105 protein-coding genes (1 of these 105 cut by a window edge) are annotated in these 115,343 nt (G+C 40.6%); 92 read left to right on the plus strand and 13 right to left on the minus strand.

Features of this window, described 5'->3' with window-relative positions; genetic code table 11:
- The 40 genes from IEX12_RS02460 to spoVS form a co-directional block, all read left to right on the plus strand.
- Positions 1 to 3,407, plus strand: the 3' portion of a protein-coding gene (locus IEX12_RS02460) for a PolC-type DNA polymerase III (RefSeq protein WP_188724612.1). The gene continues 883 nt to the left of window position 1, outside the view; only the last 3,407 of its 4,290 coding nucleotides appear in the window; the start codon falls outside the window, past its left edge; its stop codon occupies positions 3,405 to 3,407.
- A 461-nt stretch (positions 3,408 to 3,868) separates the two neighbouring features.
- Complete coding sequence (rimP, locus tag IEX12_RS02465) at positions 3,869 to 4,339, plus strand: ribosome maturation factor RimP (RefSeq protein WP_088050232.1); 471 nt, start codon at positions 3,869 to 3,871, stop codon at positions 4,337 to 4,339.
- Positions 4,340 to 4,352: 13 nt separating this feature from the next.
- The gene (nusA, locus tag IEX12_RS02470) at positions 4,353 to 5,471 is read left to right on the plus strand and encodes a transcription termination factor NusA (protein WP_088050233.1); all 1,119 of its coding nucleotides are present in this window, start codon (positions 4,353 to 4,355) and stop codon (positions 5,469 to 5,471) included.
- 13 nt (positions 5,472 to 5,484) lie between these two features.
- Positions 5,485 to 5,766 carry an RNase P modulator RnpM gene (gene rnpM, locus IEX12_RS02475; protein ID WP_088050234.1) on the plus strand — a complete coding sequence of 94 codons (282 nt, stop codon included), beginning with the start codon at positions 5,485 to 5,487 and terminating at the stop codon, positions 5,764 to 5,766.
- Complete coding sequence (locus IEX12_RS02480) at positions 5,756 to 6,055, plus strand: YlxQ family RNA-binding protein (RefSeq protein ID WP_088050235.1); 300 nt, start codon at positions 5,756 to 5,758, stop codon at positions 6,053 to 6,055. The genes rnpM and IEX12_RS02480 overlap by 11 nt, the downstream gene beginning before the upstream one ends.
- 20 nt (positions 6,056 to 6,075) lie before the next feature.
- Positions 6,076 to 8,247 (plus strand): translation initiation factor IF-2, encoded by a 2,172-nt coding sequence (infB, locus tag IEX12_RS02485; protein ID WP_088050236.1) that lies wholly within the window; start codon positions 6,076 to 6,078, stop codon positions 8,245 to 8,247.
- Positions 8,244 to 8,522, plus strand: a complete 279-nt coding sequence (locus tag IEX12_RS02490) for a DUF503 domain-containing protein (protein WP_088050237.1) — start codon at positions 8,244 to 8,246, stop codon at positions 8,520 to 8,522. Before infB ends, IEX12_RS02490 begins: the two co-directional genes overlap by 4 nt.
- A 119-nt stretch (positions 8,523 to 8,641) precedes the next feature.
- Positions 8,642 to 8,986 carry a 30S ribosome-binding factor RbfA gene (gene rbfA, locus IEX12_RS02495; protein WP_088050238.1) on the plus strand — a complete coding sequence of 115 codons (345 nt, stop codon included), beginning with the start codon at positions 8,642 to 8,644 and terminating at the stop codon, positions 8,984 to 8,986.
- 90 nt (positions 8,987 to 9,076) lie between these two features.
- Complete coding sequence (truB, locus tag IEX12_RS02500) at positions 9,077 to 9,964, plus strand: tRNA pseudouridine(55) synthase TruB (RefSeq protein WP_088050239.1); 888 nt, start codon at positions 9,077 to 9,079, stop codon at positions 9,962 to 9,964.
- Positions 9,965 to 9,998: 34 nt separating this feature from the next.
- Positions 9,999 to 10,937 carry a riboflavin biosynthesis protein RibF gene (gene ribF, locus IEX12_RS02505; protein ID WP_088050240.1) on the plus strand — a complete coding sequence of 313 codons (939 nt, stop codon included), beginning with the start codon at positions 9,999 to 10,001 and terminating at the stop codon, positions 10,935 to 10,937.
- Between the two features lie 188 nt (positions 10,938 to 11,125).
- Positions 11,126 to 11,395 (plus strand): 30S ribosomal protein S15, encoded by a 270-nt coding sequence (gene rpsO / locus IEX12_RS02510; RefSeq protein ID WP_088050241.1) that lies wholly within the window; start codon positions 11,126 to 11,128, stop codon positions 11,393 to 11,395.
- 153 nt (positions 11,396 to 11,548) lie between these two features.
- Positions 11,549 to 13,663 carry a polyribonucleotide nucleotidyltransferase gene (locus IEX12_RS02515; RefSeq protein ID WP_188724613.1) on the plus strand — a complete coding sequence of 705 codons (2,115 nt, stop codon included), beginning with the start codon at positions 11,549 to 11,551 and terminating at the stop codon, positions 13,661 to 13,663.
- Positions 13,664 to 13,822: 159 nt separating this feature from the next.
- The gene (locus tag IEX12_RS02520; protein WP_088050243.1) at positions 13,823 to 14,776 is read left to right on the plus strand and encodes a polysaccharide deacetylase family protein; all 954 of its coding nucleotides are present in this window, start codon (positions 13,823 to 13,825) and stop codon (positions 14,774 to 14,776) included.
- A gap of 31 nt (positions 14,777 to 14,807) precedes the next feature.
- On the plus strand, positions 14,808 to 16,028 hold the full coding sequence (locus IEX12_RS02525) for a M16 family metallopeptidase (protein ID WP_088050244.1): 1,221 nt from the start codon (positions 14,808 to 14,810) through the stop codon (positions 16,026 to 16,028).
- A 79-nt stretch (positions 16,029 to 16,107) separates the two neighbouring features.
- Positions 16,108 to 16,341 (plus strand): YlmC/YmxH family sporulation protein, encoded by a 234-nt coding sequence (locus IEX12_RS02530; RefSeq protein WP_088050245.1) that lies wholly within the window; start codon positions 16,108 to 16,110, stop codon positions 16,339 to 16,341.
- Positions 16,342 to 16,754: 413 nt separating this feature from the next.
- On the plus strand, positions 16,755 to 17,639 hold the full coding sequence (gene dpaA, locus IEX12_RS02535; RefSeq protein ID WP_088050246.1) for a dipicolinic acid synthetase subunit A: 885 nt from the start codon (positions 16,755 to 16,757) through the stop codon (positions 17,637 to 17,639).
- Positions 17,639 to 18,244 carry a dipicolinate synthase subunit B gene (gene dpaB / locus IEX12_RS02540; RefSeq protein ID WP_088050247.1) on the plus strand — a complete coding sequence of 202 codons (606 nt, stop codon included), beginning with the start codon at positions 17,639 to 17,641 and terminating at the stop codon, positions 18,242 to 18,244. The genes dpaA and dpaB overlap by 1 nt, the downstream gene beginning before the upstream one ends.
- 307 nt (positions 18,245 to 18,551) lie before the next feature.
- Positions 18,552 to 19,598: an aspartate-semialdehyde dehydrogenase gene (gene asd, locus IEX12_RS02545; RefSeq protein WP_088050248.1), complete on the plus strand. Its 1,047-nt coding sequence runs from the start codon at positions 18,552 to 18,554 to the stop codon at positions 19,596 to 19,598.
- Positions 19,599 to 19,627: 29 nt separating this feature from the next.
- The gene (dapG, locus tag IEX12_RS02550) at positions 19,628 to 20,860 is read left to right on the plus strand and encodes an aspartate kinase (protein WP_088050249.1); all 1,233 of its coding nucleotides are present in this window, start codon (positions 19,628 to 19,630) and stop codon (positions 20,858 to 20,860) included.
- Positions 20,861 to 20,902: 42 nt separating this feature from the next.
- On the plus strand, positions 20,903 to 21,769 hold the full coding sequence (dapA, locus tag IEX12_RS02555) for a 4-hydroxy-tetrahydrodipicolinate synthase (RefSeq protein WP_088050250.1): 867 nt from the start codon (positions 20,903 to 20,905) through the stop codon (positions 21,767 to 21,769).
- A gap of 153 nt (positions 21,770 to 21,922) precedes the next feature.
- Complete coding sequence (locus IEX12_RS02560) at positions 21,923 to 22,657, plus strand: ClpP family protease (RefSeq protein WP_155554361.1); 735 nt, start codon at positions 21,923 to 21,925, stop codon at positions 22,655 to 22,657.
- On the plus strand, positions 22,657 to 22,860 hold the full coding sequence (locus IEX12_RS02565) for a YlzJ-like family protein (protein WP_088050252.1): 204 nt from the start codon (positions 22,657 to 22,659) through the stop codon (positions 22,858 to 22,860). Before IEX12_RS02560 ends, IEX12_RS02565 begins: the two co-directional genes overlap by 1 nt.
- A 142-nt stretch (positions 22,861 to 23,002) precedes the next feature.
- Positions 23,003 to 25,276: an FtsK/SpoIIIE family DNA translocase gene (locus tag IEX12_RS02570; protein ID WP_155554360.1), complete on the plus strand. Its 2,274-nt coding sequence runs from the start codon at positions 23,003 to 23,005 to the stop codon at positions 25,274 to 25,276.
- A 400-nt stretch (positions 25,277 to 25,676) separates the two neighbouring features.
- On the plus strand, positions 25,677 to 26,402 hold the full coding sequence (locus IEX12_RS02575) for a GntR family transcriptional regulator (RefSeq protein ID WP_088050254.1): 726 nt from the start codon (positions 25,677 to 25,679) through the stop codon (positions 26,400 to 26,402).
- A 119-nt stretch (positions 26,403 to 26,521) separates the two neighbouring features.
- Positions 26,522 to 27,631: a BMP family lipoprotein gene (locus tag IEX12_RS02580; RefSeq protein ID WP_088050255.1), complete on the plus strand. Its 1,110-nt coding sequence runs from the start codon at positions 26,522 to 26,524 to the stop codon at positions 27,629 to 27,631.
- A 386-nt stretch (positions 27,632 to 28,017) separates the two neighbouring features.
- Positions 28,018 to 29,526, plus strand: coding sequence for an ABC transporter ATP-binding protein (locus tag IEX12_RS02585; protein WP_188724643.1), 1,509 nt, complete (start codon positions 28,018 to 28,020; stop codon positions 29,524 to 29,526).
- Entirely contained in the window at positions 29,526 to 30,572 is a 1,047-nt protein-coding gene (locus IEX12_RS02590) for an ABC transporter permease (RefSeq protein WP_102415244.1), read from the plus strand. The genes IEX12_RS02585 and IEX12_RS02590 overlap by 1 nt, the downstream gene beginning before the upstream one ends.
- Positions 30,573 to 31,532 carry an ABC transporter permease gene (locus IEX12_RS02595; RefSeq protein WP_102415243.1) on the plus strand — a complete coding sequence of 320 codons (960 nt, stop codon included), beginning with the start codon at positions 30,573 to 30,575 and terminating at the stop codon, positions 31,530 to 31,532.
- Positions 31,533 to 31,747: 215 nt separating this feature from the next.
- Positions 31,748 to 33,037, plus strand: a complete 1,290-nt coding sequence (yfmF, locus tag IEX12_RS02600; protein ID WP_155554359.1) for an EF-P 5-aminopentanol modification-associated protein YfmF — start codon at positions 31,748 to 31,750, stop codon at positions 33,035 to 33,037.
- On the plus strand, positions 33,030 to 34,313 hold the full coding sequence (yfmH, locus tag IEX12_RS02605) for an EF-P 5-aminopentanol modification-associated protein YfmH (RefSeq protein WP_155554358.1): 1,284 nt from the start codon (positions 33,030 to 33,032) through the stop codon (positions 34,311 to 34,313). The genes yfmF and yfmH overlap by 8 nt, the downstream gene beginning before the upstream one ends.
- An 8-nt stretch (positions 34,314 to 34,321) precedes the next feature.
- Complete coding sequence (ymfI, locus tag IEX12_RS02610; protein WP_155554357.1) at positions 34,322 to 35,038, plus strand: elongation factor P 5-aminopentanone reductase; 717 nt, start codon at positions 34,322 to 34,324, stop codon at positions 35,036 to 35,038.
- A 151-nt stretch (positions 35,039 to 35,189) separates the two neighbouring features.
- Positions 35,190 to 35,450: a DUF3243 domain-containing protein gene (locus IEX12_RS02615; RefSeq protein ID WP_155554356.1), complete on the plus strand. Its 261-nt coding sequence runs from the start codon at positions 35,190 to 35,192 to the stop codon at positions 35,448 to 35,450.
- A 269-nt stretch (positions 35,451 to 35,719) separates the two neighbouring features.
- On the plus strand, positions 35,720 to 36,511 hold the full coding sequence (locus tag IEX12_RS02620) for a DUF3388 domain-containing protein (protein ID WP_155554355.1): 792 nt from the start codon (positions 35,720 to 35,722) through the stop codon (positions 36,509 to 36,511).
- Positions 36,512 to 36,528: 17 nt separating this feature from the next.
- Positions 36,529 to 37,428, plus strand: coding sequence for a helix-turn-helix domain-containing protein (locus IEX12_RS02625; RefSeq protein ID WP_155554354.1), 900 nt, complete (start codon positions 36,529 to 36,531; stop codon positions 37,426 to 37,428).
- Between the two features lie 159 nt (positions 37,429 to 37,587).
- Positions 37,588 to 38,166, plus strand: a complete 579-nt coding sequence (gene pgsA / locus IEX12_RS02630) for a CDP-diacylglycerol--glycerol-3-phosphate 3-phosphatidyltransferase (RefSeq protein ID WP_155554353.1) — start codon at positions 37,588 to 37,590, stop codon at positions 38,164 to 38,166.
- Positions 38,166 to 39,413 (plus strand): competence/damage-inducible protein A, encoded by a 1,248-nt coding sequence (locus tag IEX12_RS02635; RefSeq protein ID WP_155554352.1) that lies wholly within the window; start codon positions 38,166 to 38,168, stop codon positions 39,411 to 39,413. The genes pgsA and IEX12_RS02635 overlap by 1 nt, the downstream gene beginning before the upstream one ends.
- A 175-nt stretch (positions 39,414 to 39,588) precedes the next feature.
- Complete coding sequence (gene recA, locus IEX12_RS02640) at positions 39,589 to 40,623, plus strand: recombinase RecA (protein ID WP_155554351.1); 1,035 nt, start codon at positions 39,589 to 39,591, stop codon at positions 40,621 to 40,623.
- A 501-nt stretch (positions 40,624 to 41,124) separates the two neighbouring features.
- Entirely contained in the window at positions 41,125 to 42,684 is a 1,560-nt protein-coding gene (gene rny / locus IEX12_RS02645) for a ribonuclease Y (protein ID WP_088050266.1), read from the plus strand.
- A gap of 419 nt (positions 42,685 to 43,103) precedes the next feature.
- The gene (locus IEX12_RS02650; protein WP_088050267.1) at positions 43,104 to 43,901 is read left to right on the plus strand and encodes a TIGR00282 family metallophosphoesterase; all 798 of its coding nucleotides are present in this window, start codon (positions 43,104 to 43,106) and stop codon (positions 43,899 to 43,901) included.
- A gap of 105 nt (positions 43,902 to 44,006) precedes the next feature.
- On the plus strand, positions 44,007 to 44,267 hold the full coding sequence (gene spoVS, locus IEX12_RS02655) for a stage V sporulation protein SpoVS (RefSeq protein WP_028782854.1): 261 nt from the start codon (positions 44,007 to 44,009) through the stop codon (positions 44,265 to 44,267).
- Positions 44,268 to 44,451: 184 nt separating this feature from the next.
- On the opposite strand, the gene gltC is transcribed toward spoVS, so the two are convergent.
- Complete coding sequence (gene gltC, locus IEX12_RS02660; protein WP_088050268.1) at positions 44,452 to 45,354, minus strand: glutamate biosynthesis transcriptional regulator GltC; 903 nt, start codon at positions 45,352 to 45,354, stop codon at positions 44,452 to 44,454.
- Between the two features lie 138 nt (positions 45,355 to 45,492).
- Here gltC and gltB point away from each other — a divergent pair, with 138 nt between their 5' ends.
- The 16 genes from gltB (at position 45,493) to IEX12_RS02740 (ending at position 67,975) form a co-directional block, all read left to right on the plus strand.
- Positions 45,493 to 50,052, plus strand: coding sequence for a glutamate synthase large subunit (gltB, locus tag IEX12_RS02665; protein WP_102415241.1), 4,560 nt, complete (start codon positions 45,493 to 45,495; stop codon positions 50,050 to 50,052).
- A gap of 18 nt (positions 50,053 to 50,070) precedes the next feature.
- A complete protein-coding gene (gene gltD / locus IEX12_RS02670; RefSeq protein WP_188724614.1) occupies positions 50,071 to 51,567 on the plus strand; it encodes a glutamate synthase small subunit in 1,497 nt (498 codons plus the stop codon).
- A gap of 602 nt (positions 51,568 to 52,169) precedes the next feature.
- Positions 52,170 to 53,738: a tRNA (N6-isopentenyl adenosine(37)-C2)-methylthiotransferase MiaB gene (gene miaB / locus IEX12_RS02675; RefSeq protein ID WP_088050271.1), complete on the plus strand. Its 1,569-nt coding sequence runs from the start codon at positions 52,170 to 52,172 to the stop codon at positions 53,736 to 53,738.
- 1 nt (position 53,739) lies between these two features.
- Positions 53,740 to 54,168, plus strand: coding sequence for a YlbF/YmcA family competence regulator (locus IEX12_RS02680; protein WP_102415238.1), 429 nt, complete (start codon positions 53,740 to 53,742; stop codon positions 54,166 to 54,168).
- Positions 54,169 to 54,325: 157 nt separating this feature from the next.
- Entirely contained in the window at positions 54,326 to 54,904 is a 579-nt protein-coding gene (gene cotE, locus IEX12_RS02685) for an outer spore coat protein CotE (protein ID WP_102415237.1), read from the plus strand.
- A gap of 118 nt (positions 54,905 to 55,022) precedes the next feature.
- Positions 55,023 to 57,599 carry a DNA mismatch repair protein MutS gene (gene mutS / locus IEX12_RS02690; protein WP_188724615.1) on the plus strand — a complete coding sequence of 859 codons (2,577 nt, stop codon included), beginning with the start codon at positions 55,023 to 55,025 and terminating at the stop codon, positions 57,597 to 57,599.
- Positions 57,600 to 57,618: 19 nt separating this feature from the next.
- Positions 57,619 to 59,550 (plus strand): DNA mismatch repair endonuclease MutL, encoded by a 1,932-nt coding sequence (gene mutL, locus IEX12_RS02695; protein WP_088050275.1) that lies wholly within the window; start codon positions 57,619 to 57,621, stop codon positions 59,548 to 59,550.
- A 168-nt stretch (positions 59,551 to 59,718) separates the two neighbouring features.
- The gene (locus IEX12_RS02700) at positions 59,719 to 60,168 is read left to right on the plus strand and encodes a Dps family protein (protein ID WP_188724616.1); all 450 of its coding nucleotides are present in this window, start codon (positions 59,719 to 59,721) and stop codon (positions 60,166 to 60,168) included.
- A gap of 20 nt (positions 60,169 to 60,188) precedes the next feature.
- On the plus strand, positions 60,189 to 61,121 hold the full coding sequence (miaA, locus tag IEX12_RS02705) for a tRNA (adenosine(37)-N6)-dimethylallyltransferase MiaA (protein WP_088050276.1): 933 nt from the start codon (positions 60,189 to 60,191) through the stop codon (positions 61,119 to 61,121).
- A 39-nt stretch (positions 61,122 to 61,160) separates the two neighbouring features.
- Positions 61,161 to 61,385: an RNA chaperone Hfq gene (hfq, locus tag IEX12_RS02710; protein WP_088050277.1), complete on the plus strand. Its 225-nt coding sequence runs from the start codon at positions 61,161 to 61,163 to the stop codon at positions 61,383 to 61,385.
- A 175-nt stretch (positions 61,386 to 61,560) separates the two neighbouring features.
- Entirely contained in the window at positions 61,561 to 62,475 is a 915-nt protein-coding gene (spoVK, locus tag IEX12_RS02715) for a stage V sporulation protein K (RefSeq protein WP_088050989.1), read from the plus strand.
- Positions 62,476 to 62,593: 118 nt separating this feature from the next.
- Positions 62,594 to 63,829, plus strand: coding sequence for a GTPase HflX (gene hflX, locus IEX12_RS02720; protein ID WP_088050278.1), 1,236 nt, complete (start codon positions 62,594 to 62,596; stop codon positions 63,827 to 63,829).
- A gap of 7 nt (positions 63,830 to 63,836) precedes the next feature.
- Positions 63,837 to 65,081: a methionine gamma-lyase family protein gene (locus tag IEX12_RS02725; protein WP_088050279.1), complete on the plus strand. Its 1,245-nt coding sequence runs from the start codon at positions 63,837 to 63,839 to the stop codon at positions 65,079 to 65,081.
- Positions 65,082 to 65,301: 220 nt separating this feature from the next.
- The gene (locus IEX12_RS02730) at positions 65,302 to 65,700 is read left to right on the plus strand and encodes a MerR family transcriptional regulator (RefSeq protein WP_088050280.1); all 399 of its coding nucleotides are present in this window, start codon (positions 65,302 to 65,304) and stop codon (positions 65,698 to 65,700) included.
- 180 nt (positions 65,701 to 65,880) lie between these two features.
- The gene (gene glnA, locus IEX12_RS02735; RefSeq protein ID WP_088050281.1) at positions 65,881 to 67,218 is read left to right on the plus strand and encodes a type I glutamate--ammonia ligase; all 1,338 of its coding nucleotides are present in this window, start codon (positions 65,881 to 65,883) and stop codon (positions 67,216 to 67,218) included.
- Positions 67,219 to 67,627: 409 nt separating this feature from the next.
- The gene (locus IEX12_RS02740) at positions 67,628 to 67,975 is read left to right on the plus strand and encodes a hypothetical protein (protein WP_088050282.1); all 348 of its coding nucleotides are present in this window, start codon (positions 67,628 to 67,630) and stop codon (positions 67,973 to 67,975) included.
- Between the two features lie 324 nt (positions 67,976 to 68,299).
- Here the strand turns inward: IEX12_RS02740 and lexA are convergent, their stop codons facing one another.
- Positions 68,300 to 68,923 carry a transcriptional repressor LexA gene (gene lexA, locus IEX12_RS02745; protein WP_088050283.1) on the minus strand — a complete coding sequence of 208 codons (624 nt, stop codon included), beginning with the start codon at positions 68,921 to 68,923 and terminating at the stop codon, positions 68,300 to 68,302.
- Between the two features lie 293 nt (positions 68,924 to 69,216).
- On the opposite strand from lexA, the gene IEX12_RS02750 reads away from it, so the two are divergent.
- The 9 genes from IEX12_RS02750 to IEX12_RS02790 all read left to right on the plus strand — a co-directional run bounded on the left by IEX12_RS02750 (position 69,217) and on the right by IEX12_RS02790 (position 75,654).
- Positions 69,217 to 69,855 carry a YneB family resolvase-like protein gene (locus IEX12_RS02750; protein WP_088050284.1) on the plus strand — a complete coding sequence of 213 codons (639 nt, stop codon included), beginning with the start codon at positions 69,217 to 69,219 and terminating at the stop codon, positions 69,853 to 69,855.
- 82 nt (positions 69,856 to 69,937) lie between these two features.
- Complete coding sequence (locus IEX12_RS02755; protein WP_088050285.1) at positions 69,938 to 70,171, plus strand: DUF896 domain-containing protein; 234 nt, start codon at positions 69,938 to 69,940, stop codon at positions 70,169 to 70,171.
- Positions 70,172 to 70,276: 105 nt separating this feature from the next.
- The gene (tkt, locus tag IEX12_RS02760) at positions 70,277 to 72,280 is read left to right on the plus strand and encodes a transketolase (protein WP_088050286.1); all 2,004 of its coding nucleotides are present in this window, start codon (positions 70,277 to 70,279) and stop codon (positions 72,278 to 72,280) included.
- 323 nt (positions 72,281 to 72,603) lie between these two features.
- Entirely contained in the window at positions 72,604 to 73,059 is a 456-nt protein-coding gene (gene sirA / locus IEX12_RS02765; RefSeq protein WP_159457767.1) for a sporulation inhibitor of replication protein SirA, read from the plus strand.
- A gap of 50 nt (positions 73,060 to 73,109) precedes the next feature.
- Complete coding sequence (locus IEX12_RS02770) at positions 73,110 to 73,328, plus strand: YneF family protein (RefSeq protein WP_088050288.1); 219 nt, start codon at positions 73,110 to 73,112, stop codon at positions 73,326 to 73,328.
- Positions 73,329 to 73,562: 234 nt separating this feature from the next.
- Positions 73,563 to 74,267: a cytochrome c biogenesis CcdA family protein gene (locus IEX12_RS02775; protein ID WP_088050289.1), complete on the plus strand. Its 705-nt coding sequence runs from the start codon at positions 73,563 to 73,565 to the stop codon at positions 74,265 to 74,267.
- 66 nt (positions 74,268 to 74,333) lie between these two features.
- On the plus strand, positions 74,334 to 74,804 hold the full coding sequence (locus tag IEX12_RS02780) for a Na(+)/H(+) antiporter subunit B (RefSeq protein ID WP_088050290.1): 471 nt from the start codon (positions 74,334 to 74,336) through the stop codon (positions 74,802 to 74,804).
- Entirely contained in the window at positions 74,782 to 75,177 is a 396-nt protein-coding gene (locus IEX12_RS02785) for a response regulator (protein ID WP_088050291.1), read from the plus strand. The genes IEX12_RS02780 and IEX12_RS02785 overlap by 23 nt, the downstream gene beginning before the upstream one ends.
- Positions 75,178 to 75,183: 6 nt before the next feature.
- The gene (locus IEX12_RS02790) at positions 75,184 to 75,654 is read left to right on the plus strand and encodes a CcdC family protein (protein WP_188724618.1); all 471 of its coding nucleotides are present in this window, start codon (positions 75,184 to 75,186) and stop codon (positions 75,652 to 75,654) included.
- 20 nt (positions 75,655 to 75,674) lie between these two features.
- Here IEX12_RS02790 and IEX12_RS02795 read toward each other — a convergent pair whose 3' ends face one another.
- Complete coding sequence (locus tag IEX12_RS02795) at positions 75,675 to 76,160, minus strand: DUF2621 family protein (protein ID WP_188724619.1); 486 nt, start codon at positions 76,158 to 76,160, stop codon at positions 75,675 to 75,677.
- A 252-nt stretch (positions 76,161 to 76,412) separates the two neighbouring features.
- Here IEX12_RS02795 and IEX12_RS02800 point away from each other — a divergent pair, with 252 nt between their 5' ends.
- The 7 genes from IEX12_RS02800 to IEX12_RS02830 all read left to right on the plus strand — a co-directional run bounded on the left by IEX12_RS02800 (position 76,413) and on the right by IEX12_RS02830 (position 82,886).
- Positions 76,413 to 77,555 (plus strand): ATP-binding protein, encoded by a 1,143-nt coding sequence (locus tag IEX12_RS02800; protein WP_230856019.1) that lies wholly within the window; start codon positions 76,413 to 76,415, stop codon positions 77,553 to 77,555.
- A gap of 475 nt (positions 77,556 to 78,030) precedes the next feature.
- Positions 78,031 to 80,742 carry an aconitate hydratase AcnA gene (gene acnA, locus IEX12_RS02805; protein ID WP_188724620.1) on the plus strand — a complete coding sequence of 904 codons (2,712 nt, stop codon included), beginning with the start codon at positions 78,031 to 78,033 and terminating at the stop codon, positions 80,740 to 80,742.
- Positions 80,743 to 80,902: 160 nt separating this feature from the next.
- Positions 80,903 to 81,493, plus strand: coding sequence for a TlpA family protein disulfide reductase (locus IEX12_RS02810; protein ID WP_088050295.1), 591 nt, complete (start codon positions 80,903 to 80,905; stop codon positions 81,491 to 81,493).
- 73 nt (positions 81,494 to 81,566) lie between these two features.
- Positions 81,567 to 81,695, plus strand: coding sequence for an FbpB family small basic protein (locus IEX12_RS02815; protein WP_250889635.1), 129 nt, complete (start codon positions 81,567 to 81,569; stop codon positions 81,693 to 81,695).
- Between the two features lie 116 nt (positions 81,696 to 81,811).
- Positions 81,812 to 82,045: a small acid-soluble spore protein Tlp gene (gene tlp / locus IEX12_RS02820; protein ID WP_088050991.1), complete on the plus strand. Its 234-nt coding sequence runs from the start codon at positions 81,812 to 81,814 to the stop codon at positions 82,043 to 82,045.
- Positions 82,046 to 82,161: 116 nt separating this feature from the next.
- Positions 82,162 to 82,587 (plus strand): acyl-CoA thioesterase, encoded by a 426-nt coding sequence (locus tag IEX12_RS02825; protein ID WP_188724621.1) that lies wholly within the window; start codon positions 82,162 to 82,164, stop codon positions 82,585 to 82,587.
- On the plus strand, positions 82,587 to 82,886 hold the full coding sequence (locus tag IEX12_RS02830; RefSeq protein WP_188724622.1) for a hypothetical protein: 300 nt from the start codon (positions 82,587 to 82,589) through the stop codon (positions 82,884 to 82,886). The genes IEX12_RS02825 and IEX12_RS02830 overlap by 1 nt, the downstream gene beginning before the upstream one ends.
- 364 nt (positions 82,887 to 83,250) lie before the next feature.
- On the opposite strand, the gene IEX12_RS02835 is transcribed toward IEX12_RS02830, so the two are convergent.
- The 4 genes from IEX12_RS02835 to plsY all read right to left on the minus strand — a co-directional run bounded on the left by IEX12_RS02835 (position 83,251) and on the right by plsY (position 85,621).
- Positions 83,251 to 83,535, minus strand: a complete 285-nt coding sequence (locus IEX12_RS02835) for a HesB/YadR/YfhF family protein (protein ID WP_102415225.1) — start codon at positions 83,533 to 83,535, stop codon at positions 83,251 to 83,253.
- A gap of 5 nt (positions 83,536 to 83,540) precedes the next feature.
- Positions 83,541 to 83,789, minus strand: coding sequence for a membrane protein insertion efficiency factor YidD (gene yidD / locus IEX12_RS02840; protein WP_102415224.1), 249 nt, complete (start codon positions 83,787 to 83,789; stop codon positions 83,541 to 83,543).
- Positions 83,790 to 83,825: 36 nt separating this feature from the next.
- Positions 83,826 to 84,764, minus strand: a complete 939-nt coding sequence (gene folE2, locus IEX12_RS02845; protein WP_102415223.1) for a GTP cyclohydrolase FolE2 — start codon at positions 84,762 to 84,764, stop codon at positions 83,826 to 83,828.
- A gap of 272 nt (positions 84,765 to 85,036) precedes the next feature.
- Positions 85,037 to 85,621, minus strand: a complete 585-nt coding sequence (gene plsY / locus IEX12_RS02850; protein WP_088050302.1) for a glycerol-3-phosphate 1-O-acyltransferase PlsY — start codon at positions 85,619 to 85,621, stop codon at positions 85,037 to 85,039.
- A gap of 201 nt (positions 85,622 to 85,822) precedes the next feature.
- Between plsY and IEX12_RS02855 the strand changes: the two genes are divergently transcribed.
- The 17 genes from IEX12_RS02855 to IEX12_RS02935 all read left to right on the plus strand — a co-directional run bounded on the left by IEX12_RS02855 (position 85,823) and on the right by IEX12_RS02935 (position 108,408).
- Positions 85,823 to 86,887 carry an ABC transporter ATP-binding protein gene (locus IEX12_RS02855; RefSeq protein ID WP_088050303.1) on the plus strand — a complete coding sequence of 355 codons (1,065 nt, stop codon included), beginning with the start codon at positions 85,823 to 85,825 and terminating at the stop codon, positions 86,885 to 86,887.
- Complete coding sequence (locus tag IEX12_RS02860) at positions 86,887 to 88,413, plus strand: ABC transporter permease/substrate-binding protein (protein ID WP_088050304.1); 1,527 nt, start codon at positions 86,887 to 86,889, stop codon at positions 88,411 to 88,413. Before IEX12_RS02855 ends, IEX12_RS02860 begins: the two co-directional genes overlap by 1 nt.
- 13 nt (positions 88,414 to 88,426) lie before the next feature.
- Complete coding sequence (locus tag IEX12_RS02865) at positions 88,427 to 88,843, plus strand: CoA-binding protein (protein ID WP_088050305.1); 417 nt, start codon at positions 88,427 to 88,429, stop codon at positions 88,841 to 88,843.
- A 365-nt stretch (positions 88,844 to 89,208) separates the two neighbouring features.
- Positions 89,209 to 91,164 carry a DNA topoisomerase IV subunit B gene (gene parE / locus IEX12_RS02870; RefSeq protein WP_088050306.1) on the plus strand — a complete coding sequence of 652 codons (1,956 nt, stop codon included), beginning with the start codon at positions 89,209 to 89,211 and terminating at the stop codon, positions 91,162 to 91,164.
- A 116-nt stretch (positions 91,165 to 91,280) separates the two neighbouring features.
- Positions 91,281 to 93,731, plus strand: coding sequence for a DNA topoisomerase IV subunit A (gene parC, locus IEX12_RS02875; protein ID WP_088050307.1), 2,451 nt, complete (start codon positions 91,281 to 91,283; stop codon positions 93,729 to 93,731).
- 142 nt (positions 93,732 to 93,873) lie between these two features.
- Entirely contained in the window at positions 93,874 to 94,485 is a 612-nt protein-coding gene (locus IEX12_RS02880; RefSeq protein ID WP_188724624.1) for a TetR/AcrR family transcriptional regulator, read from the plus strand.
- A 93-nt stretch (positions 94,486 to 94,578) separates the two neighbouring features.
- Entirely contained in the window at positions 94,579 to 95,721 is a 1,143-nt protein-coding gene (locus IEX12_RS02885) for an acyl-CoA dehydrogenase family protein (protein WP_088050309.1), read from the plus strand.
- A 26-nt stretch (positions 95,722 to 95,747) separates the two neighbouring features.
- Positions 95,748 to 97,397, plus strand: a complete 1,650-nt coding sequence (locus tag IEX12_RS02890; protein WP_088050310.1) for an AMP-binding protein — start codon at positions 95,748 to 95,750, stop codon at positions 97,395 to 97,397.
- Positions 97,394 to 98,749, plus strand: a complete 1,356-nt coding sequence (locus tag IEX12_RS02895) for an acetyl-CoA carboxylase biotin carboxylase subunit (protein WP_088050311.1) — start codon at positions 97,394 to 97,396, stop codon at positions 98,747 to 98,749. The genes IEX12_RS02890 and IEX12_RS02895 overlap by 4 nt, the downstream gene beginning before the upstream one ends.
- A 13-nt stretch (positions 98,750 to 98,762) precedes the next feature.
- A complete protein-coding gene (locus IEX12_RS02900; RefSeq protein WP_088050312.1) occupies positions 98,763 to 98,975 on the plus strand; it encodes an acetyl-CoA carboxylase biotin carboxyl carrier protein subunit in 213 nt (70 codons plus the stop codon).
- Positions 98,976 to 99,064: 89 nt separating this feature from the next.
- On the plus strand, positions 99,065 to 99,847 hold the full coding sequence (locus IEX12_RS02905) for an enoyl-CoA hydratase (RefSeq protein WP_088050313.1): 783 nt from the start codon (positions 99,065 to 99,067) through the stop codon (positions 99,845 to 99,847).
- A 17-nt stretch (positions 99,848 to 99,864) separates the two neighbouring features.
- A complete protein-coding gene (locus IEX12_RS02910; protein WP_088050314.1) occupies positions 99,865 to 101,394 on the plus strand; it encodes an acyl-CoA carboxylase subunit beta in 1,530 nt (509 codons plus the stop codon).
- A 340-nt stretch (positions 101,395 to 101,734) separates the two neighbouring features.
- On the plus strand, positions 101,735 to 102,223 hold the full coding sequence (locus IEX12_RS02915) for a flavin reductase family protein (protein ID WP_102415217.1): 489 nt from the start codon (positions 101,735 to 101,737) through the stop codon (positions 102,221 to 102,223).
- Positions 102,224 to 102,285: 62 nt separating this feature from the next.
- On the plus strand, positions 102,286 to 102,741 hold the full coding sequence (locus IEX12_RS02920) for a CBS domain-containing protein (RefSeq protein WP_088050316.1): 456 nt from the start codon (positions 102,286 to 102,288) through the stop codon (positions 102,739 to 102,741).
- A gap of 400 nt (positions 102,742 to 103,141) precedes the next feature.
- A complete protein-coding gene (locus IEX12_RS02925; RefSeq protein ID WP_188724625.1) occupies positions 103,142 to 106,768 on the plus strand; it encodes a dynamin family protein in 3,627 nt (1,208 codons plus the stop codon).
- Between the two features lie 2 nt (positions 106,769 to 106,770).
- A complete protein-coding gene (locus tag IEX12_RS02930) occupies positions 106,771 to 107,640 on the plus strand; it encodes a 5'-3' exonuclease (protein WP_188724626.1) in 870 nt (289 codons plus the stop codon).
- Between the two features lie 135 nt (positions 107,641 to 107,775).
- Positions 107,776 to 108,408 (plus strand): DUF421 domain-containing protein, encoded by a 633-nt coding sequence (locus tag IEX12_RS02935; protein WP_188724627.1) that lies wholly within the window; start codon positions 107,776 to 107,778, stop codon positions 108,406 to 108,408.
- Between the two features lie 143 nt (positions 108,409 to 108,551).
- Here IEX12_RS02935 and IEX12_RS02940 read toward each other — a convergent pair whose 3' ends face one another.
- From IEX12_RS02940 to IEX12_RS02960, 5 genes are all read right to left on the minus strand, one after another.
- The gene (locus IEX12_RS02940) at positions 108,552 to 109,352 is read right to left on the minus strand and encodes a cytochrome c oxidase assembly protein (RefSeq protein ID WP_188724628.1); all 801 of its coding nucleotides are present in this window, start codon (positions 109,350 to 109,352) and stop codon (positions 108,552 to 108,554) included.
- On the minus strand, positions 109,342 to 109,860 hold the full coding sequence (locus IEX12_RS02945) for a DUF2243 domain-containing protein (RefSeq protein WP_088050321.1): 519 nt from the start codon (positions 109,858 to 109,860) through the stop codon (positions 109,342 to 109,344). Before IEX12_RS02945 ends, IEX12_RS02940 begins: the two co-directional genes overlap by 11 nt.
- Positions 109,861 to 110,157: 297 nt before the next feature.
- Entirely contained in the window at positions 110,158 to 111,291 is a 1,134-nt protein-coding gene (locus tag IEX12_RS02950; RefSeq protein ID WP_188724629.1) for a zinc-dependent alcohol dehydrogenase, read from the minus strand.
- Positions 111,292 to 111,373: 82 nt separating this feature from the next.
- On the minus strand, positions 111,374 to 112,243 hold the full coding sequence (locus IEX12_RS02955) for a COX15/CtaA family protein (RefSeq protein WP_188724630.1): 870 nt from the start codon (positions 112,241 to 112,243) through the stop codon (positions 111,374 to 111,376).
- A 188-nt stretch (positions 112,244 to 112,431) separates the two neighbouring features.
- Positions 112,432 to 112,623, minus strand: a complete 192-nt coding sequence (locus tag IEX12_RS02960; RefSeq protein ID WP_088050324.1) for a hypothetical protein — start codon at positions 112,621 to 112,623, stop codon at positions 112,432 to 112,434.
- Positions 112,624 to 112,669: 46 nt separating this feature from the next.
- Here IEX12_RS02960 and IEX12_RS02965 point away from each other — a divergent pair, with 46 nt between their 5' ends.
- From IEX12_RS02965 to IEX12_RS02975, 3 genes are all read left to right on the plus strand, one after another.
- Positions 112,670 to 112,849 (plus strand): DUF1657 domain-containing protein, encoded by a 180-nt coding sequence (locus tag IEX12_RS02965; protein ID WP_088050325.1) that lies wholly within the window; start codon positions 112,670 to 112,672, stop codon positions 112,847 to 112,849.
- Positions 112,850 to 113,055: 206 nt separating this feature from the next.
- Positions 113,056 to 114,003 (plus strand): helix-turn-helix transcriptional regulator, encoded by a 948-nt coding sequence (locus IEX12_RS02970; RefSeq protein ID WP_088050326.1) that lies wholly within the window; start codon positions 113,056 to 113,058, stop codon positions 114,001 to 114,003.
- Between the two features lie 87 nt (positions 114,004 to 114,090).
- On the plus strand, positions 114,091 to 114,588 hold the full coding sequence (locus IEX12_RS02975) for a DinB family protein (RefSeq protein WP_235000393.1): 498 nt from the start codon (positions 114,091 to 114,093) through the stop codon (positions 114,586 to 114,588).
- Between the two features lie 148 nt (positions 114,589 to 114,736).
- On the opposite strand, the gene IEX12_RS02980 is transcribed toward IEX12_RS02975, so the two are convergent.
- Positions 114,737 to 115,291, minus strand: coding sequence for a spore coat protein (locus IEX12_RS02980; RefSeq protein ID WP_088050328.1), 555 nt, complete (start codon positions 115,289 to 115,291; stop codon positions 114,737 to 114,739).
- Positions 115,292 to 115,343: the final 52 nt, after the last annotated feature.

Below are 115,343 nucleotides of genomic sequence, written 5' to 3' on the forward strand. Positions count from 1 at the left end.
AAACGGATATGTACACGAATGAATTAGCAATGATGGCGAACGATATGCATGAGATTCAGGTAGAAACACGAAAAGATACTGCTCCTGAGGGAGAAAAACGGGTTGAACTCCATGCACATACAACAATGAGCCAAATGGATGCTGTCGTTTCTCCTTCCCGCTTAGTGGAACAAGCAGCAAAATGGGGTCATCATGCTGTTGCGATCACTGATCATGCTGGTGTACAGGGGTATCCGGAAGCGCATGCAGCAGGTCAGAAACATGGAATTAAGGTGTTGTACGGTGTTGAAGCGAACCTCGTTGACGATGGTGTCCCAATTGCTTACAACGAACAGGACGTGGAATTGGGAAATGGTACGTACGTTGTTTTTGACGTGGAAACGACGGGTCTATCAGCTGTTTATGATACGATAATTGAACTGGCAGCAGTTAAAATACACCAGGGTGAAATTGTTGACCGGTTTGAAAGGTTTGCCAATCCGCATCATCCATTGTCGCAAACAACGATTGATCTTACAGGGATTACGGATGATATGGTAAAAGATGCCCCAGAAATAGCGGATGTATTAAAAGACTTTTTCGCATGGACGGCTGATGGGATTTTAGTTGCTCATAATGCCAGCTTTGATATTGGGTTTTTAAATGCCGGCTATCAGCGAATTGACTATGAAAAAGTGAAAAACCCCGTTATTGATACGTTGGAACTTGCCAGATTTCTTTTTCCAGAATTAAAGAATCATCGTTTAAATACACTTTGTAAACACTTGGACATTGAATTAACGCAACACCACCGGGCAATTTATGATGCGGAGGCAACGGGATATTTACTATGGAAATTAGTCCAGCGGTTAATGCAAAAGGATATCACCAATCATGCACATTTAAATAATCATATGGGGGAAGGGAATGCCTATCAGCGCTCTCGTCCGTTTCATTGTACGTTACTTGCACAAAACCAGGAGGGCTTAAAAAACATCTATAAACTTGTTTCCCATGCACATATTGATTATTTTTACCGTGTGCCAAGGATACCCCGATCCAAATTGCAAAAGTTTCGTAATGGTATTTTAGTAGGGACTGCCTGTGATAAAGGGGAAGTTTTTGAAACAATGATGCAAAAATCGGCGGAAGAAGCGGAAAAAGTTGCCGAATTCTATGATTATATCGAAGTTCAACCACCAGCAAACTATGTTCATTTGCTTGAGAAAGAGCTTGTCCAAAATGAAGCACAAGTTTTAGACATCATTACGAAATTAGTAGATTTGGGTAAACGGATGAAAAAACGGGTAGTGGCAACGGGGAATACGCATTATATTGACGAACATGACAAGCTGTACCGGCAAATATTAATTGCCTCACAGGCTGGTAATCCATTAAATCGCCAAACATTGCCCGATACGCCATTTCGAACAACCAATGAAATGCTCGATTGCTTCCGTTTTTTAGGGGAGGATACGGCAAAAGAAATTGTCGTAACCAACACGCAAAGCCTGGCAGATGAAATAGAAACGATTTCTCCGGTAAAGGATGGGCTTTACACACCAACAATTGAAGGTGCGGAACAAGAGATGCGTGATCTTTGTTATAATCGTGCCAAATTCGTTTACGGTGAACCGATACCGCAAATTGTTGTGGATCGGCTGGAAAAAGAATTAGAGAGTATCATTGGTAATGGATTTGCCGTCATTTATTTAATTGCCCATAAGCTGGTAAAAAAATCGCTGGATGATGGTTATCTTGTCGGTTCAAGGGGTTCGGTGGGATCGTCCTTGGTTGCCACCATGTCGGAAATTACCGAGGTAAATCCTCTGCCGCCGCATTATGTTTGCCCGCAGTGTCATCACCATGAGTTTATAACCGATGGGTCGGTCGGCAGTGGTTTTGACCTTCCGGATAAAAATTGTCCAAGCTGTGCTACACCCTTGACAAAGGATGGACAAGATATTCCGTTTGAAACATTTCTTGGCTTTAAAGGGGATAAGGTTCCGGATATTGATTTAAACTTCTCCGGTGATTATCAGCCCAGGGCACATAATTATACAAAGGTATTATTTGGTGAGGATAATGTTTACCGTGCTGGAACAATCGGGACCATAGCTGACAAAACTGCTTATGGTTATGTAAAAGGCTATGCCTCCGATAAGCAGCTCGTTTATAAAAATGCCGAAGTTGATCGGCTTGTACAAGGCTGTACCGGGGTGAAACGGACAACCGGACAGCATCCAGGTGGTATTATTGTTGTTCCTGATGATAAAGAGATCTTTGATTTCACGCCAATTCAATTTCCCGCCGATGATCGGAAAAGTGAATGGCGTACGACCCATTTTGATTTCCATTCGATTCATGATAATCTGCTAAAATTGGACATACTCGGGCACGATGATCCAACCGTCATTCGAATGCTTCAGGATTTAAGCGGAATTGATCCGAAAACAATCCCGACAGACGATGATGAGGTTATGAAAATATTCTCCGGACCCGAATCACTTGGGGTAACAGCGGAACAAATAAATTGTAAAACGGGTACATTGGGCGTCCCGGAATTTGGTACTAAATTTGTTAGACAAATGCTAGAGGATACGAAACCGACGACATTTGCTGAACTTGTCATTATTTCCGGTCTTTCACACGGAACGGATGTATGGTTGGGCAATGCACAGGAATTAATTAATGACGGTATTTGTCAATTGCCGGACGTTATCGGTTGTCGCGATGATATTATGGTATACCTGATGCACAAGGGCTTGGAAGCATCACTGGCATTTAAAATTATGGAATTCGTTCGGAAGGGGAAAGGATTACAGGATGAATGGATCGAGGAAATGAAAAAGCATGACGTTCCTGATTGGTATATTGAATCCTGTAAAAAAATCAAATATATGTTCCCGAAAGCGCATGCCGCTGCATATGTTCTAATGGCAATCCGCATCGCTTATTTCAAGGTTCATCATCCTATTCTCTTTTACGCGGCTTATTTTACAGTAAGGGCAGATGACTTTGAACTCGATACCATGATTAAGGGTTCAAATGCAATAAGACAGCGGATTGAAGGAATAGTAGCGAAAGGAAATGATGCACCACCAAAAGAAAAAAGTTTATTAACCGTATTGGAAATCTCATTGGAAATGTGTGAACGTGGATTTTCATTTCGTAAGGTAGATCTTTATAAATCAAGCGCTACGGATTTTATTGTTGATGGGAATTCACTGATCCCACCGTTTAATGCGGTTGATGGGCTGGGAACGAATGCAGCACTAAATATTGTAAAGGCACGGGAAGAGGGAGAATTTCTCTCAAAAGAGGATCTTCGTGAGCGCAGCAAAATTTCCAAAACAGTTTTAGAATACCTGGATAATCACGGATGTTTAGAAGGGATGGCAGAGAAAAACCAATTGTCTCTTTTTTAGAGTGGCAGAAAGAGTGGCAGAATGGCTGACACAATCATGTTTTTTCTCAGCCGTTCGCTTGTAGTACTGCATCTATCTTTTTCTTGTTCCTGTGATTCACGCCGTTAATGATTTTTGACCTAAAATAAACCTTAATCATTCCTTTTTTGATCATGATATCCCTGCGTCTTGCAAGATTATTTTTGTTGTGATATAGTTTTTATTGGTAAGTATTGATACGAACGGTTAAAAGAGTGGGCCAACCCACTCTTTCTTCATACTTCAATTTTCTTTTGAGTAACTTCTCCCTTGCCACATCTTCCGGCAGGGGTTTTATATTGATAAGCAAAAAGCAGAAGCACACTAGCCGCTGGGTGCTGGAGCTGGATGTGGCTCACGCTTCTTTAGAAGTGTTCAAATGAAATGAAGCATGATTGTTCATAATAAGGGTAAGTGAAAACTGAATAAAGGAGGATATGTTGTTGAGTTCACAAGTAGTAAAAACAACCGAAGAATTAGTCCAGCCCATTTTACAGGAAAATAATCTTGAATTAGTTGATGTTGAGTATGTGAAGGAAGGCAAGAACTGGTTTCTGCGTGTATACATCGATAAAGAAGGTGGCGTCGATATTGCGGAATGCGGATATGTATCGGAACAATTAAGTGAGAAGCTGGATAAAATAGATCCGATCAAAGAAGCTTATTTTCTTGAAGTATCGTCACCAGGTGTGGAGCGTCCGTTAAAAACAGCGGAGGATTTTGCGAAGAACATCAATAATAATGTGTTTGTCAAGCTCTATGAACCAGTAGACGGTGAAAAAGAATACCAGGGGGTTCTGAAAGCATTCGCAGACAACATCGTAACGATTGAATACAAGCTAAAAACGCGTAAAAAACAAGTTGATATTCCATACAATAAAATAGCAAAAGCAAGACTTGCTGTAACGTTATAAAGGGGGAAAAGAAGTGAAGAGTCAGTTGTTTGACGCGATTGATTATTTGGAAAAAGAAAAAGGCATTGATAAGGATGTGTTGCTGGAAGCATTGGAAGCTGCACTGATTTCTGCCTACAAAAAAAATTTTAAGTCAGCAACAAATGTGCGTGTTGATCTTGACGAAGATGCAGGTTCAATGCGTGTGTTTGCCAGAAAAACGGTAGTAGATGAAGTGGAGGATAACCAGCAGGAACTGTCATTGGAACAGGCCAAAGACATCGACCCGAAGTACGAAGTGGATGATGTCATTGAGGTGGAGGTTACACCAAAGGATTTTGGCCGCATCGCAGCACAAGCTGCCAAGCAAGTCGTAACGCAACGAATCAGGGAAGCAGAACGCGGTGTTATTTTTAGCGAATATGCTGATCGGGAAGAAGATGTGATGACAGGGATCATCCAGCGAATGGATCCTCGCTTCATCTATGTAAACCTTGGCAAGATTGAAGCAAAATTACCCGAGTCAGAACAAATGCCGACAGATGATTATCAAGTACATGACCGTTTGAAGGTATATGTAACCAAGGTTGAAAATACAAGTAAAGGGCCGCAAATCTATGTATCAAGATCACATCCCGGTCTCTTGAAACGATTGTTTGAAATGGAAGTACCAGAAATTTATGATGGGACAGTTGAAATAAAATCCGTTTCACGGGAGGCTGGTGACCGGTCGAAGATTTCCGTTTTTGCCGATGACCCGGAGATTGATCCGGTTGGGTCATGTGTTGGGCAAAAAGGACAGCGGGTGCAAGCAATTGTTAATGAACTAAAAGGGGAAAAGATTGATATAGTCGAGTGGTCGGAAGATCCGGTTGTCTACGTTTCAAATGCCCTTAGTCCGTCTAAAGTAGTTGAGGTGCTTGTAAATGAAGAAGAAAAAGCAACAACGGTAATCGTACCAGACTATCAGCTATCATTGGCTATTGGAAAACGTGGACAAAACGCAAGACTTGCCGCCAAACTGACCGGCTGGAAAATTGATATTAAGAGTGAAACAGAAGCAAGAAATGAGGGTCTGATAACTGACAACTTTACAATAGAAGATGATGAAGAAACAACCTTTTCTGACAATGTAGACGATTTGTTTGAATAAGGAGGACTGCCTGATGGCACAAAAAAGAAAAATTCCACAACGAAAATGTATTGTGACAAATGAAATGCGACCGAAAAAAGAGCTTATTCGGATTGTCCGAACAAAAGAAGGTGACGTATTTGTCGATGAAACCGGCAAGAAAAATGGACGCGGGGCTTATCTGTCAAAGGATAGGGAAGTAATCGATAAAGCAGAAAAAACCGGAGCGCTGAATCGCCAGTTCAATGCCGAAATTGAACCCGCGATCTATGAGGAATTGAGGCAAATAGCAGATGGTACGAAGCATGCCAAATAACTACTTGAATATGGTCGGTTTAGCATATCGTGCCAGAAAATGCTCGTTAGGTGAAGAGACAATCGTCAAAGACATTCAGCAACGACGGGCAAAACTTGTGCTTTTAGCAAGTGATACTGGTCCTGCGACACGAAAAAAGATAACGGATAAATGTAAAACTTATGAAATACCCTTCCGAATAGTAGACGATCGGGAAACACTGTCGAACGCTATTGGGAAAACACAAAGAGTAGCTATTGCTATTTTAGATGGAGGATTTGCCGCTAAGATCAAATCGTTACTCGGGTAAATAACTACGGGGGTGAACGTATGCCAAAAATGCGTGTATATGAATATGCCAAAAATAATAATACAACAAGTAAAAATGTAATTGGACACCTGAAAAGTCTGAATATAGAGGTGTCAAACCATATGTCAACTATATCAGGTGATGTGATTTCTAAATTGGATAAGAAATTTAAATCCAATCCATCATCAACAGAAAAGAAAACAAAAACGGGAACGAACAATAACAAGAAACAAGAAAGCAATAGGCAGCATAATCCAAAAGGTGCAAAAAAACCGTCTGCCGGAAAACCGGATAAAAAAGGCGGCAACCAGCATCACGCTTCAGCACAAGCTAAACCGAAGAAAAACAATCAGCAGCAAACGAAACAATGGAAAAATAAAAAAGGGAAAAATAATCATAAACAGGCGCAGCAAACAAAACAGCCGGTTGTAAAAGAAACTCCAAAAGAAATTAAATATAGTGGAACGTTGACGGTAAGTGAATTAGCCGAAAAATTGAATAAAGAGCCATCTGAAATTATTAAGAAGTTAATGTTTCTTGGGGTAATGGCTACAAAAAACCAGGATCTTGATGATGATGCAGTAGAACTGATCTGTGAAGAGTTTCATGTAGCCGTGGAAAAAGAAATTATTTTGGAGGATACGGACTTTGACAAATATATACAGGAAGATGACGAAAAGGATCTAATTGAACGTCCTGCAGTCGTAACGATTATGGGACACGTTGACCATGGAAAAACGACGCTGCTTGATTCCATCCGTCATACAAAGGTAACGGCGGGTGAAGCTGGCGGTATTACCCAGCATATTGGTGCATATCAGGTAGAAAACAACGGGAAGAAAATTACCTTTCTTGATACACCAGGCCATGCCGCCTTCACGAGCATGCGATCAAGAGGTGCACAGGTAACCGATATTGCAATTTTGGTTGTTGCTGCAGATGATGGTGTCATGCCACAAACCGTCGAGGCAATTAACCATGCAAAAGCCGCCGAAGTTCCGATCATTGTAGCTGTCAATAAAATAGATAAAGAGGGAGCGAATCCCGATCGGGTGATGCAGGAATTAACGGAATATGAATTAATTCCAGAGGATTGGGGCGGTGATACGATATTTGTTCAACTTTCTGCTGTTAAAAGCGAAGGTATCGATGACTTATTGGAAATGATTCTGCTTGTTTCAGAAGTAGAAGAATTAAAAGCAAATCCGAATACGAGTGCTTTTGGGACTGTCATTGATGCACAACTCGACAAAGGAAGAGGATCTGTTGCAACGCTGCTTGTCCAAAACGGTACACTCCATGTTAGCGATTCCGTTGTGGTCGGAAATACGTTTGGGCGTGTACGGGCAATGGTAAATGATATCGGTAAACGTGTAAAAGAAGCAGGACCGTCAACACCTGTAGAAATAACCGGACTTAATGATGTACCACAGGCAGGGGATCAGTTTTTAGTTTTTGCTGATGAGAAAAAGGCCCGTCAAATCGGGGAAGCTCGCCAGCAAAAACACATCGAGGAAAACCGTACCGAGCAATCAAAGGTAAGTCTTGATGACTTGTTTGAGCAAATTAAACAAGGCGAAATGAAAGAGATTAATATCATTATTAAAGCTGATGTTCAAGGCTCTGCAGAAGCAATGGCCTCTTCTTTGCGCAAGCTTGAAGTGGAGGGCGTTAAAATTAAAATTATTCATACCGGGGTTGGAGCAATCACGGAATCGGACATTAATCTGGCATCTGCTTCCAATGCTATTGTAATCGGGTTTAATGTACGCCCAGATGCAAATGCTAAAAAAGCAGCGGAATCGGAAAAAGTGGATGTACGCTTACACCGTGTAATTTATAAAGTAATTGAGGAAATAGAAGCTGCGATGAAGGGAATACTTGATCCGGAATATGAAGAAAAAATTATTGGTCAAGCGGAAGTCAGGGAAACATTTAAAGTCTCACGAATCGGAACTATTGCCGGCGCTTATGTAACAGAAGGTAAACTAACGAGGGACTCAGGGGTTCGTCTGATTCGCGATGGTATCGTGCAATTTGAAGGGGAAATTGATACGTTAAAACGTTTCAAAGACGATGTGAAAGAAGTTGCTCAAGGTTATGAATGTGGGGTAACAATTGCAAAATTCAACGATATCAAAGAGGGCGACACGATCGAGGCATTTGTCATGGAGGAAATTGAACGGAAATGATTGTCTATGCCGAGATAGAGTGTCTGCTGTATGAAGGCCATTCATTAAAACAAAAGCGCTCTGTTATAAAACGTATAATAGCAAAGCTGCGAAATGATTTTAATGTAGCAGTAACAGAACTGGATTATCATGATCTGTGGCAGCGGACAAAGCTTGGAATTGTTACAATCTCGAATAGCAAAACACATGCTGAACAGGTTATCCAGGAAACACTAAAGGTAATTGACACGTTCCCGGAACTGGAGCGAACTATTACAGATCTCGGTTACTTATAGCTTCCAAATAGAGTGGAGAAGTCAGATAATAAGAAATCGGTTCTAGCGCCGATTTCCCCAATTTGACTGGTAATCTTCCGGAAGTACGTGCGGAGTTTTCTTATAACGAGGTGATCTAAATGAGTGATTTACGTGCAAACCGTGTTGCAGAACAAATGAAAAAGGAACTCGGTGATATTCTCGGCCGAAAAATAAAAGATCCGCGTGTTGGTTTTGTAACGGTTACGGATGTTGAGGTAACAGGAGACCTGCAACAAGCAAAAATATTTATATCTGTGCTTGGTGATGATCAGCAGAAGCATGATACACTTGTTGGTCTGGCCAAGGCGAAAGGATTTATCCGGTCTGAGCTGGGGCAGCGTATTCGCTTGCGTAAAACGCCCGAATTATCTTTTGAATTTGATGAGGCACTCGAACAAGGTAATCGGATTGAAACAATTTTACGCGATTTGAATAAAAAGTAGAAGGAGAAAATCTGATTCTGGCTGTAAAGTTGCCGGGTCAGATTTTCCCTATGTTTTATCAGGAATTTTTAAAAGCTGGGGGCATTTAATATGGATGGTATCATTCCATTATGGAAGCCTAAAGGATTAACATCACACGATTGTGTCATGAAAATAAGAAAACTGTTACATATGAAAAAGGTTGGCCATACTGGAACGCTCGATCCGGAAGCAGAAGGTGTCCTGCCAATTTGCGTCGGGCAGGCAACAAAGATTGTACCGTTTTTAACGGATACGAATAAAACGTATCTTGCTGAAATTACATTAGGTACGGCAACAGAAACAGAAGATGGAACAGGACAAGTCATTGACCGGAAAATGGTAGAAAAACAGCCGGCACTACAAGCAATTGAAACGGTGCTACAATCGTTTACTGGTGAAATCACCCAAATTCCGCCAATGTATTCGGCAGTTAAAGTAAACGGGAAAAAATTGTATGAGTATGCTCGAGCAAATCAACCGGTAGACCGTCCGGAAAGAACCGTAACCATTTTCGAACTGGCATTTATAGAGTTCATCAATGATGCATCATTTAAAATAAATGTTGTTTGCTCTAAAGGTACCTATATACGGACATTGTGTGTTGATATTGGACAACGTTTGGGTTATCCCGCCCATATGTCAGCCTTAACTCGAACCCGGACAGGATCAATTGCACAGTCTGATACAGTCACATTTACTGCGATTGAAAAAGCGGTTAAAATGGATCAGACAAAAAAATTGTTATTGCCTATTACTAGAGGATTAACACATTTAGATTGTATAATGGTAGATGATGATACAAAGCAAAAGGTATTGTGTGGGCAAAAACTGGCAAAGCGGGACCTGAGATTCAAGACCGATCCTTTTCTTATGATGCATCAGGATAAGGTTCTGGCAATTTATCAAACCCATCCGGAAAACGATAAACAAATTAAGCCAGTGCGTGTATTTTCATAATTCTTAAAATAGGTAAAAGTGCAGGTGAAAAGTTTTGCGAACAATTGAACTGACGTATCCTCATACATTAACAATGAACGAACTTCCGGAAACGGCAGCAGCAATCGGTTTTTTTGATGGAATACATCGAGGGCACCAGAAAGTAATCAAAACTGCCGTGTCAGAAGCGCGATCAAGAGGTATGGAAAGTGCTGTTATTACGTTCCATCCGCATCCATCAGTCGTTTTAAAAAAGGATGTGCAGCATGTCCAGTACATTACACCATTAAAGGAAAAGCAGGAAGTATTACAGCAACTGGACGTGGATCGCCTTTATATTATTACCTTTAACAAGGAATTATCATCCTTATTACCGCAGCAATTTATTGACCATTTTATTATTGGCCTGAATATTAAGCATTTGGTAGCGGGATTTGATTATTCATTCGGATTTAAAGGCGAAGGCAATATGAATAATATGGCAGAATATACAAGGGGCGAATTTACCTTTACAACCATTGAAAAAGTGGAATTGGATGATGAAAAAGTTAGTTCGACAAAAATCAGGAAACTGCTTAAAGCGGGTAACGTAGAAGGTGTTAAAACATTGCTGGCGAGACCATTAACGGTTAGCGGAATTGTAATTGAAGGAGATAAACGAGGGAAAAAACTCGGATATCCAACAGCAAATATACAGTTAAATCGGGATGCGCTGCTGCCAAAACCCGGTATTTATGCGGTAAAGGTAATCGTTAAAAATGAAAGCTATGAAGGTATGGCCAGCCTCGGCACCAATCCGACGTTTACAGCAAATCGTAAAGACTTATCATTAGAAGTTAATATTTTTGACTATAAAAATGATTTGTATGGGGAAGTGTTGCAAATGGAATGGTGCAAATTTATTCGTGATGAAATAAAGTTTGATAGTACAGAAGCACTGATTGATCAGATCGCAAACGATGAGAAACTTATTCGTGATTATTTTTCCAGCTAGATTAGGAATATAGTCGTGGCCTAACGAGAAACAACCCTTATTCCAGCAGCTGCAATTTTGTTTTTGCACTTGCATTTTTAACGGAAAAGATGTATTCTTGTAAACGATAAAACCTTCGCTTGGCAAATCGAAGCTCCGACGTTTGCTAGGGGACAGGGGATATGAACAAAAAATAGGAGGTGAACAGGATGGCAATCACAAAAGAACGTAAAAACGAAATTATTTCCGAGTATAAGGTTCATGAAAATGACACTGGATCACCGGAGGTACAAATCGCTGTCCTTACAGAGGAAATCACTACATTAAATGAACATTTGCGCGTTCATAAAAAAGACCACCATTCACGTCGCGGTCTATTGAAAATGGTCGGTAAACGCCGTAATTTACTAAACTATTTGCGTAACAAAGACGTTACACGCTATCGTGAATTAATTAAAAAGCTTGGCTTACGTCGATAATTGCTAAAAAAAGCAGGAGTAATCCTGCTTTTTTTGCAGTTATTGAGTAAAAACACCAACTTTGGTAACTTTATTACTACATAAAATTTACATTTTCACTTATTAACTATAAAATGATAGGTAGAATGTTTTTTGAAAGGAGTATTAAAACTAATGGCAGAAGAAAAACAAGTATTCTCCACGGAAATCGCCGGTAAACCATTTATCGTTGAAATTGGAGAATTAGCTAAACAGGCCAATGGTGCATGCATGATTCGCTATGGTGACACCTCGGTGTTATCGGTTGCGACTGCATCAAGGGAGCCAAAGGATTTACCGTTCTTCCCGCTTACCGTTAATTATGAAGAGCGTTTATATGCGGTTGGAAAGATACCCGGGGGCTTTATCAAACGGGAAGGAAGACCTAGTGAAAAAGCGATCCTTGCTTCGCGTTTAATTGACCGGCCAATTCGTCCACTTTTTCCGGATGGTTTTCGAAATGAAGTTCAGGTAATCAGTACCGTTATGAGTGTTGATCAAGATTGCTCAACAGAAATTGCCGCAATGATCGGATCTTCAATCGCACTAAGTGTTTCCGATATTCCGTTTGAAGAGCCGATTGCAGGTGTTCAAGTTGGACGGATAGATGGTAAATTTGTTATCAACCCGACGATAGAACAAGAGGAAAAAAGTGACATTGATTTGACGGTTGCAGGTACGAAGGAAGCCATTAATATGGTTGAAGCAGGTGCACAGGAAGTACCGGAAGAAGTAATGCTTGAAGCAATCATGTTTGGTCATGAAGAAATTAAACGATTAGTTGCGTTTCAAGAAGAAATTGTTAAATCGGCAGGGCTTGAAAAGAAGGAAGTAACGTTATTTGAAATCGATGAAGCATTGTCTGAGAAAGTTGCTGAACAAGCAAAAGACAAGCTCATAGCTGCAATTCAAGTAAAAGAGAAACATGCTCGTGAGCAGGCCATTGATGAAGTTAAAGCGGAAATTGCCGCATTATATGATGAAGCAGACGATGAAGTCGTCACACAAGTAAAATCGATCCTCGATAAAATGGTAAAGGAAGAAGTTCGCCGTTTAATTACCAAAGAAAAGGTTCGTCCAGATGGCCGTAAAATTGATGAAATCCGTCCCTTGTCATCAAGAATTGGTGTGCTGCCAAGAACACACGGTTCCGGATTGTTTACACGTGGACAAACCCAGGCCTTGAGTATTTGTACACTAGGTGCATTAGGCGATGTACAGATCCTGGACGGATTGGATTTGGAAGAGTCAAAACGGTTTATGCATCATTATAACTTCCCGCAATACAGTGTTGGGGCAACAGGACCAATTCGTGGACCGGGCCGTCGTGAAATCGGTCATGGTGCATTAGGAGAAAGGGCGCTAGAGAAAGTAGTTCCTTCTGAAAAAGTTTTCCCGTATACCATTCGTCTCGTATCAGAGGTTTTGGAATCAAATGGGTCTACCTCACAGGCAAGTATTTGTGCAAGTACATTAGCAATGATGGATGCAGGTGTTCCAATTAAAGCACCGGTTGCCGGGATTGCCATGGGTCTCGTGAAGTCTGGGGACGATTACACCATTTTGACTGATATTCAGGGGATGGAAGATGCACTAGGTGATATGGACTTTAAAGTAGCCGGTACTGCGGCTGGCGTAACAGCATTACAGATGGATATCAAGATCGACGGATTGTCAAGGGAGATTTTGGAAGAAGCATTGACACAGGCTAAAAAAGGCCGGATGCAAATTTTAGCGTCGATGCTGGCTACGATCAAGGAACCGAAACAAGAGCTTTCCGAGTATGCGCCTAAAATATTGACAATGAAAATAAATCCGGACAAAATCCGTGATGTCATCGGGCCAAGTGGTAAACAAATAAATCAAATTATTGATGAAACCGGTGTTAAAATTGATATTGAACAAGATGGAAGTGTATTTATTTCTTCTACAGATGCAAAAATGAATGAACAGGCCAAACAAATTATTGAAGATCTTGTTCGTGAGGTTGAAGCAGGTCAAATGTATTTGGGAACGGTAAAACGAATTGAGAAATTCGGCGCATTTGTGGAATTGTTCAAAGGCAAGGATGGTTTGGTGCATATTTCTGAATTAGCCGAGGAACGCACGAACAAAGTGGAAGATGTTGTATCAATCGGTGATAAGATTATGGTAAAAGTAAAGGAAATTGATAATCACGGCAGAATTAACCTTTCCCGAAAGGCTGTTTTAAAGGAAGAAAGGGAAAAACAGGAGAAATCAAGATCATAATGTTGAGAAGCACAAACAAGAAGCTGGCTGACCAGTTTCTTTTTTAATGAGAAAATGTATTGGTTTCAGCTTCTAATCTGTAATCCGGCTTCCGACTTCTGACTTCTGTTATCATACCTTGTCCATAGCCCTCATATAGATGATTGAGGGGGGATTTGGATGTACTGGAAACGAATTGTCCATATAGGTGTATTTGTCATCATAGTGGCCATGTCTTTTAATCATGAATATAATCCATTTGTAATAAATGATGTTACAACATTTTCCAATGAAGTGGAACAAGTAACGAAAAGTGAAGACACTTTATATAAAGAGATAAAAGAAAAAAGCGCTGAATTTTCAATTGCTCCTCAAGATGCAGTGATCGATCGAGTCTGGAAGAAAACACCAGGAAGAAATGGTATTAACGTAAATGTTGCAAAATCATATAAACAAATGAAAGAAAAAGGGGTCTTCGATAAAACATTACTTGTTTATGATCAGATCCCGCCTGAGGTTTCATTAACGGATTTACCCCCCGCTCCGATATACCGGGGCCATCCGGAGAAGCAAATGACCGCTTTTCTGATCAATGTATCGTGGGGGACGGAATACATCCCGACAATTCTTACTATATTAAAAGAAAATAATGTCAAAGCAACGTTTTTCATTGAAGGGAAATGGGCGAAGGAAAACAGCGATTTTGTAAAAATGATTGCTGAACAAGGCCATGTTATTGGTAATCATGCATACAATCATCCGGATATGGCTCATCTGTCGGAGCAGGAAATAACAGAACAAATCAGACAAACAAATGACATTCTTAAAGCAATCACCGGTAAAACACCAAAATGGTTTGCCCCACCCAGTGGAAGTTTTAATGATCAAGTTGTAAAAATTGCAGATCATATGGATATGCAAACCATATTATGGACAGTGGACACAATTGATTGGAAGAATCCGGCTGTTTCTGTTATGGTAAATAGGGTGAATGCGAAAATTCATCCAGGTGCTATGGTGTTAATGCACCCCACCTCATCTACCACTAAAGGATTGGAATCATTGATCTCCATCATAAAAGACAAGGGATATAAAATTGGCACCGTTGATCAACTATTAAGTGAAGAACGATAACAAGCAAGACGGAAATTAGGAGGACATCAAGTTGATAGAGAAGCATACGAGTGAGAATGGCTTGCGTATCGTATTGGAAAATATTCCAGCAGTCCGTTCCGTAACAATTGGGATTTGGGTGCTAACTGGATCTCGTAATGAGAATGAACAGAATAATGGTATTTCCCATTTTTTAGAGCATATGTTTTTTAAAGGTACGAAGACACGGTCAGCTAAAGATATTGCTGAGGCATTTGACGCTATTGGCGGGCAAGTGAATGCTTTCACTTCAAAAGAATATACTTGCTTTTATGCGAAAGTATTAGATACCCATAAAGAATTAGCACTGGACATTTTAGCAGATATGTTTTTTAACTCTGCTTTTGATGAAGAAGAAATGGAACGCGAGAAAAAAGTGGTGCTGGAAGAAATTAAAATGTATGAAGATACACCAGATGATATTGTTCATGATTTATTGGCACGTGCTTCTTACGGGGATCATCCTCTCGGTTATCCTATTTTAGGAACAGAGGAGCATTTAAAATCATTTAAACCGGAAAACTTGCGAAATTATATAAAAGCACGGTATACACCCGAGAATGTTGTTGTTTCGATTGCTGGTAATGTGAACAATACTTTTATAGAGAAGGTAGATCATTATTTTGGGAGCTATCAATCTGAATATAAGCGTGCCAAAGTGCTGAAACCAACCTTTATCGCAAGCAGCATTGAACGAAACAAGGAAACGGAGCAGGCACATTTATGCTTGGGATATGATGGATTAGCTGTTGATGATGAAAACATGTACAGCTTGATCATCATGAATAATGTACTTGGCGGCAGTATGAGCTCAAGGTTGTTTCAGGATGTCCGCGAACAGCAGGGGCTTGCTTATGCTGTGTTTTCCTATCACTCTTCCTTCCAGGATAATGGATTATTGACCATTTACGCGGGAACAGGTAAAACGCAACTGCCATTGCTTCAAGATACAATCAGGAAAACAGTCGACACATTGATTACGGACGGTTTGACGGACAAAGAATTAAAAAACAGCAAGGAACAATTAAAAGGCAACCTCGTTCTTGGTCTGGAAAGTACGAACAGCCGGATGAGCCGCAATGGAAAAAATGAACTATTATTAAATCGGCACCGGTCACTGGATGAAATGATTCAGGAAATTGATGCAGTTAGCCATGAATCCATTCAAGCCGTAATTGAGCATGTATTTAAGCAATCAACCGCCAGGGCATTAATCGCACCGAAGCCGGATTAGAAATTTCCCCTCGTATTCTTACCAGCATAGCTGGACTACTTTGATCATATACTGGTAATACAATACGGGGGTGCTGTCCATGCGTTATAAGGATATAAGCGGTAAAGAGATTGTTAACATTAATCAAGGCGCGAGACTCGGGGTTCTAGGGCAAACGGATTTGGAAATTAATGAGCATACCGGTCAAATCGAATCGTTTATTATTCCCAATTACAAATGGTTTGGGTTAAAAAAGGAAGGTGCCGAAACGAAAATCCGTTGGGACTCCATCAAAAAGATCGGTGAAGACATGATTATGGTCGAGTGGGATTGAAGCAAAGGCGGAAGCGCCCGTTTAGCGGCGTATGTGCTGGACTGAACCGCAGGAGATAAAGGAAACATGCCCCTGCAAAAGGGGTAGACGTGAGTTGGACGCAAAGTCCGCCTTTAGTCGGCCTTCCTTTACACCGACCGATGTTGACTTATCGTACGGAGGCGGGTGTTGCACACTAGCCGCTGGGCGCTGGAGCCGGACGTGGCTTTTCCTGGTAAAGACTTTACACAGCTACAAATTTTATACTTTTACTTTAAAAACAAACTATAATTAATATGCTGTAAGGCTAGTGTCATTTTTATATGATACTGGCCTTTTTTTGTGTTTGGAATCACTAAGATACATTACCCACATAAACTATAAAGAAAAGTGATAAATTAGCGTGTATTACATGGTGAGGGGTGTATACTTACATGGATCAATTCATAGCTGTATTGGGTGGCGATGGACGCTATCTGGAACTAATACGTCAATTGCAGCAAATGCCTAATACAACGATATTTTTAGTTGGTTTTGACAAATTGGAGCAAGGGTTCACTGGTTTAAAGCAAGTCGATTTTCATGATTTGGAGCCCGAAAAACTGGATGCTGTTGTTTTGCCAATTACCGGTACAAACCAAAACGGTGAAATTGAAACGGTATTTTCTGATCAGCAAATAAAGCTAACGAAAGACTGGTTTCAAAAACTTCGTCCATCAACATTAATTTTTACCGGTATAACCAACGATTATCTGACATCATTAACAAATGAGTTAAATTTGCAATTAACTGCTCTATTTGATCGAGACGATGTAGCTATTTACAACTCTATCCCGACAGCAGAGGGTACGATCATGATGGCAATTGAACATACGGATTATACGATTCATTCTTCCAGAGTAATCGTTGTTGGTTTTGGCAGGGTTGGGAATACGGTTGCAAATAAATTTTCGGCATTAGGCGCGAAAGTATCTGTTTGCGCACGCAGCATCAAGGATCTTGCTCGGATAACCGAAATGGGGCTGACAGCTATCCCATTGGATGACCTTCCCAAGCATACAGAAGCATGCGATTTATTAATCAATACGATCCCCGCGTTTGTCATAAAAAAAGATTCCATTCAGCAACTGCCATCACATGCATTAATTTTTGATCTAGCCTCCAAGCCTGGCGGAACGGACTTCGAATATGCTGAAAAGCGTGGTATAAAGGCAATACTTTCCCGTAGTTTGCCGGGAATTGTAGCACCTAAGACATCAGGGAAAATACTTGCTGATGTAATCAAACAGTTTTTGCAAAATGGAAAGGAGCGAGCGTAATGACATTAGAAGGTAAACGTATTGGATTTGGAATTACAGCTTCCCATTGTACGTATGATAAAGTTTTTCCACAACTGGAACGATTGATGAAAGAAAAGGCTGACGTTGTTCCAATTGTAACATATACTGTAAGAACAACGGACACGAAGTTTGGCAAGGCAGCAGATCATATTGAAAAAATTGAATCCATAACAGGTAAAAAGGTGATTACAACCATGCCGGAGGCCGAACCATTGGGACCTGCTAACCCGTTAGATTGTATGGTGATTGCCCCGTTAACCGGAAATTCACTAAGTAAGCTCGCAAATGGGTTGACAGACAGCCCTGTACTAATGGCGGCAAAGGCAACGATGCGCAATCAGTCACCTGTTGTATTGGGAATCTCAACAAATGATGCACTCGGCCTGAACGGGGTTAATTTAATGCGTCTAATGGCAAGTAAATTTATTTATTTTATTCCATACGGCCAGGATGATCCTTTCAAAAAACCGAATTCGCTCGTTGCTAATATGGATTACTTGTCAGCCACCGTGGAAAAAGCACTTGATTATCAGCAAATTCAACCTGTTATAATACCTTATGAGCACGAAAATATGTTAGAATAAATAACAAAAGCGGAAGCGCCCGTTTAGCGGCGTATGTGCTGGACTGAACCGCAGGAGATAAAGGAAACATGCCCCTGCAACAGGGGTATGCCGACGTTGGGCGGCAAGCCTGCTTTTAGTCGGCCTTCCTCGTAAGCGAACCGATGTTGACTTATCATACGGGGGCGGGTGTTGCACACTAGCCGCTGGGCGCTGGAGCTGGACGTGGCTGATCCAGCCGTTGAGTTATACACCGCAAACAAATTTTATAATTCTTTAGAAAATCATAAATTGCTAGAGTTTATGGATATGGAAGGAGAACGCTTTAATGGCCAGGAAAACCATTTATAATGTAGCAGTAGTAGGTGCAACAGGTGCAGTCGGACAAAAAATCATCAAAATACTTGAAGATAAGAAGTTCCCAGTTGATAAGCTAAAACTTTTATCATCGAAACGCTCCGCTGGTAAAAAGGTATTCTTTGATAATAAAGAAATAATCGTAGAAGAAGCAACTCCTGACAGTTTTGCTGAGGTAGATATCGCCTTATTTTCGGCAGGTGGTTCTGTTTCCAAAAAATTGGCACCAGAGGCTGTCAAACATGGTACAGTTGTCGTTGATAACACCAGTGCCTTTCGGATGGATGAAGATGTGCCACTTGTTGTTCCAGAGGTGAATGAGACAGATCTGAAATTACACAATGGAATTATCGCAAATCCTAATTGCTCGACAATCCAAATGGTTGCTGCGCTAAAGCCAATCCAGCAGGCATTTGGGCTTCGTCGTATAATCGTTTCGACTTATCAGGCAGTTTCCGGGTCTGGCTTACAGGCATGTGAGGAACTTGAAAAGCAAACAAAACAATTTATGGAAAATCAGGAAATGACAGCAGAGATATTACCGGTAAAGGGCGAACAAAACCATTATCCAATTGCCTTTAATGCATTGCCACAAATTGATGTATTTCAAGAAAATGGCTATACGTTTGAAGAAATGAAAATGATTAACGAAACTAAAAAAATTATGCATGCACCTGAATTACCAGTTGCAGCTACTTGTGTACGGTTACCTTTCTTTAAATCACATGCTGAAAGTGTATATGTCGAAGTTGACAAGGAAGATATAGAAGTAGCTGATTTATGGAGAGTGTTAGAGAACGCGGATGGAATCGTATTGGAAGACGATCCGGGTACACAAACATATCCAACACCACTAAGTGCATCAGATAAGGAAGATGTGTTTGTCGGCAGGGTTAGAAAAGACTTGGATAAACCAAACGGGTTCCATTTATGGGTTGTTTCTGATAACTTAATGAAGGGTGCTGCGTGGAATACAGTACAAATTGCAGAACGATTAATTAAAAATAACTTACTATAAAGAATAGACTTTACGCAAGAGGTGTAACAATGCAGGTATTAATACAAAAATTTGGTGGTACATCTGTTCAAACAAAAGAAAACAGAAATCATGTTATCCGGCATATTAAAGAAGCATTAAGGCAAGATAAAAAATTAGTTGTTGTCGTATCTGCATTAGGAAGAAAACCGGACCCATATGCGACCGATACGCTTTTGGATCTGGTTGGTTTTCCTGCTAATCATAATTCTGCACGTGAGCTTGATTTATTGATGTCATGCGGAGAAACGATTGCTTCTGTTGTTCTATCAAATGAATTGCAAAAACACCACATATCAGCAACTGCCCTTACTGGTGCACAAGCTGGTTTTATAACAAGCAGTGATTTTAACCAGGCGAAAATAAGGAAGGTTAACCCGACCCGCATTTTGCAGGAATTTGAGCAAAACGATGTTGTTGTTGTTGCCGGTTTTCAAGGACAAACAGAAACAGGCGAGATAACAACGATCGGCAGAGGTGGAAGTGACACGACAGCTGCGGCATTGGGGGCTGCACTTGACGCGGAGGAAATACAAATTTTTACTGATGTTAATGGAATTATGACAGCAGATCCGCGTGTCGTAAAATCGGCCCGCCCATTGGATGTCGTTACCTATACCGAAATTTGCAATTTGGCCTATCAGGGGGCGAAAGTGGTTCATCCCCGGGCCGTAGAAATTGCTATGCAGGCAAAAATCCCGATGCGTGTCAGGTCAACCTATTTAAGTGATCAAGGGACATTGGTTACCGCATCAAGAATTCAGGAATTAGGAAGCGATATTCCTGATCGGCTGATTACCGGAATTGCCCATATGGATAAAATTACGCAAATCAGGGTACAGACAAAAGAAGAAGCAATGAGGCTTCATTCCGAAGTATTTAAAGCAATGGCCGGGTCTGGCATTTCCGTTGATTTTATTAATATTTCACCAACAGGTGTGTTATACACAGTTCCAGAGCAATTTACGAAAAAAGCCGTTCGTGTTCTCAAAACGCTTGGTTTCCAGCCGGAAATAACGGAGAAATGTGCAAAGGTTTCTGCAGTCGGTGCTGGAATGACAGGGGTTCCCGGGGTAGCCTCCAAAATCGTGCAAGCCTTAACAAATCAGAATGTACAAATCCTGCAGTCAGCGGACAGCCACACGACAATTTGGGTCCTTATCCATGAGAAGGATCTGGCTACTGCTGTAAATGCTTTGCACGATGCGTTTGAATTGAGTATGGCAAGACAACCGATAATGTGATTTGGCTATCGTGATTTTGTGCAAGAGAAAGGGAGTAATGACATGAATTTTGGGAACGTACTGACCGCGATGGTAACTCCTTTTGATTCGAAGGGAAACGTCGATTATCAACAAACCACTGTTTTAATCGATTATTTGCTTAATAACGGAACAGAAGGGCTGGTTGTAGCTGGTACGACTGGGGAATCACCTACATTGACAACAGAAGAAAAGGTAAACCTGTTCCGGCATGTAGTCAAGGCGGCTGATAAACGGGTACCGGTGATAGCTGGTACAGGCAGTAATAATACCTCCGCTTCCATTGCTTTAACAAAGGAAGCGGAGGCATGTGGTGTGGATGCAGTTATGCTCGTAACACCATATTATAATAAACCAAATCAAGCTGGGCTGTATGAACATTTCAAGGATATTGCGAATGCAACAAAACTGCCTGTCATGCTTTATAATATACCTGGCCGATCTGTTGTTAAAATGAGTGCTGAAACGATTATCCGGTTAAGTGAGATTGAAAATATTGTTTCAGTTAAAGAAGCAAGTGGGGATCTAGACCAAATTGCAGAAGTCGTTGAACAAACCAACGAAGACTTCTCGGTTTATTCAGGTGAGGATGGATTAACATTACCAATGCTGGCAGTCGGTGCAACGGGAGTTATATCTGTTGCCTCACATATAATTGGCAATGAAATAGGAGAGATGATTCAGGCATTTAACAAGGGCGATGTAAAAAAAGCTGCATCTATCCATCGCCGGGTACTGCCAATCATGAATGGATTATTTATGTCACCTTCACCAGTCCCAGTGAAAACAGCACTGCAAATGAAGGGGATTGAAGCTGGCCCCGTCAGACTGCCGCTTGTTCCACTTACACAACTGGAACAAAAAACATTAAAAGAATTGATTGAAAGGTAAATTGGCATTTGCTGATTTACCTTTTTAATATAAAAAGCATTTATCATAAGCTGACCTTCAACTACTTACCTCCAGCCTCTGTAATGCATGGAACACTTCTGTTTCGTTCATACTAATGACAGTACTGAAGCAGAATAAAAGGAGTGTTGCGAAATGAATAATGATGGAACAAAGAAAACAGATGACACGCAGGAAGGCCAGCAAAATGAATCGTCATTAGTTCAAAAAATCCAGCAGCTTGGGCAATCGACTATTCCTCAAGCCTCAGATTCAAATATTCATGTTCTGTCGATAATCGGACAAGTTGAAGGACATGTTCAATTACCACCGCAAAATAAAACGACAAAGTATGAGCATCTGCTTCCCCAGCTGATTGCTGTCGAACAAAATCCAAAAATCGAAGGACTGATTATCCTGTTAAATACGGTCGGCGGAGATGTTGAAGCTGGGCTTGCATTGTCAGAGATGCTTGCTTCCCTATCAAAACCAACTGTCTCTGTCGTCCTTGGCGGCGGACATTCGATCGGGGTACCAATTTCCGTGGCAACAACACATTCGTTCATAGTCCCAACAGCAACAATGACAATTCACCCGATCCGTTTAACCGGTTTGGTTATCGGTGTTCCACAAACATTTGAATATATGGACAAAATGCAGGATCGGGTTATTAATTTTGTTGTCAATCATTCCAATATTAAAGAGGAAAAATTTAAAGAGCTGATGTTTGCCAAAGGTAACCTGACACGGGACATCGGTACAAATATAGTTGGTGCCCAGGCGGTTGAATATGGCCTGATTGATGCAGTCGGTGGTGTTAAGGAAGCAATGGAAAAACTAAACAGTTTAATCAAGGAAAATAATGACAGTAACAAGCAGGTGATTCAATAATGCTGTATACACCATTATCAGAAGCAGACATCTTTCCATGTTCCGACAAAGAATTTTCCAATCGGCAATGCATTTCCTATCAGGGAAAACAATTATATGTCGAACAACTGGATGATGGATCCTATCAAATATTACAGCTTTTATCCACAGACCCGCAAGATTTTATGGATGCTGCCTATACTCCAGGTACTATTTTACGATAATTGGTAATATCCCTCGCAAATTTATGCTATAATATTGGTGCAAGATGTTTGTTGCGGTAACCCTTGCCAGAACCATGGCAGGGGTTTCTAATTAGCCCGAGAATGTTTAAACTAGTATTATTGGCAAATAGAGGTGAAAAGAGTGGCCAAGAAAAGAAAAAAGCGAAAAAAACAATTAAAAAAACAAGTGAAATTTGAATTATTAGGCCTATTATTTATCTTTCTCGCTATTTTCGGCAGTGGGGCTGCTGCGATAAGTGATGGTGCCATATCGGCTTTCCTGGAAAATATTTTTCGGTTCTTTTTTGGAATCTGGTATTTTATCGCTTCTATCTTTCTATTAATTACCGGTGTAATTTTGCTGGTAAAACGCCGAATCCCAGATTTTACCCAAAAAAAAATGATTGGTTTTTACATCATATTGTCTGGCGGATTACTCCTGACCCATATTCAAACATTTGAACGCTTGTTATTGTATGTAGGAGATACATCGATTATCAAAGCAACATGGGATAATTTCTTTCTCTATGTGAATGGTGGCGGTACTGCAGCGCAAACTGGTGGTGGCATGGTCGGTGCTATACTTTTCGCTTTTTGTTACTTCCTATTTTCTGCTGTAGGTGCCAAGATTGTTGCGGTTTTTTCAATTATGGTTGGCATTATGTTTATGACCGAGTTTTCCATTGGCGATTTTTTCACAAAGTTAGCAAAAAAACTGGATTCATGGTGGCAAAAGCTAAAAACACGCTGGCAGGAGTCACGGGAAAAAAGGCAAAGGGTGAAGGATGAACAAGTTTTACAAGCGGATGATATCGCTGAAGATAAGGTGACGGATGATGAACCTGTTATCCAGGATTTTACCGATGTACAATATTCGTTTGAAACAGCACAGACAAATGATGAAAATGGCGATGGTCCCGTTAACAATGATCCGGCTGAGACAGATGATGTGGACCTGGCAGCGATGCCGATGACCGAGGTTGAAAATTATGAATATGTACTGCCATCACCTGACTTATTAGCAGAACCAGCACATAATTCACAGCAGCATGAGAAATCACATATCCAGGCAACTGTAAGAAAATTGGAACGTACATTTCATAGCTTTGGAGTAAAAGCAAGAGTAACCAAAGTTCACGTTGGTCCTGCTGTAACGAAATATGAGGTATACCCGGAAGCGGGTGTAAAGGTAAGCAAAATTGTTGGTCTGCACGATGACCTCGCATTGGCATTAGCAGCAAAAGATATCCGAATCGAGGCACCGATCCCCGGTAAGTCCGCTGTCGGGATTGAGGTACCGAACCAGGAGGTGGCAATGGTATCTCTGAGAGAAGTGTTGGATACCTCCATGAAGCAGACTAGTAAACTATTATTTGCTTTAGGTCGGGACATTTCCGGAGAAGCAGTTGTCGGTGAATTAAATAAAATGCCGCATTTATTAATAGCTGGTGCTACCGGGAGCGGGAAAAGTGTTTGCGTCAATGGCATTATTACAACCATTTTAATGCGTGCTAAGCCGCATGAAGTAAAAATGATGATGATTGACCCGAAAAAAGTTGAATTAAATGTCTATAATGGGATACCACACCTTCTTGCCCCTGTTGTAACAGACCCGAAAAAAGCATCAAGGGCGCTGAAAAAAGTAGTTGCTGAAATGGAACGCCGTTATGACCTTTTTTCTGACACTGGAACGAGAAACATCGAAGGGTATAATGAGTACATTCGAAAATACAATCAATCAGCTGAAGAAGAAGAACAGCAGCCAAATCTTCCATATATTGTCGTATTAGTCGATGAATTAGCTGATTTAATGATGGTTGCCTCCAATGACGTGGAGGATTCGATAACAAGACTTGCCCAAATGGCCCGGGCAGCCGGAATTCACCTGATTATCGCAACACAACGCCCGTCTGTGGATGTCATTACTGGAGTGATCAAGGCGAATATCCCTTCACGAATTGCATTCAGTGTCTCATCACAAACGGATTCGCGGACGATATTGGATTCAGGTGGTGCAGAAAAATTACTCGGACGAGGTGATATGCTTTTTACGCCTGTTGGTGCCTCCAAACCAACAAGAGTTCAAGGGGCATTCCTGTCTGATGAAGAGGTAGAGCGTGTTGTGGATCATTGCATTGAACAGCAAAAAGCATCCTACCAGGAAGAAATGATACCAGAGGATACAGCAGAGGTTGTCAATGAAGTGGATGACGAACTATATGATGAAGCTGTCCAGCTGATCACAGAAATGCAAAGTGCCAGTGTTTCCATGCTGCAACGCAGATTTCGTATTGGTTATACGAGAGCTGCCCGGCTGATTGATGCAATGGAAGATCGAGGGATTGTCGGACCTTATGAAGGAAGTAAACCAAGAACCGTTTTAATTTCCCAGGGCTCTGAAGAAAAATTATCTTAGAAAACTTGGCATTCGCCAAGCCTTTGGGCGAATGCCTTAGTTGCACTTATGCAGGATAAGAAAGTTTATACTTTGTTATCTGCCTAGAACATTTTTCAAACGCTTAAAGATTTGCATGATGTTTCCTTACAGGCAGTATTACCTATTTCAGGTAGATACTGCCTGTTTATTCACGAGTTTTACCGATTTTTGTCTAAATTTAAAAGAAAGGAGAAAAATATGACGCGATTTTTAAGAAATTTGTCCTATAACTGTTTATTTCTTTTCAGAAAAATGGTATATTTATTCTCGGATATAAGAGTCATACGTCAGAGGTCAGATCTCTTGAAAGAATCTACGTATTGTTGTTCATATGAAGGCGCTTTCGTTTTGTGGCCAGTCTAGCAAAAAGGGGGATATCATGTCTATTAAAATGGATTCACGCCATTTATATTTACAAGTAATAGATGAAGTGAAACGTGATATTGAGTGCGGTAAATATAAGGAAAGAGAAAAGCTCCCTTCCGAGTTTCAATTATCAAAACAATTAGGTGTATCGCGAGCTACATTACGTGAGGCTCTCCGAATTCTAGAGGAAGAAAATGTAGTGACACGGCGGCATGGAGTTGGTACGTTTGTTAATCCAAAACCTATTTACTCGTCCGGAATCGAACAGTTGAACAGTGTCACGTACATGATTAAGCAAGCAGGGAAAACTCCCGGTTCGGAATATATTTCCACAGAAACAATTGAACCGACAGAGGACGACCGCTCTCGCTTTTCCTCTAAAGAAATCCGGAAGCTTGCCAAGATAGAACGGGTACGAACCGCGGACAATGAACCAGTAGTATTTTGTATTGACAAAATACCAGAAGGCCTTATTCCCTTGGATCATGTTCATGAAGAGGATTCCTTGTTCAAGCTGATGGAAGACTATGCCGGAAAGCGAATTACATATGCAGTTACTTATATTGAACCGATTAGTTACCATGACCGGATTTATGACATTTTAAACTGTGATCCGGAGCAATCACTATTATTGTTAAAGCAAGTACATTATACTGCTGAAGATGAACCAGTATTATATTCCGTTAATTATTTTCGTTCTGATATATTCAGCTTTTATGTTTTACGGAAACGTTTATAGGGTGTGTTCAAAATAGCAGCGTGAACATGTTTAAGGGGGTGATTGCTAACGGTGTAAGCAATTGGTTGTATGGCAGGTCGTTCATTTTTTGGACAAATTTTAAATAGGGGGTATTAGCATTGAAAAGTCGTAGGTTTATCTTGTTATTTGCTTTAATTTTAACTATTGGAATGGTACTGGCTGCCTGTGGGAGTTCAGACAGCGGGGATAAAAACAATGATAAAAAATCAGGTGAAAAAGTCGATAATGGAGAGGCAGCTGACTTCAGTGCAGCAATGGTAACCGATATTGGCGGTGTTGATGACAAATCATTTAACCAATCAGCCTGGGAAGGTTTGCAAGCATGGGCTGACGAACATGGTCTCGCGAAAGGAAAGGGAATTGATTATGCCCAATCCAATGATCAATCGGATTACATGCCGAACCTTACCCGTTTAGTGAAGCAGGATTATAAATTAATCTTTGGAATCGGTTTTAATCTTAAAGAAGGTATTACCAAGGTTGCCAAACAGTATCCGGATACGCATTTTTCAATTGTCGATGATGTTGTGGAACAACCAAATGTGGCAAGCGTTACCTTTAAAGAGCATGAAGGTTCATTCCTGGTAGGGGTTGCTGCAGCAATGAAGACAAAAACAAATAAGGTTGGATTCGTTGGTGGTGTTGACTCTCCATTAATTAATAAGTTTGAATCCGGCTTTATCGCTGGAGTTAAATCAATAAATCCAGATATCGATATTGATGTTCAATATGCTGAATCTTTTGGAGCTGCTGATAAAGGAAAATTAATTGCTACAAATATGTATAACAATGGTATTGATGTTATTTATCATTCGTCTGGTGGAACAGGAAATGGTGTATTTGCTCAAGCAAAGGACATTAAACAAAATGATCCGGACAAGGAAATTTGGGTGATTGGTGTTGACCGTGACCAGCATGAAGAGGGGCAAATCGGTGATAATAACGTAACATTGACCTCCATGGTTAAACGTGTTGATATTGCAGTACAGGATTTGGCAAACAAATCCATGAGCGGTGATTTCCCTGGCGGAGAGATCCTTGAGTATGGTTTGGAAGATGATGCGATAAGTGTGGCAACAACAAATGAAGAAGCAATGACCGATGAGATTGTTGAGGCGGTTAACGAATGGAAAGAAAAAATCGCAAATGGTGAAATTGATGTGCCAAAAACACGCGAAGAGACAAAAGAATTCGTCGATGCGTTATAAGAGCAGGAAAAGTTTATGGGTGAAAAAGGCTGGGTTTTCCGGCCTTTTCAACCTTAATCCAGCTAAAGTCCGCAAATGAAGTGATTATTTCCAGCCACTTCATTTGGTGATTTTTATTACCAGGAAATATATTATCTCCGCCTGCGAATAGCAGGACGTCATATTGAGCTACGTCCAGCTACTGTTAAAGGGAGACAAACACGTCACCATATATAAGTCAACATCGGTTCAGTAAGTCCATACTAGAGACTCTGCAGGGCATGCCGATGGAGGCTATTGGCGTGCTGGTTTTAGCCGGTCTTCCTTAAAACGGGCGCTTTTCACTTTTGTTAGCAGCCAGTATATTTTTAGAGGGGTGAGGTTTGGTGGGTGATTATGTTGTTGAAATGCTTCATATTCGTAAGGAATTCCCTGGAATTGTTGCCAACGATGATATAACCATACAATTAAAAAAAGGGGAAATTCATGCGTTGTTAGGTGAAAATGGTGCTGGAAAATCTACCTTAATGAATGTGCTGTTTGGTTTGTACCAGCCGGAAAAAGGGGAAATCCGTGTTAATGGTGAGAAGGTTAATATCACCAATCCCAACATTGCAAATGACCTGGGAATCGGAATGGTACATCAGCATTTCATGTTGGTCGATACGTTTACCGTTACCCAGAATATTATTTTGGGCAGTGAACCGACAAAAAAGAGCGGGAAAATTAATCTCAAAAAGGCCGAAAAAGAAGTTCAGGAGCTTTCTGACCGTTACGGTTTAAAGGTAGATCCTGCTGCGAAAATAAGTGATATTTCAGTTGGGATGCAGCAGCGTGCGGAAATATTAAAGACGCTATACCGCGGGGCGGAGGTGCTTATTTTTGATGAACCTACCGCTGTTTTGACCCCACAGGAAATTAATGAGCTTATTGAAATTATGCGTTCCTTAATCAAAGAGGGCAAATCGATTATTCTGATTACCCATAAATTAAAGGAAATTATGGAAGTGTGTGACAGGTGTACCGTTATACGTAAAGGAAAAGGGATTACGACCGTTGATGTGAAGGATTCAAACGTGACGGAGCTTGCATCATTAATGGTTGGAAGAGATGTCAGTTTTAAGACAGATAAATTGGCAGCTGAGCCGAAAGAAGTTGTGCTTAAAATTGACAATCTTTTTGTTAAAGATAGTAGAAAAGTAGACTTGGTCAAAGGCTTGAATCTTGAATTACACGCTGGTGAAATTGTCGGGATTGCAGGAGTTGACGGAAATGGTCAGTCGGAATTAATCGAAGCGATAACCGGTCTGGTAAAATCGGAATCAGGTACAATTAAGCTTAATAACAAGGATATAACCAACATGACACCGAGAAAAGTGACCGAAAGCGGTGTTGGTCATATACCGCAAGACCGACATAAATATGGACTTGTTTTGGACTATCCGATCGGCGAAAATATGGTACTGCAAACCTATTACCAAAAACCTTTTTCAAAAGGCGGGGTACTGAATTTTAAAGCGATTTATCAAAAGGCAACGAAACTAATTAAAGAATATGATGTCCGGACACCGAGTGAACATACAAAAGCCCGAGCATTGTCCGGAGGGAATCAGCAAAAAGCAATTATCAGCCGGGAAGTCGATCGTTCACCTGATTTATTAATTGCTGCTCAGCCTACACGGGGCTTAGATGTTGGGGCAATTGAATTTATTCATAGAAAGCTGATTGAAGAAAGAGATAAAGGAAAAGCGGTATTACTCGTTTCCTTTGAATTGGACGAAATTATGGATGTAAGTGATCGTATTGCCGTAATGTTTGATGGACGGATTGTTGCCAATGTAAAACCAGAAGAAACTAATGAGCAAGAATTAGGCTTACTGATGGCAGGCAGTACGGAAAGTGCAGGTGACAAATAATGACTTCCAATAAAAAATTTCATCTATTGGTTCCAATTATCTCTGTATTTTTAGGGCTGCTTTTCGGTGCTATCATTATGCTTTTTTCCGGATACAATCCGATTGAAGGATATGCAGCACTTTGGCAAGGCTCATTCGGTGACTTGTATTTCTTCGGTGAGACATTAAGGAAAGTCACACCATATATTCTTACCGGTTTGGCTGTTGCCTTTGCTTACCGGTCAAGTCTGTTCAACATTGGGGCTGAAGGCCAGGTCATTGTAGGCTGGCTTGCGGCAATATGGGTCGGGCTTTCTGTAGATGCCCCTATGTACATTCATTTGCCATTGGCAATTATTGCGGCCGCAGTTGCCGGAGGAATATGGGGATTTATTCCCGGATTGTTAAAGGCGAAACTTGGGGTCCATGAGGTAATTGTAACAATAATGATGAACTATATCGCATTATATTGTACGAATGAAATTATCCGCAGTATTCTAACCGATAATGCAGAAATAACTGAACCAATCCCTGAATCAGCATCACTTGCATCCGCCTGGCTGCAAAATATAACGTATTTTTCCAGACTTCATTACGGTATTTTAATTGCCTTATTTGCTGCATTAGTGATGTGGTTTATTATTGATCGGACAACAATTGGCTATGAGCTGAAGTCAGTTGGATTTAATCAGCACGCATCAAAATATGCAGGCATGAATGTCAGTAAAAATATTATTTTGTCGATGGCGATCTCAGGAGCTTTTGCTGGACTGGCCGGAGCGATGGAGGGTCTTGGAACATATGGAACTATTTCCGTTATGTCCGGTTTTACCAATTTAGGTTTTGATGGAATTGCCGTTGCCTTATTAGGTGCAAATAGCGCTGTTGGTGTCGTGCTTGCAGCATTTTTGTTCGGTGTTCTAAAGGTAGGGGCTGTTAATATGCCTACCGTTGCGGGTGTACCATCTGAACTTGCTGATATTATTATTGCGTTAATTATTTTCTTTGTTGCATCAAGTTATCTTATTCGCTGGTTATTGCTTCGCTTTAAAAAGGAGGGGAAATAAATGGGGTTCGTTGATTTATTGCAATCCATTATTACACCTGCACTCTTCTTTTCTGCACCCCTTATTTTTACAGCGTTAGGCGGTGTATTCAGTGAGAGATCTGGTGTCGTTAATATTGGTCTTGAAGGGCTAATGGTAATGGGAGCTTTTGTAGCGATTGTTTTTAATCTGACATTCGCTGATGCTTTAGGAGCCTTTACACCATGGATTTCCATTCTTGTTGCAATGGTTGTTTCCGGTATTTTTTCAATTATCCATGCGGTTGCTTCTGTATCATTTCGAGCCGACCAGGTTGTCAGTGGGGTAGCCATTAACTTTTTAGCACTTGGTTTAGGTGTTTTCCTAACGAAACAATGGTATGGAAAGGGGCAGACGGACATGGTAACGGAGCCATTCTATACAACCGACATCCCGCTGTTGGGTGACATTCCTGTGATCGGTCCAATATTTTTTCAAAATACGTATTTAACGTCTTATTTAGCAATTGTTTTAGCTTTTGTTGCTTGGTATATCCTTTATAAAACACCATTTGGATTACGCTTGCGAGCAGTTGGAGAACATCCAATGGCAGCCGATACAAATGGCATCAACGTGTATAAAATGCGCTACATTGCTGTCATCATATCAGGAGCTATGGGCGGGCTTGGCGGTTCTGTTTTCGCCTTAACGATCGCCTTAAATTTTTCTCATTCAACGATCGTTGGACAAGGATTTATGTCTCTTGCGGCTGTTATATTTGGTAAATGGCATCCGCTCGGAGCAATGGGTGCGGCATTATTTTTTGGCTTTGCCCAAAGTTTAAGTGTCATCAGTGCTGGTGTTCCATTCCTTAAAGATGTACCGCAAATCTATTTGCTGATTGCCCCATATGTATTAACCATCCTGGCATTAGCAGGATTTATCGGACGTGCAGAAGCACCAAAGGCAAATGGTGTTCCGTATATTAAAGGTAGTCGATAAAGTGAAATCATCAGTGGGGAAGTTCTTCATCGTCACTGAATGTTAGTTGAATGAATACGACTTTATAAATAAAAGAACTGATCCAGATCAATTAGGGTCAGTTCTTTTATTTTTTGGCAAAAATAGCCTATAATGATAATCAGAATAGAATAACCTGTAATTGAGATAGTAAAAAAGAATACATCAGCATGCTACATATAATGGGAGGAAAACTGATGAATAAACTTACTGAAGAGGTGTTCCGGGAAAATGGGTTTCGCTTACATGTCATACCACATCAAAAGCATAAAACAATTGCTTTTGTTGCAAAATTCAGAGCACCATTGGACCGTGATACGATTACGATGCGGGCATTGCTTCCTTATGTATTAAAGCAGGGAACAAAAGCTTATCCGAGCAGGAAGGAGCTTGAGACACAGCTGGATAATTTGTATGGTGCTACTCTTTCCATTGATGGTACAAAGAAGGGGAATAATCATATTATCAGTGTACGGCTGGAAGTTGCAAATGATAAATTTATCGCTGATGAATCCACGGTAATGGACAATGCAGTAGCATTATTAAATGAAGTAATTTTTCATCCGAACGTTGCAAACGGAGCATTTTCTCAAGCGATTACAGACAGGGAAAAAGAAACGTTAAAGCAAAAAATGAATGCACTTGTGGACGATAAAATGAGCTATGCCAATACTAGGCTGATTGATGAAATGTGTAAAGACGAAATATACCGGCTGCATGTTCATGGGTATGAAGAGGATCTTGCCTCCATTACCCCGGAAAATCTTTACCAGTATTATCAAACAATGATCCAGCATGATCAGCTGGATATATATGTTTCAGGTGATGTAGAAAGCAATAGCATGAAAGAAAAATTTATCTCATCTATTAACCGTGATGCTGATTCCGAATTGGCAACGAACCAGCCGGAAGCTGCAAAGCGGATTGGAAGACCTGATACAGTCATTGAAAAACAGGCCGTACAACAGGCAAAATTGCATCTTGGCTACCGGACAAATATCACGTATAGTGATGAGGATTATTTTGCGCTGCAGGTGTTTAATGGACTATTTGGCGGGTTCCCAAGTTCCAAACTATTTATCAACGTCCGGGAAAAGCATAGTTTAGCTTATTATGCGTCCTCCCGCTTTGAAAGTCATAAAGGATTGCTGATGGTGTTTAGCGGGATTGCCCCGAAAGACTATGAACAGGCGAAAGAAATTATCGAACAGCAAATGGAAGCTATGAAAAAAGGTGACTTTACGGATAAGGAAGTAAAGGAAACGAAAGGATTGATTGTCAACCAGCTGCTGGAAACATTGGACAATCAGCAAGGCATCATCGAAATGCTCTACCAGCAAGTCATTGGTAATAAGCAAATGTCGCCGGAGGAATTAATTGCCGGGATCAAGCAGGTGACCAAAGAAGAAATTGTCAACGTTGCGAAGAAAATGGAATTGGATACCGTCTACTTATTAACAAAGAATGGGGGGAATGCAGATGAATAAACAAACTTATCAGGACATCAAAGAAACGATCTATTCGGAAAAGCTTGCCAATGGCTTGACGGTATTTTTATTACCGAAGCCACAGATGGCAAAGACGTATGCGTTATTTTCAACAAATTATGGATCCATTGATCAAACCTTTGTTCCACTTGGAAAAAATGAAGAGGTAACAGTACCTGAAGGAGTTGCCCATTTTTTGGAGCACAAAATGTTTGAAAAGAAAGATCGTGATGTTTTTGCTGATTTCGGAAAGCAGGGTGCCTCGGCCAATGCCTATACATCGTTTACGAAGACAGCCTATTTGTTTTCTGCCACAACAAATATTGAAGAAAACGTGGAAACATTGCTTGATTTTGTTCAGGATCCGTATTTTTCTGAACAATCGGTGGAAAAAGAGAAGGGGATTATTGGCCAGGAAATTAACATGTATGATGATCAGCCGGATTGGCAAGCATTCATGGGCACAATCAAAGGTATGTTCCAGAAACATGCCGTAAAGATAGACATTGCTGGTACGGTTGAATCGATCAGTGCCATTACAAAAGATGATCTGTATACATGTTATAACACGTTTTACCACCCGGAAAATATGACATTATTTATTGCCGGAAATTTTCAACCGGAAAACATGATGCAATTAATTGAAGCAAATCAGGCCAAAAAGGAATTCGCAAAAATGGATGCGATCAAACGGGATTATCCGGACGAACCTGGTCAAGTATCAATGCCCGAAAACAAAATTGTCATGCCGGTATCAATACCGAAATGCACAATCGGTATTAAGGAATCAACCGCGGAATTGAAGGGCAAGGAATTTCTTAAGAAGGATCTGTTACAAAGCATGGTGCTCGATCATTATTTTTCCAAAGGCGGTACGTTTTATCAGACGCTATATGAAGAAAAACTGATTGATTCAAGCTTCTATTATGAAACGAATCTGGAGAAGAACTTTGGTTATTCGTTAATTGGCAGTAACACTTCTGAACCGGAACGATTTGCTGGAAAAGTGAAAGAGATGCTGTTAAGCACCAATCATGCGACATTAACAGCGGAGGAATTTGCCCAGATGAAAAAGAAAAAAATCGGGCAATTATTACGTGCAATGAATTCTCTGGAATTTATAGCCAACAAATTCATCCATTATTACACGGTTGGAGTCGATCTATTTGAGCTCATACCAACAATTCAGTCGTTTACATTAGATGAGGTAACTGCTTTTATCAAGGACTGGATCCAAAAAGAACGCTTAACCGTTTGCCAAATTGTTGCAGAGTAGGCGATTTTATGGGGAAAAATGTACTTATTATTGGAGCAAGTGGAGATATTGGCATAGCAATTGCCAAAGAATTGGCCGATGATGGTTACCAGCTTATGCTCCATTATCATCAAAACAAACAAGCAATCGAAAAGCTGCATGACAGGATAAAACAAGAACAGGTTCTGCTGGAAATACAAGCTGATTTAACGAAGCAAAATGAAATTGCTGCATTACTTGATGAATTGGTTTTTCCTGTTGATGCGATTATTTTTACCAGTGGTACCGCACGATATGGACTGTTTCAGGAGGCAAGCACTGAAGAAATGGATAGCATGCTAACGTTACACGTAAAGGCACCATGGCTGATTATCAAACAATTATTGCCGCCGATGATCAAGCGGCGATCCGGTTCGATTATTTTTATTACATCCATTTGGGGAAATGTCGGTGCCAGCCATGAGGTGATGTATTCCTCGGTCAAAGGCGCACAGAATAGCTTTGTGAAAGCTTTGGCCAAGGAAGTTGCGCCTAGTGGTGTTTCGGTAAACGCCGTTAGTCCGGGGTTTATTGATACGAAAATGAATGGTCACTTGACACCGTCTGAAATCGATGCCGTCTTGGAGCGAATCCCGATGAACAGGGTTGGAAAACCAGATGAAGTTGCCCATGTTGTCGGGTTTCTCCTTGATGAAAAATCCAACTACATTCAAGGGGAAATCATCGAAATAAATGGTGGCTGGTAACGGCAGGCTAAACCGTCACGTCCGCATGTTTTCACCTGCACTAACACCTCCTGTCCGTCGGAAATCCCCACTAAATGAAGTTTCACTTTATGTGTATAAATGAGAAAGAAATTCAAATACTATACATGTAAAAAAGAAGGAGGCTGTAATAATGTCTGTTTTGGATAACTTTGATACGTGGAAGGATTTCCTGGCTAACCGAATGCAGCAAGCTGAACAGCAAGGGATGAGCCAGCAAACGATTTCCAATTTGGCGTATGAGGTCGGTGACTACCTCGCTAAAAGAGTTGATGCCAAAAATGATGAAGAAGCGGTATTGCTTGAATTGTGGAATGCTGCCTCTACTGAAGAAAGACAAGCGATCGCAAGTTCTATGGTAAAGCTTGTGCAAAATGAAGGAAATGCAAAATAATCTTATTAGCCTGAAAGAAGCTGTGATCTGATAATCCAGCTTCTTTTTATATTTTTTACCAGGAAGTTACAACATTTGTATGCTGTAGATAACAGAGTGGCTGGATTAGCACGTCCACTTGGCAGCGCCCGGCGGCTAGTGTACTTTACGGAATATTTTTCTAGCAATCTGGATTTATCTTGACAATCTACTTTTCAGAACAGGAAAAATCATTTATTATAGAATAGAATGTGATCGTAAAAAAGTATCTGCATTTAAAGGAGCGGACTATGGAGAAAACAGAATGGTATTTTGAATACGAAATTCAACACAACCGTCCTGGGTTATTAGGTGATATATCCTCCTTATTGGGAATGTTGTCCATCAACATTATATCCATTAATGGCGTGGAAAATTCAAGACGGGGAATGCTGCTTCTTTCCAAAAGGGATGAACAAATCACACGATTAAAATCAGTTTTACAAACAATGGATACGATAAAAATAACGAAATTGAGGAAACCTAAGTTACGTGATAAATTAGCAGTCAGACATGGAAGATATATTCACAGTGATGTTGATGACCGGAAAACATTCCGGTTTGTCCGAAATGAATTAGGGTTGTTAGTCGATTTTATGGCCGAGTTATATAAAAAAGAAGGGCATAAATTAATTGGGATTCGTGGCATGCCGCGTGTCGGGAAAACAGAGTCAATTGTGGCAGCAAGTGTATGTGCAAACAAACGCTGGTTATTTGTATCAAGTACATTATTAAAGCAGACAATCCGGAGCCAATTAATTCAGGATGAATATAACAGTGATAATTTATATATTATTGATGGCATTGTATCAACACGGCGTGCCAATGAAAAGCATTGGCAGTTAGTACGGGAAATCATGCAGCTTCCGGCAATTAAAGTTGTCGAGCATCCAGATATATTTGTTCAGTCGACTGAATATGAGCTGGATGATTTTGATTATATTATCGAACTGCGCAGTAATGAGAATGAAGAAATTACATATGAACCAGTTGAGCGGCCGCAAGTGCATCAAGACAACGGTTTTTCGATGTTTGATTTTTAAAATGGATGGTGTTATGAATGGAAATAGGTGAAAAACTTAAAGAGGCGAGATTGGAAAAAGATTTATCACTTGATAGTGTACAGGAAACCACGAAAATTCAAAAACGATACTTAATGGCAATCGAGGAAGGGAATTTCCATATTTTGCCTGGTAAATTTTATGCAAAAGCATTTATTAAAGAATATGCAGCGGCTGTTGGATTGGATCCGAATGAACTTTTAGAGGAGTATAGAGAGGAAATTCCGCAAACAGAGGAAGAAAGTACAGCCCAATATACACGAATCCAGCGCTCAAGGAAAGAAAATGCGTCGACGAAAAGTCCGGCAGTGTTTTCATTTTTACCTACCATTATTGTAGTCGTATTAGTGATCGGCATTGTTTTTGCTGCCTGGTATTTTTATAAAGAAGCAATTTCCAAGGATAGTGCTGGTCCGGTAGATAAACCGGATGACAATGAAATTATTTATGAGCCGGACGACAATAAACAAAATGGAAAAACTGCAGATGATAATACGGCAGACGATTCAGCTGACGAAGAACAGTCTGATAATACGAATGACGAATCTAATACTCCGGAGCCAAAATTAACCGTTGTGGAAAAGGGTACCGGTGCGAGCCCTGAATCAACATTGGAACTGGAAAATGCCGGAGATGAAATAAAAATAACACTTGAATCGGACGGCAATACCTATTTGGGAATGGAAAATGGTGATGGAAAATCTTACTACGCGCAAGAATTGTCGGCGGATAATTCACCACAGGAATTCGATGTTTCGGATGATGAACGAATTTACCTGAATATCGGTAATGCACCTGATTTGAAAATAACAATCAATGGTGTTGAACTGGAATATCCGGCAGATCCGCAAGAAAATGTTCACCAAAAGCTATGGATCAATTTATCACCACCCGAATAAAGCAAGTAAACATTTCAGCGGGCATTCGGCTAAATGTTCTAAAAACCCTTCCTCTAAAACGAATGTGGAAGGGTTTTATCACGCATTTACGGGCGCTAATACCCCTACTGAATGAAGTTTTACATTATAAAGCACCGCCAAAAACAGGAGGTAAACATTATGAATATACCTAACCGAATAACGCTATCACGTATTTGTTTAATCCCGATTTTTATTATCCTTCTTAGTGTTCCGTTTGACTGGGGCGAATGGCAAATGGGAGAGGCTGTACTTCCGGCTGTTGACTTTGCCGCAGCATTATTATTTATTGTTGCTTCCACGACCGACTGGATTGATGGGTATTACGCGAGGAAATATAATCTGGTTACAAATTTGGGTAAATTCCTTGATCCGCTGGCAGATAAGCTGCTTGTTTCCGCAGCATTTATTTTACTAGTCGAAATGGACTTAGCACCTGCTTGGTTAGTAATTGTTATTATTAGCAGGGAGTTTGCGGTTACAGGCTTACGGCTGGTTGCGGCCGGAGAAGGAATTGTGCTGGCAGCTAGCAAGATGGGAAAGCTTAAGACGGTGACCCAAATTGTTGCAATCGCAGCATTGCTGCTACATAATTTTCCATTTGCCTATGTGAATTTTCCATTTGATAGGATAATGTTATATGTAGCCTTATTTATTACCGTTCTTTCTGGGTATGATTATTTTGCTAAAAATTGGAATGTAATGAGGGATGCAAAATAATGGGACAAATTAAATCCGAAATTATCGCTGTTGGCACGGAACTGTTACTTGGACAAATCGCCAATACAAACGCACAATGGATTTCACAGCAACTGGCGCTGTCCGGAATTGATGTCTATTATCATTCTGTAGTGGGTGACAATTTAACCCGGGTTTACGAACAATTTTTACAGGCTTCGAAAAGATCTGATGTTATCATCGTTACGGGGGGGTTAGGTCCGACAGATGATGACTTGACAAGAGAGGCATTTCAACGCCTTACCAAGTTGGAAATGGTCGAACACAAAGCGTCAATGGAAAAGATAGCATCCTTTTTCCGCAAGCAGCAAAATAAGATGACACCGAATAATAAAAAGCAGGCACGCACTTTTGCTGGTGCTGAGGTAATTAAGAATAATGTTGGAATGGCACCTGGAATGATCGTCACCCATCAAGGAAAAACGTGGGTGTTTTTGCCGGGTGTACCAAAGGAAATGAAGCCGATGGTTACGAATCATGTTCTCCCGGCACTCACAAAACGTACCGGTGAGTTTTCCATTATTCGATCAACCATGCTGCAATTTATTGGCATTGGTGAATCACGGCTGGAGCATGAACTAAAACCAATCATCGATCAACAATCAAATCCGACCATTGCACCGTTAGCACAGGATAATGGTGTTGCCATTCGGATCACGGCAAAAGCAGATACTTCCAAAAAAGCAGAGCAGCTAATTCAGCAAACAAAGACACAAATATTGGATGGTGTTGGTCAATATTGCTATGGAGTTGATAATGAAACATTAGAAGAAAAAGTGTTTCAGTTATTAAAAGAAAAGGACTGGACACTGGCAGCCGCTGAAAGCCTGACAGGTGGTATGTTTTCCGATAAACTTGTGGCAATTGCAGGTGCATCCGCTGTCTTTAGTGGTGGTATTGTTTGCTATGATACAAAAGTGAAGGAAAATGTGCTGCATATTTCCCCCGCAACCATTCGGGAAAAAGGGACTGTCAGTGAAGCATGCGCTCTGGAAATGGCAGCAAATGTCAGAAAGCTGCTGGATTCTACTGTTGGAATTAGCTTCACTGGCGTTGCCGGGCCAGACACCATTGAAGGGCAGCAAGCTGGTACCGTTTATATTGCAATTGTCACGAAGAACGGGAATGAGCAAGCTGAAAAGTTCACCTTTGCTGGTGATAGAGCAGCGGTGCGCAGAAAAGCTGTTATCAAAGGTTATGAAATTCTTTTTAACTATCTAAAATTGTAAAATGGTGTTCTTCATTATAGGAAAAATCGCTTTTTCAAAGAAAAGGTTACAACAAAATAGTGTTTTAAAGCAAAACAGTCGGATAAAAAACAAGAACGTTTATTCGACTTTTTTGTTGGCAAAAAACGAAAAACAAGTTATGATGTATATAGTTAATTTAAAGGAGGTACAATCATTGAGTGATAGAAAACAAGCTTTAGATATGGCGTTAAGGCAAATTGAAAAGCAATTTGGAAAAGGATCGATTATGAAGCTTGGTGAGGAGCCAATACAGAAGATTGAAACGATCCCAAGCGGTTCTCTTGCATTGGACGTGGCATTAGGAATTGGCGGTTACCCACGCGGACGGGTTGTCGAAATTTATGGCCCTGAGTCATCAGGTAAAACAACGGTAGCGCTTCACGCGATTGCCGAAGCACAGAAAAAAGGCGGACAAGCAGCGTTCATCGATGCCGAACATGCACTCGATCCGACATATGCCCGTGCATTAGGTGTTGATATTGATGAACTACTTTTGTCCCAACCGGATACTGGTGAACAGGCTTTGGAAATTGCTGAGGCACTAGTAAGAAGTGGTGCGGTCGATATTCTTGTAATAGACTCAGTTGCCGCATTAGTTCCAAAGGCGGAAATTGAAGGTGAAATGGGAGATTCCCATGTGGGTTTACAAGCACGTCTTATGTCGCAGGCACTGCGAAAACTGTCAGGGGCTATTAATAAATCAAAAACTACTGCAATTTTTATTAACCAAATACGAGAAAAAGTAGGAGTTATGTTCGGGAATCCGGAGACAACTCCTGGTGGCAGAGCCCTAAAGTTTTATTCCTCCGTAAGACTGGAAGTTCGTCGTGCCGAAACCTTAAAGCAAGGTAACGACATGGTAGGAAATAAAGCTAGAATTAAAGTTGTCAAAAACAAAGTTGCACCACCATTTAAACAAGCAGAAGTTGATATTATGTATGGCGAAGGGATTTCCAAAGAAGGTGAAATCCTTGATATTGGTTCCGATCTGGATATTGTCCAAAAAAGTGGTGCCTGGTATTCCTACAATCAAGAACGTCTTGGGCAAGGAAGAGAAAATGCCAAACAATTTTTGAAAGAAAATGAAGATGCCATGGCAGAGATTCATGACGCAATCAGGGCACATTATAATTTGGATGAATCCGATAACGAATCTGTGGAAGGTGAACAAGAAACGCTTGATGTTTGATTCATTAACATAACTGCATGGAGAAATAAATCCTTTGTCAAATAGATGGCAAGGGGTTTATTTTTTGAAAGGTAAGAAAGTATATAAATTTGGGCTCTATTCTGCTCTCAGCAGAGTAGGCCACGTCCAGCTCCAGCGCCCAGCGACTAGTGGACTTCCTTCACCTTCGTACGATAAGTCAACATCGGTTCGCTTCCAGCTCACCGTGTTTCCTTTATCTCCTACGGCTCAGTCCAGTCCATACGTCGCTAAACGGACGCTTCCGCTTTTGTGCTGGTATTTCATCCTCATCTATTATCAGGAACAAGCCAGTTTTTGAGCTTATATAATTAAGTTTCGTTTAGTTGTGACGTTTCCTTGACATTGGCTATAATGGGAATTAAAATTAATATGTATAATTTTATAATTTTTATTATACATTTTTTGTTATTTATTCATTGAACATGGTACATGCCGACAATAATGAATTGTACAATTTTATAGCAATAGGAGGTGAAATCCGTGGATATTACTTTAATCATCTCCATTTTGCTTACCCTAATCGTCGGTATTGTTGTTGGTTATCTGATTCGTAAATCTATAGCTGAAGCTAAAATTTCCAGTGCAGAAAGTTTAGCGAAGCAAATAGTGGATGAGGCACACCGGAATGCAGATGCCGCTAAGAAAGAGGCACTTCTTGAGGCGAAGGACGAGAACCATAAACTTCGCCAGCAGACAGAGGAAGAATTAAGAGAAAGACGAAATGAAATGCTGAAGCAGGAAAATCGTCTGACACAAAAAGAAGAAAATCTGGACAGAAAGAGTGAAACACTGGACAAGCGAGAACTTTTGCTCGAGAAAAAGGAACAATCGCTTACAGAAAAACAACAACAAATTGAAGAAATGGAAAGCAAAGTGGAAGCGATGATACAAGAGCAGCAAACGGAGCTTGAACGCATTTCAGGATATACAACTGACCAGGCAAGGCAGGTTATTTTAGAGCGCATCGAACAAGAAGTATCACATGAATCAGCATTAATGATAAAAGAAGCTGAAAACCGTGCGAAAGAAGAAGCCGATAAAAAAGCGAAAAGTATTCTTTCCCTTGCGTTACAACGTTGTGCTGCAGACCACGTTGCTGAAACAACCGTATCTGTTGTAAACCTTCCAAATGATGAAATGAAAGGCCGTATTATCGGACGTGAAGGCCGGAATATCCGAACGTTAGAAACGTTAACAGGAATCGATTTAATTATCGATGATACTCCAGAAGCGGTTATTTTATCGGGATTCGATCCAATTCGGAGAGAGACAGCCCGTATGGCATTGGAAAAACTCGTACAGGATGGCAGAATTCACCCGGCAAGGATTGAAGAAATGGTGGATAAAGCAAGACGCGAGGTTGACGAGTATATACGGGAAGTTGGTGAGGAAACAACATTTGAAGTTGGAGTACATGGTTTACATCCAGATTTGGTAAAAATTCTTGGACGTCTAAAATACCGTACAAGCTATGGTCAAAATGTGTTAAAGCATTCTACGGAGGTAGCATATTTAGCTGGACTGCTTGCTGCTGAATTGGGTGAAGATGAAACACTTGCTAGAAGAGCCGGCTTGCTTCATGATATCGGCAAAGCAATTGACCATGAAGTAGAAGGCAGTCACGTTGAAATCGGAAAAGAACTTGCAATCAAGTATAAAGAGCATGAAGTTGTAATCAACTCAATTGCTTCCCATCACGGTGATGAGGAACCGACTTCCATCATTTCGGTTCTCGTAGCTGCAGCAGACGCACTATCTGCTGCAAGACCCGGAGCAAGAAGTGAGACGCTTGAAAATTACATTAAGCGTTTGGAAAAACTGGAAGAGATTTCAGAATCATTCACAGGTGTGGAAAAATCATTCGCTATTCAAGCAGGTCGAGAGATTCGCATTATGGTAAAACCGGATGAAATCGACGATATTGAATCAGTACGAATTGCCCGCGATATTCGCAAGCGAATTGAAGGGGAACTGGATTACCCGGGACATATCAAAGTAACGGTTATCCGCGAAACAAGAGCAGTTGAATATGCAAAATAAAACAAAAAAGTGGAAGTGTCCGTTAAGCAACGTATGGAATGCGCCCTGCCAAGCAGGGTGGTTCGGTGTTGCCGCCGGGAGCGGCGGTTTTAACCGAACATTCCTACGTAGGAGATAAAGGAAACACGGTGAGCTGGAGGCTGCAGGATGCAGGTCAGTTCGGTGTTGCAACAGGACGTTGCGATTTTAACCGAACTTCCTCTTTCATCGATGTTGACTTATCGTACGAAGGCGGGTGTTGTCCACTAGTCGCTGGACACTGGAACTAGAATAAACAAAAGCGGTCGTAAATGACCGCTTTTGTTTTATTTTGGCCTGATTCGCCGATTTCATTGCATTTAAGGTATAATAGTTTTGACAAACGTTGATGCGTTGTGAAACACTGAGAGTACACTATTTAGTTAGGATGATTACGAAGAATGAAAATTTTATTTATTGGTGATATCGTTGGGTCACCAGGAAGAGATATGGTCAGGGAATATTTGCCAAGGCTGAAAGAAAAATACCGGCCGCACATGGTTATTATGAACGGTGAAAATGCCGCTTCAGGAAAAGGAATTACGGAAAAAATTTATAAACAATTTTTAGAATGGGGCGCCCAAGTAATTACGATGGGCAATCATACATGGGATAAAAAAGATATTTTTGAATTCATCGATGATGCCAAATATATGATCCGTCCGGCAAACTTTCCTAAAGGTACACCTGGAAAAGGGCTCGTTTTTTATCAGTTAAATGGTACTGAGGTTGCGGTTATCAACTTGCAAGGCCGTACATTTCTTCCGGCGCTGGATGACCCATTCCGAAAAGTCGATCAATTAATTGCCGATGCGCAAAAACGAACGAAGATCATTTTTCTGGATTTTCATGCGGAAGCAACAAGCGAGAAACAAGCAATGGGCTGGTATGTTGATGGCAGGGTCAGTGCGGTTGTCGGTACACATACCCACACCCAGACAGCTGATGAGCGCATTTTACCTCAGGGTACCGCATATATTACGGATGCTGGAATGACCGGCCCATATGATGCAATTTTAGGTACAGAAAGAGAAGCAGTTTTGAAAAAATTTTTAACCAGCTTGCCGGTGCGTTTTGAAGTCGATAAAAAGGGAAGAACACAGCTGAATGGCATTTTAGTGACAATTGATGATAAAACCGGTTTTGCCTCTAACATGGAACGTATTTTAATTAACGATGACCATCCATTCTTCAGCTGATATTTGAATTATTTGAATTCTTCCTGCATAATAAGGTAATAAGCTATCATCTCCAAGAATATAGTTACATTAGAACTACATTAGTAAATGAAGGAGGTACTAGTAATGGAAATATTAAAAGTGTCAGCTAAATCAAGTCCAAATTCAGTAGCAGGTGCACTCGCAAACGTCTTACGTGAACGTGGCTCAGCGGAAATTCAGGCAATTGGTGCGGGAGCATTAAACCAAGCTGTAAAAGCGGTGGCTATCGCCAGAGGATTTGTTGCCCCTAGTGGAGTTGATTTGATTTGTATTCCAGCCTTTACCGATATTATGATCGATAATGAAGAACGGACAGCGATTAAATTAATTGTCGAACCTAGATAACTCTGAATTTATTTTTTTATAAAAAGTGTTACGTGATCAGCGTAGCACTATTTTTATCGCTTCTTAAAAGCAAGTTGGACCTCGGGCACCATGACTTCAAAAAATAATCAACCCCCTGTGAAGACCTGAATCATTTATCCAACATGTAATGGAAAAAAACCACCTACCGGAATGAAGCTTCACTTTAGAGAAACTTTTCCAGCCTCAAGAAAAATTGCTTGGAAAATTTATAAAACACTTTTTCCGATGGTGCTAAATCTTTACCCTTCTGTTTTATAATCCCGACTGTTCTTCTGACTTCCGGGATATCGATTGGGATTTTAACGGTCATCCTTGGTATTGCTTCGTGAAACGTACTTTCCGGTAAGAGGGTAACCCCAATCCCGGCTGCGACCAGACCTTTGATAGCGTCCAAATCTTCTCCTTCTGATGAGATGTTTGGTACAAATCCAGCCTGTTTGCACGCATCCACTAGTATGTTCTCCAAAACATAACCTTTAGGGAAACTAACGAATTCATCCTTTTTTAAATCACTGAGATACAGACTTTTTCTTTCTGCCAAAGGGTGGGATAGCGGCAGTAGAGCTAATATACTTTCGGTAAATAAAATGTGGCTCTCAATCTCGGGGTCTTTTTTAGGGACAGGCCCGAGAAAAGCGACATCGATATCACCATTTTTTACGGAATCAATTAAGAATTTATAGGATCCTTGCCGTAAATGGAAGGCGATATTCGGGTATTCCTTTTTAAAGGCGGAGATAACACTTGGCAACAGATGGTTGGATAAACTTGTAGGGAAACCGATTTTAATGGTTCCACGCTCCGGATCCAGATATTCATCAATTTGTTTTGTTGCGTTATCAATTGCCTTCATCGCAATCTTCGTATGGGTTAAAAATATTTTACCAATTTGTGTTAATTTCACATTCCTGCCTTCACGTTCAAATAAAGTAACCCCAAGTTCCCCCTCTAAATTAGCAATCTGTCTACTTACCGCTGATTGGGCAACATGTAAGTGGATCGCCGCCTCTGATACGTGTTCGCGCTCAGCCACTTCCATAAAATACCGTAATTGACGCAATTCCATATTTTTTACCTCCGTACATTGATCTCAATAATAGATTGTTTTAATCTAAATTATATATTGTTTAGATTGATTTGAAAACCTATAATAAAAATAAGAAAATTTTCACTTCAAGTGTGAAAATGAACGGGGGTAAACATAATGCGTTTTAATCAAATACCAAAAGCTCAAGGTCTTTACCACCCTGAATTTGAGCATGATGCATGCGGGATCGGCCTATATGCGCATATAAATGGCGTCCCCACACATGATATTGTAAAAAAGGGTCTGCACATGCTTTGTCAATTGGATCACCGAGGAGGACAAGGGAGCGATCCGGCAACAGGGGATGGGGCTGGACTAATGGTGCAAATTCCGGATCTCTTTTTCCGTAAAGTTTGTTCGGAAATGAACTTACCCGATAAAGGACGCTACGGTGTAGGGATGATTTTTTTCTCCAATGAGGATCAGAACCGAGCAGCGATGGAAGCTCGGATTAATAGATTTGTCGAACAAGAAGGCCAGACTGTAATTGGCTGGCGTACGGTACCTGTAAAAATTGACAAAATTGGAATGAAGGCGCAGGAAAGCTGTCCATTCATTCGTCAGGTGTTTATTGGTGCAAATCCAGCGATCAAAGAAAATACGGCGTTTGAACGAAAATTGTATGTCATTCGGAAGCAAGCTGAAAAGATTGCATGGCAAAGGGAAGAACGTTTTTACTTTACCAGTCTTTCAAGTCAGACAATTGTTTACAAAGGGTTATTGACACCAGAACAATTAAATGCATTTTACCCTGATTTGCAGGATGAAGATTTTGTATCTGCCTTTTCATTGGTGCATTCCCGTTTCAGTACAAATACCTTCCCAAGCTGGGAAAGGGCACATCCGAATCGCTATTTAATGCATAACGGCGAAATCAATACGTTAAGAGGAAACGTCAACTGGATGAAAGCGCGGGAAAAACAGTTTATCTCGGACGCTTTCGGTGATGATTTGGAAAAAGTAGTACCAATCCTCGATGAAAGTGGAAGCGACTCGTCCATTTTGGATAATGCTTTGGAGTTTTTTGTTCTTGCGGGCAGGAAACCTGCTCATGCAGCGATGATGCTGATTCCAGAACCGTGGGTCAATAATCCGCATATGTCGAAGGAAAAGAAAGCCTTCTATGAATATCACAGTGCCTTAATGGAGCCGTGGGACGGACCAACGACGATTTCGTTTACAGATGGCAGGCAAATTGGGGCAATTCTGGACAGAAACGGATTAAGACCAGCAAGATATTATGTAACAAAAGATGACTACCTTATCTTTTCATCAGAAGTGGGAGTCATCGATGTGGAAGAGGGCAATGTTTTATATAAAGACCGTCTAAGTCCCGGAAAAATGCTGCTCGTCGACTTGGAAGAGGGACGGATCATTTCCGATGAAGAAATTAAAACAGAAATGTCCCAAGGCGAACCTTATCGCCAATGGCTGGACACAGAGCTTGTTAAAATGGATAGAAGCATCGAAACCAAAGCAGAAAAACCATTTACTGATTTGCTGACAAGACAAAAAGCATTTGGCTATACGTATGAAGATATTCATAAATATTTGCTTCCATTGGTAGCCGATGAAAAGGATCCGATTGGGGCGATGGGAAATGATGTGCCATTAGCGGTATTGTCAGACCATCCGCAATCCTTGTTTTCATACTTCAAGCAATTATTTGCACAAGTAACAAACCCGCCAATTGATGCTTACCGGGAACAGCTTGTTACATCTACAACGAGCCTGTTGGGGGCAGAAGGAAATATCCTTCATCCAGATGAAACAAACTGTCGCAGACTTCAAGTTGACACTCCAGTACTATCTAACGAACAGCTTCGGCAATTAAAGGGGGGCGGCTATCCGGGATTTACAAGCAAAACAATCGACACGCTATTTTATAAGGACCTTAAACAGGGATTGAATCAGTTATGCAAAGAGGCTGACGAGGCAATTGCCCGAGGTATCAATATTCTAATTCTGTCGGACCGTGAGATGGACGAAAAAGCAATTGCCATTCCTTCTCTGCTTGCAGTAAGTGCATTGCATCAGCATTTGATCCGACAAGGAAGCCGAACAAAAGTAAGCATAATTGCTGAATCGGGTGAGGCTAGAGAGGTTCATCATTATGCTGCTTTAATTGGTTATGGGGTAAATGCAATAAATCCATACCTTGCATACGCCACGTTAAGTCAAGCAATTAAAGAAAAACATTTGTCATATAGCTATAAAGATGCAGTAGAACGCTATATTCAGGCCATTACAGAAGGTGTCGTCAAAGTAATGTCCAAAATGGGAATTTCCACCATTCAAAGCTATCGTGGTGCCCAAATATTTGAAGCAATCGGAATTAGTAAAAACGTCATTGACCGCTATTTTACTGGAACAGCCTCACAGCTTGGCGGGATTGATTTAGACACGATTGCAGAAGAAACGATAAAGCGTCACAAAAGTGCCTATGCAGATAATCTTAATCACACATTGGATTCCGGGAGTGATTTTCAATGGCGGAAAACTGGCGAACATCATGCGTTTAATCCGAAAACCATTCACATGCTGCAATGGGCGTGCCGACGGGGCGATTACGATTTGTTTAAGCAATATTCAAAAGCAGCAAATGAAGAACGAATTAATTTTTTGCGGAATTTGTTCACCTTTAAGCAAACGGATTCTATACCAATTGAACAAGTAGAATCGGCAGAAGAAATCGTTAAACGGTTTAAAACTGGAGCTATGTCATTTGGTTCGTTAAGTCAGGAAGCACATGAGGCGTTAGCAATTGCGATGAACCGGATTGGCGGGAAAAGCAATAGTGGAGAAGGCGGAGAGGATCCAAACCGATTTGTAATCGGCGAAACCGGTGACTTAAAAAGAAGTGCCATCAAGCAGATTGCATCTGGACGTTTTGGTGTAAAAAGCGATTATCTAGTTAATGCTGACGAACTGCAAATTAAAATGGCTCAAGGTGCAAAACCTGGTGAGGGTGGACAGCTGCCGGGAAATAAAGTGTATCCATGGATAGCAGATGTACGTGGATCAACCCCGGGCGTTGGACTAATATCCCCACCGCCACACCATGACATCTATTCCATCGAGGATCTGGCGCAACTGATTCATGATTTAAAAAACGCCAATCGTCATGCCCGTGTAAGTGTAAAACTCGTGGCAAAAGCAGGAATCGGGACAATCGCTGCAGGCGTTGCCAAAGGAGCCGCGGATGTTATTACGGTTAGCGGCTATGACGGTGGAACAGGTGCCTCGCCAAAAACAAGTATTAAGCATACAGGTCTGCCATGGGAGCTGGGACTCGCCGAAACACATCAAACGCTGATGCTAAATGGGTTAAGAGATCGGGTAGTATTAGAAACCGATGGCAAGCTGATGACAGGAAAAGATGTGGTGATGGCGGCGTTGCTTGGGGCAGAGGAATTCGGTTTTGCAACAGCACCACTGGTCGTCCTGGGCTGTATCATGATGCGGGTGTGCCACGTAAATACATGTCCAGTAGGAATCGCCACTCAAGATCCGGAATTACGGAAAAAATTCATGGGTGACCCCGACCATATCGTTAACTTTATGTACTATATTGCACAGGAAGTTAGAGAAATCATGGCGCAATTAGGTTTCAGAACGGTCGATGAAATGGTTGGACGGACAGACGTTTTAGCTGTAAGTGACCGAGCTAAAGCACATTGGAAAGCAAAGTTTCTGGATTTATCAACCTTGCTTTTCCAAGTTGATGGATCGAGAACTTGTCAGAGAGAACAGAATCATCATTTGGAGGAATCGCTTGATTTACGCGAAATTTTACCTGCTGTAAAACCGGCTTTAACGTTTAAGCAACGGGTAGATTTGACTTACCCTATTAAAAATACACATCGTGTGACAGGAACGATAGTTGGCAGCGAGGTTTCGAAGTGTTACGGAGAAGCTGGATTACCAGAAGACACCATAACGTTACGATTTTCCGGTTCAGCGGGACAGAGCTTTGGAGCTTATATCCCAAAAGGTATGTCATTGCTGCTGACTGGTGACGCTAATGACTATGTCGGAAAAGGCTTGTCTGGCGGAAAAGTGGTCGTTTCCTCCCCGACAGCTGCAAAACTATCCGAATCCAATAACGTTATTATTGGGAATGTTGCTTTTTACGGTGCTACGAGTGGAGAAGCATACATTAACGGATTCGCCGGCGAACGGTTTGCCGTCCGAAATAGCGGTGCGAACATTGTCGTAGAAGGAATTGGCGATCACGGTTGTGAATATATGACTGGTGGACGTGTCGTTATTTTAGGTGATGTAGGCAAAAACTTTGCAGCGGGGATGTCTGGTGGCATTGCTTATATTCTTGCTAAAGACTTAGCGCAATTTAAACAGTTATGCAACAAAGAAATGGTGGAGTTTGAATCACTTACAGCAGAGCAGGAAAGAGAAGAAGTAAAACAGATGGTGGAAAATCATTATCGTTATACAAGAAGTAAAAAGGCAGCTTATGTACTATATGCCTGGAATGAGTGCGTGAAAAATCTCGTGAAAGTTATTCCGAAAGATTATAAACGAATGCTCGAAAAAATTGACGCATATAAGAATGATGGTTTATCAGATGAAAAGGCAGCTATGCACGCTTTTCAATCAAAAAAGCACAAGAAAGCGACCGTTTCAGAAACAAAAAAACATGAAGCTGTATCATTTTAGAGGAAAGGAGAGCATAGCATGGGTAAAGTTACTGGTTTCATGGATTACCAGCGTGAAGAGGCTGAAGAGCGTGATCCTTTTACACGACTAACGGATTGGAAAGAATATGCCGCTCCTTTCTCTGATGATGTTTTAATGAGACAGGGAGCACGGTGTATGGATTGCGGGACCCCGTTTTGCCAAATCGGAGAAGAACTGAATGGAGCAACTACCGGGTGTCCGATTTATAACTTAATTCCCGAGTGGAATGACCTTGTCTATCGCGGACAATGGAAAGAAGCTTTGGAACGGCTGTTAAAAACAAATAATTTTCCAGAATTCACTGGAAGAGTTTGCCCTGCTCCCTGTGAAGGATCCTGTACACTTGCTATTTCTGACCCGGCTGTCACCATTAAAAGTATTGAACGGACCATTATTGATAAAGGATTTGAAAATGGCTGGATGACACCAAGGATTCTATACAAACGCACAGGTAAATCAATTGCCATTGTAGGATCGGGTCCGGCAGGGTTGGCAAGTGCAGACCAATTGAATCAAGCTGGCCATACGGTGACAGTTTATGAGCGTGAAGACCGTGCAGGTGGATTATTGACTTATGGTATCCCAAACATGAAGCTGGAAAAAGATGTAGTTGAACGGAGAATTAGACTATTAGAACAGGAAGGGGTCAATTTCGCGACCAATACCGAAGTAGGAACAGACATTTCAGCTGAGGACTTAAAAGCGAAGCATGATGCAATTATCCTATGTACCGGGGCGCAAAAACAGCGTGATCTCGTTATTGATGGCCGGGGAGCAACGGGTGTTCACTTGGCAATGGATTATCTAACAGGTTCCACAAAAAAATTACTAAACGCTGATATGGGAGCAAATGACTTCATTGATGCAGCAGGAAAAGATGTGATTGTAATCGGTGGTGGAGATACAGGAGCCGATTGTATCGCAACAGCACTTCGGCAAGGCTGTAATAGTGTTGTCCAGTTCGGCAAACATCCAAAACTGCCATTAGCCAGAGCTAACAGTAACATGTGGCCGGAATATCCCAATATATTTACTGTCGATTATGCACACAAAGAGGCAACCGCTAAATTCAATAAGGATCCACGACAGTACTCCATCCAAACACAGCGATTTGTTATGGATGATAACGGGAATTTAAAAGAATTACACACGGTCCAAATGGAAAAAGTCAAAGATGAAAATGGCGTGTTTACCTTTAACGAAATCCCCGGTACTGAAAAAGTTTGGCCAGCGCAGCTTGTGCTAATTGCCATTGGATTTGAAGGGCCAGAGCCACAAATACTGCAACAGTTCGAAGTGCATACAAACAATAAAAAAGTTGAAGCAAAATACGGAGACTTCACTACGAATGTTGAAAAGGTCTTTGCGGCTGGTGATGCAAGACGCGGTCAAAGTTTAATCGTTTGGGCGATTAATGAAGGGCGTGAAGTGGCTCGGCGGGTTGACCAGTATTTGATGGGCAGCTCGGTATTGCCGTCTTATCTGGAAGCTTAGAAAAAGTAGACATTTGCTTCCCAAGTAGTAGTTCACTTTTAATGGAGAAGAACTAAATTAACAAGTCTAATGGCTGGCCAATTCGTATCGTGATCAGTATGCTATTTTTCGTATTTATAGTAATAATTGACAATAACGTTGTTCGGTAGTTCTTATATCATTGAGTGACCGAATGATGGCTCTTCCACTGCAATCGGTCGTTCATAACATCGTTGAGTGACCGAACGATGGATCTTCCGCTGCATTCGGTCGTTCATAACCTCAATAAGTGACCGAATGATGGCTGTTCCGCTGCATTTGGTCGTTCATAACCTCAATAAGTGACCGAATGATGGATCTTCCGCTGCGTTTGGTCGTTCATAATATCATTGAGTGACCGAGTGATGGCTCTTCCCCTGTATTTGGTCGTTCATAACCTCGATGCTAGTTGTAATGAGATTGATATTTTTCCCACGGTAAGTGAACTACTTATTCCATAAAGGGAGGTTTTTTCGTTTGCGGATTTTTCGCACGTATTGTTTAATTTGTGTATAGGCATTATACTGTAATAATGTACACCTATGTGTAAATTAGTGTTTGATATAAAGAAAGGAGTTTCGTTAATGAACGAACAACAGCGAAAGGAACAGTCACAAATTAAGCAGATGGGTGCCGCGGACAGAAAATCCGGACAGGACAAACCATTAAGCGAAAAAACGAGTGCTGATTTTGCCAAGTATTTTGAAACGACGTATGAGCCACCAAATCTGAATAAGGCACGGAAACGCGGGCGCGATAAAGTAACGGTTCATTATGATTTTGGTATCCCTGAGGATATGGAAAACATTGGTAAAGGGAAAAAGTTCCTGATCCGTACATATGGCTGTCAAATGAATGAACATGATACAGAGGTCATGGCAGGTATTTTAACGGATATGGGCTATGAGTCAACAGCTGACACGAACGAAGCGGATATCATTCTATTAAATACATGTGCCATTCGGGAAAATGCAGAAAATAAAGTGTTCGGGGAAATCGGCCACCTGAAACCATTAAAAGTGGAAAAACCAGATTTAATCCTTGGTGTTTGTGGCTGTATGTCCCAGGAAGAATCCGTTGTTAACCGGATCATGAAAAAACATCCACAAGTTGACCTGATTTTTGGAACGCACAATATTCATCGTCTGCCACAGTTAGTTAAAGAAGCAATGTTCGGCAAGGAAAAAGTTGTGGAAGTGTGGTCCAAGGAAGGGGACATCATCGAAAATCTTCCGAAAGCACGCAAAGGAAAAATTAAAGCATGGGTAAACATCATGTACGGCTGTGATAAGTTTTGTACGTATTGTATCGTACCAATGACCCGTGGGAAAGAACGGAGCCGCAGACCAGAGGATATCATCCAGGAGGTACGCCATTTGGTAGCACAAGGCTATCAGGAAGTGACACTGCTTGGGCAAAATGTCAATGCGTACGGAAAAGATTTTGAAGACATCACATACGGCCTTGGGGACCTGATGGATGATATTCATAAAATTGATATACCAAGGGTACGTTTTACAACATCCCATCCAAGAGATTTCGATGACCGGTTAATTGAAGTGCTTGCAAAAGGCGGTAATTTACTTGATCATATTCACTTGCCGGTTCAGTCCGGAAGTAGTGAAATATTGAAAAAAATGAATCGGAAATATACCCGTGAAGACTATTTGGAACTAGTCCGCAAAATTCGTAAAGCAATGCCGAATGCGACATTGACAACAGATATCATTGTTGGGTTTCCAAATGAGACAGATGAGCAATTTGAAGAAACGATGACACTTGTGGAAGAGGTTGGTTTTGAAGCAGCCTATACATTTATCTATTCTCCTCGTGAAGGTACACCTGCAGCGCGGAAAAAGGATAATGTACCAGAGGAAGTGAAAAAGCAGCGCTTGTATCGTTTAAATGAGCTTGTCAATAAACAATCGGCTTCATCCATGAAACAGTACCAGGAAAAGATCGTTAAAGTACTTGTTGAAGGCGAGAGTAAAAAAGATCCGGATGTTTTAGCCGGGTATACAGAAAGAAATAAACTGGTTAATTTTAAAGGTCCGAAATCGGCGATAGGAAAAATTGTTGATGTAAAAATTACCGAAGCAAAAACATGGTCATTAAATGGAGTAATGGCAGAAAATACGGTAGAGGTGAACTAAAATGGCGGAATATACACGTACTCAAGTACTGGATCAAGCCAAAAGATTGGCAGACATGCTTGCAAATACAGATGAAATTGATCGTTTTAAGCAGGTTGAAGCAAAAATAAATGAAAATAAAAAAGTACAACAGTTAATTAATCGGATTAAGGCTTTGCAAAAGCAAGCCGTTAATTTCCAGGCCTATGAAAAAAAGGAAGCATTAAAGAAGGTTGAAGTGGAAATAGATCGGCTTCAGGGTGAGCTCGATGAAATTCCGGTTGTTCAGGAATTTAAAGAAACACAAATTGTTGTCAACGATGTCCTGCAGCTTGTTACTGGTACAATTGCCCGGGAAGTAACAAATAAAGTAATTGAATCAACTGGTGGTGACCTGCTTTCAGGTGAAACAGGATCAAAAGTAAAAAATAGTTCTGCATGCAGCCACTAACAAATTCCAGGCGGGGATCGGGCATCTCCGCCTGGAGTTTGTAGACTTACTTTTTCAAGAACGGTTCCCCCTCTTTTAAGACAAATAATTTAGCTATGCACTTTAGGTATTTGTCTTGCATAAAATGACTATGAAAAAAGAGGAGGTAAACGTAATTATGAGTTTTCTTGAACAAGAGTATAGAGAAATCATCACAAAAGCAGTTTGCGGTAAGGGACGCAAATTCACGCAGGCAACTCATTCCGTAACGCCATCACATAGACCGTCAAGTATTCTTGGCTGCTGGGTAATCAATCATTTGTATAATGCCAAGAAAAAGTCCGAAGATACGGTTGAGGTGAATGGCAGCTACGATATAAACATTTGGTATTCCTATAATGACAATACAAAAACAGAAGTAGTAACAGAAAGGGTAACATACTGTGATTATATTCCGTTATCCATCAAGGATGACAACTGCTTAAATGATGACTATGATGTTATTTGTAAAGTCGTGCAGCAGCCAAATTGTCTTGAATGCAAGATTGCAAATCAGGGTCATAAAATTGTTGTTGAGATTGAACGTGAATTTGTTGTACAAATAATCGGGGAAACAAAGATCTGTGTTAAAGTGGATCCAAAGGGTTGTGAAAAAGATGATGATGACGAGGATTGGAGTTTTGATATAACAGACGAGGAACTAAACGATGTTAATCCAGATTTTCTAAATGAAAGCAGCAGCAGCAGTAAAGACTAGAATACTTACGAGGGAGCAATTCTCTCGTAAGTTTTTTTATAAGCTTTTGTCAGTCGATTCATTCTCTTGATATATGCTATAATAAGACAATATATATGGCTTTTCTGGAGGACTAATGATGGCAAAATATACACCCATGATGGAACAGTATTTACAAATTAAAGCGGAACACAAGGATGCTTTTTTATTTTTTCGTTTAGGTGATTTTTATGAAATGTTTTTTGACGATGCTATCAAGGCAGCAAGGGAACTGGAAATTACACTGACGAAACGGGATGCGGGTCAGAAGGAACCAATTCCGATGTGTGGGGTACCATATCACTCGGCAGAAAATTACATAAAAAATTTAATTGAAAAGGGTTATAAAGTAGCAATTTGCGAACAAGTAGAGGACCCGAAAACAGCAAAAGGTGTTGTGAAGCGCGAGGTTGTTCAATTGATAACCCCTGGAACGGTCATGGAAACAAATATGTTAAACGAGCGGGAAAATAACTATATTGCTAGTCTTTCCCATTTTCAGGACGGCTCATTTGTCATTGTCTATAATGATTTATCAACCGGAGAAAATCAAATTGCGCTGCTAAACCATGGATGGGATGCGGTTATACACGAGTTGTACAATCAACCTATCAAAGAAATCGTTGTCTCCTCTAATTTACCGGAGGATTGGCAGTGTGATTTAGCAGGGAAGCTAAATGTGACCGTTTCTTTTCAAGATGAAATTACGTTTAATGGAGAATATCGTAATCTATGTGATGAGTTAAATGATGAGCGGTTAATGAAGGCATTTAGCAGATTGTTAAATTATATCCAGCATACCCAAAAAAGGTCGCTTGATCACCTGCAGCCTGCCAAGGTTATTGCATTACAGGATTATTTGTCTCTGGATATGTATTCGAAACGCAATCTGGAACTGACGGAGACAATTTTAAAAAAAGGAAAGCATGGCAGCTTGTTATGGGTACTTGATCAGACCGTAACCGCAATGGGATCGAGACTATTAAAAAAATGGCTGGAGCGTCCTCTAATCAATCGACAGCTTATTGAAGAACGTTTATCGATTGTTGACGGGTTTTATCAAGGATTTATGGAGCGAGATGGTTTACGCGAAACGTTGAAATCTGTATATGATTTGGAACGGCTAGCCGGAAGAATTGCTTTTGGTAATGTAAATGCCCGTGATTTAATTCAACTGAAACAATCACTGGTGAAAATCCCTGAATTAAAAGCTGTTTTACAGCAATTTCCCGAACCTCGAATAAAAGATTTAAGTGATGCGGTTTACTTTCCAGAACAGATCGTGACCATATTAGAGAATAGTTTAGTAGACGATCCACCGGTTTCCATCAAGGAGGGGGCGATCATAAAAGATGGTTACAATGAGACATTGGATAAATACCGCGATGCATCCCGCAATGGTAAACAGTGGATCGCCGAACTGGAACAGAAAGAGAAACAGGAAACAACGATAAAGTCGTTAAAAATTGGTTACAACCGTGTGTTCGGCTATTATATTGAAGTAACCAAAGCCAATTTACACCTGCTGCCTGAAGGGAGATATGAACGTAAGCAGACGTTGACAAATGCTGAGCGTTTTGTAACACCAGAGTTAAAGGAAAAGGAACAGCTTATTTTAGAAGCAGAAGAAAAAAGTGTGGAACTGGAATATCATTTGTTCCTTGAAATTCGCGATCAATTGAAGGAACAAATTTCAGTTTTACAGGAATTGGCGGATATTGTAAGCCGAATTGACGTCCTGCAGGCATTTGCAACTGTAAGTGAAGCAAATAATTATCAGCGTCCACGGTTTGTGGATAAGCGATTGTCGATTAAGAATGGCCGGCATCCAGTGATTGAACAAGTAATGAAGGACGGATCGTTTGTACCTAATGATGTAGTACTTGATCAGGAAACAGAGGTGCTATTGATTACAGGTCCAAATATGTCCGGGAAGAGTACGTATATGCGACAATTGGCACTTACGGTGATCATGGGACAGATTGGCTGTTTTGTACCGTGTGATGAAGCGGATTTAATTATTTTTGATCAAATTTTTACCCGAATCGGTGCTGCTGATGATTTGGTTTCCGGCCAAAGTACATTTATGGTAGAAATGCTTGAAGCCAATCATGCCATTACGAATGCAACGGAGCGAAGTTTAATTTTACTCGATGAAATCGGGCGCGGCACAAGCACTTATGATGGGATGGCATTGGCTCAAGCGATTGTCGAATATATCCACAATAACATTCATGCCAAAACATTATTTTCAACCCATTATCATGAATTGACTGCGTTGGAAGCATCATTGGACAAACTTCAAAATATCCATGTGCGTGCGGAAGAGTATGAAGGGAATGTCGTGTTTCTCCATCAAATTAAAGCTGGTGCTGCCGATAAAAGCTACGGGATTCATGTTGCAAAGCTTGCCAATCTTCCCGATCAATTAATTGCCCGAGCCAGTTCCATCTTACGTGAATTTGAAAATTATGACCAGCCCGGACCAATTCAAGACCAGGCTGATACGAAGCAGCTGTCATTATTCAAGGAAGAGGAAAGACCACAGAAAAGCGTCAAGCATCCAAAGAAATCGGAAGTGAAAGTTTTACAAGAACTGGCCAAACTGGATCTTTTTGATATGACTCCACTGGATGCGATGAACGCATTGTATCGCCTGCAAAAGTTGACAAAATAGCTGGGAAAGGACGAGTTTTATGAAAATAGTGCAAATGCCTGATGCACTTGCCAACAAAATAGCTGCCGGGGAAGTGGTGGAACGGCCGGCATCTGTAGTAAAAGAGCTGATCGAAAATAGTATTGACGCAAACAGTTCATGGATTAAAGTTGATATCCTTGAAGCGGGATTACAGCAAATAAAAATTACCGACGATGGGGATGGGATGGCAGAAGAAGATTGCGAGCGGGCTTTTTTGCGCCATGCAACAAGTAAAATTAAACATGAAACGGACCTGTTTCATGTTAAAACACTCGGTTTCCGTGGTGAAGCGTTAGCCAGTATTGCTGCCGTTAGCCGCTTAACGGTGAAAACGTCTCAGGGTGACGCAGCAGGTACAATGCTCAAGCTTGAAGGTGGAAAGCTTATTCATAAAGAGAAAAGTGATGCCCGAAAAGGATCGGAAATTGTTGTTGAGGATTTATTTTATAATACACCAGCACGACTGAAGTACATGAAAACGATCCATACAGAGCTTGGCCATATTACTGATTTGCTGAACCGGTTAGCATTGTCCCATCCTAATATCCGGTTTGAGGCAACGCATAATGGGAAACAGCTTTTTAAAACGACCGGAAGTGGTGATCTGCTGCAGGTTATTGCCCACGTATACGGAATGAGTGTGGCAAAAAAAATGCTGCCGATTGCCCATGATACGCTTGATTTTCAGATTCAGGGGTATATCGCCAAGCCGGAAGTAACCCGCGCATCCCGTTCGTATATTTCAACCATCATCAATGGTCGTTATATTAAGAGTATTGCGTTATCGCAAGCAATTATTAAAGGGTATCATACGTTATTGCCAATTGGCCGGCAGCCGATTGTTGTATTAGCTATAAATATGGATCCAATTTTAGTTGACGTTAACGTTCATCCGGCCAAACTGGAGGTTCGTTTCAGTAAAGACAAGGAATTATTCACGGCTATTGAAGAAACAATCCGACAGAAATTCCGGGAAACTTCACTAATTCCCGAATTGGGACGGCAGGAAAAACGGCAGCCGGATTCTGTGCAGCAGACAATGCAATTTTATGATCCACAAAAACCGGCAGAGAAGGGGAATTGGTATGCTGACCAACATACCAACGAAGTACAAAACACCAATTGGGATCAGGATCAATATGAGAATAAAAGACATCTATCCAATTGGGATACTGATGAGTATGTGAATGAAGCAGAGGGATCCTTTCACTCCAACAGGGCGTACAAAGATACTGCTCCTGAGCTGGCGGCTCCAGAGACTGGTCAACAACAGACCACACAACCACCTGCTGAGTCATTTTCAGAGAAATTTGTGGCAAATGATGAACCAGTTAATGTTAGGAAAGAACGGGTACCGGTAATGTATCCGATCGGTCAACTGCAAGGAACCTATATCTTGGCGCAAAATGAAAATGGCTTGTATATGATTGATCAGCATGCAGCACAGGAACGCATTAAGTATGAATTTTTTAAACAAAAGCTGGGCAAAACAACGAATGAAGTACAAGAGCTATTAATCCCGCTGACATTTGATTTTTCCAAACAGGAAGCGATTATTATTGAAAACTTTCACGAGGAACTGGGGAAGGTTGGTTTGTTTTTTGAGTCGTTCGGCAATCAGACATATATTATTCGTTCACACCCAACCTGGTTTCCGCAAGGATTTGAAGAAGAGGTTATCCGCGAGATGATTGCGCAGATTATGGACGAGGAGAAAATTGATATTGAGGCAATCAGGGAAGATGCGGCAATATTAATGTCATGCAAACGGTCAATTAAAGCAAATCATTATTTGAACAAGGATGACATGTTTCACTTGCTAGAGGATTTGCGTTCAACGCGCGATCCATTTACATGCCCACATGGAAGGCCAATTATCGTTCATTTTTCGACATATGAACTGGAAAAAATGTTCAAAAGAGTGATGTAACATGTATAAATTGGTAATATCATGTTAAACCTAGAAGGAAAAGTGTTATATTAGCCTATCCAAGGCTGGAGACAAAGTGAAACTTTATTCTGTGGGGGTATTACTGCCTATTAATGCGTGATAAAACACCAAGCTAGCTTAGCAGGAGAAAAAAGTGAGGTATTTCGGATGGAAAGTCAGCGGTTAATTAACTTTCTAAATCAGCTTCTATCAAATTACTTTGTAATGTATGTAAAATTGCATCGCTATCACTGGTATGTGCAAGGCAGACACTTTTTTCAGTTACATGCTCAATTTGAGGAAATGTATCAAGCAACAGCAAATGATCTGGATGAGATTGCCGAACGGATTTTAATGATAAATGGAAAACCATTGGCAACAATGAGTAAATATTTGAAGGAAGCGACAATTGAAGAAGCAACGGCAGATGATAAGGAAAATGAGATCATCGCACAGCTGTGTCATGATTACGAACAGATAATAAAAGAGATACGGGAAGACGGACTAGCACTCGCAGCCGAACAGAAGGATGAGCCAACAAATGATCTCTTAATCGGTTTACAGGGAAAATTAGAAAAATATGTTTGGATGTTACAGGCATATGAAGCATACGAATAAATGAATACAGGGGAAAGGGAATGAAACAAAACGTTATTGCAGTTGTTGGCCCGACGGCTGTCGGAAAGACACAACTAAGTATAGAAATTGCCAAGACGTTTCATGGTGAGGTGATCAGCGGTGACTCTATGCAAGTATATCAGGGGCTGGATATCGGAACAGCAAAAGCAACCAAAGCTGAAATGCAGGGAATCCCCCATTATATGATTGATATAAAAAAGCCGGATGAAGCATTTTCTGTTGCTGATTTCCAGGCATATGTGCAAGCGTATATCGATGAAATTTCTGGAAGGGGGCATCTGCCGATTTTGGCAGGGGGAAGCGGCCTTTATATCCAGGCGGCATTATACGATTACCATTTTTCCGAACAAAGACGGGACAGCAAGCTAACTGAACAACTTGAAAAGTCCATTCAACGTAATGGACCAGAACAGCTTTATGATTACTTAACGGAAATTGATCCGGAACAAGCTGCCAAGATCCATCCCAACAATCATCGCCGGCTGATTCGGGCAATTGAAATCTATGAAACAACTGGCAAGACAATGTCAGAAAACAACCAACAGAAGGGAGATTCTCCGTACAATCCCATTTTTATCGGATTGGAAATGGATCGGAAACTATTGTATGAGCGAATTAATCAGCGAGTTGATCGCATGATGGCGGCTGGATTGCTTGATGAGGTACAACATTTGTACCTGCAGGGTCTCGAATCGAAACAATCCATGAGTGGGATCGGTTACAAAGAGTTCATCCCTTATTTAAAAGGAGAGCAGAGTCTGGAAACAGCAATTGATGTCTTGAAACGTAATTCAAGAAGGTTTGCGAAACGGCAGTATACATGGTTTAAGAACAAGATGGATGTAAATTGGTATACGATCACACCCGATTCGATTAATCGAACTTTTCCCATTATTTTGGCCGATCTTGCAGGAATCTTAAAAGAAACATAGAAATAAGAATATGTACAGATAGAAAGAGGAGGAAATGCAATGGCACAATCGGTAAATATTCAGGACAATTATTTAAATCAGCTTAGAAAGGATCACATTTCGGTTACTGTGTTTTTAACAAACGGGTTTCAAATTAGGGGGATAGTAAAAGCTTTTGATAATTTTACCGTTTTATTTGAGACAGACGGCAAGCAACAGCTTATCTTCAAACACGCAATCTCCACATTCGCACCTGTTAAAAACGTAAAACTTGAAAAAGAATAAGGCGTAACGTAACGGGCACTCGTTTAAGGGTGTCCGTTTAGCTTATAGCTGACCTCACCTTGAATCTCTGACCCCCGGCTTCTGATATCTGACTTCCGGGCATGGGCGTTTGTCACACCTTTTAAAAAACGTGCGTATACTATGGTGACGAAGGGGTGATGAAGTGGAAACGCAAATGGTACGAAATAAAAATGGGCAAATCAATATTGTCTTTCATGATAAAAAGGCTGTACAGATTGATCGTAATAAGCAACCAAACCAGATGGATAATGGTCCATTTTCACACATTGATCAGGAATTCTCATCCTTCATAGGACTGGAACGTTTAAAAAAAACAATTAAAGAAATATATGCAACAATTGCCATCAATGAGAAACGAAGGGAAATTGGTCTTGCATGCACAAAACAAGTACTCCATATGTTATTTAAGGGAAACCCCGGAACAGGGAAAACAACGGTCGCCAGAAAGCTTGCGAAACTGTATTTTGAAATGGGGCTATTGTCAAAGGGGCATTTCATTGAAGCCGAGCGGGCTGATTTAGTCGGAGAATATATCGGGCAAACAGCACAAAAAACAAGGTCGATTATTCAAAAGGCAATGGGCGGGATGTTGTTTATTGATGAAGCTTATTCCTTGGCACGCGGCGGTGAAAAAGACTTCGGGAAAGAAGCAATCGATACACTGGTAAAGCATATGGAAGACAACCACAACGATCTTGTATTGATTTTAGCCGGATATCCGCATGAAATGGAGCGTTTTTTACTCCTTAATCCCGGACTAAAATCAAGGTTTCCGTTTATATTGGATTTTCAGGATTACGATGTTGAGCAGCTGATGGATATTGCCAAACAAATGGTGTCAATCAGGGAATACCGCTTATCACAGGAAGCGGAATGGAAATTGCAGGAACACCTTTACCGAAAAACCCGGGAAGGGGAACGGAATTTTGCCAATGCCCGATACGTAAGAAATGTTATTGAACATTCGATACGACGGCATGCAGTACGGGTGCTTTGTGGCAAACAATATGCTACCGATGATTTAATCAGATTAACCGGAAGTGACCTGCAGCTTAACGATGAGATTTAATGGAAGGCAATGCTTCAATCAATAACCATCCAACCTAATCCATACAGGGGATAGAATTGTACCGTGCTTGTTTCTTTGCTATGATATAAGCATGCAAGACAGGGAAAGGCTGGTAGACATGTCGGAACAAATACTAATCGTAGCTGTAAAAAAACCGGAACAGACCACCGAGCGCTTCAAGTCCTCATTGGATGAATTAACCTCCTTAAGTAAAACTGCAGGTGGAACAGTAAAAAAAATCATGACGCAAAATCGTAATCGAATCCATCCTGCATATTACATTGGTGAGGGGAAAATGGAAGAAATTGCAGAGCAAATAGCTGAACTGGAAATCGATTTAGTCATCTCCAATGATGAGCTATCTGCTGGGCAATTACGAAATCTGGGGGAACGATTCGGCGTTCGGATAATTGACCGAAGTCAGTTGATATTGGATATTTTTGCTACTCGTGCCAATACGAAAGAAGGAAAGCTGCAGGTCGAACTGGCACAATTACAATATATGCTGCCAAGGCTTCACGGGCAAGGTTTGGCATTATCCCGGCTAGGAGCTGGTATCGGTACACGCGGGCCTGGGGAGACAAAGCTGGAAACTGACAGGCGTCATATCAGGCAGCGGATTTTTGATATAAAACGGCGTCTGAAAATGGTCGTTGGCCAGCGTGAACAGTACCGGAACCGCCGTAAATCCAATCACGTTTTTCAAATTGCCATTGTTGGGTATACCAATGCAGGGAAATCGACACTGTTCAACCGGATTACCAGGAGCCAAACACTTGAGGAGGATCAACTATTTGCAACCCTTGATCCGCTCACACGGAAAATTCAGTTTCCATCCGGTTTCAGGTCGCTTGTTACCGATACGGTCGGATTTCTTCAGGACTTGCCGACATCACTTATTGCTTCTTTTCGATCAACCCTTGAAGAGGTTACCGAGGCCGATTTTATTTTGCATGTTGTTGATGCATCACATCCGGATCAGGAGCAGCATCAGGATACCGTTCTTACGTTACTTGAGGAGTTGGGTGCCCACTCAATCCCGATGTTAACGGTATATAACAAACAGGATTTGCTGACAGAAGAGTTCATCCCTGCACATCATCCGTCCATCCTGATTAGTGCCTTTGATGAGCGAAACATTCAAGATTTATTAGCGAAGGTGGAAGCGATTTTAAGGGATGAATGGGTATGGTACAGAACGATACTCGATCCTGATCAAGGAAAATTAATAGACCGGTTTGCACATGAGACGATAGTCGATGAACAGGTTTATGATGAAGAACAAATGAAATATTTAATGAAAGGCTTTATCCGGGAAAGTCACCCGCTAACAAGCCAATTAAAGGAGCAATAACGTACGAATGATAGAACAATTTGCAGAACAGGCGGAACTGGATTGTAAAAACATCCACGACAACATCCGAAAAACAGTTGAAGTGAATCAAAAACGGGTACTTGATGCGTTTAAACATAACCGGGTCAGTGACAGTCATTTTCATTCCACTACCGGTTATGGTTATGATGACAATGGAAGGGAAACATTGGAAGCCGTATATGCGCAAGTGTTTGGTGGCGAAGATGCTTTAGTAAGACCGCAGATCGTATCTGGAACACATGCGATTTCTACCGTGTTATTCGCCTTACTGAGACCTGCTGATGAACTTGTGTATATGACAGGTAAACCATATGATACACTTGAATCGGTTATTGGAAAACATGCTGACAATACAGGCTCATTAAAAGATTTTGGAATTACCTATAGGGAAGCAGACCTCCTGCCAGATGGTGCAATTGATTACCAGGGAGTAAATCGAACCATCACGCCAAGGACAAAGGTCGTTGCTATCCAGCGATCAAAGGGGTATGATGATCGTCCATCCTTTACGGTTCAGCAAATAGAAGAAATGGTACACTTTGTTAAAGAAATAAATCCGGAAATAATCGTCTTTGTTGATAACTGTTACGGTGAATTTGTTGAGGAAAGAGAACCATTACATGCTGGTGCAGATATTATTGCTGGTTCCTTAATTAAAAATCCTGGTGGTGGGATCGTTCGTTCAGGTGGTTATATCGTTGGGCGCAAAGATCTCGTCAGCCAATGCGGCCATCGTTTGACTGCACCAGGACTGGGGAAAGAAATGGGTGCCACATTACAGATGCTGGAGGAGATGTACCAAGGATTTTTCTTAGCTCCGCATGTTGTCGGGGAAGCATTAAAAGGGGCTGTTTTTACAGCGCGATTTTTAGAATTGATCGGATACACGACAAAGCCAGATTATCAAGCGGAACGAACGGATTTAATTCAATCGGTAACGTTTGCTAATGCGGAGCAAATGGTTGCATTTTGCCAAACCATTCAAATGAACTCGCCTGTCAATTCATTTGTGACACCAGTGCCAAGTCCGATGCCTGGCTATAAGGATGATGTCATCATGGCAGCTGGAACGTTTATTCAAGGAGCAAGCCTTGAACTAACTGCAGACGGACCGTTACGTGCCCCATATACCGCGTTTGTGCAAGGCGGCTTAACCTATGAGCATGTGAAAATTGCTTTAAAGGAAGCTGCTATAGATCTTATCGATAAGGGTTTCCTGACGTTAAAATAGGGTAAAGAAAAAAAGAGGTGGGAAGCCACCTCTTTTTTGCACTTTAAGAAAATATAAGATTTTATCACGCATTAAGGTAAAAGAAAAACTTCGGCATTCGCTAATAGGATGAGCCAAATACCGAATTTTTTAAAGTTAATGTAAGGAAACCTAACATTAACTTGACAGGATCTATTACATACTTTAAAATGTTATTTAATAACAAATAGGAGGGGAGTAAATGAACGATCAGGATAGACGTTCCATGCCTTTATTCTCGATCGGTATCGTCAAGAAATTAACCGAATTAACGGCAAGGCAAATACGAAATTATGAGGGACACGGGCTTATTCATCCCGAGAGAACAACCGGTAATCAGCGATTGTTTTCCTTTAACGATGTTGATCGTTTACTGGAGATAAAAGACCTGCTTGATAAAGGTATTAATCTCGCTGGTATTAAGCATTTGCTGGTCCTTGAAGAACAAAAATTATTGCTGGAAAAACAGAAACAAGAAGAACAGTATGCCATTCTATCGGATAAAGAATTAAGAAAAATGCTGAAAAACGAGTTATACGAAGCAGGCAGAATGGGTAAGACAAGTTTGCGACAGGGTGAGTTATCAAGATTTTTTCAATAAAGGCAAACTTCATTCAGTGGTGGTTTCTTTTTATACCCTGCTGAATCTTGGTTGAACGAATCGATCCTTTAAGGTCAGTTGATCGCCCATTTGCCTTTTTTTATCAAAGTCTTGAAGGCGGGTTTTACTGCCCGTTGAGGTTGGATAAACATATTTAACATACATTTAGGAGGAAACTGCATGGGTTCAAAATTAACGAAAGAGCAAATCTATAAAAAAATCGAGGAGGAAAACGTTCGCTTTATCCGTTTGCAATTCACCGATATGCTTGGAACGATTAAAAACGTGGAAATCCCGCTAGGTCAGCTGGAAAAAGCATTGGACAATAAAATGATGTTTGACGGTTCCTCAATTGAAGGGTTTGTCCGGATTGAAGAATCTGATATGTATTTATATCCTGATTTAGATACATTTGTTGTCTTTCCATGGACATCAGACAAGGGAAAAGTTGCCCGGTTTATTTGTGATATCTACAATCCGGATGGTACACCATTTGCAGGGTGCCCGCGTTACAATTTGAAACGTAACGTTAAAAAAATGGAAGCATTAGGCTTTAGTGCATTTAATATCGGAACAGAACCAGAGTTTTTCTTATTTAAGCTGGATGAAAAAGGCGAGCCTTCCTTGGAGTTGAATGACAAAGGTGGATATTTTGATTTAGCGCCGACAGACTTGGGAGAAAACTGCCGCCGCGATATCGTACTGGAATTGGAAGAAATGGGATTTGAAATTGAAGCTTCTCACCACGAGGTTGCACCGGGTCAGCACGAAATTGATTTTAAATACTCTGATGCAGTCAAACATGCTGATGACATCCAAACGTTTAAGCTTGTTGTCAAAACAATTGCTAGAAAACATAACTTGCACGCCACTTTTATGCCGAAACCGCTTTTTGGGGTCAATGGTTCAGGTATGCATGTTAATATGTCGCTATTTCAGGATGGAGAAAATAAATTTTTTGATCCAGATGGGGAAATGCAACTGAGTGAGGTAGCTTACCAGTTTACCGCCGGCATCATTAAGCACGCAACTAATTTTACAGCAGTCACAAATCCAACGGTCAATTCGTATAAAAGACTTGTCCCTGGTTATGAGGCACCTTGTTATGTGGCGTGGTCCGGTACGAATAGAAGCCCGCTTATCCGAATTCCGTATTCAAGAGGGTTAAGTACACGTATCGAAGCAAGAAGTGTTGATCCATCTGCCAATCCATATATGGCGATGGCAGTACTGCTAGCGGCCGGATTAGACGGAATTAAAAATGAGTTAACACCGCCAACTGCAGTAGATCGTAATATCTATGTCATGGATAAAGAGGAACGCGAGAAAAACGGTATTAAAGACTTGCCGGCAACCTTAATGGATGCATTAGAAGAGTTGCAAAAAGATGAAGTGATTGTGGAAGCACTTGGTGAGCACCTTTATGAGCATTTTATTGAGGCGAAGGAAATTGAATGGGACATGTTCCGCACGACGGTTCATCCTTGGGAGCGGGAGCAGTATTTGACTAGTTATTAAGGTTGATATAATAGGGTTCCAGGTCGTGGCCGTGTCCTGGCTTTTGGCTTTTAGAGCTTATGTCCTTGACACCCCTGGAATACCCCCAAAAAATATTTAAGTTCAAAATACCGACCTGTTGAATTTTAACTGGGCGGTATTTTTTCTTTACTTAATTTATAGATATGGTGTTTCTAATAGTAAAAGATTTAAATAATCCCCCAGTAAATAAAGGATCAAGTCACTTTGGTTTTTTGCTAATCTTATCAACACCCTTCACTGCAGGGAATTAGCAGATGATGATAGTGGCCATTTTCAAGTGATTTTCCCTTTCAGGTTAAAATTGTGAATGAAAAATAGATGGAGTCATGGTAGAATACTCTTAATCGGTTTCCCAAACCGGTATTGTTTAGACCGGAGGCGAGTTAGGTTGAAGAAATGGTTGGGCAGCGCGTTGTTGTTTATCATGTTTGGCTTTTTGGTGCTAAGCCAGGCCATCCAAATAACCTCACATATTAACGTAGAGCAAGTTGACGAAGCAACGATTTCTTCGGCAAGTTATATATCGGATATAAATGCTGCCCATATTACTGCACCAGCTACACTACCAGTTCAAAACGAATATAAAGCAGATCCAATCCTTCCTGCAGTAAAAACGGTTGTGTACCAAATTACATCTATTGCTAATCAGGTTGACTTTTTCCAAAACGATGTAGAAGCAGCTGGGTTTTTAGATGTAAGAAAATACCAATCGAACTATCTCCCCTTATACGAGTGATTGATTTTGAATGTAGCCTTTAGCTTTCATTAGCAAATTGAAGGCTTTATTTGGCGTGGGTTTAATAATAAGTACTGAAAAATAAAGGGGAATAGTTCGTGATGAAGAATAACAAACCTTATTGGAAGGAATCTCTTGAATGTTATCTGTTTGTATTTATATTCATGCTTTTGTTTATAGGTACATTTATTGTTAGCGGCCAATTAACAGGAACAGATTGGATAGCATTCTTTAAGCAATTTTTCCAGAAATAGATTACCAACCTTTTAAACTGGGTAATTTACTAATAAAAACCTTGATACGCATACCGCGTATCAAGGTTTTTTAATGAATATTCCGGTATAGCCCAATTACCTTGCCTAAAATCGTCACATTTTGATAAATGAGGGCTTCCATTGTTGCGTTTTCCGGCTGTAGGCGAATGTGGTCCTTTTCTTTAAAGAATCGCTTGACAGTAGCTTCATCCTCATCCGTCATGGCAACAACAATATCCCCGTTTTGTGCTGTATTTTGCTGTTTTACGATAACCATGTCTCCGTCTAATATACCAGCTTCAATCATACTCTCTCCTTCGATTACCAGTACATATAAACTGTCATCTGGTCCTGCGCTTGAGCTTGGCAGCGGAATGAACTCTTCGATATTTTCGACCGCAGTAATCGGGATACCAGCTGTAACTTTGCCGATTACTGGTGCATACCGCGCTTCATCTTTCGGAATATTATTCTCCTCTAATGGATCCAAAATTTCAATTGCTCTAGGTTTGGTTGGGTCTCTTCTGATATAGCCCTTGCTTTCGATCCTCGCTAAATGGCCATGGACAGTAGAGCTTGATGCAAGTCCAACTGCACTTGCTATTTCTCTAACAGATGGCGGATAGCCTTTCAACTTAACCTGATCCTTAATGTAATCAAGGATCATTTGTTGCCTTTTGGAAAGCTTGGTCATGTAATAAACTCCTCCCGCATAGTATTTATTACCACTAGTTTATCACTAGAATGAAATATTCGCAAACGTTCGTTCGAAAAAAATGTTGACAGGATCGTGTGTTCGGGTGTATGATGGTTTTAAGTCGAACAATAGTTCTTATACTAAAAAGGAGCTGATGGCTATGTTTGGAAAACTTACGAAAACAGATGTATTCTATCTTGTAACATTTGCTTTAACATTAGGATTTTTATATTTTTCCATGATCACTAGCGCATAATTGTGTACTAATTATGAGCGAAGGGGTAATTATCGTGAAAGCTATTCTTTACTGTCGGGTAAGCACGGATAAAAAGACACAGGAAACATCATTGGCGAGACAAAGGCAGGAGCTTATTACACTTGCAGGAAAATACGATTTTTCTGTTGAGAAAGTAATTGAAGAGCAGGCAAGCGGTTATGAGATTGATCGGGACGGTATATTTCAGCTGCTGGACTGCTTTTCTGCAAAAAACGCTGATTGTTTGCTTATTCAGGATGAAACAAGATTAGGCAGAGGTAACACAAAGATTGCCTTATTCCATCAATTACACAAAATGAGTATTCCAATCTATACTGCTATTCATGACGGAAGGCTGGAACTTTCTGAGTCCGATTCCATGGTTTTGCAAATTGTCGGGATCGTAGAAGAATATCAACGCAGAATACACAATAGCAAAATCAAGCGAGGGATGAAAAAAGCAATTAATGAAGGGTATGATCCGAGTAAGAATCTGGCATACCGAAACAAAGCACCAGGTCGTGAACGAAAGGCATTTCCGATTGAAGAGGTTGTTCGGTTAAGGCAAAAGAAGCTAACCTTTGAGGAGATTGCCCATACATTAAACGGGATGGGGCATTCGGTATCAAAAGCAACGGTTCACCGAAGGTATCAGGAGTATCATAACGCTTGAAACTATTATATAGGAACGGTATGATAAAAACGCGAGGAACATGATAATGGTTCTTGCGTTTTTAAAGTTGGAGGTTTTTACTATGATTGGAAAAGAAAAACTGGAACGGATCAATACATTAGCGAAAAAGGCCAAATCAGAAGGACTAACGGACAAAGAAAAACAGGAACAGCATGAGCTGCGGCAAGAATATTTGAAAAACGTGCGAAAATCGTTTAAAAATCAATTAAAGACGATGACGGTAGTTGACTGGGAAGGAAATGATGTGACACCACAAAAACTGCGTGATATGCAAGAGAGAGAGAGAAAGCATTAGTTTTTACAAGACCAAATACGGTAGCTTGCTAATACTTGTGAGATTAGGAACTTCAATATAAAATAGAGTGGTAATCACAACTTGACGAAACGGAGGAAAACAAAGATGTCAGAAAATGTTGAACAGTTATCTATTAATACAATTCGTACGTTAGCAATTGATGCCATCGAAAATGCTAATTCAGGGCATCCAGGTTTGCCAATGGGTGCTGCGCCGATGGCATATACATTATGGACTGATTTCATGCATCATAACCCGAAAAACTCCAAATGGTTTAATCGTGACCGTTTTGTTCTTTCAGCAGGACATGGTTCCATGCTGTTATACGGTTTACTGCATTTGTCCGGCTATAATCTGACAATTGATGACCTAAAGGAATTCCGTCAATGGAACTCGAAGACACCAGGACATCCTGAGGTACATCATACAGATGGTGTCGAAGCAACAACCGGACCATTAGGACAAGGAATTGCCATGTCTGTTGGGATGGCAATGGCTGAAGCGCATCTCGCCGCTACCTATAATAGGGATAACTACTCGGTTATCGATCATTATACATACGCTCTAATTAGTGATGGTGATCTGATGGAAGGTATTTCCCATGAAGCCGCTTCACTCGCTGGGCATCTCCGGTTAGGAAAATTAATCGCGCTATATGATTCAAACGATATTTCCCTTGACGGGGAGCTGAACCGCTCATTTTCCGATAATACAGAAGAACGCTTTAAAGCATACGGATGGCAGGTCATCAGGGTTGAGGATGGCAATGACGTAAATGCGTTACGTAAAGCGATTAAACAAGCAAAAGAAAATACCGAACAGCCGACATTAATCGAAATCAAAACGATTATCGGCTATGGGTCACCGAACAAATCAAACTCAAGCGCATCACACGGTGCCCCACTAGGTGCGGATGAAGTAAAATTGACCAAGGAATATTATAAATGGGAGCATGAAGATTTTAATGTTCCAGATGAAGTATATGCTGATTTTAACAAAAAAATCGGCAAAAAAGGTGCTGAAGCGGAGCAGGCTTGGAATGAACTGTTCACAGCATACAAGGAAAAATATCCTGAATTAGCAGATGAACTGGAACGTGCTATAAAAGGGGAATTGCCTGCAGACTGGGATAAAGAACTTCCAGTGTATGAACCCGAAAAAGATAAACTGGCAACAAGAGCTTCTTCCGGTGAAGTATTAAATGCAATTGCGAAAGCCGTACCATATTTCTTTGGCGGAAGTGCTGACCTGGCAGGTTCAAACAAAACCACGTTAAAAAATGAAGATGACTTTTCCCGTAACAATTATGCTGGCCGCAACATTTGGTTTGGTGTTCGTGAACACGCCATGGCAGCAGCACTAAATGGAATGGCATTACACGGCGGATTAAAAGTATATGCTGGTACATTCTTTGTATTCAGTGATTATTTACGACCTGCTGTACGATTGTCATCCATTATGAAAACGCCGGTAACATATGTATTTACGCACGATTCGATTGCGGTTGGCGAAGATGGTCCGACACATGAACCGATTGAACAATTAGCAGCAATGCGGGCAATGCCGGGACTTTCCCTGATTCGTCCTGCCGATGGAAACGAGACACAAGCAGCATGGCGCATATCCTTGGAATCAAAGGACAAGCCAACAGCACTCGTGTTAACCAGACAAGGGTTACCAACATTAGAGGGCACAAAAGAAAACGCCTATGAAGGGGTTAGAAAAGGTGCATATGTTATTAGCAAGTCAGCAAAAGACGTTCCAGATGCGTTATTACTTGCAACTGGTTCCGAAGTGCAATTAGCTATTGGAGCTAAAAAGGCCCTACAAGAAAAAGGCATTGATGTAAGTGTTGTCAGCATGCCGTCATGGGATCGGTTTAACGAGCAGGATGAAGCATACAAAAATGAAGTTCTGCCAGCAAATGTTAAAGCCCGAGTAGGAATTGAGATGGCCGCTTCATTTGGGTGGGAGCGTTATGTTGGTGACAATGGTACGATAATTGGTATTGATCGATTTGGCGCTTCTGCAAAAGGTGAAAAAGTTATTGAGGAATACGGGTTTACAGTAGAAAATGTTGTTGCAGAGGTTGAAAAGTTAATAAAATAATAAATGAAAACGGGTGGCTCACTAACTGTGGGGCGCCCGTTTTACTATTCAGTTCTCTTTTATCCCGCCTCACCGTTCATTAGACCCCTGCTTCAAGCCTTGAAAAATATAGAAGGATAGATAGCTGAGTAGCACCATCCGTAACGATCCGATTCGTTCAACTCAGTAGGGAGGATGGGATCCCCCGTTGAATGAAGTTCTACTTTATTCAACGGGCTGTACTTTTGTTTGTAATCGACAAAACTAGTAGGATTTCGCATCAGGAAATGACATAATTTTTAACTGGAATACGTATAATAGAGTTAAAAGGGGAGGGGTTTTCGGTGGGGAATTATTCTATCTATTGGGTAAAGGAAGAATTTGCGTATCGGTATTTCCATAAAAGTGGAATATTATATCGTTTTTTAAAAGAATATCAAAATAATCCGGAGAGAACGGACCTCAAAAATCAGTTTAAGTTTATTACCAATACATTTTCAACTAGTGCTTTGATAACCCACATTAAAAATAACGAGAAAAACAGACGTAATGTAACAATTGATGGCAACTATCTCGAAATGCGAAACGAAGACACGCAAGCTATCTCTTTACATATCCACGAAAAACAGATAAACTTTCGTTGTGAAATGTTGCATGATGCCGAAATGTTGTTGTTTCCAGCACTACGATCATTTCAGCCATTTCTCTTTATTATGAGAAATGACGTCGATAACTATGGTTGGATCTCGCCGGTTTCAAAGGAAAGAGCATATTTGCATGGACAAGTATTGTATTCTTAACATTGATTTACTATACTGTATGAGAGACAACATGAAGGAGGAAAGCTTGCATGGCTACGATTTGGGTCGTATTAATAGCTATTATTGCCTTGATTGCTGGTGTCGCTCTCGGATTTTTTATCGCCAGAAAATATATGATGAATTATCTAAAGAAGAACCCACCAATTAATGAGCAAATGCTTCGGACTTTAATGATGCAAATGGGTCAAAAACCATCACAGAAAAAAATCAATCAAATGATGCGTGCAATGAACAATCAGCAAAAGTAATCAGCAATCATCATATATTGTCAGAATGGATTAGCATCATACATAATACCCCTTAGTACCTGTTGGTAGTAAGGGGTATTTTAAAATTTTGGTCATTCCGATCACAAGCGATCAAATTCAGCCCTTGCTACTCCGTTTCCAAAAGGTTTGGATAATTGTCAAATTCATTTTCTTCGATTAGCTGCATAATTTGTTAAAATAGAGAGAGCAAATGGTTTTCTTAGGAGGATTTTTATGTCTGAAATAAATATTTTTATTGCATTTGGCGCGGGTTTTTTATCCTTTATTTCACCTTGTGTACTTCCGCTTTATCCTGCTTTTTTATCGTATATAACCGGCATGAGTGTGTCCGATTTAAAAGATGACAGCAGGAAATTTAATAAAAAAAGCATGTTACATACGGTTTTCTTTTTGGTTGGATTTTCCTGTATTTATATCATGATGGGTTTTACTTCTTCTATCCTGTCCGAGTTCTTAAGAACCTATCAGGAGGTCATCCGGCAAATTGGCGCCATCTTAATTATCTTTTTTGGACTTGTTATTGTCGGCGTACTGAATTTTAAATTTCTGATGAAGGATAAGAAAATCACTTTTAAGAATCGTCCAGCTGGATACATTGGTTCCTTTATCATTGGCTTGGCCTTTTCCTTGGGATGGACACCTTGTATGGGACCAATTTTAATGATAGTTCTTTCCTTGACAGCACAGAATCCTGACATAGGTATCGTGATGATGGTTAGCTATATATTAGGTTTTTCCCTGCCGTTTCTGATATTATCATTTTTCATTGGGAAACTTAACTGGATTAAGCGGCATAGTGTTATCCTTGTGAAAATTGGCGGATCCATCATGATCTTGATGGGGATCGCACTGTTTTTCGATTGGATGACGCAATTAACGTCGTTTTTATCCGGCTGGTTAAATTTCAAAGGGTTTTAGAATAGATTTTCCGATATGGTTGTATTATGATGTACCTATATATGTTTTTAAAAGGGGCCGTATTACATGTTTAAACCGAATGATCTCATATTGCGTACAACAACATCATTAATTGCATTTATTTTATTAGGATTTGCCGTTTATTTATTGCTTGCAGGTCATAATTCACCTGGCGGGGGCTTTGTTGGTGGCCTGATGACTGCCTCAGCAATTGTTCTGATGAATATGGCGTATGGAATGGAAACGGTAAATAAAATCTTACCGATTAATTACCGGACTCTGATTCCAATCGGATTACTAATTGCCGTAGCAACTGGAATCGGCTCATTTGTTTTTGATGTACCTTTCTTATCACATACATTCGGACACTTTACATTGCCAATTTTTGGTGAAGTAGAACTTGCAACGGCAATGCTTTTTGATCTTGGTGTTTATGTGACTGTATTGGGGGTAACCATGACAATTATTCTAACCATCGCAAATGATCAAGAAGATGGGCTGGAGGGGAACGAGATTGGCGAGGATTCTGATAGTTGATGATGCAGCATTTATGCGGGTTACATTAGCATCCATTTTTAAAAGAGAAAATCATGAAATTGTTGGCGAGGCAAAGGATGGAAATGAAGCAATTGAACTGTATAAGAGAACAAATCCTGATTTAGTGACAATGGACATTACCATGCCTGTAATGAACGGTATAGATGCGATGAAAGAAATTATCAAGTATGATGAACATGCAAAAATCATCGTATGTTCCGCGATGGGTCAGCAAAAGGTTGTTACCCGTGCAATTGAAATCGGGGCAAAGGATTTTATTGTGAAGCCGTTTGATGAGAATCGTGTCCTGGAAACAATAGATCGTGTATTACATAAAATGAAGCGGGCTGGTAGTCATCCAAGAAAGAGTTGATGAAACATGTTTTGGGTTATTGCAAGTACGGTAGTTGCTTTTTTTATGGCTACCACCATGATTTTTGTTCGATTAAAGGCTGCAAAAAAACCGGCTTCGGTAAAGAAAATCATTTTACCGCCGTTATTTATGAGTACCGGTGCATGTATGTTTTTTGTGCCTGAATTTCGTGTTGCCTGGACACAAGTTTTAGAGGCATTTTTTGTGGGAGTATTTTTTTCCATATTTCTTATTAAAACATCAAAATTTGAAATAAAGGACAATGACATTTATTTGATTCCGTCAAAATCATTTGTGTTTATTTTATTCGGTTTACTCCTTGTACGAATTATCATTAAGCTGATTATTGGCAGTACGATTTCATTGGGTGAAACGAGTGGAATGTTCTTTTTACTTGCGTTTGGCATGATTTTATCATGGAGACTAGCCATGTTATACAAATACAAGAAATTGGAAAAGGAATTAAAAATATCATAGTGTATAAGGAAACGCCCGTATTACTGCGGGCGTTTTTGTTTTAATTTTTGTTTTACTTTGTATTTGTACGTTCCCGGTGAAAGCTGAAATAAAGGTTCATAAGGCGTAATATCGATTTCTTTTTCGCGCAGTTTTTTCCTTAAAAACTTGTGATCACGTTTTGGCGTAGCAATGATATAACCTTCAATAAGCACGTCCTGCGTTATTTTCTTACTCTGTTTCCTGAGTGCGACTTCGCCAATCTTACTGGCAATTGATTGTCTGGCTACATCGCGGAACAATTCAGGGACAGGAGATACTAATTCTTCTAATAACTTTTTTTCGCTGTCGCCCCACATATCTTTCGTTTTCTCCATGTAATATTCTTCCCAGTCCATGGTTGATTTGCCATCTTCCTTAGGCAATCGTTTTAAAAATTTACGGAACATAAAGAAGCCGCCGATTGACATGAGTGTTATGAGCAGGATCCCCCATATGATAATGAAATAATCCATTAAGATCGACATAATTTCACCTATTTTCTCCTGATTTTATCGATAAATCAATTATGTAAAGAGTTCTAAAGATTTATTTTTTTCGCTTTTTATAGTAAGATACAAATACTTGATGCTTTTATTCGTGTGAATCAAGATTACAACTCACTCTTAATTATAATAGGAGTTTACCACACAAACAAGTATCATAATTGTATACGATAATACATATAAGTAGATTTAGAGGGATAAATGTTGGATTTTGCAAAAAAGGGGGCAATGGTATTGAGGCAAAAATTAAATGTGGATAAAAAATCAGGTGATAAAGCGAATACGCAAAATCAAACGCAATGCAAGTCTGCGGGAAATGATAACTTCATTTTTCACGATGCGACAACTCTCCCAGGAGTTATGGTTGATTGGAGTGAAGAAAACCGAAGTGATGTTATTACAATCTGGGATCGTAACGGGAAGGTCTGCTTTGTATCAAAGTCTGTGGAACGTTTGCTGGGGTACAAAACGATGGAGCTTAAAGGAACACAGTGGTACGAAAAAATTTTACCGGAAGATGCCGCATATATGGAAGAACAGCTTAAGGGTACGGAACAAACCGGACAAATTTTCAACATCAATATTCGGGATAAGGATGGTAAATATATATGGTCAGAATGTAAAGTGGAAAGGATAAAGGACGAAACCGGAAACGTTTATTATATTTCGGCATTACGGGATATTTCAGACAAAAAAGAGATGGAAGAGATGATGATCCGTTCGGAAAAAATGTCAATTGCTGGACAATTGGCAGCAGGGGTCGCCCATGAAATCCGTAATCCATTAACATCTCTAAAAGGGTTTATTCAATTGTTGCAAGCAGGTGTTGATCGGAAAAAAGAATATTATAAAATTATGATTGATGAAATTGAAAAAATGGAAACTATTACATCCGAGCTTTTATTTATCTCAAAACCGATGACCGATAATAAACAAAAGGAATCGATAGCAGAAATGATTCGGGATGTTACCGAATTATTAAAGCCGCAAGCGAGGTTAAAGGGAATAACGTTTGAATGGGAACAATCAACCGACGTTCTCGTTCATTGCGACCGTTCGCAGATTAAACAAGTATTAATTAATTTAACTAAAAATGCCATTGAAGCAATGGAAGATGAGGGAACGATCCATATACAAGTTCATACTTCGGATCGACAAGTTGTCATTGATGTGATCGATCAGGGGCCAGGTATATCAGAGGAAATCATACATAAACTGGGAGAGCCGTTTTTCACCACGAAGCAAAATGGAACAGGACTTGGATTGATGATCACAAAGCAAATTCTGGATCGGCACAATGCCAAATTGGATATTTCCCAAAATGCAGATAAGGGAAGTACCTTCTCCATCGTATTTCAAAAGGCGGCAGATTACTAGAGGTATAATTTGACAATTCACTATCATTTAAAAGCTATATATGTGCATGTGCAAAAGTTGCCAAATTAGCAGGCCGGCTTAGAACGCTGGGCAAGGGGCATGTTTCCTTTATCTTCTAAGGTAGGAATGTTCGGTTAAAACCCCCGCTCCCGGCGGCAACACCGAACCACACTAAATGGCAGGGCGCAGCATATACGCGGGCTGCAGGATGCAGGTCATGCCGACGTTGGTTATTGACGTGCCGGTTTTAGTCATCCTTCCTTAAACCGGGCGCTTGCGCCTTTGTTCATATCCTCGATAAGTATTGGTTATCAATTTACATAAATATTTACTATATGCCGTACAGCTGGAAACAGTTGCTTTTTCGCACAAAAATCATTTAATATAAAGTAGATGATACATGTATTTTTGCTGTCTACTATTCTAGTTGGGGTATGGTCAGAATAGTTGACAATTTGAAAGGGGTATGGCTTACATGACAAAACAGGATGCGTTTCAAGCGAAAAAGCAATTTGAACTAAATGGAAAAACGTATAACTACTATCATTTAAAAGCGTTGGAAGACGGTGGATCTAGTAATATATCACGTTTACCATTTTCTATTCGTGTGTTACTAGAATCGCTTATTCGTCAACATGATGGTCGTGTTATTAAAGATGAACATGTAACAGGATTAGCAAAATGGGGAACAAAAGATGGCAAAGGGGTAGATGTGCCATTCAAACCTTCACGCGTTATTTTACAGGATTTCACTGGTGTACCTGCCGTTGTTGACCTTGCTTCATTACGAAAAGCAATGGTTGATATGGGTGGCGAGCCGGATAAAATCAATCCGGAAGTGCCAGTTGATTTAGTAATTGATCACTCCGTACAAGTTGACCAGTACGGAACACCTAATGCACTTAAAGCAAATATGGAGCTTGAATTCGAGCGGAATGCTGAGCGTTACCAATTTTTAAACTGGGCACAAAAGGCATTTGAAAACTATCGAGCTGTTCCACCTGCAACAGGAATCGTTCACCAAGTAAACCTGGAATATATTGCCAGTGTTGTCCATGGTCTGGAAAATGAGGACGGAACCTATGATGCATTTCCGGATACACTGGTTGGTACCGACTCCCATACGACGATGATAAATGGGCTGGGTGTACTTGGCTGGGGTGTTGGTGGTATTGAGGCGGAAGCAGGCATGCTGGGTCAGCCATCTTATTTCCCTGCACCTGAGGTAATTGGTGTTAAATTTATCGGTAGCTTTCCACAAGGAACAACAGCTACAGACCTAGCGTTAAAGGTAACACAGGTATTGCGCGAGAAGAATGTTGTTGGCAAGTTTGTTGAATATTTCGGCCCCGGGTTACAAGATATGCCGCTTGCTGATCGTGCAACAATTTCCAACATGGCTCCAGAATATGGTGCAACATGCGGATTCTTCCCGGTCGATGATGAATCATTAAGCTATTTACGTTTAACCGGCCGTAGTGAGGAGCATATTGCATTAGTTGAGAAGTATTGCAAGGAAAACAATCTGTGGTATTCTCCTGATCAGGCAGATCCGGAATACACGGAGCTGGTAGAAATCAATCTTTCCGAACTGGAACCGAACTTGTCAGGTCCTAAACGCCCGCAGGATTTAATTGCTTTATCCAACATGAAAAAGGAATTTAATAAAGCGGTGACAGCACCCGCAGGTAATCAGGGATTAGGTTTGGATAAAACGGAATTTAATAAAGAAGTAACCATAGAACATCCAAATGGTAAAACTTCGGTTATGAAAACCGGTGCACTGGCAATTGCTGCCATTACATCATGCACCAATACATCAAACCCTTATGTCATGCTCGGTGCCGGGTTAGTAGCTAAAAAGGCTGTTGAAAAAGGATTACATGTACCTGAATATGTTAAAACATCTCTGGCACCAGGATCAAAAGTTGTCACAAGGTACCTGGACGATTCTGGCCTGCAGCAATATCTGGATCAAATTGGCTTTAATTTGGTCGGTTATGGCTGTACAACATGTATCGGTAACTCCGGTCCTTTACGTGAAGAAATTGAAGCAGCCATTGCAAAAAATGATTTGACAGTTTCGTCCGTATTATCTGGTAACCGCAACTTCGAGGGGCGTATCCATCCATTAGTGAAAGCAAACTATTTGGCTTCACCACCATTGGTTGTTGCCTATGCGTTAGCGGGAACCGTTGATATTGACCTGACTACAGAATCACTTGGTACGGATAAAGACGGAAATCCAGTTTATATGAAAGATATTTGGCCAACAATGGAAGAGATAAAAGAACAAGTCGAAAGTGTTGTTAAACCTGAGATTTTCCGTAAAGAATACGAAAATGTCTTTAGTTCGAATGAAAAATGGAACGAAATTGAAACAACAGATGAACCTTTATTCGAGTGGGATGAAGAATCTACCTATATTCAAAACCCGCCATTCTTTGAAGGGTTATCAAAAGAGGCGGGTTCTGTTAAACCGCTAACGGATTTACGTGCGATTGGTAAATTTGGCGACTCTGTAACAACCGACCATATTTCACCTGCTGGAGCAATCGCAAAGGATATGCCAGCTGGAAAATATCTGCAGGATAAAGGTGTGTCACCACGTAACTTTAACTCCTATGGTTCAAGACGTGGTAACCACGAAGTTATGATGCGTGGAACATTCGCCAACATTCGGATTCGTAATTTACTTGCACCAGGTACGGAAGGCGGGTATACAACGTACTGGCCAACAGAAGAAGTAATGCCAATTTATGATGCTGCAATGAAGTATCAGGAAAATGGCACTGGACTACTTGTCATGGGTGGCAAGGATTATGGGATGGGCTCATCACGTGATTGGGCAGCTAAGGGAACAATTCTGCTCGGTATTAAAACGGTTATTGCAGAAAGCTTTGAACGGATTCATCGCTCAAACCTTGTTATGATGGGTGTACTTCCATTACAATTTGAAAAAGGTCAAAATGCCGATAAACTAGGTTTAACCGGTAAAGAATCATTTACTGTTGAAGTAGACGAAAATGTACAGCCGCATGATCTTGTAAATGTTACAGCCGTCGATGAAAATGGCAAAACGACTACATTCAAAGCAATTGCCCGTTTTGACAGTGAAGTAGAAATTGACTACTATCGCCATGGTGGTATTTTACAAATGGTTTTACGTAATAAACTGGAGAATTAATCTAGTGTAAAATAAGTCCTTACAAGAAGTATTATGTGTAAGGACTTATTTTTATTTTTGACCATTTTCCAACAATGATCATGTTTCCTTTACAAATAGGAATGACATCATGCATACTGTAATAAGTATTATGGAAGCCTCAGTAAGGAGAGACATTTCAATGAAACAAATACTTGGAATTGCAGTGATTGCGCTACTGGCAGGAATATTGATTTTCAATTTTGCGGAAAAAAATAAGGAACAATCAGCAGCAGATACCGATAAGACTGCAGTAAACATAAGCAAAGATCCAGACGTGAAAGGTGCTGCGATCGTTTCACCGGGAAAATCAAGTATTGAACCTGGCCAACCGGCTCCGGATTTTGAACTGGAATCACTTGATGGAGACACAGTCAGACTATCAGATTTTAGGGGAAAGAAAGTCTTTTTGAATTTTTGGGCCAGCTGGTGTGGGCCATGTCGAATTGAGATGCCAGAGATGCAAAAGTTTTATGACGAACACAAAGATGAGGTAGAAATAGTGGCTGTAAATACAGAGCCTAACGTGGGAAAGGCAAGAAATTTTATTGAGGAAAATGGTTATACGTATCCGATATTATTGGACAAAGATATGAAGGTTGCTAATCAATATGCAATTTTTGGACTACCAACAACATACTTTATCGGCACCGACGGGAAGATTCAGCAGGAAAAAAAGGTCGGTCCCATGACCTATGAATTTATGACAGAAACGCTTCACAGCTTAGAATGATTATAATTTTCTAAAGAAATGGTAATACTCTTAATAAAAAAAGGAGTGGATTACGATTTCTTTAAAGAAAAAACTGACATTTGACGAATTGGTTAGCCAAAACCGCGAACAAATATTACAGGATCAAGTATTAATGGAAAAAATTGAGCAAAATTTAGAAATGAAACGGAATCAATTTTTAAAAAGAAAGAATGAAAAGTAGTGCCAGTAAACAGCTTTCAACTTTTGGATGATATCAAAGTGAAAGCTGTTTTTTTGTATAGTAAAAACATTATTGCAGAATATAATGATGATACTTTACAGGAAAGGAGATTCAAAATGGCAAATGATTCTTACAAACCAAAGCCTGATGACCGAAGCGATAATGTAGAAAAACTGCAAAGTATGGTACAGGATACGATTCAAAATATTGAAAAAGCACATGATACGATGGAATTTTCTTCTGATGAAGAAAGAGAAAAGATTAAAGAAAAAAATAAACGTCGTGAGGAAGCTATTGAAGGAATGCGACAGGAAATAAAAGATGAAGCGCATGACCAACAGCAATCCTAAAACCAAAAACCCGGACTAATGTATTCCGGGTTTTTTAATGAAAAGCAAAGTTCCTTCATTTGCTGCTTATTTATGATAAACTATTTAGTGGCAGTAGTAGAAGGAGGATCTTAACATTGAGCAAAGTACGGACACCAATAGAAGTAAGATATCAGGAAACCGATCAAATGGGTGTTGTCTACCATGCCAATTATTTAGTTTGGTTTGAAATAGGCAGAACCAAATTTATCGAAAATCTTGGACTTAACTATGCAGACATGGAAAAACATAACGTTGTTTCACCTGTTATAGATGCGCAAATTTCTTTTAAAAAGCCAATTCGTTACGGGGAAGAAGCTATTGTTGAAACATGGCTGGAAAAATATGATGGCTTACGTTCTGTTTATGCCTATCAAATTTTGAATGGAGCTGGTAATGTAGCTGTAAGCGGTACAACCGAACATGTCATTGTCAAAAAAGACAGCTTCCGGCCATTATCATTAAGGCGTGCGTTCCCTGATTGGCATGAAGCATATTCCAGGCAAATAAAAGGAGATTCCTGATGGCCTTCGGGTTAAAACGTCAGGATATATTACAATGGAAGCGTGAAGTGAGAAGTGGGAATATTGCTTTCCTGACCCATTATTGGCAAGATCCAAGATTTCCTGGCTGTAATACGGTTACAAAAGTTGGGTGTAGCGACGTGAAGAAATTGATTTCGTGGGGCAATAAATATGGTTTAAAGGAAGAATGGATTGATCACTATCAGGATTATCCTCATTTCGACTTATTTGGCGAGCGGCAAAAACTGATTTTGCGCAATGAACAGCAGTGGGGACAAATAAGACGATTTAATCTATAAAGAACAAAGGCGCAAGCGCCCGGTTAGCGGCGTATGTGCTGCGCCCTGCCAAGCAGGGTGGTTCGGTGTTGCTGCGCAAAGCAGCGGTTTTAACCGAACATTCCTACCGCAGGAGATAAAGGAAACATGCCCCTTCATAGGGGTATGCCGACGTTGGCCGCAAAGGCCGTTCTTAGTCGGCCTTCCTTCCCACCCGAGCCGATGTTGACTTATCGTACGGAGGTGAGGGAAGCACACTGGGCGCTGGAGCTGGACGTGGCTTACTGCCGAGAGCAGAATAGAGGCTTAATTTTTAAACTTCCTTATCTTATAAAAAAAGGAAAATCGGATAGGAGCCAATCTTCCTTTTTTGTTGGTATAGAATCTATTCGTAGCTGAATTCAGGTTCATTTTTAGCCTTGTTAAGTTTTACAAACAAATCTTTCTCTTCAAAATACCAGGCATCTTTTGCCTCAATAAAAAAAGTTAAATCGTCAACCTGATAACTGGTGTACATTTCGTTCGGGGTATCCACACGGACCCCTAACGAGAACCCGGGAATATGACCGCCAAATCCATATCGTACATAATAGCGCAACCGGGCAGGCGTTTGCAGGTCAAACTCACTTTTATACCATTCAGCCGTATCATTTGTCACGTGTAGTTTCAAACCCGTCAGCTCCCTTTAAACCGTTTCTGTTTTTTCTCTTTCTTTTCCGGTACTAAATCAACCCCACCAGGATGAAATGGGTGGCATTTCCCGATCCGTTTAATGGTTAAATAGCTCCCCTTAATTGCTCCAAACCGTCTAAAGGCCTCCAGCCCGTATTCGGAACATGTAGGATAAAATCGGCACGAAGGCGGTTTAAATGGACTGATTGCTTTCCGGTAAAATTTGATTAATGTGATGAAAATGTATTTCATATTATTATCCTTCTTCACTGCGATTTAACAAGAAGTTCAGATCGATGTCTCAGCATGTTTCTTATCATACGTCACGGATGCAATCGCATCATGCATATGAATGGATTCCTCATTACGGCAGACAACTTTAAATTTTTTAACAAAAGGCATCTCGTAAAGATCAGCAGCAACAAGCCGCACCATATCTTCAACAAATCTTGGGTTTTCATATGCCGCTTCTGTAACCATTTTTTCATCTGGTCGTTTCAAAACAGGATGTAGCCTTGAGCTTGCATTACTTTCCGCAGCATTAAGCAGCTGTTCCTTCCAATCCAGTTTGGTTTCATCAACATTATCATCCAAATTAATTTCCATCGTTACATAGCCACGTTGATTGTGTGCACTGTATTCACTAATCTCTTTGGAACAAGGACATAACGTTGTGACTGGCACCGATAGGGAGGTAGAAACGTTAAATCCTTTTTTCTGGTCATAAGCAACCGTTATTCCACAATCCGCGTGGTTCATGCCAGAAAGGTCTGATTGTGGACCGCGTCGTTCATAAAACCAGGGAAAGGTAACCGTAATTTCAGCGTCACGTTGCTTTAAACGTTCAGCAAGATCTTTCGTAAACCGTTTCAATGTAGCTATATCCGCAGAGAAACCTGCTTCATGGTACAGATTCAGCTGTTCAGTAAAGCGGCTCATATTTGTCCCTTTACTTGTTTTTTCGATTGCTGACGTAAATCGAAATGTACCAATACTTGTTTGTGTTTCGGGATGCAAATTGCTGGTAATTACGATTGGATGCTTCACATTAGTAATGCCAACTTCATCCAGATCAAATAAAAAGTCTTTTTTTGTATTTTGCAAATCGGCCATTTTACTTTTTTCAACCGGTTTCGTTTTCGGACCAGGCTCAACCGAACCAAATAATTTATGTCGTTCTGCTTTGTTTGGTAATTGTTTTTTTGGGAGTGTTTCAAATTTATTCATAGCGTCATCACCTCTCTGCTCCTAACAATTAAAGTATACTGAAGTGAGCAGTAATATTCAATTGATTGGTTTATCACGCATTAACGGGATGAAATACCTCCCACCGAATGAAGTGACTTTATACTTAAAACCCAGGAAAAAAAGCAAAAGTATGCTGTAATGGATACTTCTGCAACCAACTGGAAATAATGCTTAAAAAATTAAAGCTACACAATCCTGGAAAACCTGCACCCTCACCAGTTTCCACCAATCTGGCCTCTAACCTCTGACTATCACATCCAGGTAATTTTTGGTTCGGTTTTGTTTTTAATACGTTTAATATTTTCCTTGTGGCGATAGAAGACGAAGATAGTTAATGCAGCTACAGCGATAATCAGGAAAATATCCTCCTTGAGCAAAATAGCTGCAATGACCGCAACTATCCCTGTTATCATCGATGATAGGGAAACATATTTAGAGAGATATAACGTAAGCAGGAATGTAACGATCATAATAATGAATAATAGCGGACTAACGCCTAAAATAATACCTCCTGAAGTTGCCACTGCTTTCCCGCCCTTAAATTTTGCAAACAGTGGGTATGTATGACCAATAACGGCAAATAGCCCAATTACGAGCCGGTAAACGTCTGCATCAACAAGTAATGGAAGAAGTGTTGCTAATGTTCCTTTTAAAATATCAGATAGAGTAACAATAATTCCTGCCTTTAAACCTAATACACGAAAGGTGTTGGTTGCACCCAAATTACCACTGCCATGCTCGCGTATGTCTATTTTATATCCTGCTTTTCCCACGATCAATGCGGATGGTATTGAACCTAAAATGTATGCCAGACAAGCGAATACAACATATTCCATATGATTCCTTCTCTCTTAATATAACAATTGTATAGTTTATTCTACCATGAACTTGTCCAGGAAAGAACCTATAATCGCAACTTATTCATTTAGCTTTCGTTCATTCGATGTTTTTGACTTGCAATTTTCGTACATGTTTCTAAAACTAGTAATAAGGGTATGACCATTAAAAGAATTCTATCTAAGGAGGGAAAGAAACAGGTGATTGAATTTAATCGGGTAAACAAGGTATATCCAGACGGGACTGAAGCATTAAAAGACTTCTCGCTCCAGGTAAATAACGGAGAATTGGTCACCCTAATCGGTCCAAGCGGCTGTGGGAAAACAACAACAATGAAAATGATTAATCGGTTAATTGAGCCTACATCTGGGGCAATATACATAAATGATAAAGACATTAATGATTATAATATTCATGAATTACGCTGGAATATTGGATATGTTTTGCAAGAGATTGCCTTATTTCCGCATATGACAATTGAGGAAAATATTGCAGTTGTACCGGAAATGAAAAAATGGAAACGCAAAAAAATCCGTGAACGAGGGAGAGAGTTACTGGATATGGTTGGACTTGATCCTGCCACATATCAAAAAAGGATGCCAAGTGAATTATCCGGCGGTCAGCAGCAGCGTATTGGCGTCATACGTGCACTTGCCGCAGATCCGGACATTATTTTAATGGATGAACCATTTAGTGCATTGGATCCTATTAGCCGTGAACAGCTGCAAAGTGATATTCGCAAATTACAAAAAGAAATTAAAAAGACGATTGTTTTCGTAACTCACGATATGGATGAAGCGATGGCAATCGGTGATAAAGTATGTCTAATGCGACATGGTCAGGTCGTCCAGATGGATACACCACAAGAGCTTATTTTGCATCCAGCGACCCAATTCGTCAAAGATTTTATTGGGGAACGAAAATCACCGTGGCAAACGGCTGTTGACGTCATTGCCGATCAATCAAATGATCGGGTGATTACGAAAAAAGTGTTTGCTGAAAAGACATATCAAACTGCCGGTACGTATATTATCCGGGATGAACATAACATGTATTACGGTGCAGCAACGAACGGAATTTTCCATGAGGTCAAAACATTGGACAATCATTTGCCATTGTATAAAGCGACAGAGATTATCCAATCGAGTGACCAAGTATTATTTCCGGTTGTAAAAGAGCAAAAATTAGTCGGTGTTTTAAGCTACAAAGATATTGTTGCCTTTCTTAAAAGCAAAACAAAAATGGAAAACGGGGTGATCCAATAATGGAAACGTTTATCTCCGTTTTCGAAAAACGACAAGATGTATTAGTGGAAACCATTTGGGAGCATTTACAAATTTCGCTTATTTCGCTCATCATTGCGATTATTATTGCCGTGCCTTTAGGGTTAATCCTTACGAGATATGAACGGGTTGCTGAACCGATAATTGGAGTCTCCGCAATCATGCAAACCATTCCAAGTCTTGCCGTATTAGCATTTCTTATTCCATTCTTTGGGATTGGGACAACACCAGCAATTATAGCATTAACGGCCTACGGTTTATTGCCAATTTTACGTAACACGTATACAGGAATAAAGGAGGTAGCCCCTGCACTTAAGGAAGCGGCAACAGGAATGGGGATGAATTCGTTAAAACGATTGACGAAAGTAGAACTGCCAATTGCTATGCCTGTGATTATGGCAGGGATTCGTACGTCAATGGTTTTAATCGTTGGCACAACAACAATCGCGGCATTAATTGGTGCTGGCGGCTTAGGGGAATTAATTTTATTAGGTCTTGACCGTGGTGCAGATATTAATCTAATACTGCTGGGGGCAATTCCCGCAGCATTGCTCGCCATTATCCTCGACTTTATTTTACGAGGGTTTGAACGGATTTCCCGGAGAGCAGGATTTAAATCATTTGTGGCAATGTTAATGATCGCCGTTCTTGTAGTAGCTTCTCCTTTATTATTTCATTCCGGTAAAAAGGCTGACCTTGTTATTGGGGCTAAGCTGGGATCTGAACCAGCGATCCTAATTAATATGTACAAGCTGTTGATTGAAGAAAATACCGATTTAAACGTTAAATTAAAGCCCGGATTGGGTAAAACAGCATTTGTCTTCAGCGCCTTACAGAAAGGAAGTATTGATATTTATCCGGAATTCACCGGTACGGCGATTGTTACGCATATGAAACAAGAAGCAAAAAGCACTGATCCGGATCGAGTATACAAGCAGGCTAAGCAGGGAATGAAGAAACAATATGATATGGAACTGCTTGCGCCAATGAAATACAACAACACATATACGGTGGCAACCACTAAGGAATTTGCCGAACAACATGATTTGCAATCGATTGGCGATTTGAATAAGATTGAAAACGATGTAACAGCAGGGTTTACATTAGAGTTTAAAGACCGGTACGATGGCTATGTTGGGATGCAGGATGTTTACGGGTTGGATATTGCAAACGTGAAAACAATGGAACCAGGTATCCGCCAAGAAGCGTTGTCCAGTGGTGAAGTCGATGTAATTGATGCCTATGCTACTGACAGTTATATGATAGAATTAGGCTTAGTAACATTGGATGATCCGCAAAATCTGTTTCCGCCATATCAAGGTGCACCACTTGTACGTACGGAAACATTGGAAGAATACCCTGGATTAGAGGGAATTTTAAATCAGCTTGGGGGTAAAATAACGGACGATCAAATGCGGCAAATGAACTATCTGGTAGATTATGAAGATGAGTCACCAGAGAAAGTAGCAAGGGATTTTTTAATTAAGCAAGGACTACTGAAGCATTGAGGAGGTTTTGTTAATGGAAAACCCTGCAAAGGAAACAATTAAAAATATATTGCAAGAAGCAAAAACAATCGCTGTTGTCGGATTATCGGACAAACCGGAACGCACATCATACCAAATTTCAAAGCGAATGCAGGAGCAGGGATATAAAATTATTCCGGTTAATCCGAAAGTCGATAAGGTTCTTGGTGAAAAAGCTTATTCCTCATTAACTGATATTCCAGCGAAAATTGATATCATTAATGTTTTCCGGCGGCCCGAATTTCTGCCTGGGATTGCTAAAGAAGCAGTGCTTACGGAAGCGAGCGTATTTTGGGCACAGCAAGGGATAGAAAACGATGAGGCATATGACTTTTTAACAGAGCACGGCATTACTGTTATAATGGACATGTGTATTAAAGTCGCCCACTCCGTTTTAATCGGCAATAAATAGGCTCGGGGGATGACTCTGACCAGTCATCCTTTTTACCTTACAGGATGTTCAAAAAGTCACCAAGCGATAATGCTTACTTTTTTCAATCCTTGGTGAGTATAGCGATTTTCCTCCATACGTTGTGAATTTGAGGGAGCTTTCCTTGATGCTCTCTTACTACGCCGTCCCGACCTTCAAGACCCAATTTAGCGACTTTTGAACATCCTTTTGCGCGGGTATATTTCACATGATTGCTATACAATCCGAAATTAATTGTAGTATACTATTAGACATGCTCAGGTATGAATAAGACAAAATATACTTTACAACGACAAACATTCGTTCTACTATAGAAATAAGAGGTTAAGGAAGGGGCAGTGTCTACATTGGTTAAACAGCCATTACAATATTCTGATGATTCGATTCAAATATTAGAAGGTCTTGATGCGGTAAGAAAAAGGCCTGGTATGTACATCGGGAGTACAGATACGCGCGGGCTCCATCATTTAGTTTTTGAGATTGTTGATAATGCTGTCGATGAAGCGTTGGCTGGATTCGGAGAGCTTATCAAAGTAACGATACATAAAGATAATAGTATCTCGGTTGAGGACGGCGGCCGGGGGATACCAACAGGAATGCATAGTACTGGCAGACCAACGATTGAAGTCATTTTTACCGTTTTGCATGCTGGTGGGAAATTTGGTCAGGGCGGCTACAAAACGAGTGGCGGATTACATGGTGTTGGTGCCTCTGTTGTCAACGCCCTGTCCGAGTGGATGGAAGTTACCAGTTTTCGCGACGGTTACGCTTATTTTCAACGGTTTGAAAGCGGTGGGAAACCGGTCGGAACCTTGGAAAAAAGAGGCGCGACACGTAAGAAAGGTTCGATCATCCAGTTCAAGCCGGATAACACTATCTTCTCAACAACGGTATTTAATTTTGAAACCTTATCAGAACGGTTGCGTGAGGCAGCATTTCTCTTAAAAGGATTAAAAATTGAATTAATCGACGAACGGGAGAAACAAAAAGAAGTTTACCAATTTCCAGATGGATTGGAATCATTTGTTACCTATTTGAACGAAGAAAAGGATACGCTCCACCCGGTTGTTTCATTTGAAGGCCAGCAACAGGAAATTGAGGTTGATTTTGCTTTTCAGTTTAATGATGGTTACGCGGAAAGTATGCTTTCCTTTGTGAATCATGTGCGTACAAAAGATGGTGGTACACATGAATCTGGAGCAAGAAGTGCGATAACACGAAGCTTTAACGACTATGCCAGAAAAACAGCTTTGTTAAAAGAAAAGGATAAAAATTTGGAAGGTACGGACATTCGGGAAGGATTTACAGCGATTGTATCTGTCCGGATTCCTGAGGAGAAACTGCAGTTTGAAGGCCAAACAAAAGGAAAGCTTGGGACATCGGAAGCAAGGTCAGCTGTAGATGCAGTTGTTTCCGAGAAGCTGGCATACTTTTTGGAGGAAAATCCGGACGTTGCCGGATTGCTGATTAAAAAGGCGATTAAGGCAAAAGAGGCAAGGGTTGCAGCCAGAAAAGCACGGGAGGAAGCAAGGTCAGGCAAGAAGAAACGGCGAAAAGATACACTTTTAAGCGGAAAATTGACACCAGCTCAATCCAAAAATCCGAAGAAGAATGAATTATATTTAGTGGAGGGGGATTCGGCCGGCGGTTCCGCAAAACAGGGCCGTGACCGTAAATTTCAAGCAGTTCTTCCGTTAAGAGGAAAGGTTATTAATACGGAGAAAGCTAATCTTCAGGATGTATTCAAAAATGAGGAGATATCAACAATTATTCACACAATCGGTGCAGGCGTTGGCGGTGACTTTGATTTAGACGATGTTCAATATGATAAAATTATTATTATGACAGATGCTGACACGGATGGCGCACATATTCAAGTACTGTTGTTGACTTTTTTTTACCGATATATGCGATCTTTAGTTGAAGCTGGCAAAGTTTATATTGCATTACCACCTTTGTATAAAATTTCCAAAGGTAAAGGAAAAAGTGAAAAGATCGTCTATGCCTGGGAGGACAGTGAACTAAAGGAAGCATTAAAACAGTTTAAAAATGGGTATACGATCCAACGTTATAAAGGGCTTGGCGAAATGAATGCTGATCAGTTATGGGAAACAACCATGAATCCAGAAACGCGTACACTGATTCGGGTAACCATCGAGGATCTGGCAAGAGCCGAACGAAGGGTGACAACGCTAATGGGTGATAAGGTCGAACCAAGAAGGAAATGGATTGAAAGTCATGTCGAATTTGGCATGAATGATGATGCTAATATTTTAGAGAATGATAAGATTCATACGGAATAGATTATAGTAGTATGTCCGAAAACTTACCAAACAATAGTGGTTAACTTTAGAGTTGGCTAGTTTTTAATTGGCGATTTTTTTTGAATGTATATGTTATGGAATAAGGGGGGATTGGTTTGGCACAACCAGAGAAATATTTGGATCTTCCACTTGAAGAAGTTATTGGTGACCGATTTGGAAGGTATAGTAAATATATTATTCAGGACAGAGCATTACCTGATGCGCGAGATGGCCTAAAACCAGTACAACGAAGAATTTTATATGCCATGCATGAAGAAAAAAACACCCATGATAAAAATTATCGTAAATCCGCCAAAACAGTTGGTACGGTAATTGGAAATTATCATCCACATGGTGACTCACCTGTTTACGAAGCGATGGTCCGGTTAAGCCAGGAGTGGAAGGTACGTAATGTGTTGGTGGAAATGCATGGCAACAATGGCAGTATTGATGGGGATCCTCCAGCGGCAATGCGGTATACGGAGGCAAGACTCTCCAGTATTGCATCAGAGCTGCTGCGTGATATTGACAAAGAAACGGTCGATTTTATGCCGAACTTTGATGATACGATAAATGAACCAGTCGTATTACCTGCCAAGTTTCCCAATCTGCTTGTGAACGGGTCAACAGGGATTTCATCGGGGTATGCAACAGATATCCCGCCACATAACTTGGGAGAGGTTATCGATGCGGTTATTAAAAAAATCGACAAACCTGCTGTGACTATAGATGAATTAATGGATGTCATAAAAGGACCTGATTTTCCAACCGGCGGGATTATTCAGGGTATTGATGGTATCCGGAAAGCATATGAAACCGGTAAAGGAAAGATTATCGTTCGGGGTAAAGCCGAGGTAGAAACGATTCGTGGCAATCGGGAACAAATCATCATTAATGAAATCCCGTACGAAGTCAACAAAGCTACTATGGTCAAAAAAATTGATGAGCTGCGAATCGACCGGAAAGTAGAAGGGATAGCTGAAGTCCGTGATGAAACAGATCGTACCGGATTAAGAATTGTAATTGAGCTGAAGAAAGACGCCAAAAGTGAAGGTGTCTTAAAATACTTGTACAAAAACACCGACTTGCAAGTTACATACCATTTCAATATGGTAGCTATCCAGGATAAAGCACCGAAGTTATTGTCATTACCACAAATGCTTGATGCCTATATCACCCATCAGAAAGAAGTAGTAACAAGGCAAACAACCTTTACACTGAGAAAGGCAAATGAACGTGCGCATATTGTCGAAGGATTAATCAAGGCAATTTCTATTTTGGATGAATTAATTGCAACCATTCGCGCATCCAAAGACAAAGGAGACGCCAAAAAACGTATTATAGCAGCATATGGATTCTCCGAGGCGCAGGCCGAAGCAATCGTAACGTTGCAATTATACCGGCTGACCAATACCGATATTACGGCACTTGAAAAAGAAGCAGATGGACTGCGCAAAAAAATTACGGAATTGGAAGCCATTTTAGCTAGTGAAAAAAAACTGCTGCAGACGATTAAAACCGATTTAAAACAATTGAAAAAAACGTATGCTGATAAGCGGCGGACGATTATTGAGGATGAAATTGAAGAATTAAAGATTAACATCGAAGTAATGGTCGCAAGTGAAGATGTCCTCGTTTCCGTGTCAAAGGATGGTTATATCAAACGAACAAGCCTCAGGTCATATGGAGCATCGAATGGGGAAGATTTTGCGATAAAAGAGGAGGATCATTTAGTAGGTTTAATTGAACTGAATACGACAGATAAACTATTGCTGTTTACGAATAAAGGGAAATATATTTATCTCCCGGTTCACGAACTTCCTGATATCAGATGGAAGGACATTGGCCAACACATATCGAATATTGTTGCCATTAATAATGACGAGCGGATTATTCAATGTATCCCTGTCAGGGAATTTTCAAGTGACCGCTATCTTGTCTTTTTTACAAAAAATGGTATGGTGAAAAAGAGTGAACTGCCGTTATATGAAGCACAGCGCTATTCAAAAGCATTAGTAGCGCTTAACTTAAAAAATGATGATGAGCTTGTTAATGTTTATCAGACAGCTGGACATTCCGATATTTTTATCACGTCCAATAAAGGATATGGATTATGGTATCACGAGTCAGATGTGTCGCCTGTTGGGCAGCGTGCAGCAGGTGTAAAGGCGATTCAACTGAAAAAAGATGAATACGTTGTAAGTGGACAAGTGTTTGATGATTTAGCTGAACCATCAATTGTCCTGGTAACCCATCGCGGAGCTTGCAAGCGCATGAAATTAAATGAATTTGAAAAAACTGGTCGGGCAAAACGCGGGCTGGTTATGCTCCGGGAGCTCAAACATAAAGCACATCGGGTCCGTGGGGCATTCGCCATAAACGAGAATGATACAATTTGCTTTAAAACGAGTACAGGAGAAATATACAGTTTGTACCCGCTAGAATTATCGGCCAGCGACCGGTATAGTAATGGGTCGTTTATCATTGATACCGATACCCAGGGTGAGGTTACGGAAGCATGGAAAGACGCTGACTATCAGCAACCATTTACTGAACAGGAAGAATAAAACAGTTGCCGGGTTCGTCCCGGCTGACTATTACACTCCTCATCTTGTTAAATCGTAAAAATAGACTTTTTCAAAAAATACTTCATATACTCTGAAAAATATGATAAGGTTAAATTACATATTTTCCAAAGAAGGGGGTCCTATGTCTGATTTAAGAAGCAAAATCGTTCAGGCATCACTATTGCTGTTTGAAAAGCATGGTTATCATGGCGTAACTGTCAATGAAATCGTTGAAAAAGCGGGCGCCTCCAAAGGCGGCTTTTATCATCATTTTACATCAAAGGACGAATTATTGTTTGTTATCCATGACACATTTATCACGTACGCGTTAGAAAAAGCAACAATCGCAAATGAAACGTTTGTATCACCCACTGAAAAACTGCGGGCAATTATTAAGGAATTTGTTAAAGTATTTGATTTATACAAACCGCATATTGCTGTTTTTTATCAGGAAACAATCTATTTAAAATCACAATATGAAGTACTGATAAAAAGGAAGCGTGACCAATTTAAGCACATAATATTAGAGACAATCCGCGAAGGCAAGGCATGTGGTGAGTTTCGTGAGGATCTGTCCGTAGACATTACCGGAATGGCGATATTGGGAATGGTCAACTGGACATACAAATGGTACAATCAATCAGGTACAAAGACGATTGATGAAATCGGTGATATTTTTGTGGATTTAATCTTGCATTCCGTTCTATCAGGGGGGAGAACTTACCGGGAAAATTATATACTAACAAATAAATGAAAGCGTTTTTATTAACTGGAAGTGTCCACTTTCATTTTTTTACTACACGAACAGACCAACCAGTCGGTCTTGTTGTTACAAGGGGGATTTAACATGAATTTTGAGCTAACAAAAGAGCAAGCCATGATTAAAAAAATGGTCCGTAATTTTGCGGAAAATGTTATTAAACCACGAGCAATCGAAATTGATAAAACGGCCAAATTTCCGTTAGATATTTTTGAACAGATGGGGGAACTAGGGTTATTAGGTATTCCATTTCCTGAGCAATATGGCGGTTCTGGTGGCGACACGATTTCTTATGCAATTGCTGTTGAAGAAATTGGCCGGGTCTGCGGCAGCACCGGCTTAAGCTATGCAGCAGCAGTTTCATTAGGCGCCAGTCCCATTTATTATTTTGGAACGGAGGAACAAAAAGAAACATTTTTGCAGCCACTCGCAGCAGGAAGTGCTCTAGGATCTTTTGGACTGACTGAGCCAAATGCAGGTTCGGATGCAGCAGGTACTAAGACAACTGCTGTGGCTGATGGTGATGATTACATTATCAATGGTGAAAAATGTTTTATTACGAATGCAAATTACGCGAAAACCATTATTGTTACTGCTGTTACGGGAAAAGATGAACGGGGCAAAAATATAATAAGTGCCATCATTGTTCCAACTGATACGGAAGGTGTTACAACGAAAAGCAACTACGATAAAATGGGTGTCCGCGGATCGGATACGGCGGAAATTGTTTTGGATCATGTTCGCGTACCAAAGAAAAACCTGCTGGGTGATCCGGATAAAGGCTTCAAACAATTTTTACATACCCTTGACGGCGGCCGAATTTCCATCGGAGCACTAGGGTTGGGGATCGCTCAAGGCTCACTGGAAAAGGCGCTGGAATATGCCAAGGAAAGAAAACAATTTGGTAAATCCATTTCCAATTTCCAGGCTATCCAGTTCAAGCTTGCCGATATGGCAATGGAAGTAGAGCTGGCGCGGAATATGGTACACAAGGCTGCCTGGTTAAAAGATCGAGGGAAACCGTTTACAAAAGAGGCTGCTTTTGCTAAATTATATGCTACAGAGACCGCATTCCGCTCGGCGAATCAGGCTATTCAAATCCTTGGCGGTTATGGTTACATGCGGGAATATGAAGTGGAACGTTATTTGCGGGATGCAAAACTATTGGAAATTGGCGAAGGAACTTCCGAGATTCAACGACTTGTGATCGCTAGACAACTAGGATGCTAGAATAAAGGAATGAAAGGAGAACGTTCATGAGTTTATTAAATCTGACGGTTGGCGAGTTATTAGAAGAACAAGTGAATTTGTATCCGGATCAGGAAGCGGTTGTCTATCCAGAGTTGAACCTAAGAAAAACATACAAAGAATTTAATGAAATGGCTGACCAAGCGGCAAAAGGGCTAATGTCTTTAGGGATCAAAAAAGGAGAGAATGTGGCCATTTGGGCTGATAATAAACCGGAATGGCTAACGGCACAGTTTGCAACAGGAAAGATGGGGGCAGTACTTGTTACTGTCAACACGAATTATCAGGCACAAGAACTGGAATATCTATTAAAGCAATCCGAATCTACAACATTAATTTTGGCAGAATCCTATAAAGGGACATCCTACATCGATATTTTGCAACAGGTATGTCCTGAGTTCACAGATGCAGAAAAAGGGAATCTCCAGGCGCAAAAGGCTCCCCACCTGAAAAATATTATTGTGATTAGTGATCAAGATTATCCAAACGCCTATACGTGGAAAGAAGTAATGAACAAGGCCGCAGAAGTTAGTGATGGGACACTTGCGGAACGTAAAAATTTCTTACGCTATGATGATGTGATTAATATGCAATACACTTCCGGGACAACTGGTTTTCCCAAGGGTGTCATGTTAACTCATTACAATATCGTAAACAACGGCAAACAGATTGCTGATTGTATGAAACTGACAAATGAAGATCGGCTCTGCATTCCGGTTCCTTTTTTTCATTGCTTTGGCTGCGTGTTGGGCGTACTTGCAGCCGTTTCCAAGGGAACAACAATGGTTATATTGGAGCAATTCGATGCAGAAAAAGTGATGAAAGCTGTTTCAGATGAAAAATGTACCGGGTTGCATGGGGTTCCAACAATGTTTATTGCCGAATTAAATCACCCGAATTTTTCCAAATATAATTTTTCCTATTTGCGTACAGGAATCATGGCCGGATCAACGTGTCCAATTGAAGTAATGAATGATGTCATGACCAAAATGGGAGCCTCCGAAATTACGATTGCCTATGGCCAAACCGAATCATCACCGGTAATCACCCAGACAAAAACAGATGATCCAATTGAATTGAAAGCACGTACGGTTGGCAGGGCACACCCGAATGTTGAAGTAAAAATAACAGTACCAGGAACAAACGAGGAGCAGGAGCAGGGGCTGCCTGGTGAATTGTGCACGAGAGGGTATCATGTGATGAAGGGTTATTACAATAACGAAGCAGCAACAAATGCTGTAATCGATAGTGAAGGCTGGCTCCATACAGGGGATCTTGCCGTTATGGATGAAAATGGTTATTTAGAAATAACCGGTCGCATGAAAGATATGATTATCCGTGGCGGCGAAAATATTTATCCACGGGAAATAGAAGAATTTCTTTACCAGCATCCGGATATTCTGGATGTGCAAATAATTGGCGTGCCTGATGCGAAATATGGTGAAGAAGTAATGGCCTGGATTGTCTTAAAAGAAGGTATTCTGTTGACCGAAAAGGACGTACGGCAGTTTTGTGAAGGGAATATTTCCAGGCATAAAATCCCGAAATATATTCAATTTGTTGATGATTACCCAATGACGGCAAGTGGAAAAATCCAGAAATATAAATTGAAAGAACTTGCGTCAAAGCAATTTGAACAGAAGGGTGCGAGTTTATGATTAAAAAAATATTGATCGCAAATCGCGGTGAAATTGCAGCCCGGGTGATACGGACGTGCAAGAAATTAAACATCCGTACGGTTGCTGTTTTTTCCGAAGCGGATCAAAAGGCACCATTTGTCGCACTTGCGGATGAAAGCTATTTACTTGGCCCGCCGCGTGTTAATGAAAGCTATTTAAAAGCAGATAAAATAATCCAAATCGCAAAGGAAGCGAATGCGGATGCAATTCATCCCGGCTATGGGTTTTTGAGTGAAAATGCTGTGTTTGCCGAGAAGTGTCAGGAGGCTGGGTTAACGTTTATCGGTCCACGCGGTGCTATCATGAAAAAAATGGGAAGTAAAATTGAAGCAAGGAAAACAATGCAGGCAGCAGGTGTCCCGGTTGTTCCCGGAACAGATGGTGCAGTCGAAAGTGCTGATGAGGCACTCGCAATCGCTAAAGAAATTGGCTATCCAATCATGTTGAAAGCATCTGCAGGCGGTGGCGGAATCGGAATGCAAGTTGTCGAATCTGATGCAGAATTGACGAAGGCGTTTGCCAGCAATTCCAAACGTGCGGAAACCTTTTTTGGTGATGGGGCGATGTTTATGGAGAAAAAGCTGGAAAACGCGCGTCATATCGAGGTTCAGCTCTTAGCCGACGAGTACGGGAATGCCGTTCATTTGTTTGAACGGGAGTGTTCCATTCAGCGCAGAAATCAAAAGGTAGTCGAGGAAGCACCATCTCCATTTATCTCCGAAATGACCCGGATGAAAATGGGGGAAACAGCTGTAACAGCAGCCAAAGCAATCGGTTACACAAATGCTGGCACAATTGAATTTCTTGTTGATGAAGAAGAGAACTTTTACTTTTTAGAAATGAATACGAGAATTCAAGTAGAACATGCAATTACCGAAGAAATTACCGGGCTGGATATTGTGGAGGAGCAGATTAACATCGCAAATGGGGAAGCATTAACTATTGATCAGGCCTCATTAAACATTAATGGGCACGCAATTGAGGTTCGGATTTATGCGGAGGATCCCGTATCCTTTTTCCCTTCTCCAGGACATATTACAACGATGGAAGCACCAGCTGGAGAGAATGTAAGAAATGAGCTTGCGGTAACCGCAAATTATGATGTAACCCCTTACTATGATCCGATGATAGGCAAGCTGATCGTGACCGGAGCAACAAGAGCTGAGGCAATCGAAGTACTGAAGTCCGCGCTGGGAAACTATAAAATTGACGGAATTAAAACGAACATACCGATGCTTGAAACGGTAATTGATCATGAAGCATTTAAAGCTGGCAACACAACTACAGCATTTGTACAAAAACATTATTTACCAATGGTTAAAACCAATTAAGGAGGAAACAACAATGCAGGAAGTGAAAGCATCAATGGCAGGAAGTGTATGGAAAATTACAGTTAATAAAGGGGAAAGTGTGGAAGAGGATCAGGATATTGTCATCTTGGAATCAATGAAAATGGAAATACCGATTGCTAGTGAAGAGGCAGGTACCGTAAAGGAAATAAAAGTTGCGGAAGGCGATTTTGTTAACGAAGGAGACGTTATCGCGATTATTGAATAACTATATTTCTTAACCAATGCTCGTGCTCCTTTGAACAGGTATTGCGGGTATTGGATTTTGGCATGAATATTTTGTCAGGAGGGTTTAGGTTGACCGCACTTGTCCATTATGAAATGACAGATGACCATATCACAATCATAACGTTAAACCGACCAGAGGCAGCTAATGCCATGTCAAAGCAGCTGCTTGCGGAATTAGATGAATGTGTTCACAACATTAATCAGGACAATGAAATTCGCTGTGTTATCATAACAGCAGCAGGAGAAAAGGCTTTTTGTGCAGGTGCCGATTTAAAAGAACGCAAGGGAATGAATGATCGGCAAACAATCGAAGCGGTCCGCTATATTGGGGACACGGTTACAGCTGTTGAGCAAATAAAGATACCGGTTATCGCCGCGATCAATGGTGCTGCTTTTGGCGGAGGATTAGAGCTGGCACTCGCTTGTGACATCCGTATCGCATCCGGGAATGCCAAAATGGGGTTAACCGAAACCTCACTTGCTATCATTCCAGGTGCAGGGGGAACACAACGGTTAACGAGATTAATCGGAGTAGGGCAGGCAAAACGATTGATTTTTACAGCAAAACCAATCTTGGCTAAAGAAGCGTTGGATATAGGGCTGGTCGAGCAAATCAGCCCTGCAGATAAATTAAGAGAAAATACACTCGAACTTGCCAAACAGATTGCCCAAAACGGACCAATTGCATTAAGACAAGCGAAAACAGCTATCAATCTGGGCTTGCAAACTGATCTTGCAACAGGTCTGAACATTGAGCATTTATGTTACAGGGAAACCATTCCAACTAGTGACAGGAGTGAGGGACTGGCAGCATTTAAAGAAAAAAGAAAAGCCGTATATGCCGGAAAATAAGTTAGGGGGCTGTAAACATGACTTATGTAGAAGATTTACAACAACGGGTAGCGAAAATAAAACAAGGCGGAAAAGAAAAATACCATCAAAAAAATGCCGAAAAAGGGAAATTATTTGTTCGCAAGCGATTGGAATTACTTTTTGACGAGGACATTGACATAGAAGATGCATTTTTTGCAAATTGTGTAGATGATTCGCTGCCATCGGATGGCGTTGTCACCGGCATTGGCAGCATAAACGGCCAGACTGTTTGTGTAATGGCCAATGATTCAACGGTTAAAGCAGGTTCATGGGGGAAGCGCACCGTTGAAAAAATTATTCGCATTCAGGAAACAGCGGAGAAGCTTGAAATGCCAATGCTATACCTAGTTGACTCAGCCGGTGCCCGGATAACCGATCAAATCGAGATGTTTCCCGGGCGCAGGGGAGCGGGGCGGATTTTTCATAATCAAATTAAATTATCAGGCAGAGTACCGCAAGTATGTTTGTTGTTTGGTCCATCCGCGGCTGGCGGAGCATACATACCAGCATTTTGCGATATTGTCATCATGGTTGACGGGAATGCTTCCATGTATCTTGGTTCACCACGGATGGCGGAAAAGGTAATTGGTGAAAAGGTTTCACTTGAAGAAATGGGTGGGGCAAAAATGCATTGCTCGATTTCTGGCTGTGGAGACGTCCTGGTGAAAACAGAGAAAGAAGCAATTGCCTATACCCGCAACTATTTAAGCTATTTCCCAGCAAATTTCAAAGAAAAACCAAAAGCTATCACGGCAAAAGATGTGAAAGCATTTGATAAGTCAATTTCTGATCTGATTCCGGAAAATCAAAATGCTCCATTTAATATGTACGATTTTATTGATCGCATTATTGATGAAGACAGTTTTTGTGAAATTAAAAAGAAATTTGCGAAGGAACTAATTACCGGCGTTGCCCGTATTAATGGAAAATCAGTTGGTATTATTGCGAATCAGCCACGAGTTAAAGGTGGCGTTTTGTTTCCTGATTCAGCCGATAAAGCGGCAAAATTTATTCAATTATGTGATGCATTCAATATTTCCTTATTATTCTTGATGGATATCCCGGGCTTTATGATTGGTACGAAGGTGGAACGTGCCGGCATCATCCGCCACGGTGCAAAAATGCTTGCGGCAATGAGCGAAGCAACTGTTCCCAAAATTTCTGTTGTAGTCAGAAAAGCATATGGTGCCGGGTTATATGCAATGGCCGGACCGGCATTTGAACCAGACTGCTGTTTAGCATTGCCGACTGCCCAAATTGCAGTTATGGGACCGGAGGCAGCTGTTAATGCTGTATATGCCAACAAGATTGCCGAACTTCCGGAAGAGGAGCGCCCAACATTTATTCAAGAAAAACAGGATGAATACAAAGATAATATTGATATTTACCGGTTGGCCTCGGAATTAGTTGTTGATGCTGTCGTGGAACCTGATAGATTGCGTTCAGAATTGGTAACACGTTTTGCCATGTATGAATCAAAGGCTGTCTCATTTACGGAAAGAAAACATGGGGTTTACCCGGTATAATTTATGAAAGCAGGTCATCATACGGTTTTAATTCGTATGATGACTTTTTACCTTGTTTAGCTTGATACATTATTAGCCTGTAGCAGTTTTTAATTGGTTTTTAGAGGAATGCTGAAGTTTGGTTGAAAGTTGCTGAACTGGGGCTGGAAAATGCTGAAGATTTTTGAAAGTTTCTGAACCAAGCCAGAAATTCGCTGAACCGTCTTGATTATCTCCGCAAAAACATAATCTAGTTTATGATAATAATATTATGTAAAGTAAAGCATCTTTTTTCTATTTTTCTTTTATTGGTGATATCCTTGTTTTGAGTGAATTAGGAGGAAGGTGGGGGAATTCCATAATGGATAGTCGGTTTTTTCGTGATGCTATGGGGAAGTTTGCAACCGGTATCACAATTGTAACAACAAACTATAATGACGAGATTATCGGGATGACAGTAAACGCATTTATGTCCGTTTCACTGGATCCTAAGCTAATTGCTATCTCCATTGATGAAAAAGCTTCTATGTACGATAAGCTGCAAAACACGAAAAAATTCGGATTAAGTATCTTATCAGAAGATCAAAAGGAATTGGCGATGATTTTTGCCAGACAGATTGAAAAGGATCGACAAAAAATACCTTATATAGAACTAGATAATATACCAGTTATCGATAATTCACTTGCAGCAATGTCCTGTTATGTTAAAGATACGGCTAAGGCAGGGGATCATATGATTTTGATTGCCGAAGTAACCCAAATCAATATGGGGCAAGGGGATCCGGTCTTATTTTTTGGTGGTAAATACCGTTCTATCGCATCAAATAAACATACCAAGTCCAACAAGTAAGAATGGCAATTCATGATTTGGTAAAATATACTTAATGTATAAACCTATAATGGGGTGATAAAATGAAGGTTAGTGAATTTATGATTACTGACGTTATTTCCGTTACAAAGGACAGGTCAATAAGAGAATTGCTGGAACTGCTTGTAAAAAATAAAATCGGCGGTGTCCCGGTTGTGGACGAACAGAATAGACTATGTGGAATGGTAACAGATGGTGATGTCATTCGTTTTTTACAGCCTAAGGGCAGAACTGTTTATGATATGTATGCACTCGTTATTTTCAGTGAGAGGGAAGACCTGCAGCATAAATTGGATTACGCTGTTGATGATAAAATTGGCAACCTGATGCGAAATAAACCAATTTATTCGGTTCATCCTAATGATACTTTGGATGCGGCAACATCGATCTTTTCCAAGCACCGCTTTAAGAAAATACCTGTTATTGATGATGACAATAAAGTTGTAGGTGTTATCAGCCGTGGTGATGTAATCCGTTTTATTTCAACAAAATTGATTTAACTATATGTGTGTGCAAAAGTCGCCCACTTATCATTTGGTGACCTTTGAACTCCATTATAGTCGAAATGATTAGGACTTCTGTATCGCGCAGAAGCCCTTTTATTTTAAAGCTTAGGCAAAAGGGCTGGATAATTTTGTATATTTGTATAGCATGTAGTAAGGAAGGTTTTTGATATTTAAGGCGGACTTACATAAAGTGATTGCAATATTGATAAGCAATTTGTTCATCGTTGAAATGCTATTTAATATTGGGAGACTGGCCGTTTTTCTCTTTAATGCAGGTAAGTGTCATTATGGTTTAAAGAAATATCCGTACATTTAGTGATCCGGTAGCATTTGGGTGTGAAACAACGTATAATAGAAGTATATGAACTGTTAAATAAGAAAGGAAATGTGCATCTTGGAATTGACTACTTCACCACCGCAAGCGGGAAAAGAAGAGCTTACAGCGCTGTATGAAGTGATGCTTGCAAATGGAGATCAAGAAAGCGCAACGAAGATACTGGAGTTATATAAGAAGTGGAAAAATGATGAATTTGTCGTTAGCTTTGCCGGCCACTTTTCAGCAGGCAAATCAACGATGATCAATACCCTTTTAGGGGAAGATATCCTCCCTGAAAGCCCGATCCCAACAAGTGCTAATGTTGTGAAAATCACTTCTGGTCTAGGTGTAGCGCGGATCTATTTTCATGATCAGGCCCCAATGGAATATAAAGAACCGTACGACATGGAAACGATTAAAGACTATTGCAAAGATAAAGATACCATTAAAAAAATAGAATTAAGCACTTCCGGAACTATTGTACCAGAGCGGACTGTCATTTTTGATACGCCCGGCATTGATGCAGCAGATGACGCGGATCGTTTGATTACAGAGGCGTCGATGCATCTTGTTGATCTGCTAGTGTATGTCATGGATTATAATCACGTCCAATCCGAGGTGAATCTGCAATTTTTGCATACATTGCATGAAAAACGAATTCCGTTTTATGTGGTGATTAATCAGATAGATAAACATGACAAAGCGGAAATATCCTTTCAAATGTTCGAAAACAGTGTAAAACAAACGTTTCAGCAATGGAACATCATTCCTCAAGCAATCTTTTATACATCATTAATAGCTGAAAATAGTGCACATAATCAGTTTCAGCAGTTAAAAGCGGATTTATTTTCCTTGATGACGGATGGCCGGGATGAATCACCTTCAATCGCCCATTCTGTTCAGCAAATAATGGATGAGCATAAACACTATTTAAATCATGAATTTGCGGCAAAAATGACATCCTTTCCCGGGCAAGGTGGGGAGAAAGATGATATTTACCTGCACAAACAGGCGCTTGAACAACAGATAATGGATGTAGAAGATAGTCATCGGCAGCTGGATGAGGATTTTCATCATGAATTGCAATCGACCTTAAACAATGCTTATCTAATGCCGCACGAATTACGAGAGAAGGCAGCAGCGTTTTTAGAGGCACAGCAGGACGATTTTAAGGTTGGACTATTTAGCACAAAGAAAAAAACAGCTGCGGAAAGGGAAGTCCGTTTACAGACTTTTTTGTATGCATTGCGTGAAATGATGGAAGCAGCTATTCAATGGAAATTACGTGATAAATTTACCGATCTGCTGAAGAGATACGGGGTAACCGATCAAGGACTTTTGGAATTAGCCCAGCAGGTTTCGGTTGACTATACAGCAGAGAATCTTATTGGACTAATTACCCCCGGTGCAAAAGTGAATGGTCAAGCGGTGCTAAATTACACAAACGAGGTCAAACAGGATATAAAACAAAAATATAAACGTAAGGCGCTGCAATTATGGGAAGCGATTGATAAGCAAGCAGCCAAGGAAAATAACCGGAAACTGGCAGACTATCAAAAGAAACTGGCACAGTTGACAAATGCAATTCAGCAGCATGAAGAGATCGCGAAGTTGAAACAGACGTTACGAGATAAACAAAAGCAGCTGGAAGATATACTGCATTATCCAGATCGATATGCTACCATTTCATTGGATCAGGCCGTTTTAGAAAAAAATACCCGTTTCGAACAACGTACCCTTTTAAAGCAGGCGCCAGATGATAACACGCAACCGTTACCAGAAGTCCGGCAGCAGGTTATACCGCACAACGATAAAACACAATCCGTTGATGCTGTTACCGAAAGTATGGGACAAACGATTGAAACGATTACTTTATTACCAGGTTTTCAGTCGATCATTGCTGACTTAACAAGAAAACGGCAGCAGTTGCTTGAACGGTCTTATACAATCGCGCTGTTTGGAGCGTTTAGCGCCGGAAAATCATCGTTTGCCAATGCATTGATTGGTGAAAATGTTTTACCAGTATCACCAAATCCAACAACGGCAGCAATTAACCGGATATGTCCTGTCACGGAAGACCATCCTCATGGCACTGTTGTCGTACACATGAAGACAGAAGATACATTGTATGCTGATTTATTTGCGATTACGAAGCATTTTTCACCGGCAGCTGCTGATTTTACTGACCTGATTCAGTGGGTAAACACAAATAACATACAACAAAGCAGCGAGCTGAAGCAAATGCATCAATCCTATTTACAGGCCATGCTGACCGGTTATCAGGAAAGTAAGGATGCAATTGGGGATCAGCTTGTCATAACAATGGACGGCTTTCAAGATTATGTCAGTGACGAAACGAAGGCATGTTTTGTGGAAGCAATTGATCTCTATTTTGATTGCGAGCTGACGAGAAAAGGAATTACCCTTGTCGATACACCTGGGGCGGATTCCGTTAATTCACGACATACAAATGTTGCATTTGATTATATCAAATATGCGGATGCAGTATTTTTCGTCACCTACTATAACCATGCATTGTCACGGGCAGATAAAGACTTTCTCATGCAGCTTGGGCGGGTAAAGGATGCATTTCAGCTTGATAAAATGTTCTTTATTGTTAACGCCTGCGATTTGGCAAAAGACGATAAGGAACTGCAATTAGTAACCGATTATGTGGAAAGTCAATTAGTACAATTAGGTATTCGTCTTCCTCGAATTTTTCCGGTCTCGAGTAAACAGGCATTGCTGGCGAAACAAAAACAGGCAGCTGTTGATCATCATATGCAGCAATTCGAGCGGGAATTTTATCAGTTTATCCATAACGATTTGGCTGCTTTATCGATTCAAGCTGCTTTACTGGATATAAAACGGGCATATCAATCGATAACGAATTATATTGTATCAGCAAGTTTAAATGAACAGGAAAAAGAACAATACCGGATACAGCTTTTTTCAAAACGGGAAATGCTGGAACAAGCGGCGAGTGAAATGGATGCTGGTTTGTATGCAGAACAGATCAGGCAAAAGCTGGATAAACAATTGTATTACGTCATGGAACGGTTCGGCATTCGCTTTCATGATATGTTTAAGGAATTCTTCAACCCGGCAACGATAACAGAATCAGGTCAACAGGCCACACAACAATTGACTAAGAGTCTTGCTGAGCTTCTGGATTATGCGGGATATGAATTAGTACAAGAATTACGCGCTGTTTCACTAAGAGTCGAAGCTTTCCTAAAGTCGCTTGCTAATGATGCCTACCAAGGGTTCAAAAGGAAAGCCGAACAAATCGATGAAAAATTGCTGCTCCCTAAATTGGGTGCTGTTGATCTTTCAACCCCCGAGCATGAACAAGCATTTACCGAGCTTGATACAGGGATTTTTCAAAAAATACTGGGTCGCTTTAGAGGAACGAAAGCGTTTTTCGTGAAAAATGAAAAAGAGAAAATGAAGGAAGAGCTGTATCAGACGTTAACACCTTATGCCGAGGACTACATGATTGAAAATAAAGAAAAAATGATGTCCTCCTATCAGAAACAATGGAACGACATGATGAAACAAGTGCAGCAGGATACACTGGAAACGATTGACAAATATATTGATGACGCCTTATCGATGCTGTCGGAAATGATCGATATTGATTTATTAAAGGCGAAGCAGCAGGAGCTTCGAGCAATTATGGCTGAACATGGAAATGAGGGTTGAGGATGGTAAAGACAAATAAAATATTACTTGTCGATGGCATGGCACTATTATTTAGAGGTTATTATGCAACAGCATTCCGTGGAAACTTTATGAAGACAAGCAAAGGGGTACCGACAAACGGTATTTATCAATTTTTACGATATTTTCTTGACGCAGTTGAGAAATTTGCCCCAACGCACGTGATTTGCTGCTGGGATATGGGAAGAAAAACATTTCGTACGGATTTATTTGCGGGCTACAAGGCAAATCGGGGCGAGCCGCCGGAAGAATTAATCCCGCAATTTGATCTGATCAAGGAAGTGGTTGCGGCGTTTGATATGCCGAATGTTGGCATAGAGAATTTTGAAGCAGATGATTGTATTGGCACGTTGGCTCAGCACTTTAACCATGAACATGATGTGATTATTTTAACTGGTGATCAGGATATCCTGCAGCTGGTTGATAAGGGAATAAGTGTGGCGATCATGAAAAAAGGACAAGGTAATTATGATTTATTCACAGTGGGAAACTTTTATGAAAAACGCGGGATTGCACCGAAACAGGTCATTGAGTTAAAAGGGTTAATGGGTGATACATCGGATAATTATCCAGGTGTTAAAGGTATCGGTGAAAAAACGGCATTAAAACTGATTCAGGAATATGACTCGATTGATAATATGTTAGCCAATATTGATCAATTGCCAAAAGGTGTGCGCAACAAAATTGAAGCTAATCTTGATATGCTGCATTTATCAAAGGAGCTGGCAAAAATAAAGTGCGACGTTCCAGTAAGCTGCCCATTGGATACAGCACTTTGGCAATACGATAAAGCCAAAATTAACAATAAGTTTCTTGAACTGGAATTTAAGCATTTAACAAAATTAATTGGATAGCAAGCAAAAGCGGGTCATACGTTGTTGACCTGCTTTTTTATGTAGAATAAATAAGTATGAGACAGGCAACCTAAAAAAGGAAAGAACGCAATTTATTTTAAGGAATCTAAATTTCTGGAGGGAGGAACAATCATAGTGGATTTCAATTGGATTTGGCAGGCGGCATTAATTGTAATTGTCGGTACATTTTTGTTAAGAATAGCTGGAAAAAAAACGATTTCCCAGATGACATTGGCACAAGCGGTGCTCATGGTGTCAATCGGAACATTACTTATCCAGCCAGTAACAAGCAAAAATGTTTGGGTTACCTTTACAGTTGGCGCTGTACTTGTTTTGACACTGCTTGTAATGGAGTATGGACAATTAAAATTCGATAGTCTAGAAAAACTGATTACAGGTAAATCAAAAATATTGATCGAAAATGGAACATTAAACGAGAAAGCGTTGGCAAAGGTAAGAATGACGGTAGATCAACTGGAAATGAAATTGAGACAGAAGAACGTAATGAAGATCAGTGATGTGGAATGGGCAACACTGGAACCAAATGGGCAAGTCGGTTTCAGCTTAAAACAAGAAGCCCAGCCGGCAACAAAAAAGGAAATTCGTGAGTTACAGCAATCGGTTGAATCTTTAATGACCAATCAGGTGCGATTGGAGCAGCTAACCCAGCAGTTAACTAAGATGAACCAGCAATTTAATCAAGAAAATATTTTTGCAGAAGTTAAAAACAACGAGCATCAGCAGACTCCCCCGGAGCATTTGCAATAAGTCTTTCCTATCTCACGTACTTTCAGATAACAATCTAACGGGCAGCTGGTATCAAGCCAGTTGCTTACTTTACCTATGGGGTTTCTATTGGAAATAAATTGAGACTGCTTAAGCTGATCTAGTGGCTCCCTTTTATAATAAGGTTAAACTCGCGTACTCATCGCCAATGGTGGCCGTGGTCGGGTTGCTCTGAACCATTGTAGACAAAGTATGGTAATAAGAATAATGTCAATGGCGTCTCCACCATAGTACATTAGCATTCCACCACTTTCCGCCTGGGCCGTAGATACGCCATTAGGTGGTTCGGCATAAATGTGCTTGGACAAGATACTGTGCCCCGCTAAGGCAATCACGAGGACAACAGAACGGTAAATAAAGCTAAATCGGTGAGGGATCGGGTCAATATAGATCATGGATACTGTAAAAAGATAACCAGCTAAGAATACGTGTAAGTGTACCACCAGATGTAAAAAGATGTTTTGTTGCATCAATATGTACAGGTCCGTTGTATAGAGGATCCAAAGCCCTCCAATATTGAGGATAGATGCAATGATGGGATGATTAAGAATACGTACCGGATAACTTTTTAACAGGCGTGAAAGACGGCGTGCTGCAGGTACTTTAAGTGTTCGCAGGAGAAGTGTCATAGGTGCAGCAAGTGCTAATAGGAGCGGTGCCAGCATTCCCAAGAGTAAATGGCCGATCATGTGCGCCTTGAAATCCACGTGTGCATGATTAGCTAAGGGGCCAACCACGGAAACGGCAGCGCAAAGAAGACCGATAACCCAGAAGACGTAGCGGTGTAACGGCCATTTTCTCAGGCGATTCCGATTGCTGGATGCAATGGCGGTTCCTATGTAAATAACTAACATGACGATAAAAAGTATTGCTATAATAAGATCAAAGAGAAGTCCATTACTGTGATAATCATGATTATTGTTCATTTGGATTATCCCTTTTCACTTGTTTTAGCTCGCGTCTTGTACGAACAATAAGCAAGATGCCGATAATAATCAGTAAAACAGCCAAGGTATTCCATACCATATCATAGATAAGAACATTTTTTACATAACGAATCTGGTGGATCCGCATTAGCTTATGTTGGATTGTCCCGTCGTATAACTGGAACGTACCTGCTCCAACAAGCACGCTTCCCCACCACCTGGCGAGCCATAAAGCGTTTCGCCTGCGAAGATCCGCGAACATAAACAATCCCCCGATAGTTGCAAACCAGCTAAAAGCATGGAACAGGCCATCTGAAATCAGCCCAATATCGGTCGTGGACTTATCGTAAAAATGATGCCATCGCAGTAATTGATGAAAAACAGTCTCATCGATAAAAGCGGCAATACCTAGGCCGAACAGGAAACCTGACAGCAGATTACGACTTGAGTAATTAGATTGATTGCTATCATTTGATTTTTTTGGGGGATTATTCCTTACGTCAACCATATGTTCTCCCTGGTTCCTATCATACTATGTGATCACAGTTTTTATAACAGTTTAACCTAAGCCAAAATGATTATACATCAGCTTCTTTAAGAGATGTTCAAAAAGTTTCCGAATAATAAGTGTCGGGACTCCAGGAATCTTCTGCTCAAACCGCCCACGTTAACTGCCAACAGCAGAAGTCAGCACGTTCTTGCAAGCCCGGTAATCGGGAGCTACGACGCCTCGATCTTTAAGATCCAATTCGGTGACTTTTGATCATGGACTTGTAGGTGGGCGGTAATAATGAAAATCATTTGCTTATGGCTTTAAAATCACCTTTATACATTCATCTTCCCGGTTATTAAAAATCTTGTAACCGTGTGACGCATCGTTTAAATCAAGTTTATGTGTAATGATCCTGGTAGGGTCGATTTTTCCGTCAACAATCATTCCATACAAACTTTTCATATAACTTCTGGCAGGTGCTTGGCCCATTTTTAGCGTAACATTTCTGGAGAAAAAAGGGCCCAATGGGAACATATTGTAAAGACCACCATATACTCCCGTTATTTGAAATGTCCCATATTTTTTAACTGCTTTAGTCGCAATTTGAATCGCACCCAACGTGCCCCCTTGTAATTTGAGTTTCTGTTCCACAAATTCCAGTGGCGACTTTTTGCCGTCCATTCCGACACAATCGATTACGACATCAGCACCACCTTTCGTTATTTCTTTCAGCGTTTCTCCCATGTCCTTATCTTTCGTAAAGTTAAAGATCTCTGTGTTATTCATTTTTTTGGAAAACGCAAGCCGGTAATCAAAATAGTCAACAGCAATTACGCGTTCTGCTCCTTTAAGCCAGGCAAATTGCTGTGCCATTAAGCCTATCGGTCCGCATCCCAGGACGATTACAGTGTCACCTTGTTTCACCCCCGCATGCTCGATACTCCAATAGGCAGTTGGCAGTACGTCAGATAAAAACAATAGTTGTTCATCATCCAATTCTGAGTCTGGTGGCACAAGAAATGGTGTATAATTTGCAAATGGTACACGCAGGTATTCCGCCTGGCCGCCGGGATAATCGCCAAATTTCTCGGAATAGCCAAAATAGCCTCCGGAGTCGTAATGAGGGTTGGCGTTATCACATTGACTTTCCTGATGGTGATTGCAATAGTGGCACTTGCCACAGGCAACCGTAAACGGGATGATAACACGATCACCTTTTTTCACTTTTGTCACTTCGGATCCTACTTCTTCGACTATACCCATTGGTTCATGGCCAATAATGTAGCCAATAGGCAGTGGAAAATTGCCTTTGTAAAGATGTAAATCGGATCCGCAAATAGCAGTAGATGTTATTTTAACAATGACATCCTGGGGATCTTGAATTGTTGGATCATCAACTTTTTTCACTGTGATTGATTCTTTACCTTGGTATGTGACTGCTTTCATCGCTGTATGCCTCCAAGCTATTTCATTTATACTTGTACTTATAATCAGCTTAAGAAGTAAACTTATACCTTCGTTTAAGAAATTAACGATCAAGATTATGAGGATAAGATAAACTAATTCTGGCTTCTATAATGATGGCAAATAGCAAAGCAGCCAATGCTATATGTAATACTGCGAATGAAACGGAAATGAATGAAAGTATGGTGATGACCCCTACAATAATTTGCAGGATTATGATAAATAAAGCAAGAACCATTCTTGATTTTAAAATCTTTATATTTTTAGTTACTACTATGTAAGTTATAACTAAAATGTAACATACCGAAATGAATGCTGATAAGCGGTGGATGGTTTGCAAAAGTTCGGGAAGTGATCCGGGTAATATGGAATCTCCGCATGAAAGCCATCCACAAGCCAAGCCGTAATGCTGATGTTTTACATATGCTCCAATCCCCATCGTAAAAAATAATAAAAGTATGAGGATGTTCAAATGCTTTTTATATCCTTGTAGTGTTTCTATTTCAGAAAACCCATTACCTTCTTCATTTCTCCAATACCAGATCAAAAGACTTAAGAAAACCATTGCAATCAATAAATGGGTAGAAATAATTAAAGATGGCAGATGATAAAAGACAATGATTGCACCCATGATCAACTGTAAGGAAAGTAATAACAGCATCCAGTTGGCAATTTTCTTTTCAAGTTCATGTTTAGCCGTTTTTTTAATCGTGCCATACAACACAACTGCAAGAATAAATAATAATGCCCCAATAACCCGATGTCCAAATTCGATCAGTGTATCGCCTTGCAATATGGGAATAACTTTTCCGTTACATAGCGGCCAATCAGGACCACATCCCATTCCCGATTCAGATGAAGCGACATAACCTCCGAAAACAATTAAAATATATGTGAGAATTGCCACAGTAAAAGCCAATGTTCTCTTTACCAAATACAACACCCTTCCCATTTTTAAGTTAATACCATCAGTGTAGCAAATAGTAAAATAAATCAATGTGTTCTGTATCACTTAAACGGAAAGATGTTGAAAAGGTAGAAGTACATAATATGTGTTCGGTTGGAAAAGTTTATATTTATTATAAACTAGGTCTGGCGGCAGTAAAATATTAACATCACTAATTACCTATCTGCTTTTAGTTCATTCCATCTTTTTTTCACTTTATTCCATGTTTTCTTGGATTTTTCTTTGTCCATTATAATGAGTGATTTTTCCAGTTCATCTACATGGCTGTTTAGTTTGTTCACCTTTTTCTGATCGTAGCGGTAACTGATTACATACAGATAATCATCAATATTTTTAGTCTCATCCAATGCTTTATCCCACGATTTTTCATTCGTGTGTGTTATCCCCCTTTGAATGCTTTCAAGCTGTGAAAGTACCTTGGCAAATTTACACAGTTTTGCTTTAGAGACACAAGACCAAAATGCGAAACAAATGTATCAAAATATTGCCCAGCAGCAACAGGTTATCCTTGATAATTTAAAAACACGATTACAGTACATGCAAACAGAGGAACCACAATATAAACAAAGTTAAATTCAAGCTTTCTATTAACAACTACGCATGGCTGTCCCATGGGAAATTAAAAGGTCGGTATCCTACATTGAAGGAAATCGACCTTTATTTAATGGTTGTTTAAAGTTTTTTAAGAGAAAACATTAGGGATTTATGGAACAAATTATCTTTTTGAACTATACTTAGACAAAATAGTATTACAAAAGTAAAGGGTTGAAAGTGCTGAAATGTCGAAAACACAACGCTTAATTGAATTAATGATGACCGTGAATACCAAACGGCGATTCACGGCAAAAGAGTTGGCGGCGGAATTTGGTGTTTCTTATCGTACCATGCTCCGTGACCTGGACGAATTGAGTACGTTCGGTGTTCCGCTTTACTCCGAAGTCGGTGCTGACGGTGGTTATTATGTGTTAAACGATCGGATGCTTCCGCCGGTATTTTTAAAGGAATCGGAAGCAGTTACTCTGTTTTTTGCTTATCAGTCCTTGCAATTTTTTGGATCTCTTCCTTTTGCAACGGAAACCGGTTTTGTTTTAAAAAAGTTTTATCAATATTTACCTGAAGACGCAAAATCCCGCATCGACGCTATGAAAGACCGGATCGTCTTCTGGAATCCTAACCGTGCTCAGCCAGCAGAACATCTGGAATTGATTTTAGAATCCGCAATTGATCAATCAGCGCTGTTGATCGATTATGACGGTCGAGATGGTATCACGGAAAGAACCATTCAACCGATTGGTCTGTATAGCTACAACGGGTTTTGGTACTGTCCCGCGTTTTGCTTTCGGCACCATGCCGTTCGCTTATTTCGTGCTGACCGAATAAAAAACGCCGTGCGAACGAAGGCGGAAACGTTACAGAACTTGCCTTATAAATCCGTTATTGACTGGCTTCGATTATCCGAAAAGGGGTGCCCCGATCCAGTTCCTTTTGTTATAGAGCTCACACGAGAAGGTGTCCGGCGTGCACTATCGGATATTGATTTGGAACATATTGTAAAAATACGCAAGAACGGGACAGGATGGATTGATACGGAAATTCCGAAGTCGGAGCTTACTTATTTTGTCGATCTTATTTGGAATTTCGGTATCGAAGCGTCCATAAAGGAACCTCCCGAGGCCGTTTCGTACATAAAACAAAAATTGGAAACCCTAACGAAACACTACAGCTGATCTTTTTATTAAAAATTTTTCCCGAATGATGACACGATTTGTCACTATTCGATGTTATATTCAATAGGAAATCAAATAAGGGAAGGAATGATCGTAGTGAACGCTGTAAGCATATTAAGAAATGAACTGTTAGAAGAGCTTGAAGTCGGCATCCGCTCCATGGCCGGTTTGCTGCAAAAGGTAAAAGCAGATGATTGGGATTATCGCCCCGCGGAAAACATGCGCAATCTTAAGGAGCTTGCAAACCACATTGTTTCCATACCAGAGGTGGATCTTAATCTTTGGCAAGAAAAAGATCAACAAACGATTCAAGACCTGGAAACGAGGTATGAAAAATTGGGATCATCGGAAACGATGATTGCTGCGATGAAGGAGGGCTTTTCCACCTTTAAAACATTCATGCTATCACTGTCTGATCAAGACCTTTTAACAAAGAAAACAAAACCATTTTATCTCGATGAAGGAGCCACTCAAGCGCATTGGCTTGTTGAAGAGGTTTCCCATTTTTTCCATCATCGAGGACAATTTTTTAATTATTTAAAGCAACTTGGCTACGACGTTAATATGTTCGATCTTTACGTGTAAGAGGATGGTCGAACAAAAGGAATGTAGTGTTAAATGTCTTGAATGCATCAACTTGATTTTTAGTGCAACAAAGGGAAAGTCAAATTGGGCACGCAGTTTATATGAGCGGGCAGCCACAAAAGTGGGTGCCCTGCTTCTTTTCAGAAGGTTATTGCTGTACCGGCTGATACATGGAAGCAACTGTTTCAATGGCATTTTGTGGAGCAGGCATAAGTGGATAATAACCTTTTTTCGTCATATATTGCCACATTTCATATGCATGGTGACTACTATTTAAGAAGGCATTTTCCAAAAACGCTCGTAAATCCGGATTTGCACACTCAACAGCCGATGCGGCATAATTTTTCGCACTTCCCTTTTGATTAATTAAATAGGCGGTCGCGATTTCCCGGTCGTTGTGCTGCTGGACGACCGTTCTCGGGGTAGCAGAGGCAAATTCGTTCACGGGTGCCTGTGTAAAGGAATCTAACATCGGTTTTAGATCTGCTGGTTTGAATTTTGTAATATCCGGCGTCGTTTGACTTTGGACAAATTCAACCTTTAAATTATAATCCTGCACATGAAGAGGGAAATGCCTTTGTAATAGCTCCTTCAACTCCGGATCCTGTGCCTGATTAATAAAGCCGGCCATACAATTGACAGTATTGTAACAGCCCGTAATAAGTTCACTTAAATCATTTAATTCATGGGACGCTAATTGCATGATTAATGTCCTCCTTTTTACTAATTCGTAAAGAAAACCTGCATCACGAACG

The organism is Lentibacillus populi, assembly GCA_014642895.1.
GTDB classification, from domain to species: Bacteria; Bacillota; Bacilli; order Bacillales; family Amphibacillaceae; genus Lentibacillus_C; species Lentibacillus_C populi.

Coding starts and splice junctions, on each gene's coding strand:
- asd (WP_088050248.1), top strand. CDS start 18,552: ATGGCCAGGAAAACCATTTATAATGTAGCAGTAGTAGGTGCAACAGGT.
- glnA (WP_088050281.1), top strand. CDS start 65,881: ATGGGTTCAAAATTAACGAAAGAGCAAATCTATAAAAAAATCGAGGAG.
- IEX12_RS02830 (WP_188724622.1), top strand. CDS start 82,587: ATGGCCTTCGGGTTAAAACGTCAGGATATATTACAATGGAAGCGTGAA.
- IEX12_RS02730 (WP_088050280.1), top strand. CDS start 65,302: ATGAACGATCAGGATAGACGTTCCATGCCTTTATTCTCGATCGGTATC.
- rbfA (WP_088050238.1), top strand. CDS start 8,642: ATGAGTGATTTACGTGCAAACCGTGTTGCAGAACAAATGAAAAAGGAA.
- mutS (WP_188724615.1), top strand. CDS start 55,023: ATGGCAAAATATACACCCATGATGGAACAGTATTTACAAATTAAAGCG.
- tkt (WP_088050286.1), top strand. CDS start 70,277: ATGTCAGAAAATGTTGAACAGTTATCTATTAATACAATTCGTACGTTA.
- IEX12_RS02915 (WP_102415217.1), top strand. CDS start 101,735: ATGGATAGTCGGTTTTTTCGTGATGCTATGGGGAAGTTTGCAACCGGT.
- gltB (WP_102415241.1), top strand. CDS start 45,493: ATGCGTTTTAATCAAATACCAAAAGCTCAAGGTCTTTACCACCCTGAA.
- IEX12_RS02755 (WP_088050285.1), top strand. CDS start 69,938: ATGATTGGAAAAGAAAAACTGGAACGGATCAATACATTAGCGAAAAAG.
- rnpM (WP_088050234.1), top strand. CDS start 5,485: ATGGCACAAAAAAGAAAAATTCCACAACGAAAATGTATTGTGACAAAT.
- IEX12_RS02480 (WP_088050235.1), top strand. CDS start 5,756: ATGCCAAATAACTACTTGAATATGGTCGGTTTAGCATATCGTGCCAGA.
- IEX12_RS02590 (WP_102415244.1), top strand. CDS start 29,526: ATGACTTCCAATAAAAAATTTCATCTATTGGTTCCAATTATCTCTGTA.
- spoVK (WP_088050989.1), top strand. CDS start 61,561: ATGGTACGAAATAAAAATGGGCAAATCAATATTGTCTTTCATGATAAA.
- IEX12_RS02680 (WP_102415238.1), top strand. CDS start 53,740: ATGGCGGAATATACACGTACTCAAGTACTGGATCAAGCCAAAAGATTG.
- IEX12_RS02810 (WP_088050295.1), top strand. CDS start 80,903: ATGAAACAAATACTTGGAATTGCAGTGATTGCGCTACTGGCAGGAATA.
- gltD (WP_188724614.1), top strand. CDS start 50,071: ATGGGTAAAGTTACTGGTTTCATGGATTACCAGCGTGAAGAGGCTGAA.
- IEX12_RS02945 (WP_088050321.1), bottom strand. CDS start 109,860: ATGGTTGACGTAAGGAATAATCCCCCAAAAAAATCAAATGATAGCAAT.
- IEX12_RS02595 (WP_102415243.1), top strand. CDS start 30,573: ATGGGGTTCGTTGATTTATTGCAATCCATTATTACACCTGCACTCTTC.
- miaB (WP_088050271.1), top strand. CDS start 52,170: ATGAACGAACAACAGCGAAAGGAACAGTCACAAATTAAGCAGATGGGT.
- IEX12_RS02795 (WP_188724619.1), bottom strand. CDS start 76,160: ATGTCGATCTTAATGGATTATTTCATTATCATATGGGGGATCCTGCTC.
- IEX12_RS02515 (WP_188724613.1), top strand. CDS start 11,549: ATGGCAGAAGAAAAACAAGTATTCTCCACGGAAATCGCCGGTAAACCA.
- truB (WP_088050239.1), top strand. CDS start 9,077: ATGGATGGTATCATTCCATTATGGAAGCCTAAAGGATTAACATCACAC.
- dpaA (WP_088050246.1), top strand. CDS start 16,755: ATGGATCAATTCATAGCTGTATTGGGTGGCGATGGACGCTATCTGGAA.
- dpaB (WP_088050247.1), top strand. CDS start 17,639: ATGACATTAGAAGGTAAACGTATTGGATTTGGAATTACAGCTTCCCAT.
- IEX12_RS02860 (WP_088050304.1), top strand. CDS start 86,887: ATGGAAACGTTTATCTCCGTTTTCGAAAAACGACAAGATGTATTAGTG.
- IEX12_RS02950 (WP_188724629.1), bottom strand. CDS start 111,291: ATGAAAGCAGTCACATACCAAGGTAAAGAATCAATCACAGTGAAAAAA.
- IEX12_RS02965 (WP_088050325.1), top strand. CDS start 112,670: ATGCTTTCAAGCTGTGAAAGTACCTTGGCAAATTTACACAGTTTTGCT.
- IEX12_RS02565 (WP_088050252.1), top strand. CDS start 22,657: ATGCTGTATACACCATTATCAGAAGCAGACATCTTTCCATGTTCCGAC.
- IEX12_RS02780 (WP_088050290.1), top strand. CDS start 74,334: ATGTTTAAACCGAATGATCTCATATTGCGTACAACAACATCATTAATT.
- IEX12_RS02910 (WP_088050314.1), top strand. CDS start 99,865: ATGACTTATGTAGAAGATTTACAACAACGGGTAGCGAAAATAAAACAA.
- IEX12_RS02490 (WP_088050237.1), top strand. CDS start 8,244: ATGATTGTCTATGCCGAGATAGAGTGTCTGCTGTATGAAGGCCATTCA.
- IEX12_RS02900 (WP_088050312.1), top strand. CDS start 98,763: ATGCAGGAAGTGAAAGCATCAATGGCAGGAAGTGTATGGAAAATTACA.
- lexA (WP_088050283.1), bottom strand. CDS start 68,923: ATGACCAAGCTTTCCAAAAGGCAACAAATGATCCTTGATTACATTAAG.
- IEX12_RS02770 (WP_088050288.1), top strand. CDS start 73,110: ATGGCTACGATTTGGGTCGTATTAATAGCTATTATTGCCTTGATTGCT.
- IEX12_RS02575 (WP_088050254.1), top strand. CDS start 25,677: ATGTCTATTAAAATGGATTCACGCCATTTATATTTACAAGTAATAGAT.
- rpsO (WP_088050241.1), top strand. CDS start 11,126: ATGGCAATCACAAAAGAACGTAAAAACGAAATTATTTCCGAGTATAAG.
- IEX12_RS02920 (WP_088050316.1), top strand. CDS start 102,286: ATGAAGGTTAGTGAATTTATGATTACTGACGTTATTTCCGTTACAAAG.
- tlp (WP_088050991.1), top strand. CDS start 81,812: ATGGCAAATGATTCTTACAAACCAAAGCCTGATGACCGAAGCGATAAT.
- IEX12_RS02560 (WP_155554361.1), top strand. CDS start 21,923: ATGAATAATGATGGAACAAAGAAAACAGATGACACGCAGGAAGGCCAG.
- IEX12_RS02775 (WP_088050289.1), top strand. CDS start 73,563: ATGTCTGAAATAAATATTTTTATTGCATTTGGCGCGGGTTTTTTATCC.
- dapG (WP_088050249.1), top strand. CDS start 19,628: ATGCAGGTATTAATACAAAAATTTGGTGGTACATCTGTTCAAACAAAA.
- IEX12_RS02940 (WP_188724628.1), bottom strand. CDS start 109,352: ATGAACAATAATCATGATTATCACAGTAATGGACTTCTCTTTGATCTT.
- IEX12_RS02980 (WP_088050328.1), bottom strand. CDS start 115,291: ATGCAATTAGCGTCCCATGAATTAAATGATTTAAGTGAACTTATTACG.
- IEX12_RS02890 (WP_088050310.1), top strand. CDS start 95,748: ATGAGTTTATTAAATCTGACGGTTGGCGAGTTATTAGAAGAACAAGTG.
- IEX12_RS02880 (WP_188724624.1), top strand. CDS start 93,874: ATGTCTGATTTAAGAAGCAAAATCGTTCAGGCATCACTATTGCTGTTT.
- IEX12_RS02635 (WP_155554352.1), top strand. CDS start 38,166: ATGGGACAAATTAAATCCGAAATTATCGCTGTTGGCACGGAACTGTTA.
- cotE (WP_102415237.1), top strand. CDS start 54,326: ATGAGTTTTCTTGAACAAGAGTATAGAGAAATCATCACAAAAGCAGTT.
- IEX12_RS02520 (WP_088050243.1), top strand. CDS start 13,823: ATGTACTGGAAACGAATTGTCCATATAGGTGTATTTGTCATCATAGTG.
- yidD (WP_102415224.1), bottom strand. CDS start 83,789: ATGAAATACATTTTCATCACATTAATCAAATTTTACCGGAAAGCAATC.
- plsY (WP_088050302.1), bottom strand. CDS start 85,621: ATGGAATATGTTGTATTCGCTTGTCTGGCATACATTTTAGGTTCAATA.
- IEX12_RS02895 (WP_088050311.1), top strand. CDS start 97,394: ATGATTAAAAAAATATTGATCGCAAATCGCGGTGAAATTGCAGCCCGG.
- IEX12_RS02790 (WP_188724618.1), top strand. CDS start 75,184: ATGTTTTGGGTTATTGCAAGTACGGTAGTTGCTTTTTTTATGGCTACC.
- hfq (WP_088050277.1), top strand. CDS start 61,161: ATGGCACAATCGGTAAATATTCAGGACAATTATTTAAATCAGCTTAGA.
- mutL (WP_088050275.1), top strand. CDS start 57,619: ATGAAAATAGTGCAAATGCCTGATGCACTTGCCAACAAAATAGCTGCC.
- IEX12_RS02970 (WP_088050326.1), top strand. CDS start 113,056: ATGTCGAAAACACAACGCTTAATTGAATTAATGATGACCGTGAATACC.
- IEX12_RS02930 (WP_188724626.1), top strand. CDS start 106,771: ATGGTAAAGACAAATAAAATATTACTTGTCGATGGCATGGCACTATTA.
- IEX12_RS02530 (WP_088050245.1), top strand. CDS start 16,108: ATGCGTTATAAGGATATAAGCGGTAAAGAGATTGTTAACATTAATCAA.
- IEX12_RS02585 (WP_188724643.1), top strand. CDS start 28,018: ATGCTTCATATTCGTAAGGAATTCCCTGGAATTGTTGCCAACGATGAT.
- acnA (WP_188724620.1), top strand. CDS start 78,031: ATGACAAAACAGGATGCGTTTCAAGCGAAAAAGCAATTTGAACTAAAT.
- ymfI (WP_155554357.1), top strand. CDS start 34,322: ATGGGGAAAAATGTACTTATTATTGGAGCAAGTGGAGATATTGGCATA.
- pgsA (WP_155554353.1), top strand. CDS start 37,588: ATGAATATACCTAACCGAATAACGCTATCACGTATTTGTTTAATCCCG.
- IEX12_RS02700 (WP_188724616.1), top strand. CDS start 59,719: ATGGAAAGTCAGCGGTTAATTAACTTTCTAAATCAGCTTCTATCAAAT.
- IEX12_RS02650 (WP_088050267.1), top strand. CDS start 43,104: ATGAAAATTTTATTTATTGGTGATATCGTTGGGTCACCAGGAAGAGAT.
- dapA (WP_088050250.1), top strand. CDS start 20,903: ATGAATTTTGGGAACGTACTGACCGCGATGGTAACTCCTTTTGATTCG.
- yfmF (WP_155554359.1), top strand. CDS start 31,748: ATGAATAAACTTACTGAAGAGGTGTTCCGGGAAAATGGGTTTCGCTTA.
- spoVS (WP_028782854.1), top strand. CDS start 44,007: ATGGAAATATTAAAAGTGTCAGCTAAATCAAGTCCAAATTCAGTAGCA.
- IEX12_RS02725 (WP_088050279.1), top strand. CDS start 63,837: ATGATAGAACAATTTGCAGAACAGGCGGAACTGGATTGTAAAAACATC.
- IEX12_RS02620 (WP_155554355.1), top strand. CDS start 35,720: ATGGAGAAAACAGAATGGTATTTTGAATACGAAATTCAACACAACCGT.
- IEX12_RS02625 (WP_155554354.1), top strand. CDS start 36,529: ATGGAAATAGGTGAAAAACTTAAAGAGGCGAGATTGGAAAAAGATTTA.
- miaA (WP_088050276.1), top strand. CDS start 60,189: ATGAAACAAAACGTTATTGCAGTTGTTGGCCCGACGGCTGTCGGAAAG.
- IEX12_RS02615 (WP_155554356.1), top strand. CDS start 35,190: ATGTCTGTTTTGGATAACTTTGATACGTGGAAGGATTTCCTGGCTAAC.
- hflX (WP_088050278.1), top strand. CDS start 62,594: ATGTCGGAACAAATACTAATCGTAGCTGTAAAAAAACCGGAACAGACC.
- IEX12_RS02885 (WP_088050309.1), top strand. CDS start 94,579: ATGAATTTTGAGCTAACAAAAGAGCAAGCCATGATTAAAAAAATGGTC.
- IEX12_RS02865 (WP_088050305.1), top strand. CDS start 88,427: ATGGAAAACCCTGCAAAGGAAACAATTAAAAATATATTGCAAGAAGCA.
- gltC (WP_088050268.1), bottom strand. CDS start 45,354: ATGGAATTGCGTCAATTACGGTATTTTATGGAAGTGGCTGAGCGCGAA.
- infB (WP_088050236.1), top strand. CDS start 6,076: ATGCCAAAAATGCGTGTATATGAATATGCCAAAAATAATAATACAACA.
- yfmH (WP_155554358.1), top strand. CDS start 33,030: ATGAATAAACAAACTTATCAGGACATCAAAGAAACGATCTATTCGGAA.
- IEX12_RS02975 (WP_235000393.1), top strand. CDS start 114,091: ATGATCGTAGTGAACGCTGTAAGCATATTAAGAAATGAACTGTTAGAA.
- folE2 (WP_102415223.1), bottom strand. CDS start 84,764: ATGAATAAATTTGAAACACTCCCAAAAAAACAATTACCAAACAAAGCA.